Source organism: Actinoallomurus oryzae (genome assembly GCF_039541955.1).
In the GTDB taxonomy this organism is placed as follows: domain Bacteria; phylum Actinomycetota; class Actinomycetes; order Streptosporangiales; family Streptosporangiaceae; genus Actinoallomurus; species Actinoallomurus oryzae.
In genome coordinates this window covers 1-112,773 of record NZ_BAABHF010000024.1, presented here as the reverse complement: position 1 = coordinate 112,773, position 112,773 = coordinate 1, and the positions used below count along the sequence as shown (strand labels likewise).

Annotated in this window: 107 protein-coding genes and 1 pseudogene (1 of these 108 only partly in view); 67 read left to right on the top strand and 41 right to left on the bottom strand. The window is 70.8% G+C overall.

Annotated features, from left to right (window positions below; translation table 11 throughout):
* The 7 genes from ffh to lepB all read left to right on the top strand — a co-directional run.
* Positions 1-1,328, top strand: the 3' portion of a protein-coding gene (ffh, locus tag ABEA10_RS21700; RefSeq protein WP_345466586.1) for a signal recognition particle protein. It extends 229 nt beyond the left edge of the window; the window shows 1,328 of its 1,557 coding nt (coding positions 230-1,557); its start codon lies off the left edge, out of view; it ends in the stop codon at positions 1,326-1,328.
* Positions 1,329-1,533: 205 nt separating this feature from the next.
* Positions 1,534-2,004 (top strand): 30S ribosomal protein S16, encoded by a 471-nt coding sequence (gene rpsP, locus ABEA10_RS21695; protein WP_345466582.1) that lies wholly within the window; start codon positions 1,534-1,536, stop codon positions 2,002-2,004.
* 1 nt (position 2,005) lies between these two features.
* Positions 2,006-2,248 (top strand): RNA-binding protein, encoded by a 243-nt coding sequence (locus tag ABEA10_RS21690; protein ID WP_285569079.1) that lies wholly within the window; start codon positions 2,006-2,008, stop codon positions 2,246-2,248.
* Between the two features lie 163 nt (positions 2,249-2,411).
* Entirely contained in the window at positions 2,412-2,909 is a 498-nt protein-coding gene (gene rimM, locus ABEA10_RS21685) for a ribosome maturation factor RimM (protein WP_345467380.1), read from the top strand.
* An 8-nt stretch (positions 2,910-2,917) separates the two neighbouring features.
* Positions 2,918-3,691 (top strand): tRNA (guanosine(37)-N1)-methyltransferase TrmD, encoded by a 774-nt coding sequence (trmD, locus tag ABEA10_RS21680; RefSeq protein WP_345466577.1) that lies wholly within the window; start codon positions 2,918-2,920, stop codon positions 3,689-3,691.
* Between the two features lie 105 nt (positions 3,692-3,796).
* A complete protein-coding gene (gene rplS, locus ABEA10_RS21675; RefSeq protein ID WP_329256509.1) occupies positions 3,797-4,147 on the top strand; it encodes a 50S ribosomal protein L19 in 351 nt (116 codons plus the stop codon).
* Positions 4,148-5,032: 885 nt separating this feature from the next.
* A complete protein-coding gene (lepB, locus tag ABEA10_RS21670) occupies positions 5,033-6,019 on the top strand; it encodes a signal peptidase I (protein ID WP_345466574.1) in 987 nt (328 codons plus the stop codon).
* Positions 6,020-6,708: 689 nt separating this feature from the next.
* Here the strand turns inward: lepB and ABEA10_RS21665 are convergent.
* Positions 6,709-7,278: a hypothetical protein gene (locus tag ABEA10_RS21665; RefSeq protein WP_345466572.1), complete on the bottom strand. Its 570-nt coding sequence runs from the start codon at positions 7,276-7,278 to the stop codon at positions 6,709-6,711.
* Between the two features lie 331 nt (positions 7,279-7,609).
* Between ABEA10_RS21665 and ABEA10_RS21660 the strand changes: the two genes are divergently transcribed.
* The 3 genes from ABEA10_RS21660 to ABEA10_RS21650 are packed head-to-tail and all read left to right on the top strand — an operon-like array spanning position 7,610 to position 8,942.
* Positions 7,610-8,398: a ribonuclease HII gene (locus ABEA10_RS21660; RefSeq protein ID WP_425550945.1), complete on the top strand. Its 789-nt coding sequence runs from the start codon at positions 7,610-7,612 to the stop codon at positions 8,396-8,398.
* 27 nt (positions 8,399-8,425) lie between these two features.
* A complete protein-coding gene (locus ABEA10_RS21655) occupies positions 8,426-8,737 on the top strand; it encodes a DUF2469 domain-containing protein (protein WP_329256515.1) in 312 nt (103 codons plus the stop codon).
* A 55-nt stretch (positions 8,738-8,792) separates the two neighbouring features.
* A complete protein-coding gene (locus tag ABEA10_RS21650; RefSeq protein ID WP_345466569.1) occupies positions 8,793-8,942 on the top strand; it encodes a hypothetical protein in 150 nt (49 codons plus the stop codon).
* A gap of 698 nt (positions 8,943-9,640) precedes the next feature.
* Here the strand turns inward: ABEA10_RS21650 and ABEA10_RS21645 are convergent.
* The 5 genes from ABEA10_RS21645 to ABEA10_RS21625 all read right to left on the bottom strand — a co-directional run bounded on the left by ABEA10_RS21645 (position 9,641) and on the right by ABEA10_RS21625 (position 14,353).
* Positions 9,641-10,207, bottom strand: a complete 567-nt coding sequence (locus ABEA10_RS21645) for a hypothetical protein (protein ID WP_345466567.1) — start codon at positions 10,205-10,207, stop codon at positions 9,641-9,643.
* A 307-nt stretch (positions 10,208-10,514) separates the two neighbouring features.
* Complete coding sequence (dprA, locus tag ABEA10_RS21640) at positions 10,515-11,660, bottom strand: DNA-processing protein DprA (RefSeq protein ID WP_345466563.1); 1,146 nt, start codon at positions 11,658-11,660, stop codon at positions 10,515-10,517.
* A 172-nt stretch (positions 11,661-11,832) separates the two neighbouring features.
* Entirely contained in the window at positions 11,833-13,392 is a 1,560-nt protein-coding gene (locus ABEA10_RS21635; RefSeq protein ID WP_345466561.1) for a YifB family Mg chelatase-like AAA ATPase, read from the bottom strand.
* Positions 13,393-13,752, bottom strand: a complete 360-nt coding sequence (locus ABEA10_RS21630) for a YraN family protein (protein ID WP_345466558.1) — start codon at positions 13,750-13,752, stop codon at positions 13,393-13,395.
* 88 nt (positions 13,753-13,840) lie between these two features.
* Entirely contained in the window at positions 13,841-14,353 is a 513-nt protein-coding gene (locus ABEA10_RS21625) for a M23 family metallopeptidase (RefSeq protein WP_345466555.1), read from the bottom strand.
* 258 nt (positions 14,354-14,611) lie between these two features.
* Between ABEA10_RS21625 and rpsB the strand changes: the two genes are divergently transcribed.
* From rpsB to ABEA10_RS21600, 5 genes are read left to right on the top strand one after another with little or no spacing between them, the layout of a single operon-like run.
* The gene (gene rpsB, locus ABEA10_RS21620; protein WP_345466553.1) at positions 14,612-15,574 is read left to right on the top strand and encodes a 30S ribosomal protein S2; all 963 of its coding nucleotides are present in this window, start codon (positions 14,612-14,614) and stop codon (positions 15,572-15,574) included.
* A gap of 39 nt (positions 15,575-15,613) precedes the next feature.
* Positions 15,614-16,450, top strand: a complete 837-nt coding sequence (gene tsf, locus ABEA10_RS21615; RefSeq protein WP_345466550.1) for a translation elongation factor Ts — start codon at positions 15,614-15,616, stop codon at positions 16,448-16,450.
* Positions 16,451-16,491: 41 nt separating this feature from the next.
* A complete protein-coding gene (pyrH, locus tag ABEA10_RS21610; protein WP_329256533.1) occupies positions 16,492-17,259 on the top strand; it encodes a UMP kinase in 768 nt (255 codons plus the stop codon).
* 16 nt (positions 17,260-17,275) lie between these two features.
* The gene (gene frr / locus ABEA10_RS21605) at positions 17,276-17,833 is read left to right on the top strand and encodes a ribosome recycling factor (RefSeq protein WP_345466547.1); all 558 of its coding nucleotides are present in this window, start codon (positions 17,276-17,278) and stop codon (positions 17,831-17,833) included.
* Positions 17,834-17,853: 20 nt separating this feature from the next.
* Positions 17,854-18,714, top strand: coding sequence for a phosphatidate cytidylyltransferase (locus ABEA10_RS21600; protein ID WP_345466545.1), 861 nt, complete (start codon positions 17,854-17,856; stop codon positions 18,712-18,714).
* 116 nt (positions 18,715-18,830) lie between these two features.
* Here the strand turns inward: ABEA10_RS21600 and ABEA10_RS21595 are convergent, their stop codons facing one another.
* A complete protein-coding gene (locus ABEA10_RS21595) occupies positions 18,831-20,057 on the bottom strand; it encodes a suppressor of fused domain protein (RefSeq protein ID WP_345466543.1) in 1,227 nt (408 codons plus the stop codon).
* A gap of 152 nt (positions 20,058-20,209) precedes the next feature.
* Between ABEA10_RS21595 and rlmN the strand changes: the two genes are divergently transcribed.
* Both rlmN and ABEA10_RS21585 read left to right on the top strand, forming a co-directional pair.
* Complete coding sequence (gene rlmN, locus ABEA10_RS21590) at positions 20,210-21,334, top strand: dual-specificity RNA methyltransferase RlmN (protein WP_345466541.1); 1,125 nt, start codon at positions 20,210-20,212, stop codon at positions 21,332-21,334.
* A gap of 104 nt (positions 21,335-21,438) precedes the next feature.
* Positions 21,439-21,945, top strand: a complete 507-nt coding sequence (locus tag ABEA10_RS21585) for a DivIVA domain-containing protein (RefSeq protein WP_345466539.1) — start codon at positions 21,439-21,441, stop codon at positions 21,943-21,945.
* 71 nt (positions 21,946-22,016) lie between these two features.
* On the opposite strand, the gene ABEA10_RS21580 is transcribed toward ABEA10_RS21585, so the two are convergent.
* Positions 22,017-22,709, bottom strand: a complete 693-nt coding sequence (locus ABEA10_RS21580; protein ID WP_345466537.1) for a hypothetical protein — start codon at positions 22,707-22,709, stop codon at positions 22,017-22,019.
* Positions 22,710-22,771: 62 nt separating this feature from the next.
* Positions 22,772-23,476, bottom strand: a complete 705-nt coding sequence (locus ABEA10_RS21575; RefSeq protein ID WP_345466535.1) for an ATP-binding cassette domain-containing protein — start codon at positions 23,474-23,476, stop codon at positions 22,772-22,774.
* Positions 23,477-23,531: 55 nt separating this feature from the next.
* On the opposite strand from ABEA10_RS21575, the gene ABEA10_RS21570 reads away from it, so the two are divergent.
* Together ABEA10_RS21570 and ABEA10_RS21565 are read left to right on the top strand one after the other, a co-directional pair.
* A complete protein-coding gene (locus tag ABEA10_RS21570; RefSeq protein ID WP_486303800.1) occupies positions 23,532-23,945 on the top strand; it encodes an HIT family protein in 414 nt (137 codons plus the stop codon).
* Entirely contained in the window at positions 23,945-25,480 is a 1,536-nt protein-coding gene (locus tag ABEA10_RS21565; protein ID WP_345466532.1) for a DUF2079 domain-containing protein, read from the top strand. The genes ABEA10_RS21570 and ABEA10_RS21565 overlap by 1 nt, the downstream gene beginning before the upstream one ends.
* Here the strand turns inward: ABEA10_RS21565 and ABEA10_RS21560 are convergent.
* The 3 genes from ABEA10_RS21560 to ABEA10_RS21550 are packed head-to-tail and all read right to left on the bottom strand — an operon-like array spanning position 25,440 to position 27,993.
* The gene (locus tag ABEA10_RS21560) at positions 25,440-26,126 is read right to left on the bottom strand and encodes a pyridoxamine 5'-phosphate oxidase family protein (RefSeq protein WP_345466530.1); all 687 of its coding nucleotides are present in this window, start codon (positions 26,124-26,126) and stop codon (positions 25,440-25,442) included. The two genes, ABEA10_RS21565 and ABEA10_RS21560, sit on opposite strands and share 41 nt — an antisense overlap.
* The gene (locus ABEA10_RS21555; RefSeq protein WP_345466528.1) at positions 26,111-27,466 is read right to left on the bottom strand and encodes an aspartate aminotransferase family protein; all 1,356 of its coding nucleotides are present in this window, start codon (positions 27,464-27,466) and stop codon (positions 26,111-26,113) included. Before ABEA10_RS21555 ends, ABEA10_RS21560 begins: the two co-directional genes overlap by 16 nt.
* Before the next feature lie 26 nt (positions 27,467-27,492).
* Positions 27,493-27,993: an Lrp/AsnC family transcriptional regulator gene (locus ABEA10_RS21550; protein ID WP_345466526.1), complete on the bottom strand. Its 501-nt coding sequence runs from the start codon at positions 27,991-27,993 to the stop codon at positions 27,493-27,495.
* 150 nt (positions 27,994-28,143) lie between these two features.
* Here ABEA10_RS21550 and ABEA10_RS21545 point away from each other — a divergent pair, with 150 nt between their 5' ends.
* From ABEA10_RS21545 to ABEA10_RS21520, 6 genes are all read left to right on the top strand, one after another.
* A complete protein-coding gene (locus ABEA10_RS21545) occupies positions 28,144-29,571 on the top strand; it encodes a gamma-aminobutyraldehyde dehydrogenase (RefSeq protein ID WP_345466524.1) in 1,428 nt (475 codons plus the stop codon).
* A 73-nt stretch (positions 29,572-29,644) separates the two neighbouring features.
* The gene (locus ABEA10_RS21540) at positions 29,645-30,772 is read left to right on the top strand and encodes an ABC transporter ATP-binding protein (RefSeq protein WP_345466522.1); all 1,128 of its coding nucleotides are present in this window, start codon (positions 29,645-29,647) and stop codon (positions 30,770-30,772) included.
* Between the two features lie 5 nt (positions 30,773-30,777).
* Complete coding sequence (locus ABEA10_RS21535) at positions 30,778-31,998, top strand: polyamine ABC transporter substrate-binding protein (protein ID WP_345466520.1); 1,221 nt, start codon at positions 30,778-30,780, stop codon at positions 31,996-31,998.
* 2 nt (positions 31,999-32,000) lie between these two features.
* Complete coding sequence (locus ABEA10_RS21530; RefSeq protein WP_329256566.1) at positions 32,001-32,855, top strand: ABC transporter permease; 855 nt, start codon at positions 32,001-32,003, stop codon at positions 32,853-32,855.
* A complete protein-coding gene (locus ABEA10_RS21525; protein WP_329256567.1) occupies positions 32,852-33,679 on the top strand; it encodes an ABC transporter permease in 828 nt (275 codons plus the stop codon). The genes ABEA10_RS21530 and ABEA10_RS21525 overlap by 4 nt, the downstream gene beginning before the upstream one ends.
* Positions 33,680-33,686: 7 nt before the next feature.
* A complete protein-coding gene (locus tag ABEA10_RS21520) occupies positions 33,687-35,081 on the top strand; it encodes an NAD(P)/FAD-dependent oxidoreductase (RefSeq protein ID WP_345466517.1) in 1,395 nt (464 codons plus the stop codon).
* A gap of 92 nt (positions 35,082-35,173) precedes the next feature.
* On the opposite strand, the gene ABEA10_RS21515 is transcribed toward ABEA10_RS21520, so the two are convergent.
* The 3 genes from ABEA10_RS21515 to ABEA10_RS21505 form a co-directional block, all read right to left on the bottom strand.
* Positions 35,174-35,701 (bottom strand): PH domain-containing protein, encoded by a 528-nt coding sequence (locus tag ABEA10_RS21515; protein ID WP_329256571.1) that lies wholly within the window; start codon positions 35,699-35,701, stop codon positions 35,174-35,176.
* Between the two features lie 83 nt (positions 35,702-35,784).
* Entirely contained in the window at positions 35,785-36,282 is a 498-nt protein-coding gene (locus ABEA10_RS21510) for a DinB family protein (protein ID WP_345466513.1), read from the bottom strand.
* A 44-nt stretch (positions 36,283-36,326) separates the two neighbouring features.
* Positions 36,327-36,674 (bottom strand): ArsR/SmtB family transcription factor, encoded by a 348-nt coding sequence (locus ABEA10_RS21505; RefSeq protein WP_345466511.1) that lies wholly within the window; start codon positions 36,672-36,674, stop codon positions 36,327-36,329.
* Between the two features lie 85 nt (positions 36,675-36,759).
* Between ABEA10_RS21505 and ABEA10_RS21500 the strand changes: the two genes are divergently transcribed.
* On the top strand, positions 36,760-37,749 hold the full coding sequence (locus ABEA10_RS21500; protein WP_345466509.1) for a quinone oxidoreductase family protein: 990 nt from the start codon (positions 36,760-36,762) through the stop codon (positions 37,747-37,749).
* An 81-nt stretch (positions 37,750-37,830) separates the two neighbouring features.
* On the opposite strand, the gene ABEA10_RS21495 is transcribed toward ABEA10_RS21500, so the two are convergent.
* Positions 37,831-38,862 (bottom strand): S1 family peptidase, encoded by a 1,032-nt coding sequence (locus ABEA10_RS21495; protein ID WP_345466507.1) that lies wholly within the window; start codon positions 38,860-38,862, stop codon positions 37,831-37,833.
* Between the two features lie 390 nt (positions 38,863-39,252).
* Between ABEA10_RS21495 and ABEA10_RS21490 the strand changes: the two genes are divergently transcribed.
* A complete protein-coding gene (locus tag ABEA10_RS21490) occupies positions 39,253-40,512 on the top strand; it encodes a glycosyltransferase 87 family protein (protein WP_345466505.1) in 1,260 nt (419 codons plus the stop codon).
* A 14-nt stretch (positions 40,513-40,526) separates the two neighbouring features.
* Here ABEA10_RS21490 and ABEA10_RS21485 read toward each other — a convergent pair whose 3' ends face one another.
* Together ABEA10_RS21485 and ABEA10_RS21480 are read right to left on the bottom strand one after the other, a co-directional pair.
* Entirely contained in the window at positions 40,527-41,633 is a 1,107-nt protein-coding gene (locus ABEA10_RS21485; RefSeq protein ID WP_345466503.1) for a DmpA family aminopeptidase, read from the bottom strand.
* Positions 41,634-41,669: 36 nt separating this feature from the next.
* The gene (locus ABEA10_RS21480; RefSeq protein WP_345466501.1) at positions 41,670-43,307 is read right to left on the bottom strand and encodes a PucR family transcriptional regulator; all 1,638 of its coding nucleotides are present in this window, start codon (positions 43,305-43,307) and stop codon (positions 41,670-41,672) included.
* Positions 43,308-43,345: 38 nt separating this feature from the next.
* Here ABEA10_RS21480 and ABEA10_RS21475 point away from each other — a divergent pair, with 38 nt between their 5' ends.
* The 3 genes from ABEA10_RS21475 (at position 43,346) to ABEA10_RS21465 (ending at position 46,539) form a co-directional block, all read left to right on the top strand.
* Positions 43,346-43,621, top strand: coding sequence for a 4a-hydroxytetrahydrobiopterin dehydratase (locus ABEA10_RS21475; protein WP_345466498.1), 276 nt, complete (start codon positions 43,346-43,348; stop codon positions 43,619-43,621).
* A 99-nt stretch (positions 43,622-43,720) separates the two neighbouring features.
* Entirely contained in the window at positions 43,721-44,983 is a 1,263-nt protein-coding gene (locus ABEA10_RS21470; protein WP_345466496.1) for an aspartate aminotransferase family protein, read from the top strand.
* A 65-nt stretch (positions 44,984-45,048) separates the two neighbouring features.
* Positions 45,049-46,539 carry a CoA-acylating methylmalonate-semialdehyde dehydrogenase gene (locus tag ABEA10_RS21465; RefSeq protein ID WP_345466494.1) on the top strand — a complete coding sequence of 497 codons (1,491 nt, stop codon included), beginning with the start codon at positions 45,049-45,051 and terminating at the stop codon, positions 46,537-46,539.
* Here ABEA10_RS21465 and ABEA10_RS21460 read toward each other — a convergent pair.
* A complete protein-coding gene (locus tag ABEA10_RS21460) occupies positions 46,511-48,436 on the bottom strand; it encodes an AfsR/SARP family transcriptional regulator (protein WP_345466492.1) in 1,926 nt (641 codons plus the stop codon). The two genes, ABEA10_RS21465 and ABEA10_RS21460, sit on opposite strands and share 29 nt — an antisense overlap.
* Before the next feature lie 456 nt (positions 48,437-48,892).
* Between ABEA10_RS21460 and ABEA10_RS21455 the strand changes: the two genes are divergently transcribed.
* The 4 genes from ABEA10_RS21455 to ABEA10_RS21440 all read left to right on the top strand — a co-directional run bounded on the left by ABEA10_RS21455 (position 48,893) and on the right by ABEA10_RS21440 (position 53,152).
* On the top strand, positions 48,893-49,891 hold the full coding sequence (locus tag ABEA10_RS21455; protein ID WP_345466489.1) for a hypothetical protein: 999 nt from the start codon (positions 48,893-48,895) through the stop codon (positions 49,889-49,891).
* Between the two features lie 55 nt (positions 49,892-49,946).
* On the top strand, positions 49,947-50,522 hold the full coding sequence (locus tag ABEA10_RS21450; RefSeq protein ID WP_345466487.1) for an RICIN domain-containing protein: 576 nt from the start codon (positions 49,947-49,949) through the stop codon (positions 50,520-50,522).
* A gap of 791 nt (positions 50,523-51,313) precedes the next feature.
* Entirely contained in the window at positions 51,314-51,628 is a 315-nt protein-coding gene (locus tag ABEA10_RS21445) for a hypothetical protein (RefSeq protein WP_329256589.1), read from the top strand.
* Between the two features lie 342 nt (positions 51,629-51,970).
* Positions 51,971-53,152: an ABC transporter substrate-binding protein gene (locus ABEA10_RS21440; RefSeq protein ID WP_345466484.1), complete on the top strand. Its 1,182-nt coding sequence runs from the start codon at positions 51,971-51,973 to the stop codon at positions 53,150-53,152.
* A 138-nt stretch (positions 53,153-53,290) separates the two neighbouring features.
* Here ABEA10_RS21440 and ABEA10_RS21435 read toward each other — a convergent pair whose 3' ends face one another.
* Together ABEA10_RS21435 and ABEA10_RS21430 are read right to left on the bottom strand one after the other, a co-directional pair.
* The gene (locus ABEA10_RS21435) at positions 53,291-53,539 is read right to left on the bottom strand and encodes a hypothetical protein (protein ID WP_329256592.1); all 249 of its coding nucleotides are present in this window, start codon (positions 53,537-53,539) and stop codon (positions 53,291-53,293) included.
* A gap of 212 nt (positions 53,540-53,751) precedes the next feature.
* On the bottom strand, positions 53,752-54,468 hold the full coding sequence (locus ABEA10_RS21430) for a TetR/AcrR family transcriptional regulator (RefSeq protein WP_345466480.1): 717 nt from the start codon (positions 54,466-54,468) through the stop codon (positions 53,752-53,754).
* A gap of 110 nt (positions 54,469-54,578) precedes the next feature.
* Here ABEA10_RS21430 and ABEA10_RS21425 point away from each other — a divergent pair, with 110 nt between their 5' ends.
* From ABEA10_RS21425 to ABEA10_RS21420, 3 genes and pseudogenes are all read left to right on the top strand, one after another.
* A complete protein-coding gene (locus ABEA10_RS21425; RefSeq protein WP_345466478.1) occupies positions 54,579-56,687 on the top strand; it encodes an MMPL family transporter in 2,109 nt (702 codons plus the stop codon).
* An 89-nt stretch (positions 56,688-56,776) separates the two neighbouring features.
* Positions 56,777-57,016, top strand: a pseudogene (locus tag ABEA10_RS51530) (serine/threonine-protein kinase); the annotation flags it as partial.
* A gap of 32 nt (positions 57,017-57,048) precedes the next feature.
* On the top strand, positions 57,049-57,693 hold the full coding sequence (locus tag ABEA10_RS21420; RefSeq protein WP_345466476.1) for a serine/threonine-protein kinase: 645 nt from the start codon (positions 57,049-57,051) through the stop codon (positions 57,691-57,693).
* A gap of 10 nt (positions 57,694-57,703) precedes the next feature.
* Here the strand turns inward: ABEA10_RS21420 and ABEA10_RS21415 are convergent, their stop codons facing one another.
* Positions 57,704-58,216, bottom strand: coding sequence for a GNAT family N-acetyltransferase (locus ABEA10_RS21415; protein ID WP_345466474.1), 513 nt, complete (start codon positions 58,214-58,216; stop codon positions 57,704-57,706).
* Positions 58,217-58,453: 237 nt separating this feature from the next.
* Positions 58,454-59,455, bottom strand: a complete 1,002-nt coding sequence (locus ABEA10_RS21410) for a trypsin-like serine peptidase (protein WP_345466472.1) — start codon at positions 59,453-59,455, stop codon at positions 58,454-58,456.
* A 166-nt stretch (positions 59,456-59,621) separates the two neighbouring features.
* Here ABEA10_RS21410 and dxr point away from each other — a divergent pair, with 166 nt between their 5' ends.
* The 16 genes from dxr to ABEA10_RS21330 all read left to right on the top strand — a co-directional run bounded on the left by dxr (position 59,622) and on the right by ABEA10_RS21330 (position 78,270).
* On the top strand, positions 59,622-60,809 hold the full coding sequence (gene dxr / locus ABEA10_RS21405; RefSeq protein WP_425550944.1) for a 1-deoxy-D-xylulose-5-phosphate reductoisomerase: 1,188 nt from the start codon (positions 59,622-59,624) through the stop codon (positions 60,807-60,809).
* Positions 60,806-61,993, top strand: coding sequence for a M50 family metallopeptidase (locus ABEA10_RS21400; RefSeq protein ID WP_345466470.1), 1,188 nt, complete (start codon positions 60,806-60,808; stop codon positions 61,991-61,993). The genes dxr and ABEA10_RS21400 overlap by 4 nt, the downstream gene beginning before the upstream one ends.
* A gap of 124 nt (positions 61,994-62,117) precedes the next feature.
* Complete coding sequence (ispG, locus tag ABEA10_RS21395) at positions 62,118-63,275, top strand: flavodoxin-dependent (E)-4-hydroxy-3-methylbut-2-enyl-diphosphate synthase (protein WP_345466468.1); 1,158 nt, start codon at positions 62,118-62,120, stop codon at positions 63,273-63,275.
* Between the two features lie 202 nt (positions 63,276-63,477).
* Positions 63,478-65,040 carry an alpha/beta hydrolase gene (locus ABEA10_RS21390; protein WP_345466466.1) on the top strand — a complete coding sequence of 521 codons (1,563 nt, stop codon included), beginning with the start codon at positions 63,478-63,480 and terminating at the stop codon, positions 65,038-65,040.
* A 182-nt stretch (positions 65,041-65,222) separates the two neighbouring features.
* On the top strand, positions 65,223-66,830 hold the full coding sequence (locus ABEA10_RS21385) for an alpha/beta hydrolase (protein WP_345466464.1): 1,608 nt from the start codon (positions 65,223-65,225) through the stop codon (positions 66,828-66,830).
* Positions 66,831-67,060: 230 nt separating this feature from the next.
* Positions 67,061-67,903 carry a GNAT family N-acetyltransferase gene (locus ABEA10_RS21380; RefSeq protein WP_329262353.1) on the top strand — a complete coding sequence of 281 codons (843 nt, stop codon included), beginning with the start codon at positions 67,061-67,063 and terminating at the stop codon, positions 67,901-67,903.
* Between the two features lie 83 nt (positions 67,904-67,986).
* Positions 67,987-71,652 (top strand): RHS repeat-associated core domain-containing protein, encoded by a 3,666-nt coding sequence (locus ABEA10_RS21375; RefSeq protein WP_345466462.1) that lies wholly within the window; start codon positions 67,987-67,989, stop codon positions 71,650-71,652.
* A 6-nt stretch (positions 71,653-71,658) separates the two neighbouring features.
* Complete coding sequence (locus ABEA10_RS21370) at positions 71,659-72,141, top strand: hypothetical protein (RefSeq protein WP_345466459.1); 483 nt, start codon at positions 71,659-71,661, stop codon at positions 72,139-72,141.
* 99 nt (positions 72,142-72,240) lie between these two features.
* Complete coding sequence (locus ABEA10_RS21365) at positions 72,241-74,055, top strand: sigma-54-dependent Fis family transcriptional regulator (protein WP_345466457.1); 1,815 nt, start codon at positions 72,241-72,243, stop codon at positions 74,053-74,055.
* Between the two features lie 119 nt (positions 74,056-74,174).
* Positions 74,175-74,555: a response regulator gene (locus ABEA10_RS21360; protein WP_345466455.1), complete on the top strand. Its 381-nt coding sequence runs from the start codon at positions 74,175-74,177 to the stop codon at positions 74,553-74,555.
* 34 nt (positions 74,556-74,589) lie between these two features.
* The gene (locus ABEA10_RS21355) at positions 74,590-75,210 is read left to right on the top strand and encodes a pentapeptide repeat-containing protein (RefSeq protein WP_345466451.1); all 621 of its coding nucleotides are present in this window, start codon (positions 74,590-74,592) and stop codon (positions 75,208-75,210) included.
* Entirely contained in the window at positions 75,207-75,332 is a 126-nt protein-coding gene (locus ABEA10_RS21350) for a hypothetical protein (protein ID WP_345466449.1), read from the top strand. The genes ABEA10_RS21355 and ABEA10_RS21350 overlap by 4 nt, the downstream gene beginning before the upstream one ends.
* A 102-nt stretch (positions 75,333-75,434) precedes the next feature.
* Positions 75,435-76,238, top strand: a complete 804-nt coding sequence (locus ABEA10_RS21345) for an enoyl-CoA hydratase/isomerase family protein (RefSeq protein ID WP_345466447.1) — start codon at positions 75,435-75,437, stop codon at positions 76,236-76,238.
* A 181-nt stretch (positions 76,239-76,419) separates the two neighbouring features.
* Positions 76,420-77,031 (top strand): ClpP family protease, encoded by a 612-nt coding sequence (locus ABEA10_RS21340; RefSeq protein WP_425550943.1) that lies wholly within the window; start codon positions 76,420-76,422, stop codon positions 77,029-77,031.
* Entirely contained in the window at positions 77,028-77,663 is a 636-nt protein-coding gene (locus ABEA10_RS21335; protein ID WP_345466445.1) for an ATP-dependent Clp protease proteolytic subunit, read from the top strand. Before ABEA10_RS21340 ends, ABEA10_RS21335 begins: the two co-directional genes overlap by 4 nt.
* A gap of 49 nt (positions 77,664-77,712) precedes the next feature.
* Positions 77,713-78,270 carry a hypothetical protein gene (locus ABEA10_RS21330; protein ID WP_345466442.1) on the top strand — a complete coding sequence of 186 codons (558 nt, stop codon included), beginning with the start codon at positions 77,713-77,715 and terminating at the stop codon, positions 78,268-78,270.
* Here ABEA10_RS21330 and ABEA10_RS21325 read toward each other — a convergent pair.
* Both ABEA10_RS21325 and ABEA10_RS21320 read right to left on the bottom strand, forming a co-directional pair.
* A complete protein-coding gene (locus ABEA10_RS21325; protein WP_345466440.1) occupies positions 78,267-78,641 on the bottom strand; it encodes a DUF3037 domain-containing protein in 375 nt (124 codons plus the stop codon). The two genes, ABEA10_RS21330 and ABEA10_RS21325, sit on opposite strands and share 4 nt — an antisense overlap.
* A complete protein-coding gene (locus tag ABEA10_RS21320; protein WP_425550936.1) occupies positions 78,638-79,462 on the bottom strand; it encodes a HipA family kinase in 825 nt (274 codons plus the stop codon). Before ABEA10_RS21320 ends, ABEA10_RS21325 begins: the two co-directional genes overlap by 4 nt.
* A 327-nt stretch (positions 79,463-79,789) precedes the next feature.
* Here ABEA10_RS21320 and ABEA10_RS21315 point away from each other — a divergent pair, with 327 nt between their 5' ends.
* Positions 79,790-82,138, top strand: coding sequence for a transketolase-like TK C-terminal-containing protein (locus tag ABEA10_RS21315; RefSeq protein WP_345466436.1), 2,349 nt, complete (start codon positions 79,790-79,792; stop codon positions 82,136-82,138).
* A gap of 72 nt (positions 82,139-82,210) precedes the next feature.
* Here the strand turns inward: ABEA10_RS21315 and ABEA10_RS21310 are convergent, their stop codons facing one another.
* Complete coding sequence (locus ABEA10_RS21310; RefSeq protein ID WP_345466433.1) at positions 82,211-82,972, bottom strand: ArsR/SmtB family transcription factor; 762 nt, start codon at positions 82,970-82,972, stop codon at positions 82,211-82,213.
* A gap of 199 nt (positions 82,973-83,171) precedes the next feature.
* On the opposite strand from ABEA10_RS21310, the gene ABEA10_RS21305 reads away from it, so the two are divergent.
* A complete protein-coding gene (locus tag ABEA10_RS21305) occupies positions 83,172-83,783 on the top strand; it encodes a hypothetical protein (protein WP_345466431.1) in 612 nt (203 codons plus the stop codon).
* A 30-nt stretch (positions 83,784-83,813) separates the two neighbouring features.
* Here the strand turns inward: ABEA10_RS21305 and ABEA10_RS21300 are convergent, their stop codons facing one another.
* On the bottom strand, positions 83,814-84,647 hold the full coding sequence (locus ABEA10_RS21300; protein WP_345466429.1) for a YceI family protein: 834 nt from the start codon (positions 84,645-84,647) through the stop codon (positions 83,814-83,816).
* 19 nt (positions 84,648-84,666) lie between these two features.
* A complete protein-coding gene (locus tag ABEA10_RS21295) occupies positions 84,667-87,051 on the bottom strand; it encodes an MFS transporter (protein ID WP_345466427.1) in 2,385 nt (794 codons plus the stop codon).
* Between the two features lie 352 nt (positions 87,052-87,403).
* Between ABEA10_RS21295 and ABEA10_RS21290 the strand changes: the two genes are divergently transcribed.
* Positions 87,404-89,008, top strand: a complete 1,605-nt coding sequence (locus ABEA10_RS21290) for an esterase-like activity of phytase family protein (protein ID WP_345466425.1) — start codon at positions 87,404-87,406, stop codon at positions 89,006-89,008.
* Between the two features lie 55 nt (positions 89,009-89,063).
* Complete coding sequence (locus ABEA10_RS21285; protein ID WP_345466422.1) at positions 89,064-89,873, top strand: phosphotransferase; 810 nt, start codon at positions 89,064-89,066, stop codon at positions 89,871-89,873.
* Positions 89,874-90,038: 165 nt separating this feature from the next.
* Here ABEA10_RS21285 and ABEA10_RS21280 read toward each other — a convergent pair whose 3' ends face one another.
* A complete protein-coding gene (locus ABEA10_RS21280; protein ID WP_345466420.1) occupies positions 90,039-90,689 on the bottom strand; it encodes an enoyl-CoA hydratase/isomerase family protein in 651 nt (216 codons plus the stop codon).
* Positions 90,690-90,850: 161 nt separating this feature from the next.
* Between ABEA10_RS21280 and ABEA10_RS21275 the strand changes: the two genes are divergently transcribed.
* Positions 90,851-91,057 carry a DUF397 domain-containing protein gene (locus tag ABEA10_RS21275; RefSeq protein WP_329256649.1) on the top strand — a complete coding sequence of 69 codons (207 nt, stop codon included), beginning with the start codon at positions 90,851-90,853 and terminating at the stop codon, positions 91,055-91,057.
* Here the strand turns inward: ABEA10_RS21275 and ABEA10_RS21270 are convergent.
* The gene (locus tag ABEA10_RS21270; RefSeq protein WP_345466416.1) at positions 91,054-92,466 is read right to left on the bottom strand and encodes a helix-turn-helix domain-containing protein; all 1,413 of its coding nucleotides are present in this window, start codon (positions 92,464-92,466) and stop codon (positions 91,054-91,056) included. The genes ABEA10_RS21275 and ABEA10_RS21270 overlap by 4 nt on opposite strands.
* Before the next feature lie 312 nt (positions 92,467-92,778).
* On the opposite strand from ABEA10_RS21270, the gene ABEA10_RS21265 reads away from it, so the two are divergent.
* On the top strand, positions 92,779-92,961 hold the full coding sequence (locus ABEA10_RS21265) for a hypothetical protein (RefSeq protein ID WP_345466414.1): 183 nt from the start codon (positions 92,779-92,781) through the stop codon (positions 92,959-92,961).
* Positions 92,962-93,070: 109 nt separating this feature from the next.
* Here the strand turns inward: ABEA10_RS21265 and ABEA10_RS21260 are convergent, their stop codons facing one another.
* Positions 93,071-93,604, bottom strand: a complete 534-nt coding sequence (locus ABEA10_RS21260) for a PadR family transcriptional regulator (RefSeq protein ID WP_345466413.1) — start codon at positions 93,602-93,604, stop codon at positions 93,071-93,073.
* A gap of 80 nt (positions 93,605-93,684) precedes the next feature.
* Positions 93,685-94,464 (bottom strand): DeoR/GlpR family DNA-binding transcription regulator, encoded by a 780-nt coding sequence (locus ABEA10_RS21255; protein ID WP_345466411.1) that lies wholly within the window; start codon positions 94,462-94,464, stop codon positions 93,685-93,687.
* Between the two features lie 100 nt (positions 94,465-94,564).
* Here ABEA10_RS21255 and ABEA10_RS21250 point away from each other — a divergent pair, with 100 nt between their 5' ends.
* Genes ABEA10_RS21250 through ABEA10_RS21240 form a run of 3 tightly spaced genes read left to right on the top strand, consistent with a single transcriptional unit; the run spans position 94,565 to position 97,518 of the window.
* Complete coding sequence (locus ABEA10_RS21250; protein ID WP_345466407.1) at positions 94,565-95,998, top strand: MFS transporter; 1,434 nt, start codon at positions 94,565-94,567, stop codon at positions 95,996-95,998.
* Entirely contained in the window at positions 95,995-96,798 is an 804-nt protein-coding gene (locus ABEA10_RS21245; protein WP_345466405.1) for an MBL fold metallo-hydrolase, read from the top strand. Before ABEA10_RS21250 ends, ABEA10_RS21245 begins: the two co-directional genes overlap by 4 nt.
* Before the next feature lie 3 nt (positions 96,799-96,801).
* Complete coding sequence (locus ABEA10_RS21240; RefSeq protein ID WP_345466403.1) at positions 96,802-97,518, top strand: HAD family hydrolase; 717 nt, start codon at positions 96,802-96,804, stop codon at positions 97,516-97,518.
* Here the strand turns inward: ABEA10_RS21240 and ABEA10_RS21235 are convergent.
* Positions 97,512-98,276 (bottom strand): glucose 1-dehydrogenase, encoded by a 765-nt coding sequence (locus tag ABEA10_RS21235; protein ID WP_345466401.1) that lies wholly within the window; start codon positions 98,274-98,276, stop codon positions 97,512-97,514. The two genes, ABEA10_RS21240 and ABEA10_RS21235, sit on opposite strands and share 7 nt — an antisense overlap.
* Before the next feature lie 125 nt (positions 98,277-98,401).
* Between ABEA10_RS21235 and ABEA10_RS21230 the strand changes: the two genes are divergently transcribed.
* Positions 98,402-100,036 (top strand): penicillin-binding transpeptidase domain-containing protein, encoded by a 1,635-nt coding sequence (locus ABEA10_RS21230; RefSeq protein ID WP_345466399.1) that lies wholly within the window; start codon positions 98,402-98,404, stop codon positions 100,034-100,036.
* Here ABEA10_RS21230 and ABEA10_RS21225 read toward each other — a convergent pair.
* Positions 100,023-100,694: an endonuclease V gene (locus ABEA10_RS21225; protein WP_345466397.1), complete on the bottom strand. Its 672-nt coding sequence runs from the start codon at positions 100,692-100,694 to the stop codon at positions 100,023-100,025. The genes ABEA10_RS21230 and ABEA10_RS21225 overlap by 14 nt on opposite strands.
* A 341-nt stretch (positions 100,695-101,035) precedes the next feature.
* Here ABEA10_RS21225 and ABEA10_RS21220 point away from each other — a divergent pair, with 341 nt between their 5' ends.
* Positions 101,036-101,341 carry a Dabb family protein gene (locus ABEA10_RS21220; RefSeq protein WP_345466395.1) on the top strand — a complete coding sequence of 102 codons (306 nt, stop codon included), beginning with the start codon at positions 101,036-101,038 and terminating at the stop codon, positions 101,339-101,341.
* Between the two features lie 113 nt (positions 101,342-101,454).
* Entirely contained in the window at positions 101,455-103,584 is a 2,130-nt protein-coding gene (locus ABEA10_RS21215; protein ID WP_345466393.1) for an MMPL family transporter, read from the top strand.
* 40 nt (positions 103,585-103,624) lie between these two features.
* Here the strand turns inward: ABEA10_RS21215 and ABEA10_RS21210 are convergent, their stop codons facing one another.
* Entirely contained in the window at positions 103,625-104,299 is a 675-nt protein-coding gene (locus ABEA10_RS21210; protein WP_425550935.1) for a TetR/AcrR family transcriptional regulator, read from the bottom strand.
* A gap of 87 nt (positions 104,300-104,386) precedes the next feature.
* Positions 104,387-105,244, bottom strand: a complete 858-nt coding sequence (locus ABEA10_RS21205; protein ID WP_345466391.1) for a GNAT family N-acetyltransferase — start codon at positions 105,242-105,244, stop codon at positions 104,387-104,389.
* A gap of 134 nt (positions 105,245-105,378) precedes the next feature.
* On the opposite strand from ABEA10_RS21205, the gene ABEA10_RS21200 reads away from it, so the two are divergent.
* Positions 105,379-105,924 (top strand): NUDIX domain-containing protein, encoded by a 546-nt coding sequence (locus tag ABEA10_RS21200; RefSeq protein ID WP_345466389.1) that lies wholly within the window; start codon positions 105,379-105,381, stop codon positions 105,922-105,924.
* A 61-nt stretch (positions 105,925-105,985) separates the two neighbouring features.
* Here the strand turns inward: ABEA10_RS21200 and ABEA10_RS21195 are convergent, their stop codons facing one another.
* The 5 genes from ABEA10_RS21195 to ABEA10_RS21175 form a co-directional block, all read right to left on the bottom strand.
* Complete coding sequence (locus tag ABEA10_RS21195; RefSeq protein WP_345466386.1) at positions 105,986-107,326, bottom strand: serine/threonine-protein kinase; 1,341 nt, start codon at positions 107,324-107,326, stop codon at positions 105,986-105,988.
* A 4-nt stretch (positions 107,327-107,330) separates the two neighbouring features.
* Positions 107,331-108,356, bottom strand: a complete 1,026-nt coding sequence (locus tag ABEA10_RS21190; RefSeq protein WP_345466384.1) for a LacI family DNA-binding transcriptional regulator — start codon at positions 108,354-108,356, stop codon at positions 107,331-107,333.
* A 72-nt stretch (positions 108,357-108,428) separates the two neighbouring features.
* The gene (locus ABEA10_RS21185) at positions 108,429-109,841 is read right to left on the bottom strand and encodes a GH1 family beta-glucosidase (protein WP_345466382.1); all 1,413 of its coding nucleotides are present in this window, start codon (positions 109,839-109,841) and stop codon (positions 108,429-108,431) included.
* Positions 109,838-110,713: a carbohydrate ABC transporter permease gene (locus tag ABEA10_RS21180; protein WP_345466380.1), complete on the bottom strand. Its 876-nt coding sequence runs from the start codon at positions 110,711-110,713 to the stop codon at positions 109,838-109,840. The genes ABEA10_RS21185 and ABEA10_RS21180 overlap by 4 nt, the downstream gene beginning before the upstream one ends.
* Positions 110,710-111,675, bottom strand: coding sequence for a carbohydrate ABC transporter permease (locus ABEA10_RS21175; protein ID WP_345466377.1), 966 nt, complete (start codon positions 111,673-111,675; stop codon positions 110,710-110,712). Before ABEA10_RS21175 ends, ABEA10_RS21180 begins: the two co-directional genes overlap by 4 nt.
* Before the next feature lie 177 nt (positions 111,676-111,852).
* On the opposite strand from ABEA10_RS21175, the gene ABEA10_RS21170 reads away from it, so the two are divergent.
* The coding region (locus ABEA10_RS21170) for an RNA-guided endonuclease InsQ/TnpB family protein (RefSeq protein ID WP_345466375.1) at positions 111,853-112,773 on the top strand (921 nt) is incomplete at its 3' end.

Here is a 112,773-nt window from a genome sequence, read left to right as displayed (position 1 = left end):
TCGTCAACGATGAGCTGATCAAGATCCTCGGCGGCGAGACGCGGCGGGTGCGGTTCGCCAAGACGCCGCCGACCGTGATCATGCTGGCGGGTCTGCAGGGCTCGGGTAAGACGACGCTGGCGGGCAAGCTGTCACGCTGGCTGAAGAACGAGGGGCACGCGCCGCTGCTCGTCGCCGCCGACCTCCAGCGGCCCAACGCCGTGCAGCAGCTGCAGGTGCTCGGCGAGCGCGCCGGCACGCCGGTGTACGCCCCCGAGCCGGGCAACGGCGTCGGCGACCCGGTCGAGGTGTCCCGGCGTTCGATCGAGCACGCGCGGCACGCGCAGCACGACGTGGTCATCATCGACACGGCCGGGCGGCTGGGCATCGACGAGGAGATGATGCGCCAGGCCGCCGACATCCGCGACGCGGTGAAGCCCGACGAGATCCTCTTCGTCGTCGACGCGATGATCGGCCAGGACGCGGTCACGACGGCTCAGGCGTTCGTCGACGGTGTCGGCTTCGACGGCGTCGTGCTCACCAAGCTCGACGGCGACGCGCGCGGTGGCGCCGCGCTTTCGGTCCGCCACATCACCGGTCAGCCGATCATGTTCGCCTCGACCGGTGAGAAGCTGGAGGACTTCGACGTCTTCCACCCCGACCGGATGGCCGGGCGGATCCTCGACATGGGTGACATCCTCACCCTGATCGAGCAGGCCGAAAAGGCGTTCGACGCCGAGCAGGCCGAGAAGATGACCTCGAAGTTCGCCTCGGGTGAGGACTTCAGCCTGGAGGACTTCCTCGAGCAGATGCAGATGATCCGCAAGCTCGGGCCGATCAAGAACCTGCTCGGAATGATGCCCGGAATGGGGCAGATGCGGCAGCAGATCGACGAGATCGACGACCGTGATCTCGACCGGGTGGGCGGCATCATCAACTCGATGACGCCCGATGAACGGCGCAACCCGAAGATCATCAACGGCTCGCGGCGCGCGCGTATCGCGAAGGGCTCCGGCGTCACCGTGACCGAGGTCAACAACCTCGTCACCCGCTTCTTCGATGCTCAGAAGATGATGCGCCAGATGGCCGGCGGGATGGGCATTCCCGGCATGCCGGGCACGCGCCGCAAGGCGGTCAAGTCCGGTAACAAGAAGAACAAGAAGGGCCGGCAGCGCAGCGGTGACCCGCGCAAGCGCGCCCAGGACGCGGCCGGAAAGGGCGGCGGCAAGCAGGACGCCCTGCCCAAGGGCCTGCCACCCGGCCTGGGCGGCGGCCTGCCGGGACAGCTGCCCCAGGGCTTCCAGATGCCGGATCTGTCCAAGCTGCAGGATCCGAAGAACAAGAATTAACCCAATTCCGCCGATGGCGCGGGTGCAGCGACCTTGATCGGTTACGACTTCACCGCGATCGTCTGGCAGAATGGCAAGCTGGAACCGCGGTCAGCAGGGGACCCTCTCTCAACCCCAGGCGAGCCGTGTCCTTCCGAGTGGCAGCGCAGGTCCCCACCCGGCGTCCGTCCGCTCATCCATTTCGAATCTGGAGAACACCACACCCGTGGCAGTCAAGATCAAGCTCAAGCGTCTGGGGAAGATCCGGGCACCGTACTACCGGATCGTCGTTGCCGACTCCCGCACCAAGCGTGATGGCCGCGCCATCGAGGAGGTCGGCAAGTACCACCCGAAGGAGGAGCCCTCGCTCATCGAGGTCAACTCCGAGCGGGTGCAGTACTGGCTGGGCGTCGGCGCCCAGCCCACCGAGCCCGTCCTCGCGATCCTCAAGGTCACCGGCGACTGGCAGAAGTTCAAGGGCGAGCCGGGTGCCGAGGGCACGCTGAAGGTCGCCGAGCCGAAGCCCGACAAGGCCGAGGTCTTCGCCGCCGCCCTCAGGGAGACCGCGGACGAGCCCGAGGGCAAGGCGACCCAGCCGAAGTCCAAGAAGGCCGCGCCGAAGAAGGCCAAGAAGGACGAGGCGAAGGCGGAGGAGAAGCCGGCCGAGGACGCCGCCGAAGCCAAGAGCGAGGCGTAGCGTGCTCGAGGAGGCGCTCGAACACCTGGTGCGCGGCATCGTCGAGCATCCGGACGAGGTTCGGGTGCGGGCACGTCGGCTCCGCAACGGCAGAGTCCTGGAAGTGCGCGTGCACCCCGACGACCTCGGCAAGGTCATCGGGCGCAACGGCCGTACGGCCAAGGCCCTGCGCACCGTCATGAGCGCCATCGCCGGAGGACGGTACGTCCGCGTCGACCTGCTCGACCTCAACGAGGCGCGCTGACGGTGTCCTCCGGATCCCCGGCCCGCGCCACGGCGTCCGGGCCGCCGACGCTTCGGCCCGGTGACGGATCCACGCCCGTGCGATCCCCGGTCGGCACCATGCCGCCGGGGATCTCGGCGTTGCTCCGTGAGGTGCCGCCCGGATGCGTACGAGGCGGGGCCTGATGCTGCTCGCCGTCGGTCGTATCGGCCGCGCGCACGGAGTCCGTGGCGAGGTCAGCGTCGACGTGCGCACCGACGAGCCGGCCGAGCGGTTCGCCCCGGGCGCCTCGCTCGGCACCGAGAACGCGGGCACGCTCACGGTGGAGACGGTCCGTACGCACGCCGGGCGCCTGCTGGTGCGGTTCGCCGGTATCGAGGACCGCACGGCCGCGGAGACACTCCGCGGCCTGCTGCTGCTCGTCGACTCCGCCGAGATCCCGCCGAGTGACGATCCGGAGGAGTTCCACGACCACGAGCTGATCGGGCTGGCCGCGGTGGCCACGGACGGCACCGAGCTCGGTGAGATCGTGGACGTCGAACACTACGGTCAGGACCTGCTGGTCCTGCGCCGCCCGAGCGGCGACGAGGCGCTGGTGCCGTTCGTCGGCGCGATCGTCCCGACCGTCGACCTCCCCGCCGGCCGCGTGGTCCTCGACCCGCCGCCCGGTCTGCTCGAGTAGAGACCCCCATGCGCCTCGACATCATCACGATCTTTCCCGACTACTTCGCGCCGCTCGGCGTCTCGCTGCTGGGCAAGGCGCGGCAGCGCGGCGATGTCGACGTCCACGTTCACGACCTGCGCGGCTGGGCCCACGACCGGCACCGTACGGTGGACGACACCCCGTACGGCGGCGGCCCCGGCATGGTGATGAAACCCGAGCCGTGGGGCGAGGCCCTTGACGCGATCGCCCCTTCCGGGGCGGCGCCGCGGCTGGTCGTGCCCACGCCGAGCGGACGCCCGTTCACCCAGGAGACGGCCGTCGCGTACGCGGGGGAGCCGTGGCTGGTGTTCGCGTGCGGACGCTATGAGGGCATCGACGCGAGGGTGATCGAGGACGCACGGTCGCGGATGCCGGTCGATGAGGTGAGCATCGGCGACTACGTCCTCGCGGGAGGCGAGTCGGCCGTGCTCGTCATCGTCGAGGCGGTGACCCGGCTCCTGCCGGGCGTGCTGGGCAACGCCGACTCGGTGAGCGACGACTCGTTCGCGCCGGGCCGGATGGCGGCGCTGCTGGAGGGCCCGGTGTACACCAAGCCCCCGACCTGGCGCGGACGCGCGGTGCCGCCCGTGCTGATGTCGGGCAACCACGGCGCGATCGCCCGGTGGCGACGCGACCAGGCCCTGCGCCGTACGGCCGCCACGAGACCCGAATTGATCGCTCGCAATACCCTGGACGACGTCGATCGGCGTACCCTGGCGGAGGCCGGTTTTCCGATCGACGGCGAACATATGGCACACTGAAGTGTCGGCCCGGCCTCACGCTGGGCGCGCCCAGACTTCCCAGAAGACCCCATCGCGTTGCGGCGCTGTGTGCCGCGCGCGTGTCCAACACGAGGAACCTCAGTCATGCACACCCTGATCCAGGAGATCGAGAACGCCGCGAAGCGGTCGGACGTACCGGACTTCCGTCCGGGTGACACGCTCAAGGTTCACGTGCGCGTGACCGAGGGAAGCCGCAGCCGTATCCAGGTCTTCCAGGGCGTCGTGATCCGGCGCCAGGGCGGCGGCGCCCGCGAGACGTTCACCGTCCGCAAGGTGAGCTACAGCGTGGGCGTGGAGCGCACGTTCCCGCTCAACAGCCCGTCGATCGACAAGATCGAGGTCGTCACCCGCGGTGACGTCCGCCGCGCCAAGCTCTACTACCTCCGCGACCTCCGCGGCAAGGCCGCGCGCATCAAGGAGAAGCGCGAGAACTGACCGCGCCTCCGGCGAAGCCCTCCTCCCGAACCGCTCCACCGGAAACGGCCGGCGTTCGGGAGGATCGGTGCTTTCGGAGCCGGCAACGGATCGGGCGTGTTCGCGTACGGTCGGCCGCCCGCCTCCGGGACGTGTCCCTGGACGACGCCCGGACTTCCGTGCCTTGAGAGCTGCGGCCCCCGGATCCACTGCCCTGGTCGGCTGGAGCTCGTTGGTCCTGGCCGCTGGCGGTATGGCGGTCGTGTTCCGTACGGCCAGCTCTCCTACGGCGGTCGTTCCGCCGATGGGGGAGGCGGCCTGTTTCGCGCGTTCCGGCCGTCGATGTGCTCCAGGTTCTGGCGCTCGGGTCGGGCGTGTTCGGCTGGTGGGCCCGGCCTGGTAGGCCGTTCGCCGTACCGCGGTCGCGTTCCGTGCGGCGGCTGGGCGTCGTACAGCGGTCGCTTCCCGGTCTCTTGTCGTACGAGGGGATGCGACCCGCCTCTCGCGGGCAGGATCTCGATGTGGCTCAGGTCGTGGCGGTCCGGCGCGGGTCGTGCCGATGTTCTGGCCCGGGCGGCGACCTCGTACCTGACCGCGCGGCGCGGGCTGGAGGCCGGTTGCCGCTTCCGGCCATCGATGTCGCGACGCGAGCCCGGGACCGGGGGCTGATGAGGCCGCGAGGCCGTCCTCTTTCGGCCGTCGCCGGGGGCCGGAAAGTCAAGTCTCGGCAAGGTCAAGTTGAGCCGAGGGGGCCTTACGGGTACAACGGGCACTGCGAATGGTCCTGGACGGCGCAATGGCGTTCCGGGGCGAAGTTCTCTATTCGGATGACTCCGGCGCCCTTGCCGGAGACGACACGCGGCCGATGACCTCCCGTGCGGCCTTAGGGCATTAGGCTTCCCAATGATGAGTGACGACGAGCAGGGCCTGCGCGAGCCCGCGCCCACTTCCGGTGAAACGCGCCACGACATATCCGGGAACTCTCGGGACGGCGTGAGGGGCGACGGGCACGAGCCGAACGGTCCGTCCGACAATGCGGCCCTGGTCGGAGACGAGAGCGACTCCAAGCGTCCAGGTGACGAGGAGTCGGAACAGAAGGGGCGTAAGAAGAAGCAGGGGTCGTTCTGGAAAGAGCTCCCCATCCTGGTCGGTGTGGCGCTCGCACTCGCGATGGTCATCAAGGCCTTCGCCGTGCAGGCGTTCTACATTCCGTCCCAGTCGATGGAGAACACCCTCAAGGTCGGCGACCGCGTCCTGGTCAACAAGATCGTCTATCACACGCGCGACATCAAGCGCGGTGACGTCGTCGTCTTCAACGGACTCGACTCCTGGGACCCGGAGGTCCAGTACTCCCAGCCGAAGAACCCGGTGTCGAAGGTGCTTCACGCGATCGGCAGCGCGTTCGGGGTCGTGCCGGGGGAGAAGGACTACATCAAGCGCGTCATCGGTGTTCCGGGCGACCACGTGGCTTGCTGCGACGCCCAGGGCCGCGTGACCGTCAACGGCCATCCGCTCGTCGAGACGTCCTACATCTACACCGACCCGCAGACCGGCGAGCAGAACCGGCCGTCGGACAGCAAGTTCAACATCACCGTGCCGGCGGGCCACCTGTGGGTGATGGGCGACCACCGCGAGGTGTCGTACGACTCGCGCGGCCACATCGGCGACCCGGGCGGCGGCACGGTCCCGGAGAGCCGCGTGATCGGCCGAGCCTTCGTCATCGTCTGGCCGCTGTCCCGGCTCACGACGCTGTCGATCCCGAAGACCTTCGACGCCCCGGGGCTGGCGCTGGTGAACGGCGCCTTGCCGGAGGCCCCGCTCGCGCTCGGCCTGATCGGCGCCGTACCGGTCACGCTCCTACGCCGCCGCATCCGCGCTCGCCGCTCCCGCTGACCACCCGCGCCATGCTTCCTCGCTGAGGCGGTGGACGCGGCGCACAGGCCCTCACAGCGCAGGCGTCGTGGCCCGCATCGCCGGTCCCGCCGCCGAGCGAGCCGAGCCTGCGCCGACGCCGATCTGCCCTGATGGTTGAGACGCCGCTTCCTCCCTGGGGATGCCGGGTGCGGCTTGGAACACCGGCCGGGCGACTGCCGCGCCGACCACACATGAGCGGCGCGCCGGTGCCCGGCGCCAGATCCGACCCCGGCGAGCCGGGTGAGGATGCCGGGCGTTCGCAACAGAACGCCGCCGACGAGCACCAGCGCGGCTTCGACCAGTCCCCGCCCGCCCTGACGGAGCCACCGAGGCCCCGGCCGCCGCAAGCCTTGCCCTTGCTTGCCGACTCCTCAGCGAAACCAACACGCCCGGACCGGCACACCTGAGCCGCACGTCGAGATCGCCACGGACAAAGCCACCGCCCGGCCGGCGCGTCGGAAACGCCGCAGATCAAGCCGTGCCCGGGTTGGCACGTCGCGGTCATCATGGGTCGGGTTACGCGTGGGTCGGTGCGTCAGTATCGTCGCGGACCAAGCCGTGCCCGGGCTTGCGCGTCGCGATCGTCATGGATCGGGTCGCGCCTGGACCGGCACATCAGCGCCACAGATCAAGCCATGCTCGAGCCGGCGCATCGCGATCGCCACGGATCAGGTCTCACCTGAACCGGCGCGTCGGAATCGCCGCAGTGGCTGCCGACCTCGGCCGGATGGCCGTGCTGTCGCCGGTTGGGGGCAAGACATCCATTCTGTGGCGCCGTTACCGTGGTCAGTGCAGCACCACAGTCGCGTGTCGTTGGTGTCGGCCATCCGGGTGCGCCGGTCGCCCATGTCCGAGCTTTCTCCGCTGGGCTGGCGGCTCGGTCGCCTCGTGGTGGCCCGGGCTAGGGACGGCCGGCACGGTACGGCGTTCTGAGCGAAGGCGGCCGCGAGCGCCGTGAGGACGATGGAGACGATCACCCACGCGTCGCCCGTGACGTGCATGGCGCCGGCGGTGGCGAAGCCGAACACCGGTACGGCGACGCCGGCGACGGCGTACACGTGGCAGACGCGGTGCAGGAGCCGTGCACCGGCCATCGCCGGGCCGTCGTCGCCCGGGGTGGCGGTGGATCCGAGGGCGGGTTCGAGGGCGGGCTCTTGGGCGGGCCGGGCGGAGGCCCGGCGGATCGCGGCGGGGAACATGCTGGCCGCCACGGCCACCGGCCCGACGGCGAGGAGCATCCCCCCTGGATGTTTTGCCTGAGGTCGGCGGCATGGGCGACGTGGCCGGTCCTGGTCTTTTTACGCGCCGGAAGGTTGTTTCCTGCCTCTATGGGGCGGAAAAGAACGCTTGGTGGTTATGGTGCCAGTGCTGCCGCTCAATCGAGGTATGACCGCAGCTCGAACAGCGGATCACTTCCCTCTGCGCCTTGCCCGAAAAGGATATGGCAGGCCTTTCCAGCGCGCAGGGAGGGCGATCAGCCCTTGTCACCTGGGCGATCTCGGCCTCGGGTGCCCTGTCCTGCCGGTGTTCGAGCGCGGGCTCGGCCGTTGGCGACGTACCCTGCGTCATGTGCACATCGATGTCCGGGCTCACCGCCCCCGTGGTCTCACTCCTCGGCGTGACGCCGGGCTGTACGCCTACGAGCGGGTGCTCGAACGCGCCGGGCTCGGTCCCGTCGCAGGGGTCGATGAGGCGGGGCGGGGAGCGTGTGCGGGACCGCTCGTGGTCGCCGCGGTCGTGCTGCCGCCGAGCCGCCGAGGACGTCTCGAGGGACTGGCGGACTCCAAGCTGCTCACCGCCGCCCGCCGAGAGCGCCTCTACGCGGAGATCACCAAGACGGCACCGGCGTGGTGCGCGCTGGTGATCTCTCGCGAGGAGATCGACCGGGTCGGCCTTCACCGGTGCAACATCGCCGGGATGCGCAGGGCGCTGGCGGGCCTGAACCTGATGCCGGGCTATGTCCTCACCGACGGCTTCCGGGTACCCGGCCTGGTGGCGCCCGGCCTTCCGGTGCCCAAGGGCGACCGGGTGGCCGCATGCGTAGCCGCCGCCTCGATCGTGGCGAAGGTGACACGAGACCGGATCATGATCGACCTGCACGAGCAGTACCCGGAGTATGGTTTCGCCGTGCACAAGGGTTATGTGACACGAGCACATACGGCGGCGCTTCTAGAGCATGGTCCGTGTCCCGAGCACCGGCGTTCTTTCATCAACGTGGCCCGCGCGGCAAACGGGGAGATCGAAGAGACTTGCGTGGTCGCGGGCTCGGCGGAGGAAGAGGATGCTCCGGCAACCGGGGAAGCCGACTGGGATGCGTCAGAGTACGAAGGCACCGCCGGCCGGGCGGATGTCGCCTGAGCCGGTAGTACGGGGAGGGGAACGGCCATGAGCGCAGAGGATCTCGAGAAATACGAGACCGAGATGGAGCTCCAGCTCTATCGCGAGTACCGCGACGTCGTCGGCCTGTTCGCGTACGTGGTGGAGACCGAGCGCCGGTTCTACCTGACCAACACGGTCGACCTACAGGTGCGCAGCACGGACAACGGAGAGGTCTTCTTCGAGGTCACGATGCAGGACGCCTGGGTCTGGGACATGTACCGCCCCGCCCGCTTCGTGAAGAGCGTGCGTGTGGTCACCTTCAAGGACGTCAACGTCGAAGAACTCGCCAAGAGCGACCTGGAGCTCCCCGAAAGCTGACACCGGCCTAGCGCATCACCACGCGAAACCAACGGCCCGAATCATGGTGATCCCGATGGCGCTGATCAGCGGTCCGCTGCGCTTCATCCCCACGTTCTGGACACCGGTCGACCTGTCGTTCGGTGTGGCCGGCATAGTCCCGTTGCTGATGGCCTACCGGCATATCCGTGTCCTGGAACGACAATCCCAGGACGCGGCGACCTGAGCCGACCAGTGCTGAAGCAGGCCGTGACCACCGACCGAGCTTGGGAAACGGAGTCATCCGACTGGCCCAGGACTCCCGAAGCTCCGGCGAGGGGCAAGGTAGGGATCGACGCGGTCACCCAGCGGGCACGAAAACGTCGACATGGACCCCGAAGGCACCTGGTAGGCAGCTCCTTCACAATGGGGTGTGGGGCGGGCCTCGATGGCGCCGACCAGCCAGTTGATGGCGCCGAGTCCCCCGGCCGATGACAGCAAAGGCTGGATGAATCGGTGCCTCGCCCCATTGCGGCGCGCAAGTTGGCCTGTCGGTAAGGCGTTGCCGCCGGCGGCGGACCGTGAGCGTTCTTGACGTCGTGTCGGCGTACTCCTAAACGTGCGGAGGTAGATGACCAACAGGCCGGTTTGGCCAGGGAACCCTCGCGGAAGCCCTCACGCGGGCGGCACCGTGTCGGCCCTCCGCTCCCGAACGTGTCCTCAGCCGCCAGGTATCCGCGACGAAGATGCTCTTGGCCGCTTTGCCGAGTGGGTCACCATGCCCTCCGGACGGCCGGGACGGCGTCGTCGGCGTCGGCCAGGGGGAGCTTTTGGGGCGAAATGTTCTTCATCCGCGGCAGCAGCCGACGGCCCAGACGTGAAGCTCCGGTGAGGGGCAAGATCGGGAACGATGTGGTCAGCCGGCGGGCGGCTCGGTGCGGGGCGTCACTTGCTCGGCCGGGCGTCCTTCGCCCGTCCTGCCGCCCGCACCTGCAGCACCTCCCCATACCGACCGACGACCTCCTTCATCACCACCGGGTTCTGCTCGATGAGCTTGTTCCGCTCAGCCCACCGGAACAGGCTCGTGAACGCGGCCGCCTCTCGATCCGACTTCGATCCACCGATCCGCTCCGGATTCGCATCCGCGAACCGCCGCCAGTGCTCGAAGTCCTCCAAATCCCGCGTCGTCTCCAGCCAGCCGCGGGCACGCCGCCACAAGAACGTCAGCAGTAGACAGACATCCGTCGCGTAATTGCGTTTCGTCTCCGCCGTTGTAGACCGAAAACCGTTCCGTCCCGTCGACCGGCCGTAGGCGGCCAGGTGAACATCCACCCGATAATCCGGCGACAAGGAAACCGGATCGCCGGCCAGGACACCTACCTGGTCCTCACGCGCCGCCAGGTCCTCCCAGCCCTCCAGCAACCCCGCGTGTAGACCGCCCCTGGCCGCACCCCGCGGCACCCAGAACACCCGCCAAGCCACCAAAGCTGTACTCCCCTCAACCAGGATCAACACGCACATGCAAGAGGGAACACACCAACAGTGGTGAGACGTGGTCCAACCGCCACGTCACCGTCAGCCTCTGTGCGGCCAGGCTGTCCAAGCGCGGCAGCGGGTTCGGTCTGGCCGTCTCCGTTGCGGCGCTCGGAGCGGAACGAAGCCGTACTTGAACCGACATGCCGGAATGGCCGTGGGAAAAGCCGTGCCCAAACTCGCCAAGTCATACCGGCATCGGCATGGGCCGGGGCACCTCCGAACTTCCTCAGTAGGCGCATGAGTTTCGCCGTCCACACCAGGGGGAATTCCTGTGGCTCTCCTCTCACGATCGGGTTGAGTCGCGCCGTAGCCTCCAGCCCTTGGCGCAGCGTTCGATGAATCCGCCTGCGGCGAGTGCGCCTAGGCAGGTGAGGGCGGTGTCGAGGTCGACGCCGGCCGTCACCGCTATGCGGGCGGCGCCCGCCCCGCCTCGTGCCGGAAGTGCTTCGAGGACATTTCGCGCCGCCGGGCCGAGCCGGTCGCGGTCGAGTACCGGGCCTCGGCGTTCGGGTGCCAGGTCATCACCGATGAGCCCGACCCGGTCCAGCACGTCGGCGGTGTCGGTCACGCAGACGGCCTCGCCCCATTCGCGCAGAAGCGTGTGGCAACCCGCAGACGTCGGTGACGTGACCGGCCCGGGCACCACCATCACCGCACGTGCGAGGTCACGGGCATGGCGGGCGGTGCTGATGGCGCCGCTGCGCTGCGCCGCCTCGACCACCACGGTGCCGCGGGTCAGCGCCGCGATCACCCTGTTCCGGATCAGGAAATGCGGGCGGGTCGGCGGCGCTCCGGGCGGGAACTCGCTCACCAGCAGTCCGCTCTGGGCGATCTCCGCGAACAGCGCCGAGTGCGAGTGCGGATACGCCACATCCACTCCACAGGCGAACACCGCCACCGTCGTCCCATCGGCGCTGAGCGCACCACGATGCGCCGCGGCGTCGATCCCGTACGCACCGCCGCTGACCACGGTCCAGCCGTGGTCCGCCAGTTCGGCCGCCATCTCGGCGGCGACGTGGACCCCGTACGGCGACGCGGCGCGAGCGCCGACCACGGCGACCGAACGCAGGCATCCGAACCGCAGATCCTGGTCACCGCGAATCCACAGGGCGTACGGCCGAGCCGCCCCGAGGTCGTCGAGCTGGGACGGCCACTCGGCATCACCCGGGCACAGCAGCCGGCCGCCCCCTTCCTCGCAGACGGTCAGGAGCCGCTGCGGATCGGCCTCGGACAGCCGGGCTCGCCAGGCGGGGAACCGTCGCCGGAGCTCGGTCTCGTCGTCGCCGCCGGGCGTCTCGTCGGCCCGTATCGCTTCGAGCGCGCCCTCCGCTCCCGCCGAGTCGACCAAGCGCCCTAAGCGCTCATCACCGGGTTCTGCCACGGCGGTCAACAACGCCCGCGCCAACCGTTCTTCGGCAGGGACGATCATCGGTTCTTCTCCTTCGTTTCGGGGGAGGCCGGACATGCCACCGGCTTACGGCCGGCGGCGGGGCACCGCAGGAGATCACTCGTCGGCTGCCGACGACCAGCGTCCGGTGCGGACGATCAGGGGTCTTTCGCGTGCCGGTGCGGGTGTCGTCCGGTGGCGATGGTCGGTGTGGTCAAGTGCGGCCCTCCCAGAGCCCGAGGGCCTCGTTGACCTCGTCGGCGGTGGGGGTCTCCTTGCCGGTCAGGTCGGCGAGGGTCCAGGCGACGCGGACCACGCGGTCGAGGCCGCGTGCGCTCAGGCGGCCGTCGGCCAGGGGGCGGTCGAGGGCGGCGAGCGCGTCGTGTGGCGGGGCGAAACGGCGGCGTAGTTCGCGGCCGGGGACCTCCGCGTTCGTGCGCCAGGGTGTGTCGGCCAGACGTCTTCTCGTGCGGTCGCGGGCGGTGAGCACCCTCTCGGCCACCACCGCGCTGGACTCGGCGAGAGTCAGGTCGTAGCGGAGCTCGGCCCTCGTCACCTCTTTCAGCTCGGACTTGAGGTCGACGCGGTCGAGCAGCGGCCCGGACATGCGCGCGAGGTAACGCCGTCGCACGGAAGGGGCGCAGCCGCAGTCGCGCGTCCTCTGGGCGGCACAGGGGCAGGGGTTCGCGGCCAGGAGCATCGTGAACCGGGCCGGGAAACGGGCCGTCGACCCCGACCTGGCGATCACGACCTCGCCCCCTTCGAGGGGCTGCCGTAACGCGTCGAGGACGCCGCCGGCGAACTCCGGGCTCTCGTCGAGAAAGAGGATGCCCCGGTGTGCGAGCGACGCGGCCCCCGGCCGGATCAGCCGCCCGGTGCCGCCGCCGACCAGGGCCGCTCGCGACGCCGTGTGATGCGGCGCCTGGAACGGCGGTCTGGTGATCAGAGGCTGGTCCGCCGGAAGCGCGCCGGCGACCGAGTGGATCGCCGTCACCTCCAGCGCCGCGCCGTGGTCGAGGTCGGGGAGCAGCGCGGGGAGCCGTTCGGCCAGCATCGTCTTGCCGCAGCCGGGCGGGCCGGTGAAGCAGACGTGGTGACCGCCCGCCGCGCTGATCTCCAGGATCTTGCGACCGACCGGCTGCCCGCGGACGTCCGAGAGGTCGAGATCGCCACGGTCGGGCGCCAACCGCCGCGCCGGCCCGCCGGACGGTGTGCGGCCCGGCGGGCCGGCGGTCTCCTCATCAGGCTCCTCGGGCGGCGGCAGGTCGCGCAGCAGCGCCAGCAGGGCACGCAGCGAACCCACGCCGACCACCTTCACGTCCGGCACGAGCGATGCCTCGGCCGCGTTGCCCTTCGCCACGATCACCGTCTCGGCTCCGCTCTCGGCCGCGGTCAGGACGGCGGGCAGAACGCCGGACACGGGCCGGATGCGCCCGTCGAGGCCCAGCTCGCCGATCATCACGAGACCCGAACAGGCGTCGATGGGCACGGCTTCGTTCGCCCCGAGCACCGCGACGGAGATGGCCAGATCGAACCCGCTGCCGCGCTTGGGCAGGCTGGCCGGGAAGAGGCTGACGGTGACGTGGCGGTTGGGCCACGTCTCGCCACTGTTGAAGATGGCCGCCCGCACCCGGTCGCGTGCCTCGCTGAGCGCGGTGTCCGGGAGGCCGACCAGGTGCAGGCCGGGAACTCCGTTGGTGATGGCGGCCTCGACGTCGACGATCTGGCCGTCCACACCCAGGATGGCGACGGCTCTCGTGCGGGCGAGCGCCATTCAGCACACCGCCTTGAGATGGTCGATGTCGAACCGCCCGGGCCCCGCGCGTACGAGCCCGATCACGTCGATGCGGACGTCGGCGGCCTGGCTGATGCCGTGCGACGCCAGCCACCGCATGGTGAGGCGTCGCAGCCGCCCCGCCTTGGCGGGCGTGATCGCCTCGAGCGGAGTGCCGTGCGCGGCCCGTGAGCGCGTCTTCACCTCGCAGACCACCAGGCCGGACCCGTCATGGGCCACGATGTCGAGCTCGCCCTCCGGGCACCGCCAGTTGCGCTCGATGATCGTCCAGCCGAGCCCCATCAGATGCCGGACGGCCGCGTCCTCTCCGAGCCGTCCAAGCACGTCCTTCGCGCGCATGTGCTCACCTCCGGCATCGAAACTGCCCGATGGCCACGCTGAGTGGTAGATGTGTCGCAACCTGTGGATAACTCGGTGCGAGAGGCGCTCAGGGTGGTGTCATGCCGACGGTGGGGTCGTCGTCCCACCAGGGCAGAAGGCGTACGGGTGCTCGGCCCACCAGGATCAGCGGGTCGAGATACGAGAGCCCGTGCCGCAGCCCCCAGTGCAGGCACGCGACCTGGCCGCAGTGCCCGAGCACGCCCTCCACCACGCCGATGCGCGTCCCGGCCTTCACGACGCGGCCGGGCCGCACCGTCGCGCGTACGGGCAGGTAAGTCGTGCGTAAGCGCCCGTGGATCACGGTGACCACACCTCGCCCCGCCAGGTCCCGCGCGTATCCGACGCGGCCGGGCCCGGCCGCGTACACCGCCTGCCCCGGGCGGGCCGCCAGGTCGGCGCCTCGATGGCCGGCCTCCCAGGGATGGGCCGGAGGGTCGTAGGGCCGTAACACCTGCGGCGCCGGGCGCAGCGGCCACCGCCACTCCGTCGCGCCGCCGGCCGGGCCGGGACCGGCGGGCAGCAATGTCGTGATCACCAGAAGCACTCCGCTCCACGTCATGCCACCACAGCCTGAGTCCGGCCGGGGCCGGCCACCAGAGCGTCCGCCCCGATGTGGATAACTCCGCTGATTCCACGCCAGGGGCGCGCCGCCGGTACACTGACTGAACGGTCGCATGACCGAATTCACGCGCCCGCCGGCCATCGGCGAACGGTGGGGCGGCCCTCTCGGTCCGTGACGGCAGTCACGGCAGGGGCACGCACGGGCGCCAGACAACCGAGAACGGCCCGCACAGGGCCAGACAGGAGCGGAACGGGCATGGCACCCGTCGTCACCATGAAGCAGCTGCTCGAGAGCGGCGTCCACTTCGGGCATCAGACCCGGCGCTGGAACCCGAAGATGAAGCGTTTCATCTTCACCGAGCGCAACGGCATCTACATCATCGACCTGCAGCAGTCGCTGTCCTACATCGACCGCGCCTACGACTTCATCAAGGAGACCGTCGCCCACGGCGGCACGATCCTGTTCGTCGGCACCAAGAAGCAGGCGCAGGAGTCGATCTCCGAGCAGGCGCAGCGCGTCGGCATGCCCTTCGTCAACCAGCGCTGGCTGGGCGGCATGCTCACCAACTTCTCGACCGTCCACAAGCGCCTGACGCGCCTGAAGGAGCTCGAGGAGATCGACTACGACGACGTCGCGGGTTCGGGTCTGACGAAGAAAGAGCTCCTCATGCGCAAGCGTGAGAAGGACAAGCTCGAGCGCACCCTCGGCGGCATCCGGGACATGGCGCGTGTGCCCAGCGCGGTGTGGATCTGCGACACCAAGAAGGAGCACATCGCCGTCAACGAGGCGCGCAAGCTGGGCATCCCGGTCGTCGCGATCCTCGACACCAACTGCGACCCGGATGAGGTCGACTACCCGATTCCGGGCAATGACGACGCCATCCGCAGTGTCAGCCTGCTCACCCGCGTGGTCGCCGACGCCGTCGCCGACGGTCTGATCGCCCGCGCGGGCGCCTCCGCCTCCGGCGACGAGAAGCCGGCCTCCGTGGGAGCCGAGGAGCCTCTCCCGGAGTGGGAGCGCGAGCTGCTGGAGAAGAAGGCCGAGGCCGACGCGGCCCAGGCTCAGGCCGAGGCGCAGGCCCCCGCCGAGGCGCAGGCCCCGGCTGAGGCGCAGGCCCCGGCTGAGGCGCAGGCCCCGGCTGAGGCGCAGGCCGAGGCGCAGGCCCCGGCCGAGGCGCAGGCTGAGACGACGCAAGAGCAGCCCGCCCAGGAAGCCTGACGGCCGGCCGACAACCGAAGACGAAAGAGACAGACCACAATGGCGAACTTCACCGCCGCCGACGTCAAGCGGCTCCGGGAGCTCACCGGCTCCGGCATGATGGCGTGTAAGAACGCCCTCACCGAGGCGGAGGGCGACTTCGACAAGGCCGTTGAGCTTCTGCGTCTCAAGGGCGCCAAGGACGTCGGCAAGCGCGCCGAGCGCACCGCCGCCAACGGCCTGGTCGCCCAGCACTTCAAGGGCGACAACGACGGCACGCTGATCGAGCTCAACTGCGAGACCGACTTCGTCGCGAAGAACGAGCAGTTCATCGCGCTGGCCGACCAGATCGCCGCGTTCGCCGCGAACACCGACGTGGCGGACGTGCCGGCGCTGCTCGGCGCGGAGATCGAGCCGGGGACGACCGTTCAGCAGCTGATCGACAACAACAGCGCGAAGATCGGTGAGAAGCTCGAGCTGCGTCGCTTCGCCCACTTCTCGGGCGGCTACGTGGCCAGCTACCTCCACAAGTCCGACCCGTCCCTGCCGCCGACCACCGGCGTGCTGGTCGAGCTGGACACCGCGAACGCCGAGGTCGCCAAGGACATCGCGCAGCAGATCGCCGCGATGTCGCCGAAGTACCTCAGCAACGACGACGTTCCCGAGGACGTCGTCGCCAAGGAGCGGGCCCTCGCGGAGCAGATCACGCGTGAGGAGGGCAAGCCCGAGCAGGCGATTCCGAAGATCGTCGAGGGACGCGTACGGTCCTACTTCAAGGACTTCGTCCTTCTTGAGCAGCCCTTCGTGAAGGACCCCAAGAAGACGATCGCTAAGGTCCTCCAGGAGTCCGGCGTGACCGTCAAGCGCTTCGCCCGGTTCAAGGTCGGACAGGCCTGAGGGTCGCCGAAGACAGAACGAGAGACTAAGGAGCCGCCGCCGTGCAGGAGAACGAAACCACCGACACGACGGCGGCTCCGTCGTCCCAGTCCCACGGCTGGAAACGTGTCCTTCTCAAGCTGTCCGGCGAGGCGTTCGCCGGCGGTGAGGGCCTCGGCATCGACCCGGCGATCGTGCAGCACATCGCCAAGGCGATCGCCGAGGTCACGCGCGAGGGAGTGCAGGTCGCCGTGGTCTGCGGCGGCGGAAACATGTTCCGCGGCGCGCAGATGTCGGCCCGCGGCATGGACCGTGCCCGCGGCGACTACATGGGCATGCTCGGCACCGTGATCAACTGCCTGGCTCTGCAGGACTTCCTCGAAAAGCTCGGGGTCGAGACGCGGGTGCAGACCGCGATCACGATGGGGCAGGTCGCGGAGCCGTACATCCCGCGGCGCGCCATCCGTCACCTCGAGAAGGGCCGCGTGGTCATCTTCGGAGCGGGGATCGGCCAGCCGTTCTTCTCCACCGACACCGCCGCCGCCCAGCGGGCCCTGGAGATCTCCGCCGACGCGGTGCTCAAGGGCACGCAGGTCGACGGCGTGTACGACGCCGATCCGAAGAAGAACCCGGACGCCTTCCGGTTCGACCGGCTGGAGTACGGCGAGGTGCTGCAACGCGGGCTGAAGGTCATGGATGCCACCGCGATCAGCCTGTGCATGGACAACGGCCTGCCGATCGTGGTCTTCGACCTGATGGGTCAGGGCAACATCGTGCGTGCCGTACGCGGTGAAAAGATCGGCACATTGGTATGTCCGGCGGACAGTTGAAATACAGGAGCCTAAGGTGATCGACGAAATCCTCCTCGAGGCCGAGGAGAAGATGGACAAGGCCGTCACTGTCGCCAAGGAAGACTTCACCAGTATCCGTACCGGCCGAGTCACGCCCGCGATGTTCAACAAGATCACCGCGGACTACTACGGGACACAGACGCCCATCAACCAACTCGCGTCGTTCCAGCTCCCCGAGCCGCGCATGGTCATCGTCCAGCCGTACGACGCCTCGTCGATGAACGCGATCGAGAAGGCCATCCGCGACAGTGACCTGGGTGTCAACCCCGGCAACGACGGGAAGATCATTCGTGTGGTCTTCCCCGAGCTGTCGGAGGAGCGCCGCAAGGAGTTCATCAAGGTGGCCGGGCACAAGGCGGAGGAGGCGCGGGTCTCGATCCGCAACATCCGCCGTCACGCCAAGGACGCCTTGGACAAGCTCGCCAAGGCCGGCGACGCGGGCGAGGACGAGGTGCACCGCGCGGAGAAGGATCTCGACGACTTCACGCACAAGCACGTCGCCAAGATCGACGAGTTGCTCGAACACAAGAAAGCCGAGCTGCTCGAGGTCTAGTGGGACTCGAACAGGCCCCCATGCCGGCACCGGAGATCCCGGAGGAGCAGGCGGACACGGGCAAGAAGAAGCGCGGATCCAGCCGTAACCTTCCCATCGCCGTCGCGGTCGGTGTGGCGCTGGGCGCCGTGGTGCTGCTGTCGCTCTACACGATCAAAGAGATCTTCCTCGGCGTCGTCGTCCTCTTCCTGGGCATGGCCGTCTGGGAGTTCATCCGGGCGTTCGACTCGCGCGGCATCCGGATCCCGTGGGTACCGGTCATGGTCGGCGGGCTCGCGACGGTGCTGTGCACCTACTTCTGGGGTACGACGGCGCTGGTCGCGGGCTTCGGCCTGACCGCCCTCGTCGTCCTGCTCTGGCGACTGCCCCGGGGCCAGGACGGCTACGTCCGCGACGCGACGGCGGGCGTGTTCGCCACGGCCTACATCTGGTTCCTCGCCGGATTCGTCGTGCTCCTCCTGGCCGCCCCGGACGGCGCCGACCGCGTACTGATCTTCATCGCGGTCACGGTCGCCAGCGACATCGGCGGGTTCTTCGCCGGTTCCTTCCTGGGCAGCCACAAGATGGCCCCGTCCATCAGCCCGAAGAAGACGTGGGAGGGGGTCAGCGGATCGGCGCTGACCTGCATGATCGTCGGCGGAATCCTGCTGCCGTGGCTGCTGCACGGTCACTGGTGGCAGGGGGTCATCGTCGGCGCGGCCGCGGTCTGCTCGGCGACTCTCGGCGACCTCATCGAGTCGATGATCAAGCGGGACCTCGGCATCAAGGACATGGGCAGCCTCCTGCCCGAACACGGCGGGGTCATGGACCGCCTCGACTCACTCCTGGCGACCGTCCCGGTGGTCTGGTTGCTGTTCGAGGTGTTCGTGCCGCCCGCGTAGACCCGTGACACCGGGCGGCCGACCACGGTGCCCGGCGCATGGACGCCGCACGCACACGGCGACCGAGCCGACCCCGCTGGAGTCCCCCAAGGGCCGGCCGAAGGCGGGCGCCTCGGTTACTCGCCCACGACCCAGCTGCGTCCCTTGCGGGCGAGGCGTTCGATGAGGGCGTCCGAGCCTTCCTGCTTGCCGTACTGCCGCTCCTCCTCGGTGATCGGCACGATCCACAGCCACTGCACCGGGTCGCCGCCGAATGAGAACGCCGTCAGATCGGGGGCGTCCGGACCCTCGAGGCGGTTGGGGTTGTCGAGCAGGAGGACGCCTTCCCAGGTCGGACCCAATGGGAACGTCCGAGCCTCGTGGTACCACTTCACATTGTCACCCGGGGCGAAGGAGGTGACGGCCTGCCATGGATACTGCGCCAGCCACGGAAAGACCCTGCCCGCCTGCACGCTGGGCAGGGTCGTGGCGACCGCGAGCTCGATGCGGGCGTGCTCGGCGACGTTGTCCTCATACAGCTCGACCGTGGGCATCCGCTGGCAGCTCATGCCGACGGTCGACAGCACGTTGTACGACCGGTCGCCGCGCGCCGGGCGCTCGGAGACGCCCACGACCGGTTCGCGCCGTGGCGGCGTGGTGGTCGCCGGCGTGGCGGGCCGTGGCGCGGGTACGGCCGGTCGCTGCGCGGATCCGGCGGGCCGTTGCGCGGGTACGGCGGGCTGCGGCCCGTTGTCCGTACGGTCCGGCCGGCGGCCGATGTCATGCCAGTAGTAGCCGCCCGGTCCCAACCGGCTCAGCAGGTGGCCGAGCAGTGACTGCTGAAAGGCCTCCCAGGCGCCCTGTCCACGCCGCCAGCTCCAGAACGCCTCGGCCTGCAGTATCCGCGGGCCGAGCTCGTCGATCTCATCGTCCAGCGCGAACGCGAACGGGCTCCGGCCGATCGCCTCCCGCGCGTATCCGGGGATGCCGCGGTCCGTGTCGGACCAGCCGGGGATGACGCACAACGGCTGCCCGGCCTCCATCAACGCGACCCCGTCACCCTCCTCGAACCACACGACCTCCAGCGTCCGGGGGTCGAGCGGCGGCCGCCCCTTGGGGTGTTTCGTACGGCCGCTGGGCAGTGCCGGCACCAGACCGGCGTTGAGCCGCGCCAGATCGGCGTGGTACGGCGCCTCCTGATGGTTGGCGACCCAGCTGGCCGCGACGGTCTCCCCGTCAGCGGTGCGCAGGTACGCCGCCGTGGCGACCTGGTCGTACTCAACGTCGAGGACACGGCTCCCATAGGGGCTCGTGTCACTGAGCAGGACCCGCGCCTCCCGCGGCGTTCTACGCAATACCGGCATAGGAAGGGACTGTAGTGATTTCAGTGCCCGAGCGGAGTAACGACCTGCCGAAAGAACGCCCTCTTGTCCAAACCGAATCCGGGGCCCGCCCGGTGGCCGGTGGGCGGCGTGCGGTCAAAGCTCTCCCGGGTGTCTGCCACACTGGTACGAACATGTCCGCTCAGCTCACCTTCGCCGCTCCGCGGCGGGCCAAGCCGCCCCGTCATCTCGCCGATCTGTCCCCCGGTGAGCGCCGGGAGGCGGTTGCGGCGCTGGATGAAAAGCCGTTCCGCGCCGACCAGCTCTCCCGGCACTACTTCGGCCGGCTGGTCGACGATCCGGCTGATATGACCGACCTGCCGGCGGCGGTGCGCGACCGTCTCGTCGCCGAGCTGATGCCGACTTTGCTCACCTCGGTGCGCGACCAGGTCTGCGACGAGGGCATGACCCGCAAGACGCTGTGGAAGGCGTTCGACGGCACGCTGATCGAGTCGGTCCTCATGCGGTACCCCGATCGCGTGACGATGTGCGTGTCCTCGCAGGCCGGCTGCGGCATGAACTGCCCCTTCTGCGCGACCGGCCAGGCGGGGCTCACCCGCAACCTGTCGACGGCCGAGATCGTCGAGCAGGTGGTGGCCGGGGCCCGTGCGCTGGCCCGAGGCGAGATCCCCGGCGGCTCCGGACGGGTCAGCAACATCGTCTTCATGGGGATGGGCGAGCCGCTCGCGTCGTTCAACAACGTCGTACGGGCGATCCACCGGTTCAGCGACCCCAGTCCGGCCGGGCTCGGCATCTCCCAGCGCAACATCACCGTCTCGACGGTCGGTCTCGTACCCGCCATCGGGCGGCTCGCCGACCTCGACCTGAAGGTGCGTCTCGCGGTGTCGCTGCACGCGCCCGACGACGAACTGCGCGACGAGCTCGTGCCCATCAACACGCGCTGGAAGGTCGCCGAGGTCCTGGACGCCGCCTGGGCGTACGCCGACCGCACCCGGCGACGCGTCTCCATCGAGTACGCCCTCATCCGCGACATCAACGACCAGGCCTGGCGTGCCGACCTGCTGGGGCGGCTCATCAAGGGCCATCCCGTGCACGTCAATCTGATCCCGCTCAACCCGACGCCCGGGTCGAAGTGGACCGCCTCACGGCCGTCCGTCCAGACGGAGTTCGTCCGGCACCTGGAGGCGCACGGCGTGCCGGTCACCGTACGCGACACGCGTGGCCAGGAGATCGACGGAGCCTGCGGGCAACTCGCGGCGATGCCTCAGGAGGCCCCGCTGCGGACCCGGCAGGGATAGGCGCACGTCACCCGGCCTTCCAACGTGAGGCAGGCCGGATACGGCCATGGCGCGTCGCGTGGTCGTGCGTCGCCTGTTCGGCGGAGATCGGAAACAATGATCAGATGCCAGACTTTCCGCGTGCCTTCCGCGGCTACAGCCCCGCTCAGGTGGATGCGCTCATCGGCCGTATCGAGGGGACGCTCGGGCTGAGCCCGCTGTACGCGCCGCCGGTCACGGCCGATGAGGTCAACGCGGTGAAGTTCCGGCGGGCGGTGCGTGGATATCGCATGAAGGCCGTGGACGAGGCGCTCGAGAAGTACATCCGCGAGCTGGAGGACAAGGCCGGCGGCAAGCGCATGGTGTCGGGCGAGGTGGACCGGCTCGTCGGCCTGGTGCGCAACGTGCAGTTCGCGACGTCGCGGCTCAGTCCCGGGTACGACGAGCAGGAGGTCGACGACTTCCTCGACACGACCATCGCCGCCCTCCGCGCGGGCACGGCGCGGGGCTCGGTGGTGAAGAAGTCGGCGTTCGCGACGACCCGGATGCGTCCCGGCTACCGGCAGGCGGAAGTGGACGCCTTCCTGGAGCGGCTGGCATCGGAGATCGAACGCCTCCGCTCCGAAGGCTGATCCGACGGCCGGGGCCGTCTCGAAGGCCGACCCGGCCGGGGCCGCCCCCAAGGCCGACCCGGCCGGGGCCGTCAGGGGCGGGTGCGGCGCAGGCGGACGTACAGGGCGATCGCGATGGCGGTCCACGCGAGGGTGCGCGCCGCCAGTTCGGGGAAGGCGCCGACGAGGCCGGAGGGCCCGTGGCCGGCCGCGCGCATCCAGTCGATCATCGGGACCGTCAGGAAGCGCAGCGGCGTCAGGCCGAAGATGAGGTTCAGGGTGCAGACGCCCAGCAGGACGAGGATCGAGGTGCCCGTCGAGCGGATGACGGCGCGGCTGGTCAGCGCGCCCAGCGCGGTCGCGGCCAGAGCCGACAGGGGGCACAGCGTGGCGCCGAACACCATGGCCTGGGGGTTCAACCCGGAACCGGCGGCCTGGGCGAGCAGGTAGACCGGAGCGACCAGTGCCAGCACGGCGCTGAAGACGAACGCGGAGAGCAGGCCGGCGATGAGGGCCCGACGGCGGCCCGCGGTGACCGCGGACACGTGCCGCTGGACGTCCGGCTCGGTGTCGAGGAGCCCGCGCGCCGCCCAGGCGCAGATCGGGAAGATCAGTACGGCCGCGTCGGCGATGGCGCTGACCGTCCCCTTCCGCACTTCGGCCGGCGTACCCCCGAGCGGACTGGAGAACATGATCGCCAGCAACAACGCCAGCGCGAGCACCGGGTGCAGCGCACGCACCGACCGCAGGTACCCACTGAGCTGGAAGCGCATTACGGCGATCATCGACCGTCTCTCGGGGGGCGGCGAGACCGGGAGCGGCGGCCGCCGGCGGTCGAGGTCCGTGTTCATCGGCGGCGGGCGTGGTAGCCGTCGGCGGTCAGGCGCTCGACCAGAGCGTCGGCCTCGTCGGAGCGTACGGTGACCTCCACGATCGTGTGCTCGTCCGGTAGGTCTCCCACCGTCACCGTGTGACCCGACACCCGCCACCGGACGACGTCCGGGAGTTTCCGCAGGTCGCCCTGGTGATCGCTCACCACCACCGACGTGCCGTCCGCGGTGAGGCCGGACAGGAGCGACGGCAGCGCCGCGCGCGTCTCGGCGTCCAGGCCCGCGAAGGGTTCGTCCAGCACGAGGAGCTCCGGCTCGGCGAGCAGCGCCTGGATCAGGCCCGCCTTGTGGGCGCTGCCCTTCGACAGGTCGGGCAGCCGGGTGCCGAGCAGGCCGGAGAAGCCCAGGCGCGCCGCCCACTTCGCCACGGCGGAGTCATCGACCCCCCGGATTCTCGCCATGTGGCCCAGATAGGCGCTCGCGGTGAAGGGCTGGGCGGCGGGGAAGAGCTCCGGGGCGTACCCGACGCGCGGCGGACGGCCCGAAACACGCCCGCGCACCGGGGGCACCACTCCGGCCAGCAGCCGCAGCAGCGTGGACTTGCCCGCTCCGTTGGCCCCACTGACCTCGATGAGCCGCCCGCGGGGTACGGTCAGCGTCACATCGCGGAGCACCCACGGCGCGCGTCGCCGGTAGCGGAAGGCGACCTGGTCCAATTGCACGACCCCGGACTCTACCGGCGTCACATAAGCCCAACGTAAGCGGAAGAATGCCACCATGGACTGCGCGTTCTGCGAGATCGTCGCGGGCAGGCGACCCGCCCACGTCGTGCTGGACGACGACGGGCCCGCCGTGGCCTTCCTCGACACCCGGCCTCTGTTCAAGGGGCACACGCTGCTCGTGCCGCGGGAGCACTACGAGACCCTGCCCGACCTGCCGCCCGAGCTGCTCGCCCCCTACTTCGGCGCCGCCCAGCGGCTGGCCGAGGCGATGGAGACCGTGCTCGGCGCCGCCGGGTCGTTCGTCGCGATGAACAACCGGATCAGCCAGAGCGTGCCGCACCTGCACACCCATGTCGTGCCGCGCAACCGCAAGGACGGCCTGCGCGGGTTCTTCTGGCCGCGCACCAGGTACGACTCCGACGACGAGGCACGTGAGTACGCCAAGCGCCTGCGCGAGGCGCTCGGCTGATGCTCGCCGAGGCCACCGAACCCCGCACCGGCGTGCCCCGGCGGCAGGCGGTGGCCGTCGGCGCGCTCACCGTGATCGTGGCGGCCGTGTACTCGGTCTACTCCCTCCTGCGGTTCTGGGCCTTCCGCACCACGACGTACGATCTGGTGATCTTCGACCAGGCCGTACGGTCCTACAGCCGCCTCCACCTGCCCGTCGCGATCGTCAAGGGCGTGCACAACGGGTTCGGCGCGCACTTCACCGTGCTCGGCGACCACTTCTCGCCGATCCTCGCGCTGCTCGCCCCCCTGTACTGGATCCACGACGGGCCGCAGACCCTTCTCGTCGCCCAGTCGGTGCTGCTCGCGCTGGCGATCGTCCCGCTCTGGGCCTTCACGCGCCGCCGGCTCGGGAGCGGGCCGGCGTACTGCGTCTCCGCCGTGTACGCGCTGGCGTGGCCGGTGGCCGAGACGCTGGCGTTCGACTTCCACGAGATGGCGTTCGCGCCGGTCCTGTCGATGCTCATGCTCGAACGCCACGAGGCCGGCCGGCGGTGGCAGAGCGCGGCGGCGGCCGGCGCCCTGCTGCTCGTCAAGGAGGACATGGGCCTGCTGGTCGCCGGCTTCGGGTTCTACCTGCTGACCCGGCGGGGCGAGCGGAGACGCGCGGTCCTTCTCGTCGTGGCCGGGGTGTTCTGGACCTGGCTCGCCTCCCGGGTGCTGATCCCGGCCTTCGGCGGTTCGGCCGACTACTACTGGGCCTACGACGCGCTCGGCCGCGACCTGCCGCACGCGGCGGCCGGCGCGCTCACCCATCCCTGGACGGTCGGGAAGCTCCTGGTCACCCCGCACGTGAAGGTGACGACGATGCTGTGGCTGGTGGCGCCGCTGCTGCTGCTTCCGCTCCTGTCACCGATCACGCTGTCGGTGCTGCCGCTGCTGGCCGAGCGGATGCTGTCGAGCCGGTTCGGGCACTGGTGGGAGCCGCGATTCCACTACAACGTCGCGCTGACCGCCCTGCTCGTCGCGGCCGGCGTCGACGGCGCGGCGCGCCTCGCCCGGTTGCTGCCTCGCCTCCGGCGGCGGCCCGGCCTCCGCGAGCGGCCCGGCCTCGGACAGCGGCTCCGTCTCGGGAGGCCGCTGCCGCGGGCCGAGCACGTATGGCCGGTGGCCGCCCTCGCCGCGACCCTGGTGGTGGTCCCGCACTTCTCCTTCGGCAGGTTCGCCGAGCCGGGCTTCTACCGGCGCGACGCGCGGGCCAGAGCCGCTGCCGCGATCCTGCCCGCCGTCCCCGACGGCGCGCTGATCGAGGCGCCCAACGGAATCGGCCCGCAGCTGAGCGGCCGTACGCGGGTGCTGCTGTGGGACGACCGGCCGCGCTGGGCCCCGTGGGTGCTGGCCGACGTGGCGGCCCAGGACTTCCCGTTCCCCTCGCTGCAGGCGCAGCGCGACCGGGTGAGCCTGCTGCGGCGCGAGGGCTATTCGGTGGTCCGGCAGCAGGACGGGTACGTCCTGCTCAACCGCCCGGGATCGGTCCCCGATCTGAACCCCGGGTGACCAGCGCGGCGATGTGCGCGGGCACGGGGAGGCCGTCCGGGAGCGCCGGGTCGGGTACGGGCGGGCGGCGGACGACCTCCAGCGGCACGACCCCGGCCCAGAGCCCCAGCGAGGCGTCGGGGCCGTCGCCGTCTTCCGGCGGCCCCTCCGCGACCTTCACCGACGCCTCCTCCAGCGACAGCGCGAAGATCGCTGTGGCGGCCAGCTCCTTGCGGCTCGGCCGCCGCGCGTAGTCCCACTGGCCGGGCGCCGCGTGCTCGGTCAGGACGCGCAGCCCCTCGAGCTTGGCCTCGCCGGACAGCGCGCGCGGCATCCCGTACACCATCGCGCTGCGGTAGTTGACCCCGTGCTCGAACACCGAGCGCGCCAGCACCAGCCCGTCCACGTGCGTCACCGTCACGCACACCGTCCGCCCGCCCGCCAGGCTCCGGCTGGCGACCGACCCGTGGAAGTACAGGAACGAGTCGTCGAAGCCGTACACCGTCGGCACGACCATCGGCGTGCCGTCGACGACGACGCCGAGGTGGCAGACGAACCCGGCGCGCAGCACCGCGAACAGGGCCGCCCGGTCGGTACGGCCCTGGTCGCGCAGTCTCCGCAACCGCGTCCGGTCGGTGGACGACAGCGGGGTCACAGCCGGGTCCACGCCTCCGTCAGCACCGACCGCAGGATCCGCTCGATCTCCTCGAAGTGCTCCTGCCCGCAGATCAGCGGCGGTGCGAGCTGGACGACCGGGTCGCCGCGGTCGTCGGCCCGGCAGACCAGGCCCGCGTCGAACAGCGCCGGCGACAGGAACCCGCGCAGCAGCCGTTCGGACTCGTCGTCGTCGAAGGTCAGCTTGGTGGCCTTGTCCTTGACCAGCTCGATGCCGTAGAAGTAGCCGTCGCCGCGTACGTCGCCGACGATGGGCAGGTCGTTCAGCCGCTCCAGAGTGGCGCGGAAACCGGCCTCGTTCGCGCGGACGTTCTCGAGGATCTTCTCCTTCTCGAACACCTCGAGGTTGGCCAGCGCGACCGCGGTGGAGACCGGATGCCCGGCGAAGGTGATGCCGTGCAGGAAGGTCGCCGTGCCCTCGTTGAACGGCTCCATCAGCCGGTCGTCCACGAGCATGCCGCCCAGCGGTGAGTAGCCGGAGGTCAGGCCCTTGGCGAAGGTGATGATGTCGGGCCGGTAGCCGTACCGCTCGGCGCCGAAGTAGTGGCCGAGCCGCCCGAACGCGCAGATCACCTCGTCGGAGACGAGCAGCACGCCGTGCCGGTCGCAGATCTCGCGGACCCGCTGGAAGTAGCCGGGCGGCGGCGGGAAGCAGCCGCCGGAGTTCTGCACCGGCTCCAGGTACACCGCGGCCACGGTCTCCGGGCCCTCGCGCAGGATGGCCCGCTCGATCTCGTCGGCCGCCCACCGCCCGAACCGTTCGAGTGAGTCGCCGTGCTCCGGGGCGCGGTAGAAGTTGGTGTTCGGCACGCGTACGGACCCGGGCACGAGCGGCTCGAACGGAGGCTTGATGCCGGCCAGGCCGGTGATCGACAGCGCGCCCATCGAGGTGCCGTGGTAGGCGATGTCCCGGCTGATCACCTTGTAGCGCTCCGGCTGCCCGACCAGCTTGAAGTAGGCGCGGGCCAGCTTGAACGCCGACTCGACCGCCTCGGACCCGCTCGTGGTGAAGAACACCCGGTTCAGGTCGCCGGGCGCGAGGGCGGCCAGGCGCTCGGCCAGCTCGACGGCGTTCGGGTGGGCGTAGGACCACAGCGGGAAGTAGGCCAGCTCACCGGCCTGGCGGTGCGCGGCCTCGGCGAGCTCGGTGCGGCCGTGACCGAGCTGGGAGACGAACAGGCCGGACAGGCCGTCGAGGTAGCGGCGGCCCCGGTCGTCGTAGACGTAGGGCCCCTCGCCGCGCACGATGACCGGCACGTCGGTGTCGTTGTACGCCGACATCCGGGTGAAGTGCAGCCACAGATGACGTTTGGCCGAATCCTGTGTGTTCATCAGCCGCTCACCCTCCTTACGCTGGGTCATCGCGTTCCCCAGGAGTAGATCTGCTTGCGCAGCTTGAGGTAGACGAAGCTCTCGGTGCTGGTGACGGTCGGGATGGCCCGGATGCGGCCCAGGAGTTCCAGGAGGTGGTCGTCGTTCTCGCAGACGAGTTCGGCGAGCAGGTCGAAGGACCCGGCGGTGATGACGACGTAGTCGATCTCCTCCATCGCGGCCAGCGCGTCCGCGACCGCGGTGAGGTCGCCCTCGCACTTGATGCCGATCATCGCCTGCCGCAGGAAGCCCAGGGACAGGGGATCGGTGACCGCGACGATCTGCATAACGCCGGCTTCGAGCAGCCGCTGCACCCGCTGGCGCACGGCCGCCTCCGACAGGCCGACGGCCTTGCCGAGCGCGGCGTACGAACGGCGTCCGTCCGCCTGCAGCAGCTCAATGATCTTCTTTGACGTCTCGTCGAGGGTCACACCGGTGCGCCGCCCGCTCGGCGTCTGCCGGACGGGCGGGGGGTGTTCGTCGCTCATCGAGTCCTCCTCGATGCGACATCGTGTCATCTATGCCTAGATTGTCAAGGAATCCATCGTGAAATCCGATTGTAACAACGGAATCCCTTGTCTCACCTCAGTTGTTCTGCCATGGTCGGGGCCATCCGTTCCGGACCCCGGAGGTCGAGGATGACTCTGCGAAACTTCGTGGGCGGCGAGTACGTCGAGACCAAGGACGGCCGCGTCTCCGACGTGGTCGACCCGAGTACGGGCGAGCCGTACGACCAGGCTCCGGTGTCGGGACCCGCGGACGTCGACGCGGCGATGACCGCGGCCGAGGCCGCCTTCCCGGCCTGGCGCGACGCCACGCCCGGCGAGCGCAGCCTGGCCCTGCTCCGCATCGCCGACGCCGTCGAGGCCAGGGCGGAGGAGTTCGTCCAGGCCGAGTGCCGCAACACCGGCAAGCCGCTTCAGCTCACCCGGGACGAGGAGATCGGCCCGATGGTGGATGAGTTCCGGTTCTTCGCCGGCTGCGCCCGACTGCTCGAAGGCCGGTCGGCGGGGGAGTACCTGGCCGGCCACACCTCGATGATCCGCCGCGAGCCCATCGGCGTCTGCGCGCAGGTCACGCCGTGGAACTACCCGATGGTCATGGCCACCTGGAAGATCGCCCCGGCGCTCGCGGCGGGCAACACCGTCGTGCTCAAGCCCTCCGACACGACACCGGTCACGACGCTGATGCTGGCCGAGGTCGCGGCCGAGTTCCTCCCGCCCGGCGTGCTCAACGTCGTCTGCGGAGACCGCGGCACCGGGCGCGAACTCGTGGCCCACCGGATTCCGCAGATGGTCTCGGTCACCGGGTCCGTACGCGCCGGCAAGGAGGTCGCCCGGCAGGCCGCCGACACGCTCAAGAAGGTCCACCTCGAACTCGGCGGCAAGGCCCCCGTGATCGTCTTCGACGACGCCGACGTGGAACGTGCCGCCCAGGGCATCGCCGAGGCGGGCTACTTCAACGCGGGCCAGGACTGCACCGCGGCCACCCGGGTGATCGCCGGCCCCGGCGTCCACGACGACTTCGTCGCCGCCCTGGCCGAGCAGGCGCGCGGGACCAAGGTGGGCCCGCCGTCGGAGGAGGACGCCTTCTACGGCCCGCTCAACAACGCGAACCAGCTCGCCCGCGTGAGCGGCTTCCTCGACCGCGCGCCCGCGCACGCCGAGGTCGTGGCCGGCGGCGGGCGCCTCGGCGACCGCGGCTACTTCTACGCGCCCACCGTCGTCACCGGGCTCGCCCAGGACGACGAGATGATCCAGGACGAGATCTTCGGCCCGGTCATCACCGTGCAGCGCTTCACCGACGAAGAAGAGGCGTTGCGCTGGGCCAACGGCGTGGAGTACGGCCTGGCGGCGAGTGTGTGGACCACCGACCACGGCCGCGCGTTGCGGATGGCCAAGGGCCTGGACTTCGGCGCCGTGTGGATCAACACGCACATCCCGTTCGCGTCGGAGATGCCGCACGGCGGCTACAAGCACTCGGGGTACGGCAAGGACCTGTCGATGTACGGGTTCGAGGACTACACGCGGATCAAGCACGTGATGAGTCACATCGGGGCTGAGTGAGGTTTGCGAGGCAACGGTGAGTAGCCCGGTCGGCGAGAACCGGCCGAGCGGGCCGAGGGAACTGGGATACGACGTGACGGAAACGAAAACGGCGGGCGCGCCCGCCGGCACCGACCTCGCGGCGATCGAGCTGAGGGGCGTCAAGAAGACGTTTCAGGCGCACGGCGACGCCGTGGCGGCGGTCAGGGGCGTCGACGTGGCCATCGGGGAGGGCGAGTTCTTCTCGCTGCTCGGCCCGTCCGGGTGCGGCAAGACCACGACCATGCGGATGATCGCCGGCTTCGACGAGCCCACCGAGGGCGAGGTCTTCCTGCACGGCCAAGACGTCGTGGGCGTGCCGCCGAACAAGCGGGACGTCAACATGGTGTTCCAGTCCTACGCGCTGTTCCCGCACATGACCGTGCTGGAGAACGTCGCGTTCGGGCTGCGCCGCAAGGGCGTCGCCAAGGCCGAGGTCGCGCGGCGCGTCGGCGAGATGCTGGAGATCGTCGACCTGAAGGGCCGGGAGAGACGCCGCCCGCGCGAGCTGTCCGGCGGCCAGCAGCAGCGCGTCGCGCTGGCCCGCGCCCTGGTCAACCGTCCCCGCGCCCTGCTGCTCGACGAGCCGCTCGGCGCGCTGGACCTCAAGCTCCGCCAGGCGATGCAGGTCGAGCTCAAGCGCATCCAGCGGGAGGTCGGCATCACGTTCGTGTACGTGACGCACGACCAGAACGAGGCGCTGACGATGTCGGACCGCATCGCCGTGATGAACGACGGCCGGATCGAGCAACTCGGCACGCCGCGGGAGATCTACGAGCGGCCCGCGACCGCGTTCGTCGCCGGCTTCATCGGCACCTCCAACGTGCTGTCCGGCACCGTCGCCCGCGCCGGTGGGGGCCGCGCGGTCATCGAGCCGGGCCCGGGGGAGCGGATCGTGGTGCCGTGTGATGCCGCGCCGGGTGAGGAGATCGAGCTCACCGTGCGGCCGGAGAAGATCGACGTGCGGTCCGACCCTCCGGCCGGCGACGGCTGCGCGCTGCGCGGCACCGTGACCGAGGTGGTGTACCTCGGCATGTTCACCAACTACAACGTGGCGACCTCGACCGGTGCCGAGGTCGTCGTCTTCGTGCAGAACGTCTCCTCCGCGGACGACGTCGCCACCCGGGGGGACAGCGTCTGGCTGTCGTGGGATCCACGCCATTCCTACGTGATCGGAGCCTGACACCTATGACCACAGACCCCGCGTTCCTCCGAGGCATGACGAGCAACCGCCGCGACGCCCTGCGGCTCCTGGGACTCACGGGTGCCGGGCTCGGGCTGGCCGCCTGCGGCGTCAAGGGACAGAAGGCCGCCCCGCCCAAGCAGAACGACGTGCAGAAGTACTGGGCCGGCAAGACCAAGCACGGCCACGTGAACTTCGCGAACTGGCCGCTGTACATGGACAAGGCCCGCACGCCGCTGAAGGCGTTCACTAAGGCGACCGGCATCACGGTGACCTACCGGGAGGTCATCTCGGAGATGCCCCAGTGGTTCGGCAAGATCGCGCCGCAGCTCCAGGCCGGGCAGTCGATCGGCTACGACCTGATGGTGGTCACCAACGGCGTGGAGTTCACCAAGCTCAAGGAGCTCGGCTATCTCGTGCCGCTGGACCACTCACGGCTGCCGAACTTCGCCAAGTACGCCGCGGAGATCTACCGCAAGGAGTCCTTCGACCCGGGAAACGTCTTCAGCATCCCGTACCAGACGGGGCTCACCGGCATCGCGTACGACCCGGCGAAGACCGGGCGCGAGATCACCAGCATCCAGGACCTGTGGGACCCCGCGTTCAAGGGCAAGGTCGGGATGATGTCCGATCCGCAGGAGATCGGGAACTTCGGGATGTTCGCCATCGGCGTCGACCCGGAGAAGTCCACCCCCGCCGACTGGAAGCGCGCCGCCGCCAGGCTGCAGGAGCAGAAGAGCAAGGGCATCGTCCGCAAGTACTACGAGCAGGACTACATCGACGCCCTGACGCGCGGCGACGTGTGGCTCACCATGGCCTGGTCCGGCGACATCTTCCAGCAGAACCTCTCGGAGAAGTCGAACCTGAAGTTCGTCATCCCCAAGGAGGGCGCGACCCTCTGGACCGACAGCCTGATGATCCCCAAGACCGCGGAGAACCCGGTCGACGCGCTCATGCTGATGGACTTCTTCTACCTGCCGGACACCGCCGCGAAGCTGGCCGAGAGCGTCAACTACGTGACCCCGGTGCCCGCCGCGAAGCAGGCCATCGAGGCCGACGCCGCCAAGGCCACCGGCGCCGACCAGAAGTCGCTGCAGCAGATCGCGGAAAGCCCGCTCGTCTTCCCCTCCGACGCCGACTACGCCAAGCTGCGGCACTACCGCACCCTGACGACGGCCGAGGAGAAGGAGTACAACACCACCTTCCAGCACATCACGGCGGGCTGACGATGCGCCGGCGCCTCGCCCCGTACGCCCTGATCCTGCCCGGAGGGCTGTGGCTCGCCATCTTCTTCGTCGTGCCGATGGTGGTGATGCTGTCGTTCTCGCTGATGCAGGGTGACGTCGTCAACGGGTTCCGGCTCACCTGGCACTGGCAGAACTACAGCGACGGCCTGTCCACCTACGCCGACCAGCTCATCCGGTCGCTCGTCTACGGCCTGCTCGCCACGGCGGCCTGCATCGTGCTGGCCTACCCGGTGGCGTACTGGATCGCCTTCCGCGGCGGCGCGCGCAAGACGACGTACCTGTTCCTGATCCTGCTGCCGTTCTTCGTCTCGTTCGTGCTGCGGACCTTCTCCTGGAAGTTCCTGCTGGCCGACGACGGCATCGTGCTGTCGCCGCTGAAGGACGTCGGCCTGTTGCCGCAGGACTTCCACGTGATCGCCACCGGGTTCGCGGTCGTGGCCGGGCTCACGTACAACTACCTGCCGTTCATGGTCCTGCCGATCTACGTGGCGCTGGAGCGGGTGGACCCCAAGATGATCGAGGCGGCCCAGGACCTGTACGCCTCGCCGGCGCAGGCGTTCGCGCGGGTGGTGTTCCCGCTCTCGCTGCCCGGGGTCTTCGCCGGGGTGCTGATGACGTTCGTGCCGGTCAGCGCCGACTACGTGAACTCCACCGTGCTCGGCGGCACCAACAACACGATGATCGGCAACATCATCCAGAACCTCTACCTGGTCAACACCGATTATCCGCAGGCCGCGGCACTGTCCTTCACGCTGATGGCGATCCTGCTCATCGGGATCTTCCTGTACGCCAAGGCGTTGGGCACCGAGGACGTCCTGGAGGTGGCGACGCGATGACCGCGACCGTGGTGGAGGACGGCTCCCGTACGGCGCGCAGGGCGCGCGGGCGCTGGAGCGATCGGCTGCTGTACGCCTACACCTGGCTGATCATCATCTGGCTGTGCCTGCCGATCGCGGTGATGATCGCGTTCGGGTTCAACGACGCCAAGGGCCGGCTCAACCTCACCTGGCAGGGCTTCACGTTCAAGTGGTACGGCCAGCTGTTCTCGGTGCCGGACCTGACCACGGCCCTGGTGAACTCCCTGACGATCGCGTTGATCGCCACGGTCGGCAGCGCGGTCCTCGGCACGCTGATCGGACTCGCCCTCGGCAGGTACCGCTTCCGCGGACAGGGCTCGCTGAACCTCGTGCAGTTCGCCGCGATCTCCGCGCCGGAGACGGTCATGGGCGCGTCCCTGCTGTCCTTCTTCGTGCAGCTGAACATCGGGCGCGGCTACTGGACGATCGTGATCGCGCACATCATGTTCTCGCTGTCGTTCGTCGCGGTCACCGTGCGCTCGCGGGTGCTCACCCTCGACCCGGCGATCGACGAGGCGGCCCGCGATCTCGGGGCGACCGGCTGGACGGCGTTCCGGCTCGTGACCCTGCCGATGATCTTCCCGGCGGTGCTGGCCGGCGCCCTGCTGGCGTTCGCGCTGTCGATCGACGACTTCATCATCACGAGCTTCAACAGCGGCTCCACCCTGACGTTCCCGCTGTGGATCTGGGGTGCGCAGAAGAACGGCCTGCCGCCGCAGGTCAACGTCATGGGCACGCTGATCTTCGTGGCGGGTGTGCTGCTCGCGGTCGGCAACGCGGTGCTCGCCCGGCGGCGCAGGTGAGGCTCTGATGGACGCACTGAGGGCACTGGCCGAAGCCGAGCCCACGCCCTACTGGCTGACCGACCCGGCGGCGCCCGAGCCCGCCGCCGCGCTGACCGGCCCGGTCTCGGCCGACCTCGCGGTCATCGGTGGCGGGTACACCGGGCTGTGGACCGCGCTGCGCGCGCGGGAACGCGACCCGTCGCTCGACGTCGTCCTCCTGGAGGCCGACGTCGCCGGGGGTGCCGCCTCCGGGCGCAACGGCGGCTTCTGCGCGGCGAGCCTCACGCACGGGCTGGGCAACGGCCTGGCCCGCTGGCCCGAGGAGATCGCCACGCTGGAGCGGCTCGGCCGCGAGAACCTCGACGGCATCGAGGCCGCGCTCGCGCGGTACGGCATCGACGCGGAGTTCGAGCGCACCGGCGAGCTCGACGTCGCCACCGAGGACTGGCAGCTCGCCGACCTCGCCGAGCTGGCCGAGCGCGCGGGCGAGGCCGGGCGGCACCTCGAACCGCTCGACGCCGATGCCGTGCGGGCCGAGGTGAACTCGCCGACCTACCAGGGCGGCCTGTGGGACCGGGACGGTGTCGCGCTGGTGCATCCGGCCAAGCTCGCTTGGGGGCTGCGGAGGGCGTGCCTGGCGGCCGGAGTGCGGATCTTCGAGCGCACGCCGGTGCTAGCGATCGAGGAGGCGGGCGGCGGGCTCCGGCTGCGGACGCCGTACGGCACGGTCACCGCGGGGGAGGTCGCACTGGGCACCGGCAGCTTCCCCGCACCGCTGCGCCGCCTGCGCCACTTCATCGCGCCGGTCTATGACTACGCGCTCGTCACCGAGCCGCTCTCCGACGCGCGCCTCGCCTCGGTGGGCTGGCGGAGCCGTACGGGCGTGGGCGACTCCGGCAATCGGTTCCACTACTACCGGCTGACCGCCGACAACCGGATCCTGTGGGGCGGCTACGACGCGATCTACCACTTCGGCGGCGCGGTCCGCGCCGAGCTCGAACGCCGGCCGGCCACGTTCGCGACGCTCGCCGAACACTTCTTCACGACCTTCCCGCAGCTCGAGGGCGTGCGGTTCACCAACGCCTGGGGCGGCGTCATCGACACGTGCAGCCGGTTCTGCGCGTTCTTCGGCACCGCGTACGGCGGGCGGCTCGCGTACGCCGCGGGGTACACCGGGCTCGGCGTCGGCGCGACGCGGTTCGGCGCCGACGTCATGCTCGACCTGCTGTCGGGCGAGGAGACCGAGCGCACCCGGCCGGCGATGGTGCGCTCCAAGCCGGTGCCGTTCCCGCCGGAGCCGCTGCGGTACGGCGCGGTGCAGCTCACCCGCTGGTCCCTGGCCCAGGCGGACCGGCACGAGGGCCGCCGCAACCTGTGGCTGCGCACCCTCGACGCCCTGGGCGTCGGCTTCGACTCCTAGTGGTCGCGTCTGATGGTCGCGCTCGCCTCCTCACTCGCTACGCGGACGGCTCGTTCCTCACCGGCCGCTCCGCTCGCTCGTCGGCTCGTCGCTCAGTCGTCCCCATGGCCGAACGCCACCGCGGAGATGTCCAAGTAGATCGACTCCGGCTCGGGGACGTACTCGACGCGTGACAGGGCCTGGTCCTGACCGGCGGACTCCAGCACGATCGTGCCGTAGCCCAGCATCCGGCCCAGGATCGAGCGGTCGACCGTCAGGTCGGTGACCTTCGACAGCGGCATCATGTCGACGCGGCGCGTGACGATGCCGTGGACGAGGATCGCGCGCACCTTGGTGACCGCGAAGAACTCATCGGACCACTCGAACACCTTGAAGACCAGCCGGGAGGCGACCATGAGGAAGCCCACCCAGATCACCGTGACGGCGGTGGAGTTGTGCACGAAGCCGGTGAGCACGCCGGCGAGGATCAGCGCGCCGAGCGTCTCGAAGACCTGCTGCAGGAACACGGCGGGATGACGACGGATCAACACCGTGTCATCGTCCATCTCCTGCGGAAGCAGGTACTTCTGGAGATGGTGCGGATTGACGTTTCGTACGGCCAGAAAACCCGGGATCGGCACGTCGGCACTCTAACCCGAGGCCAGCGCGTTCGTGATCCTTTTGGCCGCGCGTGGCCTGTTCCCCTGGGCTTGGAGCCCACGGCTCAGTCGCCGGTCACGCCGTCGAGCATCTCCCGCAGGATGTCGATGTGGCCGTTGTGCCGGGCGGTCTCCTCGATGAGGTGCACGATGATCCAGCGGAGCGTGACACGCCCGTTCCGCCGCTCGATCTTCGACTCGGTGTCCAGGCTCAGCGAGCGCAGGACCTCGTTGTTGGCCGAGCACTGCCGCTCGTACGCCGCCAGCAGCTCCGACAGCGGCGTGCCGTCGGCGCGGAAGTCCTTGTCCGGATCCTCCTCGGTCCACGGCTGCTCGTCCGGGCCGCCGAGCAGCGTGTGCTCGATCCAATTGCGCTCCACCCAGTAGAGGTGGCTGACGAGCCCGGCGACCGTCATCAGGGGAGAGGAGGCGAGCAGCGGACGGTGGGCGAGATCCTCGGCCAGGCCCTCGGTCTTGGCGAACACGGTGGCCCGGTGCCAGTCCAGCCAAGAGATGAGCATCGAGCGCTCATCGGCGGCGTACGGCACGTCGATACGTTCCATGACCTTGGATCCTGCCGGTCGGGCGCGACGTGGGGCAAACGACTTCACGGCGTCCCGGCGGCCGTGCTCGTTTCGTAGGCGGTCACGATCGCGTCCAGCAGCCCGGGGAAGCGGCGGTCGAGCTCCTCCTCGCGGAGCGTGGTCCACCGGCGCGTGCCCTCCTCACGCTGCCGGATCACCCCGGAGTCGCGCAGCACGCGGAAGTGATGGGACAGCGTCGAGGGCGCGACGTCGACCGGGAACGTCCCGCACGCGCGCTCCGGCGTGGAGCGCAGGGTCTGGACGATCGTCATCCGGGTCGGGTCGGACATCGCGTGCAGGATGTCCAGCACGTCGAAGTCCTCCGGCTCGGGATGGGTGAGCGCCGTGCGGCGGCGCTGAGATCTCGGCATCGTTCCCTCTTTCATTCGACAAACATCGTACAACGGTTGTACGGTTTTCGTCGTTCTACGAACATCGAAATTCGAAGGAGCTGTCATGCGCGCACTGGTCATGGCCGGACCGTCCCAGGACGCCGACCGCACAAGGGTCGCCGAGGTCGAGGAGCCTCATCCGGGCGCGGGTGAGGTGACCGTGGAGGTGGACTACGCCGGGATCAACTTCATCGACGTGATGGCCCGTCGCGGTGACCCCGGCTACGCCAAGGAGTGGCCGTACCGCCCGGGCCTGGAGGTGTCCGGCACGGTCCGGGAGGCCGGGCCGGGCGTCACGGGCCTGGAGCCGGGCCGGCGGGTCGCCGCGTTCACCGGTGGCGGCGGTCTGGCCGAGGTGGTGCGGGTGCCCGCCGCCTCCGCCGTGCCCGTGCCCGTGGGCGTACCGTCCCCGGTCGCGGCGGCGGCTCCGCTCATGCTGACCACCGGGCTCCTCCTCCTGCGTGACGCCGCGCGCTTCCGGCCCGGGGAGACCGTGCTGGTCCACTCGGCCGGCGGGGGGATCGGGAGCGCGGTGGCCCGGCTCGTGCCGGTGCTCGGCGGAGGACGGCTGGTCGGCACCGTGAGCCGGCCCGCCGGTGTCGGCCCGGCGCTGGAGAGCGGGTACGACGCCGTGGTGCCGCGCGACGCCGGCCTGGAGGAGGCGATTCGCACGGCCACCGGTGGCGTCGGGGCGGACGTCGTGCTCGACCCGCTGGGCACCCGCGCGCTCCGGACCGACCTGGCCGTCACCGCCCCCGGAGGCCGGATCGTCCTGTTCGGCAACGCCGGCGGCGGCGAGCAGGACCCGCTGCCCCCGGCCGGCCGGCTGATCGGCGGCAACCTGTCGATCGGTGGCTTCAGCATGAGCGGGCTGTGGGCGCACGCCACGCACCGCGCGGCGGCCGGCCTGCGCGAGGTCCTCGATCTCGTCGCCGGAGGCGCGCTGGATCTCCCGGTCACCGAGGTCGACTCGCTCGCGGAGGTGCCGGAGATCCACCAGGCGCTCGCCGAGGGGCGGGGGAGGGGCAAGTACGTCGTCCGGCTCGGGTCGTGACCAGGAACGTGAGGACCCCCGGGACCACGGGTCCCGAGGGTCCTCACGCCGATCCGGCGGGATCGGGATCTGGCCGGAGTATCAGTAGACGCTGACGCCGTACGCGCTCAGCGCCTCGGTCACCGGCTGGAAGAAGGTCGTGCCGCCAGAGCTGCAGTTACCGCTGCCGCCGGAGGTCAGACCCAGGGCCTTCGTCCCCGCGTAGAGCGGGCCGCCGCTGTCGCCGCCCTCGGCGCAGACGGTGGTCTGGATCATCCCGTACACGGTGCCCTCGGCGTAGTTCACCGTGGCGTTCAGCGCGGTGACCCGGCCGGAGTGCACGCCGGTCGTGCTGCCGCGCCGGTAGACCGTCTGGCCCACGGTGGGGTTGCCGGAGCTGGTGATGTCCTGGCTGCCGACCGTGCCGGACGGCGTGCCACTGGTGCTGTAGCGGACGATGGCGTAGTCGTTGCCCGGGAACGAGCTGCCGGCGGTGTTGCCGAGCAGCGACGTGTGGCTCGAGTTGGAGTACCACGTCGAGGCGATGTTCCCGCAGTGGCCCGCGGTCAGGAAGTAGTACGTGCTGCCGCTGCGGACGTTGAAGCCGAGCGAGCAGCGGTACTGCCCGCCGTAGATGGCGTCGCCGCCGCTCAGCCGCGTGGTGAACGCGCCCGGCACGTGGTCGACGCGGACCGCGCCGCCGAGCTGCCGCGCGGCCTTGGTGACCTGGGCGAGCCTGGCGCCGGTGACCGTGCTGTCGACCGACAGCACGACCTGGTCGCTGGCCGGGTCGACCGCCCACGCGGTACCCGGCACGCGAGCCGTGCTCTCCAGCGTGCTCGTGGCCTTGGCGAGCTGGGCGCCGCTGTAGGCGACCGTTCTGGGCACGGCGCCGGCCGCCCGAACGATCTTGGCGTCGGACGTGTTGGTGACGGTGACGACGAGCTTGTTGGTGGCGTGGTCCAGGTAGGACCCGGCGGAACGGGACCCGAGCTGGCCGGCCAGTTTGCCGGCGACCTGCGACGGATCCACCTGCGAGGCGGAAGCCTGCGCGGATGCGGCGACGAGTGTGCCGCCGACCAGCCCGGCCGCCACGACGATCAGTCCGGCGCGTCGGGATGCAGTGAACCTCACACGAGCCTCCCTCGGGGGGTGGCGGGCGCGCCCCGGTGGCGCGCCCGAGGGATGGCGCGGTACGGCGGGGGCCCGCTCGTGCGGAAGGTCTGGGGTCGTCCGCACTCGCGGGGCGTGAACCGAGTACCTTGCCTGCCGAGAGGTTCACTCATCTAGTAAAATTTTGCAAGATTCATAGTAAGTCCGCTTATGGCCATGAAGGCCGTATCCTCGGGACCGGCGGGGCGTTGGACCCGTAGCGGGGTGTCAGGCCGGGGGTCCGGACTCACCTACGCAAGGTAGTCGATCGGTCGTGGACCGCTATCAAAGGTCAAGGACTACCTGAGAGTTCGCTGTAAATACCCGGCCCAGGTCAGACGACCTGTCCGAATGTGAGAGCCTTGCCTAACGATGGACCATCCTGTATTCGTAGCATTCATCCTGGTAGCAGGCCTGATCATGGCCGTCCTCGCGCAGTGGCGCGGCTGGCGGCCATCGCTGCGGACCTCCCTCGCGGTGGGTATCGGACTGCGGCTGATCCTCCTGGTCCTCGCCGCCACCGCCGCATGGCAGCCGGTCGACTACAACGAGGGTTTCCGGCACGCCGGGCGCGCCATCCTGCACCACCAGGATCCGGTGCTCGCGACTCAGGGCTCGTGGCACTTCCTGCCGATGATCCCCTACTTCTACGCGCTGGTGCTGGCCACCGGGCTGCCGTGGGAGGTCGCCGGCCGGGTCGTCACGTTCGTGGCCGACGCCGTCCTGATCGTGCTGGTCGGCAAGCTGGCCGGACGCAAGTACCAGGCGCAGGCGCGCTTCCAGTACGCCTGCAACCCGATCGCCCTGATGATCGCGATCATCCACGGCCAGGTGGAACCCGTCGCCCTCATGTTCCTCGTCGGCGCGTACGTCGTGGCACGTGCGACGCCCGCACCGCACGGCGAGGCCGGTAACCGGGCCGCGATGTACGCCGCGTGGGCGGGCGCGCTGTTCGGGTTCGCGCTGTCGGCCAAGAGCTGGCCGATCATCCTGCTGCCGGTGCTCCTGGCCATGCTGCCCTCCTGGCGCCAGCGCCTGTACGGGCTTTTCGCGGCCGGTGCGGTGCCGGTGTTCTTCCTGGTGACGCTGCCGCTGGTGGTGGACAGCTCGTGGTCGGGCATCCTCGACGTCGCCCGCTATCTCGGTGAAGTACGCCCCATCGTCGGCGAGTGGGGCTGGACCGCCGTGATGACCGGCGGTGACTGGCAACTCGCCTCGGCCGCCGCCTCGATCGGCCAGGTCATCCTGTACTCCACGATCGCCCTCGTCATGTGGCTGTGGTGGCGCTCGGACCGGATCGACCAGACCTCGGCGATCCTGCTCGCGTTCATGATCGTGACTCCGCGGATGGGCGCGCAGTACCTCCTGTGGTTCATTCCGTTCCTGTGCGCCCGCCCGACGCGCTGGAGCCGCCCGGCCATGACGCTGGCCGCGATCTGGGCCGGGCTGGGGTACCTCTACCTCACCCAGTTCGACGACAACGGCTGGTGGAAGAACCACGAGTGGTGGGCGATCAGCTCGGTGGCGGTGATCCCGTTCCTGGTCCTGGCGATGCCGTGGGCACGCCGCGTGTCGCGCCCGGCCAAGGAGACCGCGATCCCGGAGACCGAACTCGTCACCACGGGCTCCTGATCACCGGCTCGTGTTCATCGGATCGGGCCCGGCCGCGTGACGAACTCCAGCAGGCGGTCCGGGTCCAGGCCGTACGCGGTGACGCCGTCGCGGCCGGTCATCGTCTCGGCCGCCAGCAGGGCATTCACCACGGCCTCCTCGGTGGCCTCGATCACGCCGTGAAAGAGCGGTGTGAAGTGGGCGTCGGCCAGCACGTCGACCTGGAAGACCTGCGGCGGCTCCGCGCCGGGCGCGTCGGCGGGCAGCCGCCCGCGGTTGGCGGTGGAGAACGCCAGGAAGCCGTCGCCGCTGAAGTTCTCCCCGGCGCCGCCCGTACGGGCGATGCCCAGCCCGGCCCGCTGGGCCAGCCGCCGGCACTGGTGCGGGAGCAGCGGCGCGTCGGTCGCCACGATCACGATCACCGAGCCCGCTCCCTCGGTCGCCGGCGGACCCGGGGGCGGCACGTCGTCGATCCGAACGGGGACGCCGTCGACGGTGAGGCGCTCGCGCCGGCCGTGGTTGGCCTGCAGCAGCACGCCGACCGTCCAGCCGCCCTCCACCACGCGCGAGGACGTGCCGATCCCGCCCTTGAAGCCGTGGCAGATCATGCCGGTGCCGCCGCCGACGCTGCCCTCGGCGACCGCCTCGCCGGGTCCGCTCCGCGCCGCCGCCTCGTACGCCTCGCGTACGTGGGCCGCGGTCACATGGGCGCCGTCGATGTCGTTGAGGACGCCGTCCCAGGTCTCGCCGACGACCGGCAGCCCCCAGGAGCCGTACCCGCGGCCCCGGCGTTCGAGGTCGATGAGCGCGTCGCGGACCACGCCGACGCTGTGGGTGTTGGTCAGCCCGATGAGCGTGGTGAGCATGCCGCCGTCGTGGATCCACGCGGTGCCGGTGATCTCGCCGTTGCCGTTGAGCCAGTGGTACCCGGCGTACAGCGGCTCGTCCTCCAGCACGCCGTCGTGCGGCAGGATCACCGTCACTCCGGTACGGACCGGGCCCTCGCCGACCCGCAGCGGCCCGTCGCCCCGGACGATCGTGGTGTGGCCGACCCGGACACCGGCCACGTCGGTGATCGCGTTCGCCGGCCCGGTGTCCGCCGTGCCGATCCGTATCCCCAGGTCACGAGCGCGTTGTCTCAAGGGTCCTCCTCCTCAGCCGTCGCTCGCTTCGCTCGCTCAAGAGCGGTCCCTTCGTACGGAGTCGAGGGCGAGGAGGGCGACGTGCAGCGACGCGCAGGATTCCACGTCCTCCAGGTCGGTGTCGAGGACCCGTTCGATCCGGCGCAGCCGCTCGTACAGGGCCGGACGTGACAGGTGGGCCCGCTGGGCGGCGAGCGCCTTGTTGCGCCCGCTGTCGAGGTAGAGCGTGAGCACCTGGACGAGGTCGCCGCCGCGGCGCGCCTCGTGGGCGAGCAGTGGGCCCAGCTCGCGCTCGATGAACGTCTGCAGCCGGGCGTCGTCGCGCAGCAGGTGCAGCAGCCCGCGCAGGCGCAGGTCGGGCAGGCGGTAGAACGGCCGGTCGTCGCCCCGCCGCGCGGCCACGTCGGCGACCTGCTCGGCCTCCAGGAACGAGCGCCGTACGTCGCGGATCGACTCGACGATCGACCCGGCCGCCATGACGAAACCGTGCCCGGCCTCCGGGGCCCCTCCGACGGCGTGGTGGGCGCGCAGCCGCTTGGCGACCTCGCGGAGGATCCGGTCGTCCTCGGCACGGGCGGACAGCGAGGCCAGGACGCCGACCCGCGCCTGCGGCGACCCCTCGTCGAGGGTGCCGACGAGGGCGGCGAGACTCGCGTCACGGCAGGCGGCGGCGGTCGCGTCGGCCAGCTCCGCGAGCGGCGGAAGTTCGGCCGTGCCGACGGGGCAGGGGAGCACCACGATGCCGAGGAGACGGCGCCCGGTGAGCGGCACGCCGAGGGCGCGTGCGCGCGCCGCGGCCTCCTGCGGGTCGGAGTAGGCGTGCGCGAGGATCCCGGCGATGATCGAGCCGTGGGCCTGGCGTTCGAGGCTCTGGGCGTGCTGGTCCAGCAGGCGCCCGAGCGCGAGGGTCGTCGCCGCGCGCTCGATCAGGACGCCGTCGCGCGGGGACGGCGGCCCCTCCCCGGCGATGATGAGCCGTCCCCAGTCCTCGCCGCGCGCCCCGACGACGGTCACGAGCCACTGCGACGACGCGTCGTAGGCGGTGCGCTGCTCCGCGCGCACCGCGCGGGAGCGGGTCTCCCAGCTCGTCAGCAGCTCGGTGGGGTCGGCGCCCGCGGCGTCGGCGGCCAGCACCTGGTGGGCGAGGTTCTCCAGCACCACCGGCCGGCCGGAAAGCCGGGCCACCTGGCGGACGACCTCGTCGGGCGGCGCCCCGTCCACGGACAGTTGCGTGAAGACCTCGTGCAGCTTGTCCGAGGCGCGCAGCTCGGCGAGCTGCGCGTCGATGATCTGGGCGTGTACGGCCTCGGTGACGTCGACGAACGGCGTCTCACGCGCCCAGGCGATCAACGGCAGCCCGTACTCCTCGGCCGCGGAGATCAGCGCGGCCGGCAGCGCGCTGGCGTACTTGCGCCCCAGCTCCACGATGAGGCCGCTGGCACCGACCTCGGCCAGCTCGGCGACGTACCTGCGCAGCCGGTCCGGCTCGTCCGGCAGCGCGATGCCGGTGGTGAGCACGAGCTCGCCGCCACGCAGCAGGTGGGCGATGTCGGTGACCTCGGCGCTGTGCACCCACCGTACGCGTGCGTCGAGCCGGTCCGCGCCCGCCACGACACGTGGCTCGCCTCGCCGTACCGCGTCCAGGCGCAAGACGTCGGCCAAAGTGGGCAGCACATTCCTGATGGTATGAAACAGAAGTGAGGAGTGCCGAGATGAAGCGGTTGAGCGTGGCCGAGATCGAGCGCGAGCTGGCCGAGACACCGGGCTGGGAGCTCGCCGAGGACGCCATCGTCCGCACCGTGAAGCTCCAGGACTTCAGGGAGGCGATGGCGTACGTCAACCGGGTCGCCGAGGTGGCGGAGGAGCTCAATCACCACCCGGACATCGAGATCCGGTGGGACACCGTCGTCCTCACCCAGACCACCCACGCCGCCGGTGGCCTGACCGAGCACGACTTCCACCTCGCCCGGCGCCTGAACGCGCTGTGACCGAGGCTCGCCGGGTATGACAGCCTGCCAGGCGCCGATCGCGATTCCTGACACTGTGCGGCCTGGCGCGGGGTACGGAAGGACGGGAAGACTCTAGACATGTCGGACTTGCTTGCACGTCATCGCGCGGTCATCCCCACCTGGGTGACTCTCTACTACGACGAGCCCATCGAGATCGTCAGCGGCCGGGGCAACCGTGTCACCGACGCCGAGGGCCGTACCTATCTCGACTTCTTCGCCGGCATCGTGACCAACACCCTGGGCTACGACATCGCCGAGGTGCGCGAGGCCGTGGAGCGCCAGCTCGCGACCGGGGTCGTGCACACCTCGACGCTGTACCTCATGCGCGGGCAGGTGGAGCTGGCGGAGAAGATCGCCCGGCTGTCCGGCATCGAGAACGCCAAGGTGTTCTTCACCAACTCCGGCACCGAGGCGAACGAGACGGCGCTGCTGCTCGCGACGTACGCGCGCAAGACCAACCAGGTGCTCGCGATGCGGCAGAGCTACCACGGCCGGTCGTTCGGCGCCATCGCGATCACCGCCAACGCCTCGTGGAAGAACAGCGCCCTGTCGCCGCTCAGCGTCTACTTCCTGCACGGCGGCGACCGGCACCTCGCGCAGTTCCGCGGGCTGTCGGACCAGGACTACATCAAGGTGTGCGTGGACGACCTGCGGCACACTCTCGCGACCGTCGTCGGCGGTGACGTGGGCGCGCTGATCGCCGAGCCGATCCAGGGCGTCGGCGGCTTCACCGCGCCGCCCGACGGGCTGTACGCCGCGTACCAGGAGGTCCTCGCCGAGCACGGCATCCTGTTCATCGCCGATGAGGTGCAGACGGGCTGGGGGCGTACCGGGCAGAGCTTCTGGGGCATCCAGAACCACGGGGTGACGCCCGACATGATGACCTTCGCCAAGGGGCTCGGCAACGGCTTCGCGATCGGCGGCGTGGTCGCCCGCGGCGAACTGCTCGACGCGCTGCACGCGAACGGCGTGTCGACGTTCGGCGGCAACCCGATCTCCACCGCGGCGGCGAACGCCACGCTCGACTACATCCTCGACCACGACCTGCAGGCGAACGCCGCCAAGGTCGGGGAGCGGATCATCGACGGGCTCAGGGCCGCCGGCGCACGGCTCGACGTCGTCACCGACGTGCGGGGCAAGGGCCTGATGTTCGCCATCGAGCTGTCCTCACCGGAGGCGGCGAAACGCCTGCTGGAGGCCACGAAGGCCCGCGGGCTGCTCATCGGCAAGGGCGGCCTGTACGGCGACACCGTCCGGATGGCGCCGCCCCTCACGCTCACCGAAGACGAGGCCGAAGAGGGCCTGGGCATCCTCATCGACGCACTGGAAGAGATCTCATGACCGAGCGCAGCGAGGGAATCAACGGGCACGCGCCAGTGGTCACTCCCTCCGACGAAGGAGGACTCATGACTCGCATCACCCACTGGATCGGCGGGAAGCCCTGGACGGGCACGGCCGAGCGCCAGGGCGACGTGTACGACCCCGCGACCGGGCAGGTGAGCGCGCACGTCGACTTCGCGACCGCGGACGACGTCGCCTCGGCCGTGGCGACGGCCAAGGAGGCGTTCCCCGCGTGGCGCGACACCTCGCTGACCAAGCGCTCCTCCGTCCTGTTCGCCTTCCGTGAGCTCGTACGGGAACACCGGGACGAGCTGGCGGCGCTGATCAGCGCCGAGCACGGCAAGGTGCGGTCGGACGCGGCCGGTGAGGTGGCGCGCGGGCTGGAGGTGGTGGAGTTCGCCTGCGGGATCCCGCACCTGCTCAAGGGCGGCTTCTCCGAGAACGTCTCGACCCGGGTCGACTCCTACTCCATCCGCCAGCCGCTGGGCGTCGTGGCGGGCATCACGCCGTTCAACTTCCCGGCGATGGTGCCGATGTGGATGTTCCCGGTGGCGATCGCGACCGGGAACACCTTCGTGCTGAAGCCGTCGGAGAAGGACCCGTCCGCGGCGGTCCGGCTCGCCGAGCTGTGGCAGCAGGCTGGCCTGCCCGACGGCGTGTTCAACGTCGTGCACGGAGACAAGGTGGCCGTCGACGCCCTCCTCACGCATCCGGACGTACGCGCGGTGAGCTTCGTCGGGTCCACGCCGATCGCGCGGTACGTCTACGAGACGGGCACGTCGCACGGCAAGCGGGTGCAGGCGCTCGGCGGCGCCAAGAACCACATGCTCGTCCTGCCCGACGCCGACCTCGACCTGGCCGCCGACGCCGCCGTCTCGGCGGGATTCGGGTCGGCGGGGGAGCGCTGCATGGCGATCTCCGCGCTGGTCGCCGTCGACCCCGTGGGCGACGAGCTGGTCGCCAAGATCAAGGAACGGGTCGCGGGTCTCCGGGTGGGCCCGGGCACGTCGCCGGACGCGGAGATGGGCCCGCTGGTGACCCGGCAGCACCGTGACAAGGTGGCCTCCTACCTCGACGGAGGCGTCGCCGAGGGCGCGACGCTCGCCGTCGACGGGCGCTCGCACCCGCTGCCCGAGGGCGACGGCTTCTGGCTCGGGCCGACGGTCCTCGACCACGTCACGCCGGAGATGGCCTGCTACCGGGACGAGATCTTCGGCCCGGTCCTGTCGGTCGTACGCGTGCCGTCGTACGACGCGGGCATGAGGCTCATCGCGGACAACCCGTACGGGAACGGCACCGCGATCTTCACCAACGACGGCGGCGCCGCCCGCCGGTTCCAGAACGAGGTGGAGGTCGGCATGATCGGCGTGAACGTGCCGATCCCGGTGCCCATGGCGTACTACTCGTTCGGCGGCTGGAAGGCGTCACTGTTCGGCGACACCCACGTCCACGGCACCGAGGGAGTGCACTTCTACACGCGGGGCAAGGTCGTCACCGCCCGCTGGCTCGGTCCCGAGCACGGCGGGGTCAACCTGGGCTTCCCCACGAACGGCTGAGGGCGGCGTGGCGGCCGGGCCGGAGGCCACGGGAGACGGGCCCCGGCCCGGCCGCGAAGCCGGTCACCCGGGCGAGCGCCTGGGAACGTTCCGCGACCGAGAGGGTGTGCTCGGCGAGACCGCGGCTGTACAGGCGGATCAGTTCGTGGAAGTAGTAGCGGGGCTCACCGGCGCCCTCCTGCTGCGCGACGTGGAGCAACTGGCTCTCCACAAGGAGCTCCAACCGGGCTTCGGCCTCGTGGATCGAGACGTCGAGCAGCGGCGCGGCGAGCCAGGAGGCGAAGTCCTCCACCTGGAGGATCCCGAGAAGGCAGAACAGCCGGCGGCCGGCCTCGTCGAGGGAGGCGTAGGAGAGACCGAAGCCGGCCCGCACGTCGTGGTTGCCGTAGGCCAGTTCCGCCAGCCTGAGGTCCTTGTCGGCCAATCTCCGGCACAGGCTCATCAGGGACCAGTGCGGGCGGGAGGCGAGGCGCGTCGCGCAGATGCGTAACGAGAGCGGGTGCCGGCCGCACAACTCGACGATCTCCGCCGATGACTCGGGCTCCCGCGCGACCCTGTCGGCGCCGACCACGTCGCGGAGAAAGCGGATGGCCTGCCGGTGGCTGAACAGGTCGAGGCGCAGCTGGCGCGCTCCGAACAGTGCGGAAAGACGCCGGCCGCTGGTCACCAGGACCGCGCATGTCGGACTGCCGGGGACGAGCGGCTCGACCTGCGTCTCGTCCGCAGCGTTGTCCAGGACTATCAGAATGCGACGCCCCGCCAGAACACTGCGGTACAGGGAGATCCGTTCGCCGTAGTCGAGGGGAATCCTCTGCTCGGTGACGCCGACGCCGCGTAGGAACGCGTGCATGACCTCGTAGGAGGTCGGAACCTGCTCCTGGGCGCCCTTCAGGTCGATGAAGAGCTGGCCGTCGGGATAGGTGTCGCTGAGGCGGTGGGCGACATGCACGGCGAACGTCGTCTTCCCCAGGCCGGGCATGCCGTAGATCGCGACCACCGGAACGGCCTTGCGGCTCGTGGGCGAACCGAGCAGCCGGTCCACGTCCGCCACCGCCTCTTCGCGGCCGGTGAAGTCGGCGATGTCGGGCGGGAGCTGCCGGGGAGGCACCCTGGCGGTCACGGTGAGCTCGGTCGGCCGCCGGTCGGGGACCTTGTTCTCCTCGATCTGACGGTGGAGCAGCCGCAGGTCCGGTCCGGGTCCCACACCCAGTTCGGAGAGAAGCGTGGACCGTGCTCTCTCATAGACCCGTAACGCCTCGATCCGACGACCCGCGCGGTGGTGCGCGAGCATCAGCTGTTCCCACAGGCGCTCTCGTAACGGATGGGCCGCGACCAGTGGCCGGTTCTGCTCGACCACGTCGGCGTGGCGTCCGTGCGTGAGCCAGTTCTCGGCGCGCATTTCCAAGATCTCCAGGCGGGATTGTTCCAGTCGTTCCGCCTCGACTGATACGAGCGGTGTCGACGGGATGTCGGCGAAAGCGTCGCCGTGCCAGAGGCCGAGGGCTTCGGCGACGGCGTCGTCGATGTCCGCCGTGGGGTCCTCCGCGAACCGCGAACGGATTCGGGCGGCCCTTTCGTCGAACTCGTGAAAGTCGACCAGGAAGGCGTCGCCGAGAGCCAGTCTGTATCCCCTTCCCTGCTTCAGCAGGAGCTTGTCCATACAGGGGTCGACAGTGAAGGAACGCCGTATTCTCGAGACGAGTGACAGCAGGGTTCCCTGGGCGGAGGGAGGTGCGTCGTCGCCCCATAGCTCGGCGATGAGCCGGGTCGTGGAGACGGTGTGCCCCCTGCTGATCAGGAGAAGCGCGATGATGGCACGCTGTTTCGCTGCGCCAATGGTCGTGACGGTGCCATTGTGTTGAATGAGAAACGTACCCAGAAGGTCGAATCTAATCATTCTCGCTCATTTCAGCAATGAGCCGCAGGCGCGCCATTGGCGCATCCTGTCAATCCCGCCTTGACGTTTACTCAAGATAGGTTAGTTAGTAAATGACGTCAGGTCTAGATCATTAGGTTATAAATTACGCGAGGTGCCGGCCCGGGCGCCCACGGTGACCTCGTGCCCGGTGACCAGGAGTGACGTCCTCCGCGTCCTCGTCGGCGTGCACCGGGCCGACGGACCTTCGCGGCCTTCCGGACCATGGCGCTCGTACGGCGCAAGGTTCCCGCAATACGGCGGCCCCATCCTGTCGCTGCTCGTCGAACCCCGCGAGCAGAAGGAAGGCAGGGTCCGCGGAGACGAGGCAGGTGGCGCCGCGGCCCGCGAGTCCTTGACGGCCGTGATCCCGTCCAGCGCCGGGCGTGCCTTCTGCCTTCGGTACGCCCCGAAGTGGTAACCCGAGTGGAGGTAAAGGTGGAGGAAGTCCGGTGCCGTTCAGGCAGGGCCCGTATTATTCCGGGAATTCTGGCGATTTCCGCGTCGGTGCTGCTCGCAGGGTGTGGTACGCAACATTACTCGGCCGCATCGGCGTCGCGAAACGACGGCCGGCTGCCGCTCGACTCCTACATGTTGTCCGACGGCCAGGTGGAGACGCTGGCGCGGGCGCAGCAGAAACTCGAGCGTCAGTGCGCTCTGGACTACGGCGTCCCGGCCGCCGTCGCCGACAGCATCCATGTGCCGGGAACGAGCGGAATCGATTCCCGCCTGTTCAAGCCGCTGCCCATCGCCGCCGCGCGCTCGACGGGCTACGACACGCTGAACAACGCGGTGTCGAGGCAGACCGCTCCGCGGGTGGCACCGCCGCTGGGCACCGATCGTGCGAACGCGACCCCGGGGCCCGCCGGGCCGTCGCCGCGGCCGCGGCAGACCAGGCCCCCCGCCGACGCGCCCGCGGTCGTCCTCGGGAAGTCGGCCCCCGTGGCGCAACAGGCCGCCGTGGTGGCGGCCGGCGGAGGCACTCTGCCCAACGGGCGGTACGTACCGCGCGGCGGATGCACCAAGAAGGCGGTCTCCAGGCTCCACAAGGGCGCCCCCGATCTCACCGTCGACCCGCGAGGACTCGCGTTGACGGCGCAGTTGTCCGCGGAGAAGGACGCGCGAGTGAGCACGGTCGTCCACGCGTGGTCATCGTGCATGTCCGCGCGCGGATACCGCTACGACTCTCCGTCCACGGCCGAGAACGACACCCGATGGCGAGGGGACCTCACTCGCTCGTCAATTCGTCAACAGGAGCTCAAGACGGCGGCGGCCGACAGCGAGTGCAGGCAGGAGACGCAACTCCCGGACAAGGGGTCCGCGGTGGAGGCCGAGTACCAGCAGCGGCTCATCACCGCGCGCGGAGCCGAGCTGAACAAAGCGGCTGCCGTCACCCGAATGTGGTACCGGACGGCGGTCAGCGTCCTCTCCCACTGATTCGTACGTCGTACAGAGCATCGGTTCTCACTCGCCGTCAATAAGGAGCTGCATCGTGATCTCAAAGTGTTCGGGACGTAAGAGACTGGCCGTGCTCACGGCGGCGTTGGCTCTCGTGGCCGCCGTGAACGGCCCGGCCGCGGCCGACACGCCCGCGCCCGCCGACCTGCAGGCGTCCAACGAGACATGGGTCCAGGCCGGTAACTGTCTGGGCGAAGGCTGTAGCCTTTATATGGAGATCTACAATTCCACGAAATACAACGGATCGGTGGTCGATCAGTGGACGTGGAACGGGTCGGCCACCCAGTACTGGTACTACTGGTATCTGAGCGGGCCCGTCGTGATGGGCGACAAGCACACCTACAGTAGTTCCGGCGTTCAGGTGATCGAAGACCACGGATGGAAGTCGGACGTCCCTCTCGACACCTGGGCGTGGGTCGGGCAGACGAACGAGGAATGGTATTTCAACGTCGTCGATGCCGGGGTCGGATATACCAATATTCTGTCCAACGTGCACAACTACAACATGATCATCAATGCCAACCTGAAGGGCAACCAGCTTTATCTCTGGGACTCCCAGCCCAGCGGTTGGTGGCCCTACCTCGTGACGCCGGGCTACATAGCGGGATGACGGCGCTTCCGGGGGGAGGCGATCGGTGATCTGGTGGTGCGAGGGCCCGGCCCGGCTCGTCCGAGCCGGGCCCTCGCGACGGTCGGCGGATGCCGGCCGCGACGCGGGCGAGCCACGGCGAGCGTCGCCCCGCTCCTCATTCTTCGCCGCCGGAGGCCGGGAGGTCCGCCGGTGAGCTCACGGACCGGCTGCCGGCACGTCGGCCGTTCCGTCCGAATCTCGCGGCCCGGATGTCGGCGAGCGCCGTCCGGGGACGCCTGCGGCCATGGTGAGCCTGCTCGGGCCGTCGTCCGCCGGCCCTGCGTCCTCGTGAAGGGCCATAAAAGTCGCGTTCCTTACGGCATTTTGCGCCCCAGTCCTCGGCTCCGTGATTCCACGAGCCGAAAAAAGGCGGAGACCTGATTTTCGCGATGTGCGCCACCGGTTTTCCGGGCGGGGCGAAACGCGGTCCACGGTGATGTGGCCGAGAAGGGGCGGCCCCGGAGGGTGGTCACCGGCCGCAGAGTAGGTCACCATGGCCTCAGGGGGACCGCTCAACAGGTCCAAGACGGAGGGTGGCCCGGCCGGTGCCGCCCGAACGTGGTCTGCGGACGGCGGGGAAGATCATTCCTGTCGCCACGCCGAGCGTGGCGTTGAACAGCGCTTTTGCCCTGCCTAACTTCGTTGACTGGGCAAACTACAAATAATAGCTAGGCCCCTTGACCTCCTCTGTGGCATACGACACACTTCGTACTGTCGACTTTTGCTTCTCGCAAAAAATAAGACGTTCCCCGGTCGTCAGGGAGCCCTCCATGTCTGCCGACGAATCGCTCGACCAGCAGCCGTATTCGTTACTGGCCATGCTGGCGGCACGCTACCCGCACTGGACGATCTGGTTCGGGCAGGCGACTCGTCACTGGTGGGCGCTTCCGCCGCACGAGCGGGGAGCGGACCGCTTCATCGAGGCCATCAACGTGAAGGAGCTGGTCGAGTCGATCGAGGTCATCCAGGCGCGTCGCCGTGTGCCGGACCCGTCATCGCAGCCGGGTGGCATCCTCTTCGGCGAGGCCGTGACGTCACGGGCGGGCCGGGTGCCGGCGGCCGCGTGGCCCGGCGGCCCGCGATGACCGTCCATCCACCGGCCGTCGACCGCCGTGGCTCCCGCCGCCTCCAGAGCCGCGGTCTCGGGCGAGCGATTTTCAGTCGCGCCGCCTCCCCCTCCAACACCTCCGTGACAGGCGTGACTGCAGAGGGGTGCTCTCCCGAGGCCGCATGACGCCCGGACAACCGCGTAGCCCCCGGCGCGGTTGTCCGGGCCTTCTCCTTTTCTCCGGCCGGCCGCCCGCCCCGGCTTCTCCGTCCGTTCGGCCCCGGCATCTCCGACCGTGTTGAACCGGACCACGTACGCATTCGCTCACGTACGTCGTTACGCTCACCGGCAGAGGTTTCAACGCGACGAACGGAGCGGCATGAGGCGTTCGCGGATGCTCGCGGCGGCCATAGCGGCCACCGCACTCGGTCTCGCGGGCTGCAGCGGCGGGGGCGCCGACGACGGCCGGCGCACCAAAGAGGTGCGTGCGGCGCAGACCATGGGCCAGGGCGAGGGCCTGGTCTCCCTCGTCAGCTGGAACGGCTATGCCGAGAGCGGCGGGAACGACCCGCGCGTCGACTGGATCACTCCGTTCGAGAAGAAGACCAAGTGTCAGGTCAAGATGAAGTACGCGGCGAACCCGCAGGAGATGCTCGACCTGATGTCGAATCCGGACCTCCACTACGACGGGGTCGCGGCCACACCGGAGATCGCCGGCGAGCTCATCGCCTCCAAGCAGGCCGTGCCGATCAACACCGATCTCATCGACGACTACAAGGATCTCGAACCCGAGCTCCGCTCCCAGCTCACCGTGAAGGGCAAGCACTACGCCGTGCCGTTCACCTGGGGGGCGAACCTCCTCATGTACGACCCGCGCACCGTGCGCCCGCAGCCGGACAGCTGGGCGGCGCTGTTCGACTCGGCTCAGGCGAAGAAGTACTCCGGGCGCCTGGTCGTCCGCGACAGCCCGTTGACGCTGGGCGATGCCGCGCTCTACCTGCGGTCGCACAATCGCAAGCTGCACATCAAGGACCCGTTCGCGCTCACGCCCAAGCAGCTCGCGGCGGCGGCCGCGCTGGTGGACAAGCAGCGGCCGATGGTGAAGACCTACTGGCTCAACCCCTCGGACGCGATCGCGGCGTTCGCCACCGGCGACGCGGTGCTGGGCGAGGTCTGGCCGTACCAGGTCGACGTGCTGAGCCGCAGCGGACGGCCGGTCGCGGGCGTCACGCCGCGCGAGGGCGTGACCGGCTGGATGGACGCGTGGATGATGAGTCCCCGCGCCGACCATCCCAACTGCATGTACCAGTGGCTCAACTGGGCGAGCTCGCCCGAGGTGCAGCAGCAGGTGGCCGAGTGGGACGGCGTCGCGCCCGCGAACCCGGACGCCTGCGCCCGTGACCGGCTGCGCCCGCAGTTCTGCAGCGCCTACCACGTGGGGGACCGCGGCTACCTGAGCAAGGTGATGTTCGCCCGGATGCCGGCGGCGAGCTGCGTGAACAGCAAGAGCTGCGCCGACTACGCGGACTGGAACCGCGCCTGGCGGGATGCCCGCGACTGAGCTTCCGGCGCCGCGTCCGCTCGCGAGGTGTCCGGCGCCGGCCCCGGACAGGTGAAGAGACGCGCGCCCGGCCGCCCCCGCCGGGCGCGCGTCTCCATGAGCGTCCTGGGCTCCCCCCGGACTCAGGACGCTCTCCAATTAGGCTCTGGTCAGGCTCTCGCTTCGCCTGGTCTGCCGGCGCGCGGTGGTTCGCCGGCGCACCGGCTGCGGGATGATCCGCAAGGCCGGTACGCAGTCGTCGCACGCGAACACCCGCGAGTCGTCCGGCAGCCGTCCGACGTGGGCCCTCGGCCGTGGCCACTTCTTGTGGCACACGACGCAGGCCTCTCCGTCGCGCTGCGCGGCGGTCAGACCGTCCGGGTCGAATGTCGGACCGGAACGGGCCATGAAGCTCAGCTCCCCCCAACCTCGTCGGCTCCGCTTCGGCTCCATTTCTATCGCCGGGAAGGTGTTTAATCAGTCGCTGAAATTGCAAAGCACGGCAAAACCGGGCCCGCTGGGGATTACCGTACGCCGCGACCGTCTCACCGGGTCAGAATCCGGCTGTCGGCGACAAACCACCTGGTCGTACCCTCTTGCCGACGTAGCGCGGGCGATTTCTAGGCCGAGCCCTTCTCCAGCCCGATCGTCTTCGCCAGATCATTCAGCTCGGCCTCGAACAATGGTTCCATGTCCTCGAGCATGAAATGCATGTGTCCGAAGACCTCAATGGCCACCAAGCCGTACAGGCGCACCCAGGACGCCGCGAACAGCCGGATGACGCCCAGCGGAGCATCGTCGTCCTCTCCGCAGCACGCGGCGGCGAACAGCCGCAGCTGACGCCTCAGCGCGGGCGTGATCTCCTCGTCCGGCGGCACGGGGAACGGCTGCCGCCGCCACAGCTCGAAGAACAAGGCGAAGAAGATGGCGCCCATCCGCCCGCCGGCCTGGTGCACGCCGCCCTCCTCGGGCTCGGTGTAGCCGGGTACGGGCGCGCCGAAGACCATGGCGAACTCGGGCCGGTGGTCCAGCGACCAGCGGCGGAAGGCGCGGGTCACCGCGACGAGCCGCCCGTCGAGGTCGTCGGCGGGCATCGCGTCGCGCGCCGCCTCCATCGCGTCGCAGATCTCGTTCGTGTACGTCTCGATCATCGCGGTCAGGAGATCGTCGAGGCTCGCGTAGTACCGGTACAGCGCCGGAGCGGTCATGCCGAGGTCCCGGGCGATGCCGCGCAGGGAGATGCCGGATGGGCCGTGGGCACGCAGGTGCTCCCTCGCCACCTCTTTGATCTCCAGCAGCGTCGCGTCGCGCATGCGTTCCCGGCGGGTCGTCGGCACGGTTCTCCCTTGACGGTCGTAAACGGCGTGTGCTTTAGTTAACGCCGTTTACGAGTAAACGGCGTTAACTTTCGCTATCGCCGATAACAGCCTACCTGGGGAGCAGGCGCATGTTCGAATCTCTCGGCCGCTTCGTCCAGCGGCGACGCCGGTGGGTCATCGTCGGCGCCCTGGTGCTGATCGCCGCCGCCTCCGCGTGGGGGACCGGAGTCTTCGGGGCGCTCAAGAGCGGCGGCTTCGACGACCCGGGCTCCGGGTCCTCCCACGCCGCCAAGATCGTCAACGACCGGATCGGCCCGGCCGACGACGAACTGGTCGTGCTGTACGAGAGCGCGTCCACGACCGTGGACGACCCGGCGTTCCGTGCCGCCGTCACCGGTACGCTGGCCCGCCTGCCCTCGGCCGACGTGCCCCATGTCACCACCTACTGGAACAGCGGATCTCCGGCGCTGGTCTCACGCGACCGGCACGCGACCTACGCCGCGCTCCGGCTGGCCGGTGCCGACCTGCCGGAGCGCCTGAAGACCTACGACCGGATCCGCGACCACCTGGCCGCGCCGGGACTTCGCACCTCCCGCGGGGGCGTCATCGGCACCAACGCCGAGCTGAGCCGGCAGACCGCCGCCGGCCTCGCCCGTGCCGAGATGATCTCCACGCCGATCCTGCTGGTCCTGCTCGTGGTGATCTTCGGCAGCCTGGTGTCGGCGCTCCTGCCGCTGGCCATCGGCGGCGTGGCGATCCTCGGCGCCTTCACCGCGCTGCGGCTGATCACACTCGCCACCGACGTCTCCACCTTCGCGACCAACATCGTGACGATGCTCGGGCTCGGCCTGGCCATCGACTACGCCCTGTTCATCGTCACCCGCTACCGGGAGGAACTGCGCCGGACCGGCTCCGAGCGGGAGGCGCTCGTACGGACCATGGCCACCGCCGGCCGCACCGTCGCCTTCTCCGGCATCACCGTCGCCATCGCGCTCGGCGGCCTGCTGTTCTTCCCCCAGATGTTCCTGCGGTCGATGGGCCTCGGGGGCATGGCGGTCGTGCTCGTCGACATGCTCGCCGCGCTCACCGTCCTGCCCGCGCTGCTGGCGCTGCTGGGCCGTCGCGTCGACGCGCTGCGGTTCGGACGCGCACGCCGGACGGAGAAGGAGAAGGGCCGGGGCGCGTGGTCGCGGCTCGCGGCCAGCGTCATGCGGCGGCCCGTCGCGTACGCCACCGGCTCGGTGCTGGTCCTGCTCGTGCTGGGCGCGCCGTTCCTCGGTATCCGGTTCGGCAGCGTGGACGTGCGCGCGCTGCCGCCCGGCTCCGAACCGCGCACCGTCTCGGCGACCCTCGACCACGACTTCTCCCACGGCGCACTGTCCCCGATCGACGTCGTCGTCGCGGGTGACGTCGCGAAGGCGGACGTGGACGGCTACACCGGCCGCCTGCGGAGCGTGCGCGGGGTCGCGGGCGCGGACGTCGTCGGCACGGGCCGGAGCGCCACGCACATCGCGGTGCGCACGCCGGCCGACCCGCAGTCGCAGCAGGCGCGTGACCTGGTCAGGCGGATCCGTGCGCTGCCCGCACCGGGGCGGGTGTACGTCGGCGGCCAGAGCGCCGAACTCGTGGACCTGCTGAGCAGCCTCGGCCACGTGCTGCCATGGACCGCGCTGTTCGTCGGCGTGGTGACGTTCGCGCTGCTGTTCGCCGCGCTCGGCTCGGTCGTACTCCCGCTCAAGGCGCTCGTGATGAACGCCCTGTCGCTCAGCGCGGCGTTCGGCGTGATGGTCTGGGGCTTCCAGGACGGGCACCTGGCCGGCCCGCTCGGCTTCACCTCCACGGGGACGGTGGAGGCGTCGCAGCCGGTCCTCATCCTCGCGGTGGCCTTCGGGCTGTCGATGGACTACGAGCTGTTCCTGCTCAGCCGGATCCGCGAGGAGTGGGATCGTACGAGGGACAACACCGCGGCGGTCGCCGCCGGCCTGCAACGCACCGGCGCGATCATCACGAACGCGGCGCTGCTCCTGGCCATCGTGATCGGCGCCTTCGTCACCTCGGGGATCATGTTCATCAAGCTGATCGGGGTGGGACTGCTCGCCGCCGTGGTGGTCGACGCCACGCTCGTACGGGCGCTGCTGGTGCCGGCCACGATCCGCCTGCTGGGCCGGGCCAACTGGTGGCTGCCCCGCCCGCTGCGCCGCCTGCACTCCCGCGTCGCCCTCGGCGAGGCCGGTTAGGGGCCGTCACCGCCCTGCGGGGGCGGGCGTTGAGACGGGCCCGGGAAGGCGTCGGGCGGACCATGTCCGCCTGACGCTATTTTCCTTATATGAACGAGAGTGTCCGAGTGATGCTGGCGGACCGGTACCACATCCTCGGGCCGCTCGGCCGGGGCGGAATAGGCGCGGTGTGGCGGGCGCGAGACACCGACCTCGACCGCCTGGTGGCCGTCAAGGAACTCCGTCTCCCGGACCACGTCGGTGAGGGCGAGCGCCGTGTCTGGTACGCCCGGATGGAGCGCGAGCCGCGGGCGGCGGCCCGGCTCCGGCACCCGGGCATCGTGACGGTGTACGAGCGCGTGGTGGGGGACGACGGGCGCCCGTGGATCGTCATGGAACTGTCCCGTGGGTCGCCGCGATCGGCGAGCAGGTGCTGGCGGCCCTGTCGGCGGCTCACGCGCAGGGCATCGTGCACCGCGACATCAAACCCGCCAACGTCCTGCTGGAGGTCGACCGCGCCGTCCTCACCGACTTCGGCATCGCCGCGCTGGACGGCGACGCCACCATCACTCATACCGGCACGCTCTTGGGCACTCCAGCCTTCATGGCGCCCGAACAGGTACGCGGCCACCGCGCCGGCCCTCGGTCGGACCTGTGGTCCCTGGGCGCCACCCTGTACGCCGCCGTCGAGGGGCATCCGCCCTTCTCCGGCCCCACGCACGGATCGGTATCCGTCGCCATCGCGACCGAGAACCCCGCCCCGCCCGTCCACGCCGGTCCTCTCACCGAGGTGCTGGCGGGCCTGCTGCGCAAGGACCCGGCCGAGCGGCTGACGGCCGACGCCGTCCGCGGTCTGCTCACGCCCCTCGCGCACGCGGAACCGCGGCGGCCCGCGCCCGTCGCGCCGTCGCCACCCTCGCCGACCCCGACGACGCCGCCGTCAACTCCCTGGCGTTCAGCCCGGACGGCCGGACCCCTGGCCGCCGGCGCCAACGACCGGACCATCCGGCTCTGGAAGGTGCCCTGACCGCTCGCGGTCAGCCGGGCCGGCCGCCGGTGACGAGCAGCGACTTCTCGAAGCAGACGCTCGGCCCGGGCCGCCGCCCGAACGGCGCGATCCGGACGTAGCCGCGCGAGACGTAGAGCCCGGCGACGCGCAGGTCGGCCGCTGCCAGGCGGACGACCGCGAAACCGCGCCGCCGGGCGAGGTCCTCCACTCCGGCGAGCAGCAGCCGTGAGATGCCCTGCCCGCGGTACGGCGGGCGTACGTAGAGGCGCTCGACCTCGGCGGTGTCGTCGGCGATGCGCCGCAGCCCGGCGCAGCCGACCGGGCCGTCCGGCGCGTCGGCCCGCCGGGCGACGACGAACACGACCCCGGCGTCCGCGGGCACGTGCCGGCCGTACGGGTCCGCTCCGGACCGGGGGCGGGGAACCACCGTCTGGCCGGCCGCCGACGCCTCCGCGCGGGGCCGTGCCTTCGCCAGGAGTCCGGTCACGATCGGGTCGTCGAACGAGGCCACCACCAACTCGACACGTCGGCTGACGCTCATGAGCCCTCCTTCGTCGGAGGAGTGACCGTGCGCGCGTGTTTTTTGGTTCGCTCGCTCCGCTCGTTCACGAGCCCTCCTTCGTCGGAGGAGTGACCATGCGCGCGTGTTTTTTGGTTCGCTCGCTCCGCTCGTTCACGAGCCCTCCCTCGTCGGAGGAGCGACCGTGCGCGCGTGTTTTTTGGTCCGTTCGCTCACGCGGGACAACAGTAGAGATCCGCCGGCGTGCGGGCCCGCATTTCACGTCCGCTGGGCGCGGTCGTACATCCGGCGGACCGTGTTGCCGAAATAGGGGCCGTACATCGTGGCCGGGTCGTCGGCGTACTTGAAGCTGCTCACCGAGGTCACGACGCCCGTGCCGGTGCCCGCGTCGAAACGGGTCAGCCACGGCCCGCCGCTGGAGCCCTCGGTCATGTCGCAGCGCAGCCCCTCGTCCTTGGTGATCTTGTGGGAGTCGGGGTAGGTCCGGCCGCTGCAGTACGTCAGCCGCTCGCCGTCGTACCGCCCGCCCGCGGGGTAGCCGAAGCCGTACACCAGCGCGCCGCGCGGCTGGTCGAAGGCGATGCCCTGCGCGCCGACCACGTCGGTGACGTGGCGTCCGGCGGAGGTCGCCAGCGCGACGAGCGCGACGTCGTAGTTCTGGTCGGCGTGCGCCGTCCACGGCCCGGGGACGAACAGGTGACGGGCGGTGAAGGCGCCGTACGGCCGGTGGCCCTCGTCGTAGCCCGGCACGTAGATCCAGTTCTCGGCCCAGTGGCCGGCGGCGTCCCGCGCGCAGTGCCCCGCGGTGACCACCAGATCGCGGTTGGCGCTGGCGACGGTGCCGGCGGAGCAGACGTAGTCGCCGCCGTTGATGGTGAAGAAGACCTTGCCGGTCGTGGCGCGTACGGCGCCGCGTGAGGTCCAGGGCGCGCCCGGGGTCTCCACGGCGCGGCGGCTGGACTGCCGCTCGGGCACGCTGCCGGGAACGGTGACCGGCGTGCCCGGGGCGTCGCCGGCGCCGGAGGCCGTGCCTTCGGCGCGCTCGGTCATGGCGTACGGGCGCGGGCGGTGCGGGGGGACGACGGCGCGCCGCATCCGCTCGACCGTCCAGTAGCGGAGGGTCGCGGACGACGCGGTCGCGATCACGTGGTCGGTCACCGCGGTCACGCCGGGCGCCGGATGCGAGGTCGCCGAGCCGACCATGCCGAGCGCGGCGCTGACGGCGGGGACCACGAGAGCCAAGGGGGATCTGGTGAACATGAGCCAAAAGTGTGCAGCACCGAGGGTGATCACAAGCTCACTTTGAGTAAAACGGCGCTCGTGATCGGGTGATGTGTGCTTTGACGTCGCGGACCTCTCCGGCCGTGGTGAGAATGGAGGGGTGATTTCCGAGGAGAACCCCGCCGCGGGCGGTGCGAAAGACGTCGTGATCCTGGGCTCGACCGGGTCGATCGGCACGCAGGCCATCGACGTGATCCGGCGTAACCCGGACCGGTTCCGCGTGACCGGGCTCGCGGCGGGCGGAGGCCGGGTCGACCTGCTTGCCGCGCAGACGCTGGACCTGCGCCCCGAGGTGGTCGCGGTGGCCAAGGGCTCGGCCGCCGAGGACCTGCAGCTCGCCGTGTACGCCGAGGCGCAGAAGCGCGGCTACTCCTCCGGCGACTACCGCCTGCCCCGGATCCTCGCCGGTCCGGCCACCATCGCCGAGGTGGCGGCGTGGCCGTGCGACATCGTGCTCAACGGCATCGACGGCGCCGCCGGCCTCACCTCGACCCTCGCCGCCCTCGACGCGGGGCGCACCCTCGCGCTCGCCAACAAGGAGTCGCTGATCATCGGCGGCCCGCTCGTCCGGCAGCGCGCCAAGCCGGGCCAGATCGTCCCGGTCGACTCCGAGCACTCCGCGCTCGCGCAGTGCCTGCGCGGGGGAGACCGCGGCGAGGTGCGCCGGCTCGTCGTCACCGCGAGCGGCGGGCCGTTCCGCGGCCGGAGCCGCGCGGAGATGGCGGACGTCACGCCCGAGCAGGCGCTCGCGCACCCCACGTGGGCGATGGGCCCGCTCATCACGATCAACTCCGCCACGCTGGTCAACAAGGGCCTCGAGGTGATCGAGGCGCACCTGCTGTACGACGTGCCCTTCGAGTCGATCGAGGTCATGGTGCACCCGCAGTCGGCCGTCCACTCGATGGTGGAGTTCGCCGACGGCTCGACGATCGCGCAGGCCAGTCCGCCCGACATGCGCCTGCCGATCGCCCTCGCCCTGGCCTGGCCCGACCGGGTGCCGGACGCCGCCCCCGGCATCGACTGGACCCGCGCGCACACCTGGGAGTTCTTCCCGCTCGACAACGACGCGTTCCCCTCCGTGCGCCTCGCACGTGAGGTCGGGGCGGCCGGCGGCACGGCCCCGGCGGTCTACAACGGCGCGAATGAGGAGTGCGTGGCGGCCTTCCTCAAGGGAACCGTCAGATTTCCCGCGATTGTCGACACCGTCGCACGGGTAGTGTCGGAGCACATGAGCGGATCAGGCGCTCAGACGCCGGCCGCGCTGACGCTCGACGACGTGCTGGCCGCCGACGACTGGGCACGGACCCGGGCACGGGAGCTGACTTCTGGTTGACCCATCTCTACGGCCTCCTCGGAGTCGTCGCCTTCGTCGTGGCGCTCCTGCTGTCCGTCGTGCTGCACGAGGCCGGGCACCTGATCACCGCGAAGCGCTTCGGCATGAAGGCGTCGCAGTTCTTCGCGGGGTTCGGTGCCACCCTGTGGTCGCGCCGGCGGGGCGAGACCGAGTACGGCATCAAGGCGATACCGCTCGGCGGCTTCGTGAAGATCGTCGGCTACACCCCGCTGGAGGAGGTCGACCCCGCCGACGAGCCGCGCGCCTTCTACCGCCAGCCCGCGGCGCGCCGCGCGACGGTCATCGTCGCCGGCGTGGTGATGAACCTTCTCCTGGCGTTCCTGCTACTGGTCGGGCTGGCCGCCGGGATCGGCCTGCCCTCCGACCGCGCCGCCACGACCGTCGTACGGCGCGTCTCGCCCTGCGTGACGGCCGCCGACACCTGCGCGCCCCGTGACCCGGAGTCCCCGTCGAAGAAGGCGGGGCTGCGGGCGCGCGACCGGATCGTGTCGTTCGGCGGGCGCCCGGTGCGCGACTGGAACCAGCTGTCCGCGGCGATCAAGGACACCGGGCCGGGCCGCCCGGTGACGGTCGTGGTCGAGCGGAACGGTCGGCGGGTCTCCCTGCCGGTCACCGTCGCGGCCCTCCAGGGGCACGGTTACCTGGGGGTGGAGCCGGTCGCGCACACGCGCCGGCTCGGACCGGTGGCGTCGGTCCGGTTCGCCGGGCGGTTCATGGGGGACATGACGGTCTCGATCGCCGGGGTGGTGGCGGACATCCCGCACGCGATCCCCAAGCTGTTCGGCCACGAGCGCGCCAGCACGCCCGGCGGCCAGGCGGGGAGCATCGTCGGCGGCGCGGAGGCGTCGGGGCAGGTGTTCTCCTCCAGCGACACGTGGCGGGACAAGCTCACGTCGTTCGTGCTGCTCATCGTCTCGCTGAACCTGTTCGTCGGCCTGCTCAACCTGGTGCCGCTGCTGCCGCTGGACGGCGGTCACCTCGCCGTGGTCTGCTATGAGCGGATCAAGGCCCTGGTCTTCCGCGTGCGGGGGCGGCCGGACCCCGGGCCGGTCGACATGACGAAGCTGATGCCGCTGACGTACGTCGCGGTGACGCTGCTCGTCGGGCTCGGGGTTTTGCTGATTCTCGCCGATGTCTTCAACCCCCTCAAAGTGCCTCAATAGACCCTTCGGGTGCGCATCACTTCACCCGTTGCCTAGGCTTGTGTCCGTACGTCCGCCTGACAGTGACAACTCGAAAGGAGGGCGCGGCAGCTCCCGGAGCACACGGCTCCGTGCCGCGTGACCCATGACCGTCGAACTCGGGATTCCGCAGGCGAGGCCCAAGCCGATCGCTCCGCGCCGCAAGTCGCGGCAGATCATGGTGGGCTCGGTCCCCGTGGGCGGCGACGCCCCGGTGTCGGTGCAGTCCATGACGACGACACTGACGGCGGATGTCAACGCGACTCTTCAGCAGATCGCCGAGTTGACGGCGTCGGGTTGCCAGATCGTGCGGGTGGCGGTGCCGTCGCAGGACGACGCCGACGCGCTGCCGGCGATCGCCCGCAAGTCGCAGATCCCGGTGATCGCCGACATCCACTTCCAGCCCAAGTACGTCTTCGCCGCGATCGACGCCGGGTGCGCGGCGGTCCGGGTCAACCCGGGCAACATCAAGAAGTTCGACGACAAGGTCGGTGAGATCGCCCGCGCGGCCAAGGACGCGGGTGTGCCGATCCGCATCGGCGTCAACGCCGGGTCGCTGGACAAGCGCCTGCTGGAAAAGTACGGCAAGGCGACGCCGGAGGCGCTGGTGGAGTCGGCGCTGTGGGAGTGCTCCCTGTTCGAGGAGCACGACTTCCGCGACATCAAGATCTCGGTCAAGCACAACGACCCGGTCGTGATGATCAACGCCTACCGTCAGCTCGCCGCTCAGTGCGACTACCCGCTCCACCTCGGGGTCACCGAGGCCGGGCCGGCGTTCCAGGGCACGATCAAGTCCTCGGTGGCGTTCGGCGCGCTGCTGGCCGAAGGCATCGGCGACACGATCCGGGTCTCCCTGTCGGCGCCGCCCGTCGAGGAGGTCAAGGTCGGCCTGGCGATCCTGGAGTCCCTGGGGCTGCGCGAGCGCGGCCTGGAGATCGTCTCCTGCCCCTCCTGCGGCCGCGCCCAGGTGGACGTCTACTCCCTGGCCGACCAGGTGACCGCCGCGCTGCAGGACTTCCCGGTGCCCCTGCGGGTCGCCGTCATGGGTTGCGTCGTCAACGGCCCCGGCGAGGCGCGCGAGGCCGACCTCGGCGTCGCCTCCGGCAACGGCAAGGGCCAGATCTTCGTCAAGGGCCAGGTCATCAAGACCGTGCCCGAGTCCGCCATCGTCGAGACCCTCATCGAAGAGGCCGTCCGCATCGCCGACGAGATGGGAGTCGACGTCACCGGCGAAGGCCCCGGAGCGGACGTCACCGTCTCCTGAGCGTGGGTGACGGCTCCGCGTCCGCCTGACCACTAGGCTTCGCAAAGCCCCCGGCCGAACGGCCGGGGGCTTTGCCGTGCGTGCGGCCTTTGTGCTGGCCACTGTCGGCCGGACTCTTCCCGGCCGTACGGCGTCGTCACGAAAATCGTGCGTTACCGCATGAACCGGGGTTCATTTCCGAACCCCGCGCGAAAGGGGTTACGTGAAAAAGCTTGCCATCACGGCGGCCGCCGCCGGAGCCGGTCTGGTCGCGTTGGCGCTGGCGCCGACCGTCGCCCAGGCCCGCCCCGCTCAGCCGACCACGAGCCTGAGCTGGTCGGCCTGTACCGATCCGAGCCTGAGCGGCCTGGAGTGCGCCAGCCTCCAAGTGCCACTCGACCACGCCAAGCCGCACGGCCGGCAGATCACCCTGGCGCTGTCCCGCTTCAAGCACACGGGCACGACCGGCTACCAGGGCTCTCTGCTGGTCAACCCGGGCGGTCCGGGCGGCACCGGCCGCGACTTCGCACTGCGCGTGGCGAACGGCCTGCCGGACAGCCTCAAGGCCACCTACGACGTCGTCGGCTTCGACCCGCGCGGCGTCGGCGGCAGCAGCCCGTCGCTCAGCTGCGACCCGAACTACTTCCAGCCGGTGCGGCCCGACTACGTCCCCACCAGCAAGGCGCTGGAGGCGACGTGGCTGAAGAAGGCGGCCGGGTACGCCAAGGCCTGCGGGAGCAAGTACGGCTCTCTGCTCCAGCACATGAAGACGACGGACGCCGTCCAGGACATGGACGACATCCGCGCCGCGCTGGGCCAGAAGCAGATCAACTACTACGGCGCGTCCTACGGCACGTACCTCGGCTCGGTGTACGCGACGATGTACCCGTCGCATGTCCGCCGCATGGTGCTGGACAGCAACGTCAAGCCGAGTGACGTCTGGTACGACGCCAACCTCGAGCAGGACAAGGCCTTCGAGGGCAACATCAACGCCCTGTTCGCGTGGGCCGCCAAGTACGACTCGGTCTACCACCTGGGCACGACGCAGCAGGCGGTGCGGAAGGTCTTCTTCGACACGCGCGAGAAGCTGGTCAAGTCGCCGGCGGGCGGTGTCGTGGGCGGTGCCGAGTTCATCGACACCTACCTGGTCGCGGGGTACATCGACCTGGGCGCGTACTGGCCGTACCTGACCAACGCCCTGGCCCAGTACAAGGCCGGCAACAGCAAGCCGCTGGTCGACGCCTTCAACCTGCTCGGCGCGACCACGGACGACAACGGCTACGTCGTCTACAACGCCGTGCAGTGCAGCGACGTCCGGTGGCCGCAGAACTGGAACACCTGGCGCAAGGACAACGCGAAGCTGTACGCCCAGGGCTACCAGTTCGAGACCTGGTCCAACGCCTGGTACAACGCGCCGTGTCTGACCTGGCCCGCCAAGCCCGGCAAGCCGGTCGACGTGGGGCACGCCAAGGGCATCCCGCCGGTGCTGCTCTTCCAAGCGACCAACGACGCCGCGACGCCGTTCCCCGGCGGCGTGGAGATGAACAAGCGGCTGAAGGGGTCGCGCCTGGTGATCGAGGACGGCGGCCGTACGCACGGCGTCGTCGAGCGGGGCAACACCTGCATCGACTCGAAGTTCGCCGCCTTCCTCACCGACGGCACCCTGCCGGCGAACCAGACGCACTGCCCGCGTCTGCCCGAGCCGGTTCCGCCGTCCTCGGCGTCGTCGGCCACCGCCAAGGCGGCCGTCGCGCCGCAGTTCCCGCAGGCGCTCGTCCGCCCGTAGGAGCGAGAAGGAAGACCCCCGGCGGCGCGCCGGGGGTCTTCCCCTGCCTCGCTTTTCCCGGTAAGCAATCACGATCTCGCAACACTTAAATAGCCCCCTTTTCGCCAAATGCCCCGAGCGAAACAATCTGCGCATTCAGACCAGCGCGGCCATCGTCGGACGCCGCGTGCGTAGGGGGTTTCGTGAAGAGACTTGCTGTCATCACGGCCGTGGCGGGCGTGGGACTCGCCGGGTCGGCCGTGGCCGTGTCCGTGTCCGCGTCGGCCGAGGCGACGCCGGCTCCCGCCGCGATCGCCTGGGCGAAATGCGCCGGCGACGATCCTTATCTGGCCAATGCGGAATGTGCCCAGATCCAGGTGCCGCTGGACTACGGCCATCCGAACGGAAAGAAGATCTCCGTCGCGATCTCACGGGTCAAGCACACCGATGACGCGCACTACAAGGGCGTACTGATCGGCAACCCGGGCGGCCCGGGCGGCAGCGGGCTGTACCTGTCCGGCGGCCTCGCGAGCTGGTTCAGCGGCGCGGGCCACGACGAGATCCCCGCCGACTACGACATCATCGGGTTCGACCCGCGTGGCGTGGGGGCCAGCGAGCCAGCGCTGACCTGCGACCCGCACTACTCCGACCCCGTGCGGCCCGACTACGTCCCGCACTCGGCGGCGGACGAGGCGGCCTGGCTCAAGAAGTCCAAGGCGTACGCGCAGGCCTGCGCCAAGCGGTTCGGCTGGCTCCTGCCGCACCTGCGCACCACCGACGCGGCACGCGACATCGACGCGATCCGCTCCGCGCTGGGCCAGAAGCAGATCAGCTACTACGGCTTCTCCTACGGCACCTACCTCGGCGCGACGTACGGCACGCTGTTCCCGCAGCGCGTCAGGCACATGATCCTCGACGGCAACGTCGACGACCGCGGCGTCTGGTACGACGCGCAACTCGAGCAGGACAAGGCGTTCGAGCGGAACATCAAGTTCTTCTTCGGCTGGGTCGCCAAGTACGACTCGGTGTACCACCTCGGCACCACCGAGGCGAAGGTGGAGCAGGCGTACTACGCCATCCGCGCCAAGGCCGGCAAGCAGGCCATCGGCGGCGAGGTCGGCCCCGACGAGCTGGACGACACCTTCCTCAACGCCGGATACAGCACCGGCTGGTACGAGCCGACCGCGGACGTGTTCTCGGCGTACGTGACGAAGGGCGACGCCTCGGCGATCACCGACTTCTACGAGAACTACGTCTTCTCCGCCGACGACAACGGCTTCGCGATGTACAACGCCGTGCAGGCCGCCGACGCGCGGTGGCCGCGCGACTGGAGCACGTGGCACAGGGACGCGGCAAAGCTCTACCGGCAGGGCTACCGCTACAACACCTGGAGCAACGTCTGGTTCAACGCCCCGGTCGCCTTCTGGCCCTTCCAGGGCGGCCCCAAGCTGAAGATCAAGGCCAGGGGCATGACTCCGGCGCTGCTCGTCCAGTCGACGCTGGACGCCGCGACGCCGTACCCGGGCGGCGAGGAGATGCACAAGCTGCTGCCCTCCCGTCTCGTCTCCGAGATCGGCGGCAAGACCCACGCCAACACGCTGAACGGGAACGCCTGCCTCGACGACAAGGTCGCGGCGTACCTGGCCACGGACGCGCTGCCCAAGGACAGGCCGGGCAACGGCCCGGACGCGACCTGCAAGGCGCTGCCGGACCCGGTGCCCGCCGGTGCCGCCGCCAAGGCGTCGGCCAGGACCTCGGGGGGATCCGTCACGCCGCGGGTGCCCGCCCGTCCGCTTTTCGGCCGTCCCTGACCGCCGGCTGAGACCGCGGCGCCCCCGGCCTCCGGCCGGGGGCGCCGTTTGTCGCAAGCGCCGTAAATTCCCGAGGATCTCCGCTGATGAGATGCCTGTCGTACCTTGGGAGAGATCTTCGGCTGATACTGCCGTACCCTTGACACCGTGAGGGGAGCGGATCTGTCGGCACGGCGGCGATCCGGCCCGCATGGCTCCGAGCGAGCAGCTGAGGAGATCTCGTGAGCCCGGTGCTCCGGACCTCGCCGGTCCGCATACTCGACGACCGCCACCTCGACGAGGCGCTTGCGATCCTCGACGCCGACCCGGTCTCCAACGTCTTCGTCAGTTCCCGCGTCCACGTCGCGGGCCTGGACTACCGACGCCTGGGCGCCCAGATGTGGGGCTATCTCCCCGACGGGCGACTGACCTCCCTCTGCTACGCCGGCGCCAACCTCGTGCCGGTCGCCGCCGACGAGCAGGCGGTCCGCCACTTCGCGGACCGGGCCCGCTCGCAGGGACGCCGGTGCTCCTCGATCGTCGGCCCGGTCGGCCCGGTGACCCAGCTCTGGAACGCCCTGCGTCCCTCCTGGGGGCCTCCGCGTGCCATCCGCGCCGCCCAGCCGGTCATGTCGACCACGTCGCCTCCGCAGGTCGCCCCCGACACCCAGGTGCGGAGGGTCACGATGAAGGACTTCGACACCCTCTATCCCGCGTGCGTCGCCATGTTCACCGAGGAGGTCGGGATCTCCCCGCAGGCCGGTGACGGGGGAGTCCTCTACCGCGCCCGGGTCGCCGAGCTGATCCGCTCGGGCCGGGCATTCGCCCGCATCGAGGGCGGACGCGTGGTGTTCAAGGCCGAGATCGGCGCGGTCACCCCGCACGCGTGTCAGGTGCAGGGCGTGTGGGTCAATCCCGAGCTGCGCGGCCGCCGCCACGCGGTCCACGGCATGGCGGCCGTCGTCGACGAGGCTCTGCGGTCCATCGCCCCCGCGGTCTCGCTGTACGTCAACGACTTCAACATCCCGGCGCGCGCCACGTACCGCCGCGTCGGCCTGCACGACGTGAACACCTTCATGTCCGTGATGTTCTAGCGGACGCCCGTACGGCGGAACCGCCGCCGGAGGCCGCTCGTCGGATCGGATGACGTCGCCGCTGGGAATGGATGGGACAACGGGTGGGGATCGGATCGAAGGCCGGCGTCGCAGCGGAGCGCCTGGGAGCCTTCCGCGTGCTGAACGCCTTTCTCCGGGCGCCGGCGACGCGGGCGATCGGCACCGCGGCGCGGTCCAGCACGCGGGTGGTGCGCAGGACACTCCGCTCGACCCTGCAGGGGGTCGGCCGCGGAAAGGAGTTCGCCAAACGCGTCCTGACCCGTGACCCGATCGACGTCGCGAGCGGCGAGGTGGTGCTCCGGCAGGTCGACGTCGAGCTGGAAGCCGTGCTCCCGATGGTGATCGAGCGCACGCACCTGTCGTCCTGGACACACGGCCGGCTCTTCGGTCCCTCGTGGGCCTCCACTCTCGACCAGCACCTGGAGATCGACGACGACGGCGTCTGTCTGGCGGGTGAGGACGGCATGGTGCTGGCCTATCCCGCGCCGCCGCTCGGGCGGAGCGTGCCGCCCGAGAACGGCCCGCCGCGTCTGCTGGCCCGCACCGCCGAGGGCGGATACACGGTGTCGGAACGCCGGACGGGGCGCACGTGGCACTTTTCTCCGCTCGGCGCGGCCGGGCGCACGATGCCGCTGCGGGCGATCACCGACCGGAACGCCAACCGCATCGACCTGGACTACGACGAGGCGGGCGTCCTCCGCGAGCTGCGGCACTCGGGCGGCTACACCATCGGCGTGGACGTCGAGGACGGGCGCGTCCGGAGGCTGTGCCTGCGGAGCGGAGAGCCCGGCGGCGACACGGAGCTGGTCCGGTACGGGTACGACGGCGTGGGGCGGCTGACCGAGGTCGTCGACTCCTCCGGCGAGCCGCTGCGGTTCTCCTACGACGACCTGGGCCGGTTGACCGGGTGGACCGACCGTAACGGCCACTGGTACCGCTACGAGTACGACGATCAAGGGCGGGCGGTGCGCGGCACCGGATCCGGCGGGTTCCTGGACGCGACCCTGACCTACGACGTCCCGGGGCGGGTCACGACCGTCACCGACTCGCTCGGCCACACCACGCGCTACCACCTGAACGAGTTCGGCCAGGTGGTGACCGAGGTCGATCCGCTCGGCCGCGAGACGCGGCGTGAGTGGGACCGCCACGACCGGCTCCTGGCCGAGACCGACCCGCTCGGTGCCACCACCCGCTACCACTACGACACGGCGGGAGATCTGACCGCCGTCGAACGGCCCGACGGGCACCAGGCCCGCGCGACCTACGACGACCTGGGCCGGCCTGTCGAGGTGACCCAGGCCGACGGTGGTGTCTGGCGCTACGGCTACGACGAGCGGGGCAACCTGACCCACTTCGCCGATCCGCTCGGCGCCCTCACCCGTTACACCCACGACGAGCGCGGCGCCGTCACGTCCGTCATCGATGCGGCCGGTGGCGTCCAGCGCCTCCGGTCGAACGCCGCCGGGCTCCCCGTCGAGGTGACCGACGCCGACGGCGCCACCAGCCGGTACGAGCGCGACGCCTTCGGCCGGGTGGTGACCGTCGTCGACCCGCTGGGCGGCCGTACCGAACTCCGCTGGACCGTGGAGGGGCGGCTCACCGAGCGGGTGCTCCCCGACGGCGCCGTGGAACGCTGGACGTACGACGCCGAGGGCAACGAGATCGAGTACGTCGACGCCTCCGGGCGGGTGACGCGCACCGAGTACACCAACTTCGACGTACCGACCGCGCGCACGACACCGGAGGATGGCCGCCTGGAGTTCGGCCTCGACACCGAACTGCGCCTGGTCGCGGTGACCAACGAGCTGGGCCTCGTCTGGCGGTACGAGTACAACGCGGCCGGCGAGCTGGTACGCGAGACCGACTTCAACGGCCGGACGCTCGGCTACGCCCACGACGCCGCCGGCCGGCTGGCCGAGCGGGTCAACGGCGCCGGCCAGGTCATCCGCTACACGCGAGACCGGCTCGGCAACGTCGTCCGGCAGTACGACGACCAGGAGACGGTGTTCACCCGTGACCTCGCCGGCCGGATCATCCGCGCCGTCAACGCCGACGCGGATGTGCGCATCGACCGGGACGTGATCGGCCGGATCACCGCGGAGACCTGCAACGGCCGCGTGCTGTCCAACGTCTACGACGCCCTGGGCCGCCGCGTGGGACGCCGCACCCCCAGCGGCGCCGAGTCCGTCTGGAGTTACGACGCCGTGGGCCGGCCGCTCGCGTTGCGGTCCGGAGGGCAGACGGTGCGGTTCGGCTATGACCGGGCCGGCCGCGAGGTTCGCCGGCACATCGGTGACGGCGCCGTCCTCGACCAGCGCTGGGACTCGGGGCACCGGCTCATCGCCCAGACGCTGTGGGGGGCGCCGGCGCGGGACGGCCGGGTCACGACGGGCCCCGCGCCGTCCGCGCCCGGTGCGGCGCGGCTCCTGCAACACCGCGCGTACCGCTACCGGCCGGACGGCCACGTCACCGGCATCGCCGACCAGATCTCGGGGGAGCGGCGGTTCGAGCTGGACGCGGGCGGCCGTGTCGCCTCCGTGGTCCACGCCCGGGGCTGGACCGAGCGCTACGCCTACGACCAGGCCGGGAACATCACGTTCGGGACCTGGCCGGCATCCTCGTCCGCCGGCGCGCCCGCCGATGCCGGAGAGCGCGAGCTGCACGGCACGCTGGCCCGCCGTACGGGCACCGCACACCACGAGTACGACGGCCAGGGCCGTGTCGTGGCCCGGCGCCGGCGTACGCTCTCCGGGCAGGTGCAGGTGACGCGGTTCACCTGGAGCGCCGACGACCGGCTGGTCGCCGTCGCCACGCCGGACGGCTCGACGTGGCGGTACCGCTACGATCCGTTCGGCCGGCGGATCGCCAAGCAGCGGGTGTCCGGCCGGCGCGGCGAAGAGACGGTCGAGGAGCAGACCGACTTCACCTGGGACGACACGGTACTGGCCGAACGGACCCACACCGTACGGGGCGGGGAAGGCACCACGACCACCTGGGACCACGAGCCCGGGACGTTCCGCGCGCTGACGCAGACCGAGCGCATGCGCGTGCCGTCGCAGGAGTGGGTCGACCGGCGGTTTCAGGCGATCATCAGTGATCTCACCGGCAGCGCCACCGAACTGGTGGACGCGGCGGGTCACGTCACCTGGCACCGAAGCCGCACCGCCTGGGGAGCGCCGCTGCCCTCGACCGGCGCCGAAGACGCCTGCCCGCTGCGTTTTCCCGGCCAGTATCACGACGCGGAGACCGGCCTCCACTACAACTACCACCGGTACTACGACCCGGCCACCGGCCGGTACCAGTCGCCCGATCCGCTCGGCCTGGCACCGCAGCCGAACCCGCACGCCTACACGCGCAACCCCGTCACGCTGATCGACCCGCTGGGCCTGACGCCCTATCCCGCGGAGACGAACTGGAGCCCCAAGAGCACCAAGACGTTCGGCCACACGTTCACGAGACATGGGCAGAAGCAGTTCAACAAGCTCAAGGGCCGAGCGGCCAGCACGGGCCAGGCGCAGGGACACTGGCTGGACGACGAGGGGGCGGCCGCTCTGATGAAGGAGAATTACCGCCCGGAGGCCACCGAGCCCTACGAGGTGGCACTCCCGCCCAAACTCGGGGAGGTCATCAATCCCGACGGCACGACGACCGCCGCCTCGGTGGCGCGGCTCGTGCCGATGAAGGGCGGCATCTACCGATCCGGTTTCCCGCTTCCTCCTCCGGAGTAGCCGAACATGTCATTTCACGTGAAGTTCCTGCCGTCCTCCGCGCCCGACGGGGCGGGTGTCCTCGACGAGGACGAGCCGATCGACGACCCGATGACGTTCGCGATCGAGGTCTGCCCGGTGCTGGAGGACCTCGGGGTGGGGTTCGTCGCCGGGGGCTTCGGTGAGGAGCGCTGGCCGGTCGACGTGGCGACGGACCTGGCGACGATCGTCCCCCAGCTGCGCGACCTGATCGCCGCGCTCGGGGCCGGCGCCCCGGGCATGCTGGAGTTCTTCGAGCAGGGGATCGAGCGGCGCGTGTCGTTCACCCCGCAGGGGGACACGGTCGAGCTCCACTGTGAGTCGTGGGGCGGCTGGAGGCCGCCGACACCGGTGGAGCACGCCGATCTCGGCGCGACACGGGCGATGCTGACCGATCTGGCCGTCGGTTTCTCGCGCGAGGTGGCGCGCCTGCTCCCCGCGCTCGCGGGCTCGCCGTACCTGCCGGCCTGACGCCGTACGCGCAGGTCGGCGGGCGTTTCAGCCCCCGGGCCCTCCATACAATCGAAGAAGAAGGGGAGAAAACCGCTGGCGGACTTGGGAGGCCGCTGAGTGGTCGACAGCGAGGGGGACACGGCCCGCCGGGTCGCGCGGGCGCGTGAGCGGTTCCTGGCCTCCGGAGACGCGCCGCAGACGCCGCTACGCGCGGGGATCATGGAGTCCTGGCGCCGCTCGCTGTACTCCGGCGTCGACTGCGACCGCCTTGACCCTCCCTATGCCGGCGACCTCGACACCGGCGGCCGTCTCATGTGCGCCGCGCGGCCCGTCCTGGACCGGCTGGAGGAGACGCTCGCCGAGGCCGCGATGGGCCTGCTGCTCACCGACGCTCAGGGCCGCGTACTGGACCGGCGCGTGAGCGATCGACGCCTGACCCGTCAGCTCGACGAGATCCTGCTCGCCCCGGGCTTCAGCTACGCCGAAGAGCATGTCGGGACCAACGGCATCGGCACCGCGCTCGAGACGCGAGGTGTCTCCTGCGTGTTCGGCAGCGAGCACTTCCTCGAGCCGCTGCAGCGGATGGCGTGCGCCGGCGCGCCCATCCGGGACCGCCTCACCGGGCGGCTGGCCGGGCTGCTCGACATCACGGCCTGGCACTCGGACGCCGGCCCGCTGATGGCGGCCGTGGCGCAGGACGCCGCCCGGGAGATCACCCAGCGGATGGTCGAGCTGGGGTCGGCGGGTGAGCGGGCGATGCTGGAGGAGTTCCTGGCCGCCCGGGCGCGCGGCGGCCGGGCGGTCGTATCGGTCGGAGAGAACCTGACCATGGTGAACGGGCCGGCGGCCGACCTGCTCGACCAGGCCGATTACGCGCTTCTCCAGGACAAGGCGGCCGAGATGTCGCGGTCGGGCCGGGAGACCGTCGGCCGGGTCACGCTGTCGCGGGGCGAGACGGCCACGCTCCGGTGCCGTGCCGTCGGGACCCACACCGGGACGGCGGGCGCCGTACTGGAGATCGCCATGGTGGAGGACCGGCCGTCGTCCCCGGCGCCGAACCGGCCCTGCGAGCTGGACCTGGCGGGCGGCTCCGTGGCGTTCAGCCGGGTATGCACCGAGTTGTCGGCGCGGTGCCGGGCCCGTACCTGGACGGTCGTGGAGGGTGAGCCCGGCGTGGGCAAGCTGACGCTCGTCGCGGCCGCGCACCGCCGCTGCACCCCCGAGGGCACGCTCTCGGTGATCGAGCCGGACGCCCTCGACGAGGACCCGGCCGCCTGCCTGGACCGGGTGACCTCGGCCACGCGCCGTCCCGGCTCCACCGTGGTCCTGCGCCACCCGGAGCGGTGCACCGCCGCCGCGCTCGCGGCGATCGCGAGCCGGCTGGACTTCTGGCCGGACGCGGCGTCCGCCTCCGCGGACCGGCCCTGGGTGGTCGCCACCCTGCCGGTGGGCGCCGAGCTCGCCGACGAGCTCTCCGGCCGGCTCCCGGTCACGCTGACCGTGCCGGCGCTGCGCCATCGCATCGAGGACGTGCGGGATCTCGTCCCCGCGCTGCTGTGCCGCTTCACCGCCGGCCGTACGGTGTCGTGCGGTCCGGCGGCCATGCGGATACTGCTGCGGTCGGCCTGGCCGGGCAACGTCGCCGAGCTCGCGGACGTGCTGCGGCAGGTGCTGGCCCGCAGGCGCACCGGGCAGATCGAGCCCGCGGACCTGCCCGCGTCCTGCCACGCGCGGAGCCGGCGCGTCCTGACCCCGTGGGAGACCACCGAGCGGGACGCGATCGTCGGGGCCCTTCTGGAGACCGGGGGCGACCGGGCCGCCGCGGCCGACCTGCTCGGCATCTCCCGCGCCACCATCTACCGCAAGATCAACCTTTACGGCGTCTCGGTCGGCCCGCGATCGGCCGGAAGGCGGCGTGACGTCTCAAGATGAGACATCTTCCGGCGGGAGGCGTGGGGTTGTCTGAAGTCATGGTCGAGACGACGACCCAGAGCGTGTGCTCCTCATCGGCTCGGCGGCGTCACCGACGGACCACCGCTCCCGGCAGGACCATGACCATCAGCTGCGTCATCGTGGATGACAACGATCGCTTCCTCAGGGCCGCCGGCGCGCTCCTCGAGCGCGAGGGAATCACCGTCGTCGCGGTCGCCACGAACTCCGAGGAGGCGCTGCGGCGGGCCGGAGAGTTCCGGCCGGACGTCCTGCTGGTCGACATCGAGCTGGGCCAGGAGAGCGGCCTGGACCTCACCCGCCGGCTGACCGCCGCCGCACCCGCCCCCTGGTCGCGGGTGATCCTGATGTCGGCGCACTCCGAGGACGACTTCGGCGGCCTGATCGACGCGAGCCCCGCCCTCGGGTTCCTCGCCAAGCCCAGGCTGTCCGGAGGAGCGATCCGCCGCCTCCTCGGTGACGGACACGGGGAACCGGGGTGAGCGAACCGCGCCGCGGTGCGCGATGCTCGGGGGCATGACAGATCGCAGACGCGGGCGGACCGAGCCCGAGACCGACACGACCGTACGGTCGGAGGACTGGGACGGGCGTGACCTGACGGGCGAGCGCCACGAGCGGGTGGCGTTCGTCGACGTCGACCTGACCGAGACCGTCACTCAGGGCACGGCCTTCACCGGCTGTGTGTTCCGCGGCGTCCGGTTCAACGCGTCGGCGCACACCAACACGGCGTTCACCAACTGCGTGTTCACCCGGTGCGCGTTCTTCGACGCGACCTTCACCGGCTGCAAGCTCGTCGGCAGCGCCTTCGACGCCTGCACGTACGGATTGCTGAAGGTCTCCGGCGGCGACTGGTCCTTCGCCGAGCTGGCCCGGGCCGACCTCGGCGGCGCCTCCTTCGAGGACGTGCGGATGCGGGAGGCCGACCTGACCGGCGCCCGGCTCGGCGGTGCCACGCTGCGGAACGTCGACCTGTCCGGGGCCTCGCTGCACCGTGCGGATCTGACCGGCTGCGACCTGCGGGGCAGTGACCTGTCGGCGCTCGATCCGCTCTCGGTCGAGCTGAAGGACGCGGTGATCGACCCGGCGCAGGCCATCATGATCGCGACCAGTCTCGGCCTGGAGGTGCGGTCGGGATGAGCGCTGTGCCCGCCGGACGGGCCCCGCGGGTGCGCCGGGCCGGGGTGACCGCCGCCCTCGCGCGTCTGCGCGAGCTGATGCGGCGGGAGATGGGCGGACCCGTTCTGGGTCACGGGATCTAAGGGACTTTTCGGGGAACCCTTCTCAAGAAGGGCATGGGTTCCCCGCCGGACGCGGGTCCGGCGTTGATCGCATGCCACTGGTCGAGCGCGTGGACGCAACGGGTGGGTGATCTGGTGCCGGAGCCGAAGAAGGTCGGGCTGCTCTACCGGGATCTCGGCATCGCCGACGTCTCGGTCGGCGACGGGAGGCGCGGCAACGCGCTGTCGAGCGACGACTGGCGTGAGCTGGAGCAGATCTTCCGTCGCCTGGCCGAGGACGACCAGGTGCGCGCGGTGGTCGTCCGGGGCCAGGGTGGCACGTTCAGCTCCGGCTCGGACATGCGCGAGTGGGTCCAGGCGGACCGGATGGACGTCGCGGAGAGCTTCGCGGCGATGGAGGCGGCCTTCACCGCGATCGAGGACCTGCCGGTGCCCGTGGTCGCCGAGGTCGAGGGCGTGGCGGCGGGCGCGGGATGCCAGCTCGCGCTGGCCTGCGACCTTCGGGTGCTGGCCGACACGGCCCGGATCGGGATGCCGATCGCCCGGCTCGGCATCCTCGTCAGCCCGCTGTTCGCGGCCCGGCTGAGCGTGCTGGCCGGCCCCGGGGTCGCGCGGGAACTCCTCTACACGGGGCGCCTCGTGTCGGCCGAGGAGGCGGTGCGCCTCGGCCTGGCCACCCGGAGCGTGCCCGCCGAGGACCTGGCGGCCACCACGCGCAGGCTCGTGCTCTCGGTGGTCCGCCATCCGCCGTCGGCGATCCGGGCGGCCAAGCACGCGGTGGACGTGGCGCTCGCCCCGGCCCGCGCGGCGGCACGGGCGCAGGCCGAGGGGCCGCCGGTCGCCTACGACGAGTTCCAGCGGGGGATCATGACGTTCCTCTCGCGCAGTCCCGCGTCCGGCCCTGACCGCGATTCTTCCGAGGGCTGAATTCGCCGAACGCATAATGTGCTCACAGTGAAATTCATTGACCGGCTGAATTTTCGCGTATAAGTGCACGATAAACGCTCCGCCCCTGGCGAACGACCTTTTCCTGAACCGGGAATCGTGATTAATGTCGTTGTCGCCGAACACGCGACAACGAACGGGTGGCATTGTGACGTCACAGACCCTGCCCCGGCCGCTGAGCGACGCGAGCGCCGTCGAGTCGCCGCTCGTCTCCCCGGGAGAGCAGCTGCACCAGCGCCTGCTGAACAACCGCATCGTCTTCCTCGGACAGGAGGTGGACGATGAGATCGCGAACCGCATCTGCTCGGAACTGCTGCTCCTGTCCGCCGAGGACCCGCGCGGCGACATCTACCTCTACATCAACTCACCCGGCGGCTCGGTCACCGCCGGCATGGCGATCTACGGGATGATGCAGTACATCCCCAACGACATCGCCACCGTCGCGATGGGGTTCGCGGCGTCGATGGGCCAGTTCCTGCTCTGCGCGGGTACGCCGGGCAAGCGGTACGCCCTGCCGTTCACCCAGGTCGTCATGCACCAGCCCCACGGCGGCGTCGGCGGCACGGCCACCGACGTCAAGATCATGGCCGAGCAGATGCGGCACACCAAGCGCACGCTGGCCGAGCGCATCGCCTTCCACACCGGCCGGCCGCTGGAGCAGATCGAGCGCGACTCCGACCGCGACCGCTGGTTCACCGCCGAGGAGGCGCGCGAGTACGGCATCATCGACCACGTCGTAACGGCCGCCCGCCGCGTCGACGGGCCACTGTCGTGAACGCCCGGTCGGCGGCGGGTGAACGCCACGTGTTGCCCTCCTACGCCGAACGCACGTCGTACGGCCACAAGGAGACGAATCCGTACAACAAACTGTTCGAAGAACGGATCATCTTTCTCGGCACGCCGATCGACGACGCCGCGGCCAATGACGTGATCGCGCAGTTGTTCACGTTGGAGTTCCTGGATCCCGACCGCGACATCAGCGTCTATATCAATTCGCCCGGCGGGTCCCACACGGCGATGACCGCGATCTACGACACGATGCAGTTCGTCCGGTGCCGGATCCAGACCGTGTGCGTCGGCCAGGCGGCGGGCCCGGCCGCCGTGCTCCTCGCCGCCGGTGCGCCGGGCGGGCGCGCGGCACTGCCGCACGCGCGGATCCTGCTGCACCAGCCCGCCACCGAGGGCACCCGCGGGCAGGCCAGCGACATCGAGATCCAGGCCGAGGAGATCCTCCGCGTCCGCGCGCAGATCGAGACGCTCCTCGCCCGGCACACCGGCCAGGACCCCGGCCGCGTAAGCCGCGACATCGAGCGCGATCGGTTCCTCACCCCGGAGCGGGCCCGGACGTACGGCATCGTCGACGAGGTCATCGCGAGCCGCAAACGCAGCCTGGTCGCCCTGGCGTAGGCGGCGAACCGGCGGTCGTGGCGCGAAGATCTCGATAGCCTCGACCGCCATGAGCCCCGACGAGAGCGACGAATCTCCCGAGATCGCCGTGATGAGGCGGCCGGTTCGGCCGCTCGCCGCCGTGGCCGCCGCAGCCGGGCTCCTGCTCGCGCTCACCACGGTGCTGATCTGGGCGACCGGCGTGGTGTGGCACGTCGAGCAGCGACCGCGGAACACGGCCGTCTCGGTGTACGTGGGCGTCATGGGGGCCTCGCGGTCCCCCTGGAACGGGCCGAACGCCGTGGCCACACTCCTGCTGCTGGCCGTCCCGCTCGCCGCCGCCGCGCTCGCCGCGGTGGGTACCGTACGGCGGCGGCCTCGCCTGATCCGCCTGTCGGCCGTGCCGGCCGCGGTCGCCTTCGTGGCCACCTGGGCCCTGATCGGCCACGCCTACATCTGGGGAGGAGTCCACTCGACGATCGACGCCCCCGGCCGGCCGATCCGGATCGCGATCGAGCCCCGCCCGCGCATCGAGGCCGCCTGGCCCGCCGCCCTGGTCTTCTCGGCCGTGGCGCCGGCGGCCGCGATCGGCGCCTGGTGGATCCTGCGCCGGGCGCGTTCGTCCTAGCGGACCAGGCAGTCCAGGAGGCGGTCCAGCTCGGCGGCGGGGTCGCCGGTCAGGCCGGCGTGGACCGGGCCGGTCTGGACGATGGTGCTCCGCGGCGCGGTCAGCCAGCGGAACCGGCTGCCGAGCGGCTCGTCGCCGGCCTGGCCGGCGTGCGGGCCGCCGTGGCAGGTGCACTCGACCGCGGTCAGCGCGGCGCGTACGCCCTCCAGGTCCAGGCCGGGGTCGAGGGCGCGGAGCCGGGCCGCGTCGACGTGCACGCGGCAGCCGAGGAAGTCGCGGGCCTGGCAGTAGACGATCACGCCGACGTTCATGCTCTCGCCGCGTTCGACACGAGGCATCACGCGGAGCGTGGCGTACTCGAAGACGTTCATCGGCGCAGCCACCCCGGCCGTGCCTTGCCCCGCGGGGCCGGCGGGCGTGCGGGCCGTGCGGGTCCGACCTCGGGCAGCCACACCGAAGGGTCGGCGGCGCGGGCGTGCAGATGCGTCACGTACGCCGCCGCGAGCTCGGCGGGGGAGTCGAAGCCCGGCTCGTCCTCGAACCACTCGACGGGCACCAGGTCCACCACCGTACGGAGCAGGTCGTCGGTGATCCGCGGGGCGAGCTCGCGCCCGGCGGCCTGAAGGGCCTCGTCGTCGACGAACGTGGTGAGGACGTGGTCGCTCGCGTCGTACGGCTTGGCGGTGAGCCGGTCCGCGCTCGCCCACGCGTGGTGGAAGTACAGGCTCGCCCCGTGGTCGATCAGCCAGACGTCGCCGTGCCAGACGAGGAGGTTCGGGTTGCGCCAGCTGCGGTCGACGTTGCCGATGAACGCGTCGAACCACAGCACCGAGGCGGCGAAGCCGGGGTCGGGGGACCAGGCGAGCGGGTCGAAGCCGAGCGAGCCGGGCAGGTAGTCGATGCCGAGGTTGCGGCCCGGGCTCGCCTTGAGCAGGTCCTGCACGTCGGGGTCGGGTTCGTGTCGCCCGATCGCCGGATCGAGGTCGACGGTGACGATGTCGGGGACCCGCAGGCCGAGCCGCCGCGCGAGCTCGCCGGCGATGACCTCGGCGATCAGGGCCTTGCGGCCCTGGCCGGCGCCGTGGAACTTCACGACGTACGTGCCGAGGTCGTCGGTCTCCACGATCGCGGGTAGTGACCCGCCCTCGCGCAGCGGCGTCACGTAGCGGATGGCGGTGACGTTGGACAGCACGGGCATACGGTATCGAGGTGTGGCGGCATGCGAGCACGATGCGCGCGCATGCCGCCCCCGAACGCCACGGACCCAGGCGGGCAGGCCCCGGAACCGCCCGCCCGGGGCCAGTGCATCCTAAGCGCGTGTTCGCCACCTGATGTGATGCATATGTCACACGTCGGCGGTTCTGGTGGTCCGTATCCGGGGGAGGAGGCGGAACAGCCGCTCGGCAACGCCCGGCGGGACGTGGACGGTCCTCCCACGGAAGCGCACTCGTCCTTTACTCTCCTCTCGGGCAATATGCGGCATATCAGTCATACCGGGCCGCGCCCGAAAGGGGCATCGATGAGTGTCGAGGTAAGCGAAGCCGCGATCGCCGGCGTGGACCTGGACGTCCTGGACGAGATCCAGCGGCGGGTGCTGTGGCTCGCGGTGCGCATCGTCGACGCCGCCAACCGCGAGCGGCAGACCGGCGACGGCATCAAGGTGGGCGGGCACCAGGCGTCCAGCGCCTCGCTGGTGACGGCGATGACGGCGCTCTGGTTCGCGTACCTGCGGGCCGAGGACCGGGTGAGCGTCAAGCCGCACGCCTCGCCGGTGTTCCACGCGATCAAGTACCTGCTCGGCGACCTCGACCGCTCCTACCTCACCACGCTGCGGTCCCGCGGCGGGCTCCAGTCCTACCCGAGCCGCACCAAGGACCCCGACGACGTGGACTTCTCCACCGGTTCGGTCGGGCTCGGCGCGGCGGCGCCGCTGTTCGCCGCCGCGGTCCGCCGCTACGTCGACGCCCACTGGGGCAGCGACCACCCGAGGCCGCCGCGGTTCATCGCCCTGCTCGGCGACGCCGAACTGGACGAGGGCAACGTCTGGGAGGCCATCGCCGACCCGGCCACCCAGGGCCTCGGCAACGTCATGTGGCTGGTCGACTTCAACCGCCAGTCGCTGGACCGGGTCGTGCCGGGCGTGCGGATCGCGCAGTGGCGCGGCCAGTTCGAGGCGGCCGGCTGGCACGTCGTCGAGGTCAAGTACGGGCGGCGGCTGCGCGAGGCGCCCGCGTCCGTACGCGGCTGGATCGACCTGATGTCCAACGAGCAGTACCAGGCGCTGTTCGGGCTGACCGGCCCGAAGCTGCGTGAGGTGTTCCTCGACGGCGCGCCCGCCGAGGTCGGCGAGGCCGTGGCCGGCCTGCCCGACGACGAGCTCGCCCGGCTCGTGCAGGACCTCGGCGGCCACGACCTGGTGGCGATGCTGGAGGCGTACGCGCAGTGCGACGCCGTCACCGACCGGCCCAGCGTGGTGTTCGCCTACACGGTCAAGGGCCACGGCCTGCCGATCGCCGGCAACCCGCGCAACCACTCGGCCCTGCTCACCGCCGAGCAGATCGCCACGCTGCGTGAGAGCATGGGGCCGGCCGGAGACTGGGACCGGTTCGACCCGGCCACGCCCGCCGGCATCCTGTGCAACCAGCGGCGCGAGGCGCTGCGGCGCCCGCCGGCGAACGTCGCGCTCGACGTGACCGTGCCCACCGCGACCGGCGTGCGCACGACACGCCCGGTCTCCACCCAGGACTCCTTCGGCAAGATCCTTGTGGACCTGTCGCGGAACGAGAGGCTCGCGCCGTACCTCGTCACGACCGCGCCGGACGTGGCGACCTCGACGAACCTGGCCGGCTTCATCAACCGCATGGGCGTCTTCGCGCCCGCCGAGCAGCGCGCGTGGAGCCCCGACCCGCTGCTGAGGTGGACCGAGGGACCTCAGGGCCAGCACATCGAGCTGGGCATCTCCGAGATGAACCTGTTCCTGCTGCTCGGCCAGCTCGGTCTCTCCGGTGACCTGCACGGACGCCCGCTCCTGCCGGTCGGCACCGTCTACGACCCGTTCGTGTGCCGCGGCCTGGACGCCTTCATCTACGGCGTCTACTCGGGTGCCCGGTTCGTCGTCGCCGGGACGCCGTCCGGTGTCTCGCTCGCCCCCGAGGGGGGCGCGCACCAGTCGAGCATCACCGCCTCGATCGGCCTGGAGCTGCCGAACGTCACCTACATCGAGCCGGCCTTCGCCACCGCGCTGGACTGGCTGCTGTGCGACGCCCTCGGCCGGATCGCGGCGGGGCCGGGGGAGGCGCCGACCGCGGTGCCGGCCGAGGAGGGCGCGTACTACTTCCGGCTGACGACCCGGCCGCTGGACCAGACGCCGTTCGAGGAGGCGCGGGCCCGGCACGGCGACGCGGTTCTGCGGCGGCAGGTCCTCGCCGGGGCGTACTCGCTGCGCGAGTCGAACGTGGACGGACCCTCGGTCACCCTGGCGGCCACCGGAGCCGTGCTGCCGGAGGTGCTCGCCGCCGCCCGCGAGCTGGAGGAGGAGGGCATCGCCGCGAACGTCGTCGACGTGACCTCGCCGGACCGGCTGTACTCGGCCTGGCGGCGCACACTGCGTCAGGGCGTGCGGACCGCGACGACCCCCTCCCAGGCGGGCGCGCTGCGGGCGGCGTTCCCGGACCGGGCGCCGATCGTCACCGTGCACGACGCCGCCTCGCACGCCATGGCCTGGCTCGGCTCGGCGCTCGGCGTGCCGTGCGTGCCGCTCGGGGTCGATGAGTTCGGCCAGTCGGGTTCGATCCCGGAGCTGTACGAGCTGCACGACCTGCTGCCGGGCTCGATCGTCAACGCCGCCCTGGCCGCCTTGTCCCTGTGAGACTCGTCCCTGTGAGACTCGTTTCGGTGCGGGACCGCCCGGAACCCACGAGGGCTCCGGGCGGCCTCCGGGTCAGCCGGCCAGCGACTCTCCGGTCTCCAGCAGCGTCTTCAGCCCGCTGAGGACGCGCATCCAGCCGGGGCCGGAAACGCTCCTGGCCGTCTTGGGCGCGCCCTCCAGCCGGTCGTGGACGGCGGTCAGCAGGCACGTGCCGTCGTCCTGGGGCTCGATCTCCCAGGTCACCCGGCTGGTCTCCTCCTTGGCCATCTCCTCGTCGTACAGGGAGCGCCAGCCGTGGACGAGCCGGCGCGGCGGGTCCCACTCGATGACCTCGTCATCGCCCCACAGCTCGCCGTTCGGGCCGTGGGCGACGTACCGGCCGTCCGTCATCGTGATGCGGGCGCCGTGGAAGTACTTGGCGGTGAACTCCGGGTTGGTGATGGCCTCCCAGATCCGCTCCGGGGTGGCCTTGATGAACACCTGGTAGACCTGCGTGGTCAGTGTGTCGGTCGTGCTGGTCACGGTCTCCTCCAGCCGGGTCTTGAGCTCGCTGAGGGCGGCTGCCCGCCGCTCGGTGTACTTGCCGATCCAGCGGTCGTGGATCCGCCGGACCGGCACGGGGTTGAGGTAGTGCGTTCGGCTGCGTCCGGTCTTTCGCGAGACGACCAGCCCGGCCTCCTCCAGCACCCGCAGGTGCTTCATCACGCCGAAGCGGGTCATGTCCAGCTGGGACTCCAGCTCGGTGAGCGTGCGGCCGTCACGCTCGAAGAGCCGGTCGAGCAGCAGCCTCCGCGTCGGGTCGGCGAGCGCCTTGAAGACGAGGTCGTCGTCCATGCCGGAGAGAATAGGTGACCAAATGGTCACCTGTCCAGGGTGGTGGCCATGGTCGGGTCGCCGCGGTCGTGGGGCCGGGCCGGGGCGGCACGTATCCGCTGAAAGCCGTCGTCGTACGGATGTCTCGCAAGGTGGCCGAATGCGGGCATGGTTCCGGCGGAACCGTGCCCGGCACGCCGCTCGTCTTACGATTGTGATCATGTCCGGGCCGTATACGTGGTCGACTCTTCCTGAGGGGGACGGGGTCGAGTTGCGGGACACGGCCTCCCAGCGGTCGACCATCCTCCGCCGGCCGCCCCCCGACCTGCTCGAGATGGACGACATCGTCCGCATCGAGGCCCTGGCGTTCCGCGAGGGCGACCGGCCGCAGGCGGAGCTGTTCGGCGCGATGGACACCGACCCGTTGCGCGTGCTCACCGGGATGAACTGGCTCATCGCCTTCTGGGCCGTTCTGTGGGACCTGCGCACCGGCGAGCCGGCCGACGGGCTGATCCGCTCACTCGACTACAACGGGCCCTGGCGCAGCGGCGCCATCCCCGAGCGGGAGCAGGTCTGGCACACGATGAGCCAGCGCGTGCGCTCGGGCGTGCTCGCCGCGCTCACCGGCAACCCCGAGGCCCACCGTGTGTACGAGGACGAGGTGCGCCGGCTCGCGCCCGACGTCTTCCTGCACGTCACGCTGACCATCATGGACGCGCTGAGCCGTGACCTGGTCCGGCGGGGACTCGGCCTCGACGGCATGGCCGCCGGTCTGGCCGAGCGCACGCGCCCCGGCTCCGTCGGCGGGCCGTCGTTCTCACCGCCGCGCTGACGGCCCGGCCCGGCGGCGATCCGGCGGGCGTCAGCCGCCGGGCAGCCGTTCGCCGCGTACCGCCTGGATGTCGATGGCCACGCGCAGCGTGGTGCCGATCGCGCCGATGCCCGCCGAGAGGATCTGGTTGTAGACCATCGAGAAGTCCTCACGCCGCAGCTCGGTCGTCGCGCGGAACGCCGCGCGGACGCCGCCCCACGGGTCGGGGCCGGTGCCGAGGTAGGACATGTCCAGCTCCACCGGACGCCGGACGTCCTTCAGGGACAGCGCGCCGTGGACGGTCCAGCGCTCACCGCCGACCGGTACGACGTGGGTGCCCAGGTAGCTGATCACCGGGAAGCGCTCCACGTCGAGGAAGTCGGGGCCGCGCAGGTGCCCGTCCCGCATGGCGTTCGCGGTGTCGATGGTGGCGGCCTTGATCTCGGCGCTCACCCGGGACCGCTCGACCGGCTCGGCGATGTCGATGCGGCCCCCGAACTCCCCGAACCGCCCGTGGATGCTCGACAGGCCCAGGTGCCGGACGGTGACCATGATGCTCGAATGCGCCGGGTCGATCGTCCATGGTCCGGGCAGGGGCAGCTCACCGTCACCGGTCTGGCGGTCCAGCACCACGGTGCCGAGCTCGGCCGCGCCCGCCGGCCCCACCTTGGCGGTGGAGGCCGCCGGGGCATAGCCGATGGCCGTGACGATCGCGGTGTAGCGCCCGGTGGGCAGCGGCCCGGTGCACACGACGCCCTCGGGGTCGGCCTGGGCACGGGAGACCTGCTGGCCTGTCATGTCGGCGACGGTCACGACCGCGTGGGGCACGGCCCAGCCGTCCTTGGTACGGATCCGTGCGCGCACGCCGCGGTGGTCCGTTGACATCGATGTTCTCCTCGAAGGGTCACTCGTCCGGGTGGCTGAGGGTGAGACCGAACGGCTCGGGCGCCGTCTCGCCGACCGTCACCGCGGCGGCCACCGGCGGGTAGCCGCTGGCGATCACGGTGTACGGGCCGGGGTCGAGGTCCTCGAAGGAGTACGCCCCGTCGGGACCCGTGGTGGCGGTCGCGACGACGTTGCCGGCGGCGTCGACCAGCGTGACCCGGGCGTCGGAGAGCAACAGGTCGTCCGATCCCGCGCGTACGGTGCCGTGCACGCGGGCGCCGGCCGGCAGCCGGACCTCGCAGCGCGTGGTGCCCTGGCCGTCGACCGCGACCGGCAGCGCGCCCGGCCGGTGACCGGCGGCGGTCACCGCCACGACGAACGCGCCGGCGACGAGGTCGTCGAACTCGAACTCCCCGTCCGCGTCGGTCTGGGCCGAGGCGATCACCTCGCCGTGGGCGTCGGTCACGACCACGATCGCGCCTCCGACGCGCTCGCCGGTCGCGGCGCTGCGCACCACACCCGCCAGGCCGGAGGTGCCCGAGAGCGTCACGTCGTAGTGGAGCGGGTCACGGGCGACCGCGACGGAGGCGGCCTGCGGCTGGTGCCCGTCGGCCGCGGTGATCAGCATGTACGGACCCGCGCTGGGCGCCCGCAGCGCGTAGGCGCCGTCGACGCCGGTGGTGGCCCGGTCGACCTGGCGTCCGCCCAGGTCGATCAGGGTCAGCGCGGCGCCGCAGACGGGCCCGCCGTCGCCGCCGCGCACCCGGCCGTGCACCGGAGTGCCGAACGCGCCCGAGCCGGCCGACGCCATCGGCGCGTACGCCGGTGACGTCTGGGCGGCGAGCGGCCCGTCGTCCACCGGCTCGCCGCGCGCGCCGACGGAGGCGAGCACTCGGGCGGGCGGCGGCGCCTCGGCCGTCACGGCCTCGCGTACGCCGGGCTCGGCGACGACGCGTGCGGTGCGGCGCGCGCCCCGGCTGTCGACCAGCACCGAGACGACGACGGCCGCGAGGCAGATGACGCCGACCGCCCACCACAGCGCGACGGTGAAGCCGTGCACCAGTCCGGCCGCGGCGAGCGCCGGCGAGGGCGGACCCTGGGCGTGCGCCGCGATGTAGGAGGTCGTGGCGGTCGCGCCGATGGTGTTGAGCAGCGCCGTGCCGAGCGAGCCGCCGACCTGCTGTGAGGTGTTGACCATCGCCGAGGCGATGCCGGCGTCGTGCGCGTCGACACCCGCGGTGGCGAGGTTCATCGCCGGCATCAGCGCGGTGCCCAGCCCGATGCCCAGGAGTAACTGGGCGGGCAGCACCGAGGCGGCGTAGGCGCTGTCGACTTGCAGCCGGGTGAGCAGCATGACGCCCGCCGCGGCGACGAGGAGGCCGGGCACCATGAGCAGGCGCGCCGGCACGTGGTTCATCAGCCGCGCGGAGATCTGCGTCGAGCCGGTGATCATGCCGGCCGTCATCGGCAGGAAGGCCAGCCCGGTCTCGACGGGGGAGTAGCGCTTGACGGTCTGGAGGTAGTACGTCAGGAACAGGAACAGGCCGAACATGCCGATCACCGACAGGCCGACGGACAGGTAGGCGCCGGCCCGGTTGCGGTCGAGGATCACCCGCATCGGCAACAGCGGCGACCGGGTCAGCGTCTCGACGACGACGAACGCCACCAGCAGCACGCCCGCGCCGGCGAGCAGGCCGACCACGCCGCGCTCGCCCCAGCCCTCGGACTCGGCGCGGGTGAAGCCGTACACCAGCGCGACCAGGCCGGCGGTGACGAGCACGACGCCGGGCAGGTCGAGGCGGGTGTGGGACCGGGTGCTGACCGGGTCGCGGACGAAGGCGATGCCGCCGGCCAGCCCGACCACGGCGACCGGCACGTTGACGTACAGCGCCCAGCGCCAGTCGAGGTACTCGGTGAGCAGGCCGCCGACGATCAGGCCGACGGCGGCGCCCCCGCCCGCGATCGCGCCGTAGATGCCGAACGCCTTGGCCCGCTCGGCCGGTGCGGTGAAGGTGACGGCGAGCAGGGAGAGCGCCGCCGGGGCGAGCAGCGCGCCGAACGCCCCCTGCAGGGCACGCGCGGCCAGCAGCATGCCCTCACCGGTCGCGGCGCCGCCGACCGCCGAGGCGGCGGCGAACCCGACGAGCCCGATGAGGAAGGCGTACTTACGGCCGATGAGGTCGCCGACCCGGCCGCCGAACAGCAGCAGGCCGCCGAACGCGAGCGTGTAGGCGGTGATGATCCACTGCCGGTCGGCGTCGGAGATGCCCAGGGCGTGCTGGGCGGAGGGCATGGCGATGTTCACGATGGTGGCGTCGAGAACGACCATGAGCTGGGCGAGGGCGATGAAGACCAGCGCGATCCAGCGCCGGGGGACAGGTGGGCCGGAGACCGGTGCGGTCATCGACATGAGGAGACGTCTCCAAAGTTGGGGAATCAGCGCCTGGGCGAGCGGTGTGTCGGCAGGACTGCCATCGATCGGAGATCGTGGGGCCGGGCGGCGCGTGCACCATGAGCCGCGCCACCCCCTGTCGCCCCGAATAACATAATGTACTGGTTCCGTCACTGAGGGTACATCAACCATGTGACGGGATAAAGACCGAACACATCGCAAATGACCCAGCCGCTGACCAGGCCGTACGGAGCCAAGCGTCGTGTGTCAGTAACCTCCGGGCCGCCCGGCGGACCATGTCCGTCCACCGCCGTTGATCAAACTTCTCGGTCGGCACGTCATGGGACGAGCCGGGGAGGATCGGATGAATCGCCTGCACACCGCCGTTGCCGCCACCACCGTCGTGGCGCTGTCCCTCGCACTCGGCGGCACCGCCGGAGCCGCGCCCGCGCACGGCCGTACGCTCGCGCCGCACGACGACACCTACCGCGTGCGCGCCGGTCACACCTTGAGCGCACCGGGGCTGTTCCGGAACGACGACGGCGACCCGATCACGTTGACCTCGCACACCTCGCCGGCACACGGCTCGCTCAGCCTCAATCCGGACGGGACCTTCCGCTACACGCCGGCCGCGGGCTTCACCGGCACCGACACGTTCACCTACACGGTGACCGACGCCGTCCGGCTGTACCCCACGCACCTCCCGCCGCTCGCCACGATCGGCGGCGTGAGGATCACCGGCGGGGCGTACGGCTCGTCGCTGGCCCCGGTGCCCGGCTCGCGTGACGAGTACTACGGCCTGACCGACCGCGGCCCGAACGTCGACGGCCCGGACGGTGAGAAGATCCTCCCGCTACCGGGCTTCACGCCGTCCATCGGCCGGTTCCGGCTCGCCGGCGGGAAGGCGACGCTGGAGCGGAAGATACCGCTCAGGGAGGCCGACGGCACCCCGTACACCGGGCGCGTCAACCCGGAGGCCGCCACCGGTGAGAAGCTCGTCGACCTGAACGGCGAGGCGCTCGCGCCGAACGAGTCCGGTTACGACTCCGAGGGCCTGGTCGCCATGCCCGACGGGACGTTCTGGGTGTCGGACGAGTACGGCCCGTTCATCACGCACTTCGACCGGAGCGGACGGGCGACCCGGAGGCTGTCGCCCTTCGACGGCTCCCTCCCGCGCGAGCTGGCGAACCGCGTGCCGAACAAGGGCATGGAGGGGCTGACGGTCACACCGGACGGCCGGACGCTGGTCGGCATCATGCAGTCGGCGCTGCAGCAGCCCGACGTCACCGCCAAGCCGGGGAACGTCACCACCCTGCGCATCGTGACCTATGACCTGCGCACGCGGGCGACGCACGAGTACGTCTACCTGCTCGACGACCCCAAGGACAACAGCGGCGCGGTGAGCGAGATCACCGCGCTGGGCGGCACCCGGTTCCTCGTCGACGAGCGCGACGGCGGCTTCGAGCCGGACGCCTACAAGAAGCTGTTCACGATCGATCTGGCCGGCGCGACCGACGTCGGCCCCTCCGCCTCGGTGCCCGGTGCCACGTACGACGCGGCAAGGGGCGGCCTGCTCGCCGGCGGCAGGAGCATCGACGCGTACGTCGGCAAGGACGACACCGCCCAGTCGCGGGCCGACCTGGCCGAGGTGGGCATCACGCCGGTGCGCAAGTCGCTGGGGCTGGACCTGGGCGCGCTGCTGACCCGGCTCGACCCGAGCGGCGGCTTCTTCGGCCACGACAAGGTCGAGGGGGTCGCGACCACCGACGGCGGGCGCACGATCGTGGTCAGCAACGACAACGACTTCGGCGTGGACGGCGTCACCGGCGACACGCCGCCGTTCCGGCTGCACGCCAAGACGCTGCCGAACGGCGCGCAGGACGACGGCGAGTACCTCGCGATCGACACGACTCGGCTGCCCGCCGCGACGCGGACGGCGACCGTGACCATCAGGGTCACCGCCCGGTAGCATCGGCGGCCGTCCGGCCGCGGTCCGTGGCCGGACCGGTCGAGCGGGACGAGAGATGGCGAGCACACACGCGGTCGAGGTCGGCGCCACGACGGTGGTCAAGCGGTTCCGCCGGTGGGACCAGGACGAACACCGGCGCGAGTGGCGCGCGCTGGCCCTGCTCGCCGAGCACGCGCCCGGGCTGGCGCCCACGCCGGTACGTGCCGACCTGGACGCGGACCCGCCGAGCGTGACGATGGCGCGCCTGGACGGGACACCGCTCGCCGGCCGGCTGACCGGCGTCCAGGTCGACGGGCTCGCCGAGGCGGTCGCCGCGGTCCAGACGGCGATCCCCGAGCCGGTCCTGCGCGGCCTGCCGTCCCGGCTGCTCCACCCCCTGGTCGCCCTGCGCCGGCTGCGTGGCCAGTGCGCACGGCGACCGCCGCCGGGCGAGGACCCGGTCGTGGCGCGGGCCTTCGACGAGGTCACCGGCTGGGTCGCCCGTCCCCGGCTGGATGAGGTCTTCGCCGCCGAGCTCACGCCGGTCTTCGGGCTCGGGGACGGCAACCTGGCCAACTACCTGTGGGACGGCGACCGGGTCCGGGTCGTGGACTTCGAGTACTCCGGGCGGAGCGACCGCGCCTACGAGCTGGCCGAGGTGGTCGAGCACATCAGCGTGTGGGTGGATGACGGTCTCGACGCGTCGGCGCTTCTGTCGCGGTTCGAGCTCACGTCCGCGGAGACGGCGCGCCTCCGTGAGTGCCGGCGGCTGCTGGCGCTGTTCTGGTTCCTGTCCGTGCTGTCGGAGGATCCACGGCACCCGCGCAACCCGCCCGGCACCGCCGTACGCCAGGCCGGGCGCCTGCTGGCGCTGCTCGGCGCCTGAACGCGAGGACCGGTCCCGCTGCCACCCGGGACCGGTCCTTCGCCGTCTCGGTCCGGACGCGCAGAGGACCCCTCGAGACGGTGTGCCGCGCCGGCGAAGCGATGGCTGCCGCTGAGGCGCCGGGCGCAATGCCTACTATATCTACCGGAAATGCTTTGTAAAGGCTTACGCCAGGGCATCGAGGGCGGGACGGTACAGCTCCGCGCGGATCCGGGCGATCGTGGCGCCGTCCTTGGCCGCCAGCGGGGCGGCGAGGGCGAGCGCGGTCGCGGTGACCTCCGGCTCGGGAACCGCCCGGTGGGCGATGCCCGCGGCGACGGCGTCCTCGCCGCCGTACCGGCGGCCGGTGACCATGGCCTCGTGCGCGGTGATCTTCGGCAGCCGCGCCTGGATCAGCGCGCTCATGCCGGGCGTGAACGGCAGCCCGAGGTCCACCTCCGGCAGGCAGAACCATCCCCGGTCGGCGCGCATCACGCGGTAGTCGTGGGTCAGGGACAGCATCGCGCCGGCGGCGAACGCGTGCCCGTTGACCGCCGCGACCGTCGGCATCGGCAGCGTCAGCATCCGGGCGAACAGGCCGTGCACGCGATCGAGGTACGGGCCCCACTGGTCGGCGTCGGCGCCGAGCCGGTCCAGATCGAGGCCGTTCGAGTAGAACTTGCCGGTGCCGGTCGTCACGAGCGCCTTGGGTGCCGGTGCGTCGGTCAGTTCGTCGAGGGCCGCGGACAGCGCGTCCAGGAACTCGGGGCTGAAGCGGTTCTCGCCGTCGTCGAACCGCAGGACGTACACGTCGCCCTCGCGCCGCAGATCGATCATCGTGACCTCTCTCGCATCGTTATTACCCGTGGGTAACTGTAGAGGATCGGGCCGGCATCTCGTTCTTCCCGCCGCGAGAGCGCGCGGACTATAGCCTTGGCCCCGGGGCGACCTGCGGCATGACGCCGGCGCCCGTCTTCCCCGAAACAGAAGAGGCCCGCATGACCGAGGAATCCGGGGCCGTCGAGATCCTGTTCGTCGACGGCAAGGACGTGCCGATCAAGCACAAGCACGCTGACCGCATGGTCGTCATGCGCGACTCCAGCAAGCCCGACGGCGACGCGCTCTACTACACCCCGAACGAATGGGAGGCCTTCATTCTCGGGGTCAAGGACGGCGAGTTCGACGACATGGTCGAGAACTCCTAGCCGTCGGAGAGCACCCGGTGTTCGCGCAGCTGCGCCGCCACCCGGCGGGGATCTTCGGGTGGCAGCGCGGCGGCGAGCCGCCCGAGGATCTCCAGGTCGTCGTCGCCCGTCTGGGCGTAGGCCCACAGGTCGTCCACGTCGCCGCGGTGCAGCAGCTGCCGGCGCAGCTGGTTGCCGAGGTCGTCACGCTCGATCTTGATCGCCTTCGACTCCGAGCGCGGCAGTAAGGGCCCGGCGTAGAGACGCACGGCGCCGGCGACGTTGCCCGAGCCGAGCAGCCGTCGCACGTTGAGGAAGTCGGCCTCCACGTCGCAGTCGAGGCGGTACGGCTTGGCCCGCACCACGTCACCGAGCTGGCCGCGCAGCCGGTGGATCTCCGCGCGCACCGTCACCGGATTGCCCTCGTCGCCGTAGAGGTGGAACGAGGACTGCTCGCACGTCAGGCCGCGCGGGTGCAGGGCCATCAGTGCGAGGAGCTCGGCGTGGCGCAGCGACAGCGGGATGCGCCGGCCGTCGAGGACGGCGCACGGCTGCTGGTCGCCGAGCAGCCGCAGCTTGAGCGAGGGCCGTCCGCTCTCGACCGTGCGCAGCAGGAACGCCGAGCCGAGGTCTTCGGCGATCGCGCTGCGGCCGTCGGGCAGCGTCACCCGCCCCGCCTCCGGAATGACGATTCGCCGGTCGCGCCAGCGGTCGGGGTCGGCCGCCAGCACCCGCCCGGTCGTCGTCACCAGCACCCGCGTGTCGCCGCGGAGGCGGTGGAGGTGCCGGGCGCGCAGGCGTTCGTCGCGGCGGTGCATCTCGACCGTGAGCTGTGCCTCGGTCAGCCGGGCCGCCGCCTGGGCGAGCGCGACGACGGCCGGGTGCAGGGCGCTCTTCGTGCCGCTGATGTCGACGCAGCCGATCACCTGGCCGGTGTCGGGGTCGGTGATCGGCGCGGCAGCGCACGACCAGGTGTGCAGAACCCGGACGAGGTGCTCGGTGGCCTGGATGCACACGGGCCCGCCGACGCTCAGCGCCGTGCCGATGCCGTTGGTGCCGACCGAATCCTCGGCCCAGCGGAACCCCTCGGCCAGGCCGATGCGGTCGGCCCGGCGGCGTACGGTGCGCGGCCCCTCGCTCCACAGCACGTGACCGTCGGCGTCGGTGACCACCATGAGGTGGGCGGACGCGTCGGCCATTCCGCGCAGGGCCTCGCGCAGCATGGTCAGGTGCCGGTCGAGCGGGTGGGACCGCCGTACGCCGGCGATCATGTCGGCGTCGAACACCAGCGGAGCCGACGCCAGGCCGGGATCGACGCCCGCGGCGAGCGAACGCCGCCACGAGTCGGTGACCATGGGGCTGGGGGCGTCGCCGGGGGCGTGTCGGCCACGGTCGGCGATCGGATCGCGTGCGTCACTGCTCCGCGTCAAGGGCGTCTCCATGGGCTGTGGTCTTATGAGCATCCGTGCCGACGGCTCAGGTTGCAACCCAATACGTAAAACCTTCACCTGGTATTTGTCACATGCTGCTATCGAGTGAGTGCAACGTGTTTGCAACCCGGTGTCGCCTAGTGTGCGTGTCGCGGCACGGCGGGTGACGACTTTCACCCGGACGCAGCCGCACGACGGCGGTCCGCCCGGAGCCGTTTGAGGGGACGGGTCCGGCGCGCCGCGCCAGCGCCCGCCGCCGGGGTGCCTCAGGGAGAGGGGCATTCCCGGTGGCGGGTCGCGGGCAGGGGGGAGATGGCTTTGCTGTGCCTGACCTGCAATCGGGTGCGCCCGGCGCGGAACCCTGCGGAGTACACCGTGGTCCGCGCGCAGGCGATCACCGTCCACGGCCTGTGCACCTGCGCCCAGCCCGGCGCCTGGCCGCCCGAGGCGTACGGGGTCGCGGTCGCCGCGAGCCCGCGCGACCGGGGCGGCTGAGCGACCGGGGACGAAGCGGCTGAGCGGCCGGGTTGGCTGAGCGGTCGCGATGTCTGAGCGGCCGGGTTGGCTGAGCGACCCGGCCGGGGCCGGTCGTACGCCGCGGTGCTCAGGTCTCCGGCAGGTCGTCGAGCAGCTCGGCCCAGAAGCCCTCGACCGTGCGCTCGTAGCGGATGCCGAGCTCGAGCGACTTGAGCTGCCACCGGTCGATGGAGCCGCCGAACGCCTGGTGGATCCGCTCGTACTCATCGGCGCGCTCGCGGTGCGAACGACGCTGGTCGATCGCGAGGTGACGGATGTCGCGGGGCCGGGCGTGCCTGGCGAAGAAGAGCTTGAGCAGGCCGGGGTCGCGCACGTCGGTCCGGTCGGGTGTGGGCGCGGCGAGCCAGTCGGCCAGGGCGTCCCGGCCGGCGGCGGTGATGCGGTAGGTGCGGCGGCGCCGGCCGCCCGGCTCGGTCTCCACGTCGACCAGCCCGGCGTCGGCCAGGCGCGCGGGTTCGTCGTAGAGCTGGGAGTGCGCGAACTCCCAGAAGTTGCCGATGCTCACGGCGACCTTGCGCTTGAGCTCGTAGCTCGTCGCGGGACCGTCGGACAGCAGTCCGAGTACGAGGTATGACGTCGCGGTCATCCGATGGTCGGCCACGGGGCTCCTCTCCGCCGACGCCTATCCTGGCCCATGTCCGGACCACGGCCGACGGCCGACCGTCGAGTCCGACCGCCCGGTCAGCCGGCGTCGGCGACCGTGGTGGGGACGTCGTGGTCGGTGAGGGTGGCCAGGGCGTCGGGCGGGGCGGCGTGGTCGGTGATGGCGCGGGAGAAGTCCGCGAGGTCGGCGACGCGGTGCAGGGCGGTGCGGCCGAGTTTGGCGTGGTCGACGAGCAGGACGCGGTGGGTGGCGACGGACAGCAGCGCCCGCTTGGTCACCACGATCTCCTGCTCCTGGTGGTGGACACCGCCGTCGGAGACCCCGGCGAACGAGTAGAAGCCGAGATCGGAGTGGAGCGCCCGAGCCGACGCGGTGCACGGTGAGCCGAGGAACGCGTCATGCGCCTCGTTGTACTCACCGCCCAGCGCGATCAGCCGGATGTTCTTGCGGCCCATCATCAGCTGGATGATCGGCGCGAAGTTCGTGATGACGGTGAGCGGGTCGATGTCGACGGCCAGCTCGGCCAGCACCAGCGTGGTGGTGGAGTCATCGAGCAGGACGGACATGCCCGGCTCGATCAGCTCCACCGCGGCGCGCGCGATGGCCCGCTTCTCCGCGACGGCCAGCTGGCGCCGGTAGGTCACGTTGCTCTCGAAGACGCTGGACGGCTGGGCGGTCACGCCACCGTGGAACTTGCGGACCAGCCCGCGCTTGGCCAGCTCGTCGAGGTCGCGGTGGGCGGTGACGAGGCTGACGCCGAAGCGATCGGCCAGCTCCTGGGCGGTGGCCGTGCCGACCCGCAGGATGTGCTCGGCCAGGTCCTGCTGGCGGGACGCCGGGTCCTTGCGGCTTCTCATGCCATGAAATTACCACCTTGATTTTAACTTCGCTGATGGTAACTTCTCGGTCCAGACTGATAATTCGCAGTCGGAGGGCCTACCGGACGGAGACCCGGATATGGCGGCCACCACCCTCGACCTGGCGGACCTCTCGGGGTTCCGCCGCAAGCTCACCCTGCTGTCGTCGATCGGCATGTTCCTTGACGGCTTCGATCTGACGGTGATCGCCGTCGCGCTGCCGGTGCTGAAGAAGTCGTGGACGTTCACCCCGTTCACGTCCGGCGTCACCAGTTGCTCGGCCATCGTCGGAATGTTCGTCGGCGCGCTGGTCTTCGGCCGGATCGCCGACCGGCTCGGCCGCAAGAAGATGTACCTGGTCGACCTGATCGGCTTCGTGGTGTTCGCCGCACTGGCCGCGGTGTCCCAGAACGTGTGGGAGCTGATCGCCGCGCGCTTCCTGCTCGGGCTGTGCCTCGGCGCCGACTATCCGATCTCGTCGTCGCTGACCGCGGAGTTCGGTGCCGTGCGTGACCGCGGCCGGCTGGTCGTGGCGCTCAGCCTGATGTGGAACGTCGGCGCGCTGGCCGCCTACCTGGTGGGCGTGGCGTTCCTGCCCATCGGCCCCACCGCGTGGCGCTGGATGCTACTCGTCGGCGCGGTGCTGGCGTTGGTCACGCTGGCGTTCCGGACCAGCATCCCGGAGTCGCCGCGGTACCTCATCGCGCAGGGCCGGCACGACGAGGCGCGGCGGGTCATCGCGAAGGTGGTGTCCGGTAGCGGTACGGCGGTCGCGCCGGAGGACGTGGTGCTGCCGGAGCCGCAGGTCGAGCCCGACCGCCCCACCGCCGCCGGCAGCGCCTCGTGGCGGCGGCTGTTCGCCCGCGGGCTGGCCGGCGCCACGATCTTCGTCTGCGTGTTCTGGTTCGCACACGACGTGGCGTACTACGGGATCCAGATGTACAGCCCGACGATCCTGACCGGCCTGGGCGGCTCGACGCAGCTGGCCGCGTACCTCGGATCGGCCATCATCGCGCTGCTCGGCGTGGTCGGCGCGGCGATCGCGCTCGCGTTCGTCGACTCGTGGGGCCGGCGGCCGGTGCTGATCACGGCGTTCGCCGGCGAGACGGCGGTGCTGGTGGTGCTGGCGCTGGTCCACGCGCCGGCGCTGGCGCTGATCGTGGTGCTGTTCGCGATGGCGATCCTGTTCTCCAACATGGGTCCGGGCACGCTCGACATGGTCTACTGCACCGAGCTCTTCCCGACCGAGCTGCGCGCCGTCGGCACCGGCCTGGGCACCGCGGTGAGCCGGCTCGGCGCGATCCTCGGCGTGCTCGTCTTCCCCGACATGGTGGACGCGTGGGGCGTGAGCGGAGCGTTGTGGCTGTTCGTCGCGGCCGGGCTGCTCGGCCTGGTGACCACCGTGTTGCTGGCGCCGGAGACCAAGAACCGCAGCCTGGAGCAGACCGCCGGGGCCCGCCGCGTGTTCGGCGGTACCGCGCCCGCCGCCGCGAGTCCCGGACTGGTGGCATTCACGACCGAGGAGGATCGGTGAACGACACGACACTGACGGTGCTCGGCTTCCGGGCCGGCCGGCCGGACGCGGACTCGGCCTGTTCCGGCTACCTGGTGGAGCACGCCGGCTCGACGGTCCTCGTCGACTGCGGGCCGGGCATCGTCACCGAGCTGGTGTCGCGCGGCCTGGAGCACCGGCTCGACGGGGTCGTGCTCACCCACCTGCACCAGGACCACATGTTCGACGTGGTGCCGCTGGCCTTCACCCGGCTGCTGACGAAGACGCCGCCGGCCCGGATCCCGTTGTGGGCACCCGAGGACAGCATCGGCACGCTGGCCGCGCTGGACGAGTGGGTGGCGGTGCCGACCGATCCGGTGGTCGGCCGGCCGCTCGCCACCGCCTTCGACATCCGGCCGCTGGAGCGCGACGGCCGCACCGAGGTGGCGGTCGCGGACGGCATCACGCTGACCGCGTTCGAGGCCCGGCACGCGGTGCCGAGCGCGTCGCTGCGCTTCGCGCTGGGCGACCGGACGCTGGCGTTCTCGTCCGACACCGGCTGGTGCGACGGCGTGCTGGCCGCCGCGACCGGCGCCGACGTGTTCGTCTGCGAGGCCACCTACCTGGACGCCGACCCGGCCATGCTGTCCGAGCACGGCCACCTGACCGCCGAGCTCACCGGCAAGTTGGCCGCCGCGGCCGGGGTGGGCCGGCTGGTCGTCAGCCACCTGCTCGGGTACGACGACGCCGAGTCGTTCGAGGCGGCCCGGGCGGCGGCCGGTGCGGTACCGGTGACGGCCGCCCGCGCCGGGCTGGTCGTGCCGGTCCGGGCGGCGCGGTAGCCGATGACGCTCGTGCTCTGGGACATCGACCAGACCCTGCTCGACGCCGGCACGCTCGATCGGGAGGTGTGGTTCACACTCTGCGGTGATCTGCTGGGCGTGCCACCACGGCCGGTGCACGTCGTACCGGGTCGCACGATCCGCCAGATCCTGCGCGCGATCCTGCGGGAGTACGGCGCGGACGCGGCCACCGCGGAGCGCCTGCTGCCCGAGGCGCTGCGCCTCGAGGTGGAGCGGCTCGCGGCGGAACGACCCCGGATGGCGTCGCGCGGGCGGCTGCTGCCCGGCGTCCGCGCGGTGGTGGAGGCACTGGACCGGACGCCCGGCGCGGTCCAGTCGGTGCTCACGGGCAACCAGGCCGCCACCACCCGGCTCAAACTGGCGGCGTTCGGCCTGGCGCCGCCGCTGGACCTGCGGGTCGCCGCGACCGGCACCGACGACGAGCACCGCCCCAGCCTGGTGCCCGTCGCCCGATCCCGTGCCGAGGCCCGTTACGGCCCCGGCACGGCCACCCCGACCGTCCTGGTCGGCGACTCGGTCCTGGACATCGAGGCGGCCCGTGCCAACGGCGTCCGCGTCGTCGCGGTCGCCACCGGCATCACGTCACGTGCCGACCTCACCGCCGCCGGCCCCGACGCCGTCCTCGACGACCTGGCCGACCTCCGGGCCGCCCTCACCGCCATCCTCCCGTCGCCGGTCCCCGGCCACGCCGGTCAGTAACCGGCCCCCGTGAGCATTCCGCCGTCGACCACGAACTCGGCGCCCGTGCAGTACGTCGCCTCGTCCGAGGCGAGGAAGACCACGAGCGCGGGGATCTCCTCCGGTGTGCCCATCCGCCCGAGCGGCAGCGCGCGCAGGAACGCGTCGGCGCTCTCGGCCTTGGCCGACACCAGGGCCGCGTCCTCGGTGACCATCGGCGTGAGGATGGCGCCCGGGTGGATGGAGTTGACCCGGATGCCGTACTCCCCGAGCTCCCGCGCGGCCGCCTTCGTCAGGCCCCGTACGCCGAACTTGCTGGCGCTGTAGGCGGCCAGGCCCGTGGCGCCGACGAAGCCCTCGGTGGAGGAGACGTTGACGATCGCGCCGCCGCCCGCGGTCCTCATCGCACCGATGACCGACTTCACCCCGAGCCACTGTCCGACCAGGTTCACCTCGATGATCCGGGTGAACTGGTCGAGGGACATGTCCTCGATCCGCCCGTACCGGAGGATCCCGGCGTTGTTCACCAGCACGCCGAGCCCGCCGAACGCGGCCAGCGCGGTGTCGACGGCGGCCTGCCAGTCGTCCGGCCGGGTGACGTCCATCCGGACGAACCGCGTCGCGTCGCCGAGCTCTTCGGCGAGCCGGCCGCCCTCCTCCTCCAGCAGGTCGCCGAAGACCACGCGGGCGCCCTCGGCGACGAAACGCCGGACGTGCGCCTCGCCCATGCCACGCGCGCCGCCGGTGATGAGCGCCGTCTTGCCCTCAAGCCTGCCCATGGCACCTCTCATCTGGTCGAACGTCCGAACGAGGCCGGAGGGCGGACGCCCGGACATCCGGCCCCGCGGCGCCAGACACTACGATGACCGATCAGACCAGACATCCGGGGGAGTGTCACGAACTCGTGCGACACAAGATCCTGTGGGCGTCCATCGCGGCGGGGACGGTGGTCGTCCTCGGCGCTGCGGGTGGCGCCTATCTGCTGCTCAGAACCAAGGGGAGTCCGACGGCGACGGCGCGGGCCTTCCTGTCCGCGTGGGAGCGCGGCGACGCCACCGCGATGCGCGGCGAGACGCTCGCGCCCCCGCCCGACCTCGACCAGCAGTACCAGACGCTGCGCAAGGGGCTGGGCGTCACGAAGGTACGCGCGGAGCCCGGCGCCGTGACCAAGCAGGGCGGCCACGCGACGGTCGCCTTCGCCGCCGACCTCACCCTTCCGATGGGCACCTGGCACTACCAGGGGCGGCTGCGGCTGACGACGGACCATCGCGAGTGGAAGGTCGCCTGGTCACCGGAGAGCATCCACCCGGACCTGCACAGCGGGCAGCACATGACGATCACCTACCGGTGGCCCAGGCGCGCCCGGGTGCTCGCGGCCGACGGCAGCCCGATCGACGGCACCGGCGTCTCCGGCTCGGTGCAGCAGATCGTCGGCACCACCGCGCCGCTGACCGAGAAGCAGGCCAAGAAGCTCGGCACGTCCCACAGCAAGGGCGACGTCGTCGGACAGTCGGGCATCCAGCAGCGGTTCAACGACCGCCTCGCCGGCACGCCCTCCGCCTCGGTCATCGTCGCCGACGCGTCGAACCACCCGGTCAAGAAGGTCGGCGGCTTCGCCGGCAAGGCGGGCCGCGACGTGAAGACGACCCTGGACCAACACGTCCAGAGCGCCGCCTCGGCGGCCCTGCAGGGGCAGACCAAGCCGACGTCCATGGTCGCGATCCGCCCGTCCGACGGGCGGATCCTCGCCGTCGCCAACTACCCCGGCGGCTTCGACCGCGCGTTGCAGGGCACCTATCCGCCCGGTTCGACGTTCAAGGTGGTCACGGCGTACGCGCTGCTGCGCAGCGGGCTCAGCCCCTCGGACACGGTGGAGTGCCCCAAGACCGCGAACGTCGGCGGTCAGGTCATCCACAACTCCGAAGGCGAGGAGTCCGGCAGCATGACCTTCACCGAGGCGCTCGCCCAGTCGTGCAACACCGCCTTCGCACTGCAGACGCAAAAGCGCCTCAACCCGTCCCGGCTGTCGAGCGCCGCAAATCTCTTCGGCTTCAACCAGAAGATCGACCCCGGCATGCGCGTCACGGCGGGGAGCTTCCCGTCGCCGACGAGCACCTCGGAGATGGCCGTCGCCGGGTTCGGGCAGGGACGCGACCTGGCCAACGCCCTCAGCATGGCCGGGGTGGCCGCGGGTATCGCGAGCGGCACCTGGCATCCGCCGGTCTTCGTGTCCGACCCACAGATCTCCCAGAAGGCCAAGGCGGGCCGGCTCGACTCGAAGCTGCGCTCCGAGCTGGCCACCATGATGCGCGCGGTCGTGACGACGGGCACCGCCAAGGACGCCGGCCTGCCGGCCGGCACGGCGGGCAAGACGGGCACGGCCGAGTACGCCTCCGGGAAGAACGGCAAGGAGCCGCCGACCCACGCGTGGTTCATGGGCTTCCGCGGTGACGTGGCGTTCGCCATGGTCGTCGAGGACGGGGGGTTCGGCTCCAAGGCCGCCGCGCCGATCGCCCGACGTTTCCTCAACGCGCTTTGAGCGTCGCCCGCGACAGGTGGTCGGCCCGGCGTGTCGTCTCCGGCAGGCGGTAGCGCGGCGTCAGCCGCAGGGTCATCGCGCACGCCGTGTCCAGGTCCGCGCGGTGGCCGACGGAGACGAACACCGGCCGCACGCGAGTCTGCGTGCGCAGCGCCCGCCCGACCACCTGCCCGCCGTCGCTGACCGGGCTCCAGGCGCCGCGCTCGGTGCCGGGCTCGTCGTAGTCGCCGACCAGCCGGGTCTTGCCGACGCCGATCGAGGGCAGTCCGGTCAGCACTCCGAGGTGGCAGGCCAGCCCGAACCGCTTGGGGTGGGCCAGGCCGTGGCCGTCGCAGATCAGCAGGTCGGGCGTGACGCTCAGCGCGCGCAGCGCGCCGACCAGCGCCGGCAGCTCACGGAAGGCGAACAATCCGGGGACGTAGGGGAAGCCGGGCCGGTCGAGCGCGGTCGTCTCCTCGACGACCTCGAGGGTCTCGGCGTCGAGCACGACCGCGGCCGCCGCCAGCCGGTCGTCGGCGTACGCGACGTCCAGACCCGCCACCGTGCGCACGGTCCGCGGGCCGGCCGAGGCCAGGTCGGCGAGGGGACGGAGGCGGTCCTGGATGGCCAGGGCCTCCTCGGCGACTTTGGGCCAGGGATGCAGATCCGCTACCTTCACGAGGGCACGCTACCCGTATCCGGCATGACGGAAATCCGGGCGTCTGTTACCTGTGACCGTCCGTGAAATAGTAAATGCGCGTCGTGTTTGGGTCAAAATAGGTCAAATAACGTATTTCAAGTTGGGTCGCGAGCTTCTAACCTCGTTTTCAGGAGATCATCGCATCAGGGGGCGGGGTCACAGTGAAGATCTGGGGAGAGGAAGGCGCCATGGGCGGAGTGTCCTGGACCTGACAGTTCGGTGAATGAAGGGGCGGCTCGGTTCCACCGGGCCGCCCCTTCGGCCGTCGGACGGCTTCCGTAAGGTCGGGTGCGGAAACGTTCTGTAGTGAAGGAGGCTCTGTGTCCGGATTTCGGCATGTCGTGGTGTTCCGGTGGCGCGACGACGCGACCGCGGAGCAGAAGAAGACCGTCGAGGAACGGCTCAGGGAGCTGCCCGGCGCGATCCCCGAGCTGCGGGCCTACGCGTTCGGTCGCGACGCCGGTATCAACGCCGGGAACTTCGACTTCGCGGTGGTCGCCGACTTCGCCGACCGCGACGCCTACCTCGTCTACCGCGACAACCCGACGCACCGCGCGATCGTCGACGAGGTCATCAACCCGATCACCGCCGAACGCCACGCGGTGCAGTACGTACTCGAGCCGTAGACGGCCGTACTCCTCGCGGAGTACGCACCGGTCCGAGGTGTCATCGCGGGCATGACGCCTCGGGCGTGCCGGAAACGGGAGTCTGGGGGCCGGCAGACGAAGAGGAGACTCCCGTGCATGACGGCCCGCTCGTCCGGCTGGCCCGGTTGTGTCATCGCCGCCGGCGCCGCGTCCTGCTGCTCTGGATCGTCGGCGCGGCGGCGGTGATGGCGGCCGGGTTCGGCTACTCGGCTCCGGCCGACAACGTCTTCGGCGGTGGCACCGAGTCCACGCAGGCGCAGGACCTGATCAAAGAACACTTCCCGCGGCAGAACGGCGACACGCTGACGCTCGCGATCCACGCCGACCGCGGCGTCGCCTCCGTACGGCCCCGCGTCGAGCGGGTCATCGGCGAGCTGTCCCACGGCCCGCACGTCACCTCGGTGAGCTCGCCGTACCGCGTGGCCTCCCAGGTCTCGCCGGACGGCCGCACCGCGTTCGCCCCGATCCAGCTCGACCGGACCTCCGCGGAGATGCCCACGGCCGGCGTGACCAAGATGATCGCCCAGGCGCGCGACGCCTCGGGAGACGGGCTGACGCTCGCCCTCGGCGGCGACGCGGTCACCGACGCCGAGACCCCGGGAGGCGGCCCCACCGAGGGCATCGGCCTGCTCGCGGCGGTGATCGTGCTGCTCATCGCATTCGGCTCGCTGCTCGCGATGGGGCTGCCGATCGTCACCGCGATCTTCGGGATCGGTACGGGCCTGGCCGGCATCTCGCTGCTCGGCCACGTGCTGCCCGCCCCGTCATTCAGCCCGATCGTGGCCGGGCTGATCGGCCTCGGCGTCGGCGTCGACTACGCGCTGTTCATCGTCACGCGCTACCGGGAGGCCCTCGGCGAGGGCGCCGATCCCGAGAACGCCACGGCCACGGCCATCGCGACGGCGGGCCGGTCGGTCGTGTTCGCCGGCACGACAGTGGTGGTCGCGCTCCTGGGCCTGCTCGTCGTACAGCAGCGGCTGCTGAGCGCGGTGGCCGTGGCCGCCTCGCTCACCGTCCTGATGACCATGATCGCCGCGGTGACGCTGTTGCCCGCGCTGCTCGGCTTCGCCGGCCGGCGGATCGACCGGTTCCGCGTGCCCGCACTGGCCCGGCGGAGCGGACGCCGTCCGCTCTCCGAGCGCTGGGCCGGGGTCATCCAGCGGCGCCCGGTCATCGCGGGCACCGCGGCGACGCTGCTGCTGCTCGTGCTCGCGGCCCCGGCGCTGTCGATGCGGCTGAGCTTCAGCGACGCCGGCAGCCGCCCGCACGACACGAGCGCGTACGCCGCGCACCGCATCCTCGCCTCGGGCTTCGGACCCGGGTACGACGCGCCGCTGGTGTTCGTCTCCCGCTCGCCGGCCACCGCGCGCACCGTCGCCACGGCGGTCGGCCGTACGCCGGGCGTCGCGTCCGTGAGCCCCGTGAGGACCAGCGATGACGGCGCCGCCGCCATGTTCGTCGCCTACCCGCGGACCGGGCTCCAGGACGCGGCCACGCCGGGTGTGGTCCACCGGCTGCGCGACACCGTCGTGCCCCGGGCCGGCGGCGGCGTGCTGATCGGCGGGCCCAACGCCGGCACGATCGACTTCTCCGACTCCGTACGCGCGCGCCTGCCCTGGCTGATCGTCGTCGTGGTGGGCCTGTCCCTGCTCCTGCTGCTCGTGCTCGTGCGCTCGGTCGCCATCGCGGTGAAGGCCGCGGTGATGAACCTCCTGTCGATCGCGGCGGCGTACGGCGTGCTCACCGCGGTCGTGCAGTGGGGCTGGCTCGGTCACCAGCTCGGCTTCCCGGCCGCAACGCCGGTGACGCCGTGGGTGCCGCTGTTCATGTTCCCGATCCTGTTCGGGCTCTCCACCGACTACGAGGTGTTCCTGATCTCCAGGGTCCGCGAGGAGTACGACCTCGGCGCCGGGACGAGGACCGCGGTGACCCGCGGCCTGGCCCGTACCGCCCGTGTGATCACCGCGGCGGCGGCCATCATGGTCTGCGTGTTCCTGTCGGTGCTGCTGGTCGGCGACATCGCGGTCAAGCAGGTCGGCCTCGGCCTCGGCGTCGCCGTACTGATCGACGCCACCGTCGTGCGGATGGTGCTGGTGCCGGCGGTGATGGAGCTGCTCGGCCGGGTGAACTGGTGGCTGCCGGCCTGGCTGGCCCGGATCCTGCCGGCCGTCGAACCCGGCCCGCCCTCCGTGCGGACGCCGGACCTGCCGGTGCGGTCGTAGCGAAGGAAGAAGGAGGTATCGGCCCGCGCCGGGCAGTGGCTCAGCGCGGGCCGGTGGAGATGCCGTCGAACAGGACCGCGATGTAGTGGTCGGCGACCCGCTCGGCGTCGAGGCGGCCGGCCGGATGGAACCAGCGGACCGCCACCCAGATCGTGTCGCGGATCATCCGGTAGGTCAGCCGGGCGTCGATGTCGTCGCGGAACAGGCCCGTCTCCTGACCTCGCCTGATCTGGCCGACCCACAGCCGCTCGGTCTCCTCCTCCGCCCGCGCCAGGTAGTCGAACCGGTCGAACTGGCGGAGGTAGTTCCAGTCGTTCTGCATGACCATGACGGCCGCGCGGTGGGGCACGAGCGTGCGGAAGCAGTTGCGCACGAGCTCGGCCAGGACCGTATGCGGGTCGCCGCCGCCTTCGAGCACCGCCTTGTTGGCGGCGTTGAGCTCGTCGAAGAAGGAGGAGAGGATCTCGTCCACGATCGACTCCTTGGAGTCGAAGTGGTGGTAGAGACTGCCCGACAGGATCCCCGCCTCGTCGGCGATGTTGCGGACCGTCGTGGCCTGGTAGCCCTTTTCGGCGAACAGCTCGGCGGCGAGCCGCACCAGGTGTTCCCGGCGCTCCGAGGCGAGTACGGACGAACCCCGGCCCCGGCGCCGACCGCCGCCCGAGCCTCCCGAGCCACCCCGATGCGGCCCGCTGTCCTTACCCGCGCTCACCACGGTGCCATTATGGCCCGTGTACCCAACCGTTTGCTCGATCATCGAGAGGGCCTGCCGTACGCCGGACGCCCGGCGAGAACGGCCCGGTCAGCGGGGCCGGCGGCCGGTGCCGAAGGAGATGACGAGGTAGTCGTCCAGCGGCTGGTAGCCGACGCGCTGGTGGACGGCGATGCCCGCCGGGTTGGCGAGGTCGGCGAAGACCACGACCTCTTCGGCGCCGGCGTCGACGGCGGCCCGGCTCACCGCGGCGGTCGCCGCCGCGCCGTAGCCGTGGCCCCGGTGTTCGGGCGGGGTGTAGATGGGCGCGATCCGCACCATGCCGGCGACCATCCGGGTACGGCCCGCGAGGGAGACCGGGACGCCGTCCCTCTCCCACAGGGTGAGACCGCCGTACCCGATCCGGTCGTCGACCGCGGCGCCGTGGTCGCCGGGGCGCTCGCGTATCTCCCGTTCGGCGGAGTGGTACCAGGCGAGCAGCAGGTCCCGGTCGGCGGGCGCGGCCGGGCGGGCGCGGCCGGACGCCGAGGCCGGCCGGATCCGGTCCAGGCGGTAGAGCCGCCGGCGTTCCCAGACCGTGAAGTCCGTGCCCGTCGCCACGCGCCAGCGGATGGCGAAGTCCTCGGCGATCTCGCGGCGCGCGGTCACGCCGGGCAGCGGCCGCCCGGCGGCCTTCAGCGCCTGCACCAGTTCACGGACGCCCTGCTGCGGCATCAGGCTGAGCAGCATCGGGAAGGGCGGGGTGTGGACGAACGCACCGGAGACGCAGCCCCCGGGCGGCATCCAGGAACCGAGCACGGCGGGAGTGTCCCCGTACGCCGCCGCGCCCCGGGCGCGGAGCGCCTCCAGGACCGTGACGAGAACGGTGTTCTCGACCGGCCGCGATCTCAGGAAGTCACCCGCGATCGCGTCAAATCGCGCGACATCCGACGTTGTGCCCCAGTTCATACTTCATAGTTGCGTTTCACCCCGTGTGTTCGCTGGGAACTCGCCAACATGATCCACTTTGTGTCGCGAGAAGGTCGCGGGGAGAGACGTCCGCGTGGACGGCGCGGGCCGGACGCTCATGGCATCGTGGACGCATGATTCAGATCGCGACCCGAGAGGTCTACCGGAACCGCTGGATGTCCGTCCGCGAGGACGCCATCCGTCACCCGGACGGTTCGCCGGGGATCTACGGGGTGGTGGACAAGCCCACGGCGGCGCTCATCGTTCCCATGGAGAACGACGGATTCCACCTCGTCGAGCAGTTCCGGTACGCGCTGTCGCGCCGGTCGTGGGAGTTCCCGCAGGGCACCTGGCCCGACGACCGGGAGACCACCACGGAGGAGCTGGCACGGGCCGAGCTGGCCCAGGAGACCGGGCTCCGCGCGGCGACGATCGAGCGGCTCGGCTCGTTCGCGATCGCGCCCGGGTTGACGAGCCAGAACTGCGACGTGTTCCTCGCCACCGGCCTGACCGCGGGGGAGCCCGACCGCGAGCCGGAGGAGCAGGGCATGCGGCAGCAGTGGTTCTCCCGGGCCGAGTTCGAGCGGATGCTGCGGACCGAGGAGATCGTCGACGCGCTCACCGTGGCCGCCTACGCCCGCCTCCTCCTGCGCGGGGACGCCTCAGAGGCACGTCGGTAACTCTTTGCGGATCTGAGCGGCGCATCCGGCACTCCGCTGTGCTCCGCGCCGGATGCGCCCCTCAGAGGGCGGTCAGGGTGCGGGTCAGCGCGTCCGCGCGCTTTTGCGCCAGGCCGCCCTCGCGGGCGCGTTGGACGATCTTGCGGCGCAGTTCGTTCACCCGCTGGTTCACGTCGACGTTCACGCCCGCGGCGATCTCCGCCAGCAGGTTGCCGATGAGGTTGTCCAGGTCGACCGCCACGTCCGCGCGTACCTCGCTGGCCGCCAGGCCCTCGTCGACGGTGCGGCGCATCCGGGTCAGCGCGTCGATCGCGCCCGGCGGGGTGGCGCCCGGAGCCGGTGACGTGGCCGACGCGGTCGCACTCGGCGTGACGGGACGGCCCGACCGCTGCTGGACCGCCTTCGAGGACGGGTGTGAGGCGCCCGTCACGGTGCGCTCCGGCGAGGCGCTGAGCGTGGCCGGCGACGGAGAGGCGTCCGGTGCGTTCCCCGGCGCCGCGACCGGGCGGAACGCCGAGCCGCCGAGCAGCAGGCCGACCGCGGCGACGGTCGCGACGGTGGTGCCGCCCGCGACCAGCAGCAGCCGGCCGTGCGTGCCGTCGTGCGCGGCGGGCCGCCGGGCGGTGGTGAGCGTGCGCGTACGCCGGCGCGGTGACGGCTCGGCGGGGGCCAGGGCGCGGTAGGCGGCGGCCGCCTCGTACGCCGCGGTCCGCTCGGCGCCCAGCACCTCCTCGGCACCGGTGTCCACTCCCAGCGCCGCGGCGATCTCGGCGGCCGACGGCCGGTCCGGCGCCGCCGCGGCGACACAGCGCTCCTGCAGCCCGCCGAGGGTCTCCCCGGCCTCGGGCCGGCGCCCCTTCACCGCCTCGAACCAGACCACGCCCAGGGCGTACACGTCCGCCGACGGCGACAGGTCGTGTTCCGGTGGGAGGTAGGCCGGGGTGCCCATGCGCTCGTCGTCGGCGATGCCGAAGTCGAGCACCTTCACCCCGGCGGAGGTCAGGAAGATGTTGGTCGGCTTGATGTCGCGGTGGACGATCCGGGCGGCGTGCGCCGCGGCCAGGGCGGAGGCGATCTCGCCGATCACCCGCTCGACATCGGGCACCGGGAAACACGCGTCGAGCGTGCCGCCGGTGAGCAGCTCCATCACGATGTACGGGGTGCCATCGGACTCCCCGTAGTCGTGCACGGTCACGATGTTCGGGTGAGAGAGGGCGGCGGCCGCGCGCGCCTCCTCGCGGAAGCGGTCGCGGAAGTCCTGGTCGCGGGCCAGCTCCGGGTCGATCAGCTTGACCGCGACCGGACGGATCAGCACTTCGTCGCGGGCGAGCCATACGGACGCCATGCCACCGGTGCCGATCCGCCGGCGCAGCCGGTATCTGCCGGCGAGGAGCGAGTCCATACGATCAGTGTGGCGTACAGGAGGATGCTCGTGTGACGAGATGCGTGTCCAAAATCACCGTGGAGTTCCCGACCGGTTCCCCGCGGATGCGCGCGACCAGCAGCCGGGCCATCTCCCGGCCCATCGCCTCCAGGGGCTGATGCACCGAGGTCAGCGGCGGGTCGGTGTGCCGCGCGGTGGCCGAGTCGTCGAACCCGACCAGCGCGACGTCGCCGGGGATCCGCCGCCCCTGCTCCTTGAGCACCCGCATCGCGCCGACCGCCATCGGATCCGACGCGGCGAACACGGCGTCCAGGTCCGGCGAACGCGCGAGCAGCTCGCGCATCGCGCGCTCGCCTGACTCCTCGCTGAAGTCGCCGGTGGCCACCAGCGAGGGCAGCCCGGCCGCCGACAGGACGTCCTGGTAGCCGTCGAGGCGGTCGACGCCCACGCGCATGTCCTGCGATCCGGTGATCGTGGCGATCCGCCGGCGGCCGAGCCCGATCAGATGCTCGACCGCGAGCCGGGCGCCGCCCCGGTTGTCGGCGTCGACGCAGCTCACCGGATCGACGCCGACCGGCGCGCCGCCGAGCACGGTCGGCACGCCGCTGTCCTCCAGATGCCGGGGGAGCGGGTCGCCGCCGTGCAGCGACACCATCAGCACGCCGTCGACGTGCTGACCGGTCAGGTACCGCTCGAACCGGCGGTGGTCGTCGGCCGACTGGGCGATGGCCAGCAGGAGCTGCAGGCCGGTGCCGGACAGCCCCGCGCTGATCCCGCGGATGATCCCGGCGAAGTACGGCTCGCCGAAGACGCGTTCCTCCGACTCCGACACGAACAGCGCGACGGTGTCGGTGCGGCGGGTGACCAGCGTGCGGGCCGCCCGGTTGGGGACGTACCCCAGCTCCTCGATGGCCTGCAGCACCGCCTCACGCGCCTCCGGGCTGACCTTGGGCGACCCGTTGACGACGCGAGAGACGGTGCCACGGCCGACACCGGCCCGTGCCGCGACCGCCTCGAGCGTCGGCCGACCCTGCGTACGTCCGTTCACAGCCCCTCCTTCGCCGGGCTGTGAACAAGGTTGCTGTGCCTGATGGTTCGCTCGCTGCGCTCGCTCACGGACTCATTCTGCCGGTGACAGGTCGATGCCGCCTCGTTCGATCACCGAGGCGTACCAGCGGGCGCTGCTCTTGGGGATGCGCGCCTGCGTGGCGAAGTCGATGTACACCAGGCCGAACCGCTTGGCGTACCCCCATCCCCACTCGAAGTTGTCCATCAGCGACCAGGCGAAGTAGCCGCGCAACGGCACACCGGCGGTGATCACCGAGTGGCACGCGCGCAGGTGCGCCTCGATGTAGGCGATCCGGTCGGGGTCCTCCACCCCCTCGGCCGAGACGACGTCGTCGAAGGCGGCGCCGTTCTCGGTGACGTACAGCGGGACGGACGGGTACTCGGTGCCCACACGCGTCAGCACCTCGGCCAGGCCCGACTCGTCGATCTCCCAGCCCATCGCGGTCACCGGCCGCCCGACCTGGACGAATCCGACGTGCTCGCTGCCCGGCCACGGCGACGCCTGCGCGAACGGCGAGGTGATCGCCGGTGCCGCGCCCTCGCGGCCGGTCACGAAGAACCGGTTGTAGTAGTTGATGCCGAGCTGGTCGATCGGCCCGCCGACGATCGCCATGTCGCCCTCCCGCACGCCGAGGTCGTACGGCTGCACGTCGGCGAGCACGTCCTCGGGATAGCGGCCGAGCAGCAGGGCGTCGAGGAAGAACCGGTTCTGCAGCCCGTCGATGCGGCGCGCGGCGTCGACGTCCTCCGGGGCCTCGCTCGCCGGGGACACCGCGTACAGGTTGACCGCGGCGCCGACCCGCCGGCCCTCGCCGCGCAACGCCTGCGCCGCGAGCCCGTGGCCCAGCAGCAGGTGGTGCGCCGCGCGTACGGACGCCTCGGGTTCGCGGCGGCCCGGCGCGTGGTCCCCGGAGGCGTAGCCGAGGAAGGCCGCGCACCAGGGCTCGTTGATCGTCGTCCAGTTCACGACCCGGTCGCCGATGGCCTCACGCATGAGCGCGGCGTACTCGGCGAACCGGTACGCGGTCTCCCGCTCCGGCCAGCCGCCCGCGTCCTCAAGGGGTTGCGGCAGGTCCCAGTGGTACAGCGTCGGCCACGGCTGGATGCCGGCCTCGAGCAGGGCGTCGACGAGGCGCCGGTAGAAGTCGAGGCCCTTCTGGTTGACCGGGCCGGAGCCGCCGGGCTGCACGCGGGGCCAGGAGACCGAGAAGCGGTACGCCGTCAGCCCGAGCGAGGACATCAGCGCGACGTCCTCGGCGAACCGGTGGTAGTGGTCGACCGCGACGTCGCCGGTGTCGCCCCCGAGCACGGTGCCGGGAGTGTGCGCGAAGGTGTCCCAGACCGAGGGCCCGCGGCCGTCCTCGGCGGCGGCACCCTCGATCTGGTACGCGGCGGTCGCCGCGCCCCACACGAAGTCCGCCGGGAAGCCGAGCAGCGTCTCCGCCTGCGATGGCTGAGTTGTCATGCCTTGACTGCACCTTCCATGATCCCGCCGATGATCTGGCGGCCGAAGACGACGAAGACGACGAACAGCGGGATCGTCGCGACGACGGTCCCGGTGAACATCAGCGTGTAGTCGTTGAAGTAGGCGCTGTTGAGCAGCGCGAGGGAGTACTGCACGGTCGGGTTGTCCGGGTTGAGCACCGCGCGCGGCCAGATGAACTCGTTCCAGGTCTGCATGAACGTGAACAGGGCGAGCACGGAGGCGGCCGGGCGCAGGGCGGGCAGCACGACGCTCCAGAAGATCCGGAACGTCGAGGCGCCGTCGACGCGCGCGGCCTCGATGAGCTCGTCCGGCACGGCCTGGGAGGCGTACTGGCGCATCATGAAGACGCCGAACCCGGTGACCAGGAACGGCACGATCACCGCCTGGAGCTTGCCGGTCCAGTGCAGGTGCACCATCACCATGTAGAGGGGGATGATCCCCATCTGCACCGGCACCATCATCGTGGCGACGATGACGAGCAGCAGCGCGTTGCGCCCGCGGAAGCGCAGCTTGGCGAAGGCGAAGCCGGCCAGCGAGGCGAAGAACACCGTCGAGAGCGCCACCACGGCGGAGGCGATCGCGGAGTTGACCAGGGCCTTGGCGAAGTGCGCCTGCTCGTTGTCGAACAGCCGGCGCATGTTGTCGCCGAGGTGCTGCCCGGCGATGAACGGGGGCGGCACCGCGCCGACCACGTCGTTGGTCCGGGTGGCGACGACGAACATCCAGTACAGCGGGAACGCCGACAGCACGATGGCGAAGATCAGCACCACGTACGTGAGGGGGCTCGCCTGCCACAGCCGCGCCGAGCCCGCCACGGCGGCCCGCGTACGGCGCGCGACGAAGGTCTTCATTTCTCGCCTCCCGCGAGCCGGCGGATGATCAGGAAGTTGAACAGGGAGAAGATCAGGATCAGCAGGAACAGCATCCAGGCGACCGCCGAGCCGTAGCCGTACTGGAAGCGCTGGAAGGCGTTCTCGAACATGTACATCGCCACGGTCTGCGACTGCCGCAGCGAGCCGCCGTTCATGTAGCCGTTGTTGAACAGCAGCGGCTCGGTGAACAGTTGCAGGCCCCCGATGGTGGACGTGATGGTGACGAAGACGATCGTGGGCCGCAGCAGCGGCACGGTGATGCGCCAGAACTGCCGCATGCGCGACGCCCCGTCGATCGCCGCGGCCTCGTACAGGGAGTGGGGGATCGCCTGCATGCCGGCCAGGAAGATCAGCGCGTTGTAGCCGGTCCAGCGCCAGTCGACCATGGTCGAGACGGCCAGCCAGGAGGACCACTTGTTCGCCTGCCAGTCGATCCTGTGGACGCCGAAGAAGTGCAGGACCCAGTTGGCCATGCCGTAGTCGCGGCCGAACATCTGGGTGAAGACGATGGCGACCGCCGCGACCGAGGTGACGAGCGGCAGCAGCACGCCCATGCGGAACAACGTGGGCGTCCGCATCCTCCGGTTCAGCGCGTTCGCCAGCAGCAGGGCGAGCAGCAGCTGCGGCACCGTCGCGATCACGAACATGCCGAACGTGTTGCCGACCGCGTTCCAGAACTGGTCGTCGGTCAGCAGACGCGTGTAGTTGCGCAGGCCGATGAACTCGTGGCCGCCGATCATCTCCCAGTGGTTCAGCGAGACCCAGAACGTGTAGCCGAGCGGGAACAGCCCGAACACCAGGAACAGCAGGTAGAACGGCGAGATGTACAGGTACGGCGAGAGCGACACGTCCAGCCGGGAGAGCCTGGTCCGCAGGCGGCGCCGTCCCGGCGGCGCGACTGCGGCGCCGGCCGGTGCGGTGGGCCGCACGTCGAGAGCCATCAGCGTCTCCCGCGGGGACCGTTGCCTTTGGGCGACGGGGGGATCGGGAGCGGGCGGGCCGCCAGGGCCCGGGTGTGTCTTGGCCTGTCAGGTCTGCGCATCATAGATTTCCTTGCGGTTTTTGTCGGTGCGAGTCGATAGCGTGGTGTTGTCGTTACCAAGCGTGAGGGGGTGGGTGTGCGCAGGTCGTTCAAGTTCCTGCTGCGCCCCACCGGCAAGCAGGCCGTCGCGCTCACGCAGTGCCTGGAGGACCACCGGGAGTTGTACAACGCCGCTTTGGAACACCGCCGTACGGCCTGCCGCAAAGCCGGGGTGAGGGTGCGGTACGGCGATCAGTCGGCGGAGTTGAAGCACATCCGCGCCGACGACCTTGATGGTCAGGGCCGGTGGTCGTTCTCTTCCCAGCAGGCCACGCTCCGCAGGCTGGACAAGGCGTTCCGTGCGTTCTTCGACCGCGTGAAGGCAGGCCGTACGCCGGGGTTCCCGCGTTTCAAGGGGCGGGGCTGGTTCGACACGGTCGAGTGGCCCAAGGACGGCGACGGGTGCCGATGGGACTCCCGGCCCCACCACCCGACCGCGACCTACGTGCGGTTGCAGGGCATCGGGCATGTGCGGGTCCACCGGCACCGGCGTGTGCTGGGCACCGTCAAGACGATCAGCGTGAAGCGGGAAGGCACCCGCTGGTTCGTCGTGCTGTCGTGTGACGACGTGCCCGCCGAGACATTGCCGGTGACGGGCACGGTCGCCGGGATCGACATGGGAGTCGCGTCCCTGGTGACGACCAGTGACGGCCGGCATCTGGCCAACCCGCGTCACCTCGCCGTGACCGGCGGCCGTCTCGCGGCGGCACAGCGTGACCTCGCCCGCAAGAAACGGGGCGGTAGGCGGCGGCGTAAGGCCGTCGCCCGCGTCGCCGCCCTGCACGCCAAGGTGCGGCGGCAACGCCTCGACAGTGCACACAAGGCCGCGCTGAGGCTGGTCCGCGACCACGACGTGATCGCGCACGAAGCGCTCAAGGTCACCAACATGACCAAACGGCCAGCACCCAAGCCGGACGGCGGCGGCGGCCACCTGCCCAACGGCGCCGCCGCGAAGTCC

Excerpts from the sequence above, each read along its gene's own strand:
- ABEA10_RS21490 (WP_345466505.1), top strand. The coding sequence starts at position 39,253 with ATGGACCATCCTGTATTCGTAGCATTCATCCTGGTAGCAGGCCTGATC.
- rimM (WP_345467380.1), top strand. The coding sequence starts at position 2,412 with ATGCTGCTCGCCGTCGGTCGTATCGGCCGCGCGCACGGAGTCCGTGGC.
- ispG (WP_345466468.1), top strand. The coding sequence starts at position 62,118 with ATGACCGTCGAACTCGGGATTCCGCAGGCGAGGCCCAAGCCGATCGCT.
- ABEA10_RS21505 (WP_345466511.1), bottom strand. The coding sequence starts at position 36,674 with ATGCCGAGATCTCAGCGCCGCCGCACGGCGCTCACCCATCCCGAGCCG.
- ABEA10_RS21285 (WP_345466422.1), top strand. The coding sequence starts at position 89,064 with ATGGCGAGCACACACGCGGTCGAGGTCGGCGCCACGACGGTGGTCAAG.
- rplS (WP_329256509.1), top strand. The coding sequence starts at position 3,797 with ATGCACACCCTGATCCAGGAGATCGAGAACGCCGCGAAGCGGTCGGAC.
- ABEA10_RS21415 (WP_345466474.1), bottom strand. The coding sequence starts at position 58,216 with ATGAGCGTCAGCCGACGTGTCGAGTTGGTGGTGGCCTCGTTCGACGAC.
- ABEA10_RS21470 (WP_345466496.1), top strand. The coding sequence starts at position 43,721 with ATGTCGGACTTGCTTGCACGTCATCGCGCGGTCATCCCCACCTGGGTG.
- ABEA10_RS21305 (WP_345466431.1), top strand. The coding sequence starts at position 83,172 with ATGTCCGGGCCGTATACGTGGTCGACTCTTCCTGAGGGGGACGGGGTC.
- ABEA10_RS21635 (WP_345466561.1), bottom strand. The coding sequence starts at position 13,392 with ATGGCGCTCGCCCGCACGAGAGCCGTCGCCATCCTGGGTGTGGACGGC.
- ABEA10_RS21625 (WP_345466555.1), bottom strand. The coding sequence starts at position 14,353 with ATGACGTGGAGCGGAGTGCTTCTGGTGATCACGACATTGCTGCCCGCC.
- ABEA10_RS21525 (WP_329256567.1), top strand. The coding sequence starts at position 32,852 with ATGACCGCGACCGTGGTGGAGGACGGCTCCCGTACGGCGCGCAGGGCG.
- ABEA10_RS21570 (WP_486303800.1), top strand. The coding sequence starts at position 23,532 with ATGGACTGCGCGTTCTGCGAGATCGTCGCGGGCAGGCGACCCGCCCAC.
- ABEA10_RS21195 (WP_345466386.1), bottom strand. The coding sequence starts at position 107,326 with ATGGACTCGCTCCTCGCCGGCAGATACCGGCTGCGCCGGCGGATCGGC.
- ABEA10_RS21300 (WP_345466429.1), bottom strand. The coding sequence starts at position 84,647 with ATGTCAACGGACCACCGCGGCGTGCGCGCACGGATCCGTACCAAGGAC.
- ABEA10_RS21185 (WP_345466382.1), bottom strand. The coding sequence starts at position 109,841 with ATGACAACTCAGCCATCGCAGGCGGAGACGCTGCTCGGCTTCCCGGCG.
- ABEA10_RS21630 (WP_345466558.1), bottom strand. The coding sequence starts at position 13,752 with ATGCGCGCGAAGGACGTGCTTGGACGGCTCGGAGAGGACGCGGCCGTC.
- ABEA10_RS21370 (WP_345466459.1), top strand. The coding sequence starts at position 71,659 with ATGTCATTTCACGTGAAGTTCCTGCCGTCCTCCGCGCCCGACGGGGCG.
- trmD (WP_345466577.1), top strand. The coding sequence starts at position 2,918 with ATGCGCCTCGACATCATCACGATCTTTCCCGACTACTTCGCGCCGCTC.
- ABEA10_RS21205 (WP_345466391.1), bottom strand. The coding sequence starts at position 105,244 with ATGAACTGGGGCACAACGTCGGATGTCGCGCGATTTGACGCGATCGCG.
- ABEA10_RS21500 (WP_345466509.1), top strand. The coding sequence starts at position 36,760 with ATGCGCGCACTGGTCATGGCCGGACCGTCCCAGGACGCCGACCGCACA.
- ABEA10_RS21530 (WP_329256566.1), top strand. The coding sequence starts at position 32,001 with ATGCGCCGGCGCCTCGCCCCGTACGCCCTGATCCTGCCCGGAGGGCTG.
- ABEA10_RS21275 (WP_329256649.1), top strand. The coding sequence starts at position 90,851 with ATGACCGAGGAATCCGGGGCCGTCGAGATCCTGTTCGTCGACGGCAAG.
- ABEA10_RS21580 (WP_345466537.1), bottom strand. The coding sequence starts at position 22,709 with ATGATCGCCGTAATGCGCTTCCAGCTCAGTGGGTACCTGCGGTCGGTG.
- ABEA10_RS21465 (WP_345466494.1), top strand. The coding sequence starts at position 45,049 with ATGACTCGCATCACCCACTGGATCGGCGGGAAGCCCTGGACGGGCACG.
- ABEA10_RS21265 (WP_345466414.1), top strand. The coding sequence starts at position 92,779 with ATGGCTTTGCTGTGCCTGACCTGCAATCGGGTGCGCCCGGCGCGGAAC.
- ABEA10_RS21250 (WP_345466407.1), top strand. The coding sequence starts at position 94,565 with ATGGCGGCCACCACCCTCGACCTGGCGGACCTCTCGGGGTTCCGCCGC.
- ABEA10_RS21555 (WP_345466528.1), bottom strand. The coding sequence starts at position 27,466 with ATGAACACACAGGATTCGGCCAAACGTCATCTGTGGCTGCACTTCACC.
- ABEA10_RS21410 (WP_345466472.1), bottom strand. The coding sequence starts at position 59,455 with ATGTTCACCAGATCCCCCTTGGCTCTCGTGGTCCCCGCCGTCAGCGCC.
- ABEA10_RS21550 (WP_345466526.1), bottom strand. The coding sequence starts at position 27,993 with ATGAGCGACGAACACCCCCCGCCCGTCCGGCAGACGCCGAGCGGGCGG.
- ABEA10_RS21565 (WP_345466532.1), top strand. The coding sequence starts at position 23,945 with ATGCTCGCCGAGGCCACCGAACCCCGCACCGGCGTGCCCCGGCGGCAG.
- ABEA10_RS21240 (WP_345466403.1), top strand. The coding sequence starts at position 96,802 with ATGACGCTCGTGCTCTGGGACATCGACCAGACCCTGCTCGACGCCGGC.
- ABEA10_RS21595 (WP_345466543.1), bottom strand. The coding sequence starts at position 20,057 with ATGCCGGTATTGCGTAGAACGCCGCGGGAGGCGCGGGTCCTGCTCAGT.
- ABEA10_RS21295 (WP_345466427.1), bottom strand. The coding sequence starts at position 87,051 with ATGACCGCACCGGTCTCCGGCCCACCTGTCCCCCGGCGCTGGATCGCG.
- ABEA10_RS21585 (WP_345466539.1), top strand. The coding sequence starts at position 21,439 with ATGCCAGACTTTCCGCGTGCCTTCCGCGGCTACAGCCCCGCTCAGGTG.
- ABEA10_RS21315 (WP_345466436.1), top strand. The coding sequence starts at position 79,790 with ATGAGTGTCGAGGTAAGCGAAGCCGCGATCGCCGGCGTGGACCTGGAC.
- ABEA10_RS21200 (WP_345466389.1), top strand. The coding sequence starts at position 105,379 with ATGATTCAGATCGCGACCCGAGAGGTCTACCGGAACCGCTGGATGTCC.
- ABEA10_RS21520 (WP_345466517.1), top strand. The coding sequence starts at position 33,687 with ATGGACGCACTGAGGGCACTGGCCGAAGCCGAGCCCACGCCCTACTGG.
- tsf (WP_345466550.1), top strand. The coding sequence starts at position 15,614 with ATGGCGAACTTCACCGCCGCCGACGTCAAGCGGCTCCGGGAGCTCACC.
- ABEA10_RS21665 (WP_345466572.1), bottom strand. The coding sequence starts at position 7,278 with ATGCTCCTCGCCGTCGGGCCGGTGGCCGTGGCGGCCAGCATGTTCCCC.
- ABEA10_RS21445 (WP_329256589.1), top strand. The coding sequence starts at position 51,314 with ATGTCTGCCGACGAATCGCTCGACCAGCAGCCGTATTCGTTACTGGCC.
- ABEA10_RS21330 (WP_345466442.1), top strand. The coding sequence starts at position 77,713 with ATGAGCCCCGACGAGAGCGACGAATCTCCCGAGATCGCCGTGATGAGG.
- rpsB (WP_345466553.1), top strand. The coding sequence starts at position 14,612 with ATGGCACCCGTCGTCACCATGAAGCAGCTGCTCGAGAGCGGCGTCCAC.
- ABEA10_RS21355 (WP_345466451.1), top strand. The coding sequence starts at position 74,590 with ATGACAGATCGCAGACGCGGGCGGACCGAGCCCGAGACCGACACGACC.
- ABEA10_RS21360 (WP_345466455.1), top strand. The coding sequence starts at position 74,175 with ATGACCATCAGCTGCGTCATCGTGGATGACAACGATCGCTTCCTCAGG.
- rlmN (WP_345466541.1), top strand. The coding sequence starts at position 20,210 with ATGTCCGCTCAGCTCACCTTCGCCGCTCCGCGGCGGGCCAAGCCGCCC.
- lepB (WP_345466574.1), top strand. The coding sequence starts at position 5,033 with ATGAGTGACGACGAGCAGGGCCTGCGCGAGCCCGCGCCCACTTCCGGT.
- ABEA10_RS21290 (WP_345466425.1), top strand. The coding sequence starts at position 87,404 with ATGAATCGCCTGCACACCGCCGTTGCCGCCACCACCGTCGTGGCGCTG.
- ABEA10_RS21180 (WP_345466380.1), bottom strand. The coding sequence starts at position 110,713 with ATGAAGACCTTCGTCGCGCGCCGTACGCGGGCCGCCGTGGCGGGCTCG.
- ABEA10_RS21475 (WP_345466498.1), top strand. The coding sequence starts at position 43,346 with ATGAAGCGGTTGAGCGTGGCCGAGATCGAGCGCGAGCTGGCCGAGACA.
- ABEA10_RS21310 (WP_345466433.1), bottom strand. The coding sequence starts at position 82,972 with ATGGACGACGACCTCGTCTTCAAGGCGCTCGCCGACCCGACGCGGAGG.
- ABEA10_RS21255 (WP_345466411.1), bottom strand. The coding sequence starts at position 94,464 with ATGAGAAGCCGCAAGGACCCGGCGTCCCGCCAGCAGGACCTGGCCGAG.
- ABEA10_RS21545 (WP_345466524.1), top strand. The coding sequence starts at position 28,144 with ATGACTCTGCGAAACTTCGTGGGCGGCGAGTACGTCGAGACCAAGGAC.
- ABEA10_RS21460 (WP_345466492.1), bottom strand. The coding sequence starts at position 48,436 with ATGATTAGATTCGACCTTCTGGGTACGTTTCTCATTCAACACAATGGC.
- ABEA10_RS21425 (WP_345466478.1), top strand. The coding sequence starts at position 54,579 with ATGTTCGAATCTCTCGGCCGCTTCGTCCAGCGGCGACGCCGGTGGGTC.
- ABEA10_RS21435 (WP_329256592.1), bottom strand. The coding sequence starts at position 53,539 with ATGGCCCGTTCCGGTCCGACATTCGACCCGGACGGTCTGACCGCCGCG.
- ABEA10_RS21510 (WP_345466513.1), bottom strand. The coding sequence starts at position 36,282 with ATGGAACGTATCGACGTGCCGTACGCCGCCGATGAGCGCTCGATGCTC.
- ABEA10_RS21535 (WP_345466520.1), top strand. The coding sequence starts at position 30,778 with ATGACCACAGACCCCGCGTTCCTCCGAGGCATGACGAGCAACCGCCGC.
- ABEA10_RS21655 (WP_329256515.1), top strand. The coding sequence starts at position 8,426 with ATGAGCGCAGAGGATCTCGAGAAATACGAGACCGAGATGGAGCTCCAG.
- ABEA10_RS21280 (WP_345466420.1), bottom strand. The coding sequence starts at position 90,689 with ATGATCGATCTGCGGCGCGAGGGCGACGTGTACGTCCTGCGGTTCGAC.
- ABEA10_RS21650 (WP_345466569.1), top strand. The coding sequence starts at position 8,793 with ATGGCGCTGATCAGCGGTCCGCTGCGCTTCATCCCCACGTTCTGGACA.
- ABEA10_RS21440 (WP_345466484.1), top strand. The coding sequence starts at position 51,971 with ATGAGGCGTTCGCGGATGCTCGCGGCGGCCATAGCGGCCACCGCACTC.
- ABEA10_RS21350 (WP_345466449.1), top strand. The coding sequence starts at position 75,207 with ATGAGCGCTGTGCCCGCCGGACGGGCCCCGCGGGTGCGCCGGGCCGGG.
- ABEA10_RS21235 (WP_345466401.1), bottom strand. The coding sequence starts at position 98,276 with ATGGGCAGGCTTGAGGGCAAGACGGCGCTCATCACCGGCGGCGCGCGT.
- ABEA10_RS21175 (WP_345466377.1), bottom strand. The coding sequence starts at position 111,675 with ATGGCTCTCGACGTGCGGCCCACCGCACCGGCCGGCGCCGCAGTCGCG.
- dprA (WP_345466563.1), bottom strand. The coding sequence starts at position 11,660 with ATGATCGTCCCTGCCGAAGAACGGTTGGCGCGGGCGTTGTTGACCGCC.
- ABEA10_RS21600 (WP_345466545.1), top strand. The coding sequence starts at position 17,854 with ATGCCGGCACCGGAGATCCCGGAGGAGCAGGCGGACACGGGCAAGAAG.
- ABEA10_RS21325 (WP_345466440.1), bottom strand. The coding sequence starts at position 78,641 with ATGAACGTCTTCGAGTACGCCACGCTCCGCGTGATGCCTCGTGTCGAA.